This is a genomic window from Rhizobium sp. ERR 1071 (assembly GCF_007828675.1).
In the GTDB taxonomy this organism is placed as follows: domain Bacteria; phylum Pseudomonadota; class Alphaproteobacteria; order Rhizobiales; family Rhizobiaceae; genus Rhizobium; species Rhizobium dioscoreae.
Genome location: NZ_VITM01000004.1, coordinates 626829 through 742171 on the forward strand (window position 1 = coordinate 626829; position 115343 = coordinate 742171).

Here is a 115343-nt window from a genome sequence, read left to right on the forward strand (position 1 = left end):
CTTCTCCTCGGGCGTCGGCGTTTTGATAATCTTGCAGCCGGGCAATGCCGCCGCCAAAATAAGGGCCACGAGCGCGCCTCTGGTCCTCAACATGCAATGCACCTCGATCTTGCAGGAAAGACATCGGGAGAGCGCGGTTCCGCGCCCTCCCACTTAGTGGTCCGCCATCAGTTCTTCAGTGCGAAGGTTTCGAGCTTGTCGGCGTTGTCGGCATTGATGAGGACGCAATCCATCAATTGCTTCTCATCCTTCGGCGCCGTCTTGTTCTTGATATAGGCGTCGGCCTGTTCGACCGCCTTCTGGGCCTGGGCGTAAGCCGGCTGCATGACCGTCGCCTTGATGCCGCCCGCCTTGATGGAGTCGCGCACATCGTTCGACCCGTCGAAACCAACGACGATCACGTCCTTGCGGCCGGCGGCCTGCAGAGCGGCAATCGCGCCCATCGCCATAGTGTCGTTGCCCGAGATCACGCCCTTGATATCGGGATTTGCCTGCAGGATGGTTTCCATCTTGGCATAGGCCTCGGTCTGGCTCCAGTTCGCCGACTGCTTGGCGACCAGCTTCAGGTCGGGATAGTCGTCGATGACGTCGTGATAACCCTGAGAGCGGATACCGGCATTGGTATCGGCTTCGCGGCCGACGAGCTCGGCATAATTGCCCTTCTCGCCCATCAGCTTGACGAACTCCTGCGCGCCGAGCTGTGCGCCCTGATAGTTGTTGGAAACGATCTGGGCGACGGCGATGCCGGTGACGTTGATTTCGCGATCGATGAGGAAGGAGGGGATGCCCGCATCCTTGGCCTTCTTCAAGGCGGCGACCGTCGCATCCGCACCAGCATTGTCGAGGATGATGGCCTTGGCGCCACGCCCGATCGCTGTGTCGATGACTTCCGATTGCTTATTGGCATCGTCGTCATGCGTCATGACGAGCGTGTCGTAGCCCAGCTCCTTCGCCTTGGCTTCGGCGCCGACGGCCTCTGCCTTGAAGAATGGATTGTCGAAGGCCGGCGTGATGATGGCGATTAGGTCGGCGGCGAAGGCCGGCATCGCCGTGCCCAGCGCCAGTGCGGCGGTAAAGGCTGCAAGTGTCAGTCTGCGTGTCAGTTTCATGGTCTCCTCCCAGTTATGAAACAGGCCCTGTTCCCGGCAGGGCAGCAAGGGGAGGGCATTGCCCTCCCGGGGGACGTCGATCAGGTGATGCGACGGATGCTTTCTGCGATCTCCTGCGGCTCGAAAACCTTCTTCCAGTCGTCGCGCATGAGGGCAGGAATGCCGAATTCGATCGCCTTGTTGCAGGCGTCGGAGAACACGCCGTCGACTTCCTTGAAGATGACCGCGCCGAGCACGTTCATGTGGCCGAGCAGGAAGTCGCGGGCGGCTTCCGCCGGAACGCCGCGGGCGACGCACTCATCCATAGCCTGACGCATGACGACGAGCAGCGAGGCGCAGACCGTTTCTGAAAGGCCCGGCTCCAGCATCGCCATCTGCTCGACGGTGACCCGGTGCGAACGCATGACCGGCGCCCAGATGACCTTGGCGATTTCCTCGCCGAGCGCATAGGCGCTTTCCGGACCTTGCATCAGTGCCGAAACGATATGCTGCTTGGCAAAGAGGCCGCCGAAATGGTCCTTCTTGGCCTGCATCTCAGTCTCGTCGTTGAAGATCGGCGGATGGCAGGGATGGGTGACGAAATAGGTGAGGTCCTCGCGCTGCGGCAGATGGCCTGCAAAGGGGGCGGCGGCGTCGAGCGCGACAACCATCGTGCCGGGCTTCAGCTTATCGACGATGCCGGTGGCAACCTTGCCGATCGCGGTATCCGGTACTGCAAGGATCACGACCTCTGCGCCGTCCAGCGCGGCATCGACGGGGACGCAATCAATAGAAAGGTCATTCTTCAGGCGGGCCTTGCCGGCATCGCTGACCTCGACATGGCGCACATCGAAGCGCGAGCCTTTCAGGTTCTTGGCGAGCCGGTAGCCCATTTTGCCGCCGGCGCCGAAAAGAGCAATTGCAGTCATCTTAGTACCTCGTTCACTTTCAATGTGTGGTATCGCAAGTGGTATGATGAGTCAATGAGTATGCCAATATCATACCGAAGAATGCCGCAGCTATGATCCCCTCCCGTCGCGGATCTGCGCGAAGTAATCGTCGGTGCCGACCTGCCCGCCTTTCAGCGCGATCTGCAGGCCATTGGTGGGCGCGTAGCTGCCATGGGCGGTGCAAAGCGGCGAGCCGGGGGTTTGCGGCAATGGAAGAAGCGTCGTCAGGGCCTCGACGCGCACTTCCTTGAGCGCGTGGCTCGACGTGTCGCCGCCGGCAATGACGACGCGACCGAGGTTTTCCTGCTCGATTAACTGCCGCAGGATCGTGCCGAGAGCCTGCCCCAGGCGATGGCGGGCGCCGGGAATGCGGTCGATATCGCCGCCGCGGTCGGCGGATGGGCCGAGTGCCGTATGAAGAATGACGCTGCGGCCGGCCTTGAGGCTGGCCACGCCCGCGGCGACGGCTGCGTCCAGAGCACGCTCGACGCTCTCGCCGACAAGCTCTATGGGATCGAGATCGATGCCGTCAAAACCGTCGGCTGTGGCACGCCGGATTTGCCGTTCGGTCGTCGGCGATACGCTGCCGGAGACGACCGCAAGGCGGTCGACCTTGCCGGGGCGGGCGAACTCCGGCTTTTCTCCGATCAAACCTTCGTTGCGCCAAGCATCGAGAAGGGCATATTCGACACCGGATGAGCCTGCGACAAAAGCATTGCCTTTGCCTGCAAGGCGCCACAGCTGATGTCCTGCGGCAGCCTGGGTTTCCGGGCTGTCGACATCAAGCAGCAGGACACCCTCCTTGCCTCTCGCCAGAGCATCGAGCCGCGCATCGGCATCGGCTGCCTGGATCGTGATGAGATCGGCGAGGCTGACGGGGAGGGACGTCTGCCTGCTCAGATGCAAGGTGAGATCGGCCTCATCCATTGGCGTAACGGGATGCCGGCTCATGACTGGATGCCGGTCGATGCGAAAGACTTCGCCTTGGTAGGCCGCGAAAAGGTGGCCGAAAGCGGTGTAGCGTTTCAGCTGCGGCGCTCCGACCACAACGGGCACGACGGGTTGTGCAAAGAGCGCTTTGCCGATCTCGATCGCCTTGCCGATGTTGCCGATGACGGGACTGGAATCGAAGGTCGAGCAGACCTTGTAATGGCATATCGCGGCATTGAGGCTCTTTAGCCATTCGATTGCAGGCGTCAGATGCTCATCCATCCATTGCGGCGTTTCGCTGCGGCTGGTGCCGGCAATGCCGATGGCGCGGCAATCCTTGAACCGCTCCAGCATGGCTTCACCTGGAATGCCGAGGAAGAGAGCCGTCGGCACGCCATTTGAGGCAAGCGCCTCCATGACGTCGGTGGAGCCGGTGAAATCGTCGCCGTAATAGCTGAGAAGAAGGTTGGACATTGCTGCTAGGCGTCCTTGCCATCACTGAATTTTGCGATCGAGGCGGCAAGCTCCGGATGATCCCTCGCATAGTCGGCAAGCGGTATGTCCGAAACCGCTGCCTGCCAGGCCTGCTGGATGGCGCGAACGCCGGCCGCCGGTCCGAAGGGATGGCTGACGATGCCGCCGCCGCAGAGATAGAGAAGGTTCGTTGTCCGGCCGGTGCGCTGGTAGGTTTCCGGCGCCTGGCCGCCCCATTGACCGGAGCCGGCGACAGGAAGCGGACAGTCTGTGGGATCGAAGAGCGGCGTACTGATGGCCTTGAAGGATTCGACGAAGCTATCGTCCGGTTCCCAATATTTGACCCTGATGCCGTTGATTTGGAACTGGTCGACACCGAGCAGGCGCCAGAACTGCTGGTACACCTTGAAATCCATGCCGGCGCCGGGATGGCGCGTCAGCACATCCCAACCATTGCGATGCGCATGCAGGACGAGGCTGGAGCGCTTGCGCAGGAAGCTCATGCCGCCGAACCCGATAGAGTTTATGTTGACAACAGCGCAATTGCCGCCGGCCTTCAGCACGAGATCGTGGTTGCGCATCATCTCGTCGGGATCGGCATGCGAAATGCCGAAGGCATACATGACCTTCTTGCCCGTCTTCTGCTCGTGATCGAGGATCAACGGCATGATGGCTTCGACGCGCTCTTTCAGCGGCGAATAGGCCGGGCTCATCAGCTTCTCGTCATCCTTGATGAAATCGACGCCCGAGCCGATCAGCTCGCCGACAAGCGCGGCCGTTTCCTCTGGCCGAAGACCGAGCGCAGGCTTGACGATCGTGCCGATGATCGGGCGACCGCTGACTCCGGTCAGACGCAAGCTGCCGGCAACCCCGAATTGCGGGCCGGGATGCGCATCACGGAAGGCCTCCGGCAGCTTCATATCGACGATGCGGATGCCGGTCATGCCCTTGATCGAGAAGACGCCACCGATCGCGATCGTCATCAACGCCGCAAGATCGGTGCCGATGGCATCCAGCGGGAAGGCGATGTCGACATCGGCGCGATGGATCGGGCCATGGCCCTCGGCCACCTCCGGCCAGGTTGGACGCTCGGCGTCGGCAAGGGGGCGGATCGCGAGGACACGCGCGGCCACACGCGCCTTGAGCTCTTCCGTCTCGCCCGGCACGGCGACGAAGGTGCCGGTCGATTGATCGCTGGCGATCTTACGAGCCATCGCCTCGATGCTGCCGGGCGTTTCGATACGGTAGGTGATGGTGATGATCATGAGTGGATGAATGCTCCTCTCGCCGACGATTTTTCGCGTGGCGCAAACTGGTGATCTGGTATAATGAGTATTCCAACTTCTGCAACGATTTTTTTGTCCGGTTGCAGATAAGGCGACTCGTATGGGCTTCCGCCATGGCGGCCAAAAATGCATAAGGGAGGAAAAGCTTTGGGAAAGCGGGATTCCATGAGCCAGCCAGTCGAACAAATTGTACGTCGAAAGCTATCCGATGAAGTATTCGACCGATTGGAGCGGTTGATCACGTCGGGAGAGCTCAAGCCTGGCGATGAGATGCCGTCCGAGCGTGTTCTTATGGAGCGCTTCGGTGTCGGGCGTCCGGCGATCCGCGAAGCCATGCAGGCGCTTGCCAATATGGGGCTGGTCAACATTTCCCATGGTGAGCGTGCCAAGGTGCTTCAGTTGACGGCGAAGTCGATCTTCCGGCAGGTCGATCTCACCGCAAAGATCATGTTGTCGCAATCGTCCGATTCGCTCGAACAGCTGAAAAGCGCCCGCATCTTCTTCGAGCGCGGCATGGCCCGCGAGGCGGCCCAGCGCGCGAGCAAGAAAGATGTCGCCGATCTCAATGAGATCATCGAGCGGCAGCGCGCGTCCCTCGGACACGCCGAGGACTTCATTTCTGCCGATATGCAGTTCCACACGCGCATCGCTCAGATTTCCGGCAATCCGATCTTCGCGGCTGTCAGCGAAGCGATGCTCGCATGGCTGAAAGCCTATCACACCGACATGCTGATCTGGACCGGCAAGGAAAAGTTCACCCTAGTCGAACATGAGGAAATCCTTGCGCGCCTGGCTGAAAACGATGCAGATGGCGCCGAGCAGGCAATGCTCAAGCATTTGGAAAGATCGCGCGCGCTCTACACAAAATGAACATCCGTTCTCGCCCCCGCGCCGGCACGGCGCCTGGATGCCCCTGTCGTAATTCCTCCCAAATCCCAATGGAATCTATTGGTACTCAAATGAGGTGTGCGTGATGATTGATTTCTTTCAGCGAAACATGGCGCTTTTCCTGGCCGCCCTGATGACAGCAGTGGCCGTAACACTTTACAATCTGAGCTGCCTTCTGCTCAGGCATCATCATGCGCTGCTGCACAATCTGCATCATGCGGCAGGCGCCCTAGTCCTCCTTGCAGGCTTCTACACCATGATCCGCTACATGCAGGCGCTGCCGGATGATGAAGGCTAGAAATACGCCAAACTCCGAAATTCGAGCCGGCAATTTCAGATAGAGTTCAGCCTGCGCGGCTATATCCTCGCCCTGTCCCGATGCGAAATCGGCGACGCCCTAACCAGGTGTTGCCAATTTCAAACCGGGAACCAGTTTCACAGCTAGTTCGTCGCACCACTCCGGTGCAAAGCCCCATGAACAACTGAGGATATCAAAACGTGGCTGATGTTTGTACGCAAGGCGTGGATACGGGCTTTGTTGCCTTGGGCTATGCCAAGATTGCAATTCTGGGCATCGTGCAGGGATTGACCGAGCTGCTGCCGGTTTCGTCCACTGCCCATATGCGCCTGGTGCCGGCCCTGCTTGGCTGGCAGGACCCCGGTTCTGCCTTCTCGGCTACGATGCAGCTAGCAGCACTCGCCGCGATCGTCTCCTATTTCTGGAGCGACGTTCGTTACGTCACATTTGGGTCGCTCGATGCCATCAGGCAAAGGGACTGGAGCTCTCCTTCCATACGGCTTGCGATCGCCATCGTGATCGCGACCGTACCGATCGTGATCGCCGGTCTGCTGCTGTCATCCTCCCTGAATGCCTGTGGCACCTCGCTCCGCAGCCTTTGGGTGATCGGTATCGCCTGCCTGGTCATGGGCTTGTTGCTGGCGATCGCCGAACTCTACAGCCGCCATCGGAAAGACATTGAGCAGATGACGCTGATCGATGCTCTGTTCGTCGGCATCACGCAGGTCGGTGCGCTTGTCCCCGGCGTTTCTCGCTCTGGTTCGACGCTGACCGGCGCGCTCTTCCTCGGATTGAAGCGTGAGGAAGCCGCCCGATTCTCCTTCCTGCTCGGCTTGCCTGCCATTGCGCTCGCCGGCTTGAAGGAACTGTATGAGCTCCATAAGGCGCATATTCCGATGGAAGCCTGGTCGGTTCTGCTCGTCGGCCTGATCGTCGGCAGCATATCGTCGTTCATCACCATCTGGGGGCTGATGCGCTTCCTGGAGCGCTTTTCGACCTGGCCTTTCGTCATCTACCGAATCGTGCTCGGCGCCGTCATTCTTTTTGGCGTGCTGACCATGGGCTGGGCCTGAGCAAACTGATTTTTAGCGTGCTGCGGACTTAAAAGGTGGCGCTGCTCTGGAGAGCAGCGCCTTTTCGTTGCGGAGCGACTATCCGAAGACCAGGCCGCCATCGACGATCAGGTTCTGTCCGGTAACGGCCCGTGCCCAGGGGCTTGCAAAGAAAAGAACCGCATCGGCAACCTCGTGGGGCGTGGTGACGCGTCGCAGCGGCGTATTCGCGGCTATGATGTCGAATACAGCTTCCGGAGTAGCGCCACTTGCATCCGTCGTGCGCAGAAGGCCGCCGGAGACCATGTTGACGATGATTCCCAGTGGCCCGAGTTCGGCGGCAGCCGTGCGGGTGAGCGACAGCAATGCCGCCTTGGCGGCTGTATAATCGTGATAGGGCACGACGGGGTTTTGGAAGAGATTGGTACCGATCGTAACAATCCGTCCAAAGCCTGCCTGCGCCATCGCCGGCCGCGCCGCTTGTATGAGGTTCAAGGCGCCCTCCAGCGCGGTTTCCAGCTGCCTGGTCATCTCGGCCCAGCTCAAGGCATCCAGCTTCGAACGTGCGTCACCGTTGAAGCTGAAATCAGCCAATGCATTGTGGACGATGGTCGTCGGTACGCCGAAATGCCCGGTCACCTCGAAGACGAGCCGCTTGGTGTCGTCGAGGTCGCGGATATCGGCTTGAAAGGCCTTGGCATGATCGCCGAGCTTTGCTGCGAGCGCCTCCGCGCTCTCGCGGCTGGCGCGATAGTTGACCGCCACTTTCGCACCTTCCCGGGCGAAGGCCGTCGCTATGGCAGCACCAAGGCCGCGTCCCGCACCGGAAACGATGACAATCTGATCTTTGAGTGAGAGGCTCATTTCTCTGCTCCTTGTCTGTTTGGCCAGAGCGCATGGAAATGCTGCACAGGCCCGTGGCCACTTCCGACGGAAAGCTGGTCTGCGGCAGCAACCGCGGCGGCGAGATAAGTCTTGCCAACAGCGACAGCTTCGGGAAGCGACAGGCCCTTGGCGATCTCTGCCGCGATAGCGCTGGAGAGCGTGCAGCCTGTTCCATGCGTATTCTTGGTCGGCAGCCGCTCCGCCTCGAACCAAGTCACATGATCACCGCTTGCGAGCACATCCGGGCTTTCATCCCCTTCGAGATGACCACCCTTGACGAGGACTGCCGAAGGCCCGAGCATGGCCAAAGCAAGCGCCTGACGCGCCATGTCTTCGCGGCTTTTCGCCTCCACGTCATGCAACAGCGCAGCAGCTTCGGGCAGGTTCGGTGTAACGACGGTAGCCAGCGGCAGCAGCCGCGTGGTCAGCACGTCAACGGCATCGGCAGCCAGTAGGGCGGCGCCACCCTTGGCGATCATGACCGGGTCGAGGACGACGGGTACATCGCGATGTCGCGCCAGAATGTCCGCGACGGCACTGGCGATGGCGGCATTAGCGATCATGCCGATCTTGACGGCATCCACATGGACGTCGGCAAAGATCGCATTGATCTGGTCTGCCACGAAATGTGGAGGCACCGGATGGACGCCGGTGACGCCTTGCGTGTTTTGCGCGGTCAAGGCAGTCAGCGCTGCCATTCCATAAACGCCGCGGGCGGAGAAAGCCTTCAGGTCGGCTTGAATGCCAGCGCCGCCGGAGGGATCGGAGCCAGCGATGGATAAGACATTGCGGATCATTGGCGAGCCTCCTTGATGGCGTTCGCGATGACAGTTGTCGCGGCTTGCGGGTCCGGTTGGTCGCATATGGCCGAGACGACCGCGAGACCATCGGCTCCGGCCGAGTAAACGCTTGCGGCATGCTCTGCCTTGAGGCCGCCGATCGCGACTGATGGAACGGGGCATAGCCTGACGATGCGGGCAAGCCCGTCGAAGCCGATCGGCTGCTTGTGATCGGGCTTGGTGGGCGTGGCAAAGACCGGGCCGATCCCGGCATAGTCGACGATGCCGGGATCTATGGAGGAAGCGAGAGCTTCCGTTTCCACCGAGAGGCCGAGGATCATGTCCGGCCCGATCAGGCGGCGTGCTTCGGCGGCATTCATATCCTCCTGTCCGATGTGGAGGCCATCGGCGCCAATGGCGATGGCAGCCTCGACATTGTCGTTGACGATCAGCCGGACATTTGTTCCCTGCAGGATTTGCTTGAGGGCGCGGCCCGTCTCGATCATGGTGGCTGTCGGTGCATGCTTGTCGCGCAGCTGTACGATGGTTGCGCCGCCGGCAATGGCTGCACGGGTGGTTTCAATCATGCCGAGGTTGGCACATAGCACCGGATCGAGGACGAGATAGAGCGAGAGATCGAAGTCTTTCATGCCGCCGATATCCTTGCATTGCGATCCAGCACTTCCGGGCTAAGGCCGGCGAGGGCGTCGAGGAAGCGCCAGGAAAAGGAGCCCGGCCCGTCTGCAGCCGCTCCGGCCTGTTCGCCGGCGACGGCAAAGACCGCGAGCGCCGCAACGGTTGCATCGAATGGATCATCCGGCATTGCCGCAGCAAAGGCACCGACGAGGCAGGTCAGCGAGCAGCCGAGGGCCGTCACCTGCGGCATGAATGACGAACCGCCGGCGATGCGCTTTGCCCTCCGCCCGTCGGTCACGAAATCCGTAACGCCGGTAACTGCAACGACGCAGCCATGCTTTCCCGCCAATTGCCGGGCGGAATCTTCCGCGTGTTCGACGGCGTCGCGGCTATCGACGCCCTGGCCGCGGCTCGTGCCGCCGGCAAGCGCGATGATCTCGGACGCGTTGCCGCGAATGATCGCCGGCTTTAGCTCGATCAATTGCGCGACCGCCTTGCGGCGGAACGTGGTCGCATAATGGGCGACAGGATCGAGGACCCAGGGCTTGCCCGCCTCGTTTGCCGACCGGGCAGCCTTCAGCATGCCCGCAAGCCAGCCGGACGAGAGCGTGCCGATATTGATCGTCAGCGCGCCGGAGATAGCGGCAAACTCGCCGGCCTCCTCTTCGGCATGTACCATTGCCGGCGATGCCCCGGCGGCAAGCATCACATTGGCCGCGATATTCATGGCGACGAAATTGGTGATGCATTGCACCAGCGGAGGGTTAGCCCGCATGGTGCGAAGCAAATTGCCTGCAGTTGTCTGGTCTTGCATATCGCCCCTTTCAGGCGGGCGAGACGCACAGGGACGACGTGCTGGTGCTTTACGAGGTCCCGAGCGACTCCCTCCGCCAGCATGATCTGGTTCAGGTTCGAAGGGTGCTTCTCAGCCCGCCGGATGGCGGACGCCCCTGTCTCTCATCTCTCTTCTTTTCGCAGACAAAGACGGCGCTGTCACCAGCAAATCACAAAAGCCATGCTGGCGAGTGAGATTGCCTGCTTTCTCGGCGACCCATGCAATGGATGCATAGGTGGAGTGATCCCTTAGCTCTGCAAAAACCTGTGGGCTTCGACTATATGTTTCTCATCGAAGCGACGGGAGCGCCAAGCACGGCCGCTCAGCTTCGAAAGCCCAAGGAAAGGGGATCATCATGAACGTAGCACGCTCTTTCAATAACTGGCGCAAGTATCGTCAGACGGTCGCCGAACTGGGCCGTATGTCCACGCGCGAACTGCATGATCTGGGTATCGATCGCGGCGAAATCCGCAACGTTGCCCGCGCAGCGATCGCTCGCTAACGGCCGCACCGGCTCCTAATAAAGCTGAATTATGTCAGCGCCTGTTCCCCTTGAGCAGGCGCTTTTGCTTTATGAATATCACCGTTCCTTTTCGCCGCGCTTGCTGAAGATTGCATCAATTTAGCTCTCTGCTTTTCGCATGGCGCATAACTGCCTTGCAAAGAAATGCCTATGAACTGAGCAAAAGACTGGTATGTTCCTCTTATCGAAGGGATGCATCTCCTCCCGCATCCCTTCGCTTCGCAGACGTCCTTATCCTCCTCCCAGGGACGGCTGCAGGAATAGCGGAACTCCTCCTCCCATCCGCTGTTCGGTTCTTGTAAAAAGCCTGCCGCTCCTCCTCCCGCGGCAGGCTTTTTCGTTTCATGGACCTCCAGAAGATTGGCAATGACCTAACTCGGTCGAGAAGCTGGCGCTCCAACCCAAGCGGCAAGAGCGCTTCCGCATTAAAGTGTGCGCATTCTCCTCTCGCAAAAATGAAGAGTCGCCCCTATGTGCGACCTATGTAGCGCGCTACATCGAAGACCAACCCCAACGTGATTCCCCGAAACAGGAGGATGCCCATGACCGGTTCTGCCGAATATACGCCGCCGAAAATCTGGACCTGGAACAAGGCCAATGGCGGCCAGTTCGCCAATATCAATCGCCCGATTGCCGGCCCGACTCACGAGAAAGAACTGCCGGTGGGACGTCATCCCCTTCAGCTCTATTCGCTTGGAACGCCGAATGGCGTGAAGGTCACCATTATGCTCGAAGAGCTGCTGGCACTTGGTCACAGCGGCGCGGAATATGATGCCTGGCTGATCAAGATCGGCGAGGGCGATCAGTTCGGCAGCGGTTTCGTCGATGTCAATCCGAACTCGAAAATCCCGGCTTTGCTCGACCGCAGCGGTCCGAAGCCGGTCCGCGTTTTCGAATCGGCCTCGATTTTGATGTATCTCGCCGAGAAATTCGGCGCCTTCCTGCCTACCGAGCAGCCGGCTCGGGCCGAATGCATCTCCTGGCTGTTCTGGCAGATGGGCAGCGCGCCCTATCTCGGCGGCGGCTTCGGTCATTTCTACGCCTATGCTCCGACAAAGATCGAATATGCGATCGATCGCTTCGCCATGGAAGTGAAGCGTCAGCTCGACGTGCTCGACCGTCGGCTGGCCGAAAGCGAATATATCGCCGGCAGCGACTATACGATCGCCGATATTGCCATCTGGCCGTGGTACGGCGGCTTGGTCAAAGGCTGGCAATATGGCGCGGCCGAGTTCCTGCAGGTGCAGGATTACAAGAATGTTCAGCGCTGGGCAGAGCAAATCTACGCGCGTCCTACCGTCAAGCGCGGCCGCATGGTGAACCGCATGTCGGGCGATCCATCCGAGCAGCTGCGTGAGCGCCACGATGCCAGCGACTTCGAGACGAAGACGCAGGATAAGCTGGAAGCCGCTGGCTGATACGACAATTCCCTTTTGCTGAAATGAGCTCGCGTTCCTCCGGATCGCGAGCTTTTTATTGCTCTTGCCACCGGCGTTGCCGGTCTCGACAAGTCAGCCTCGCTCCACCTTGCGAAGCATAAAGTTCGGCTGCCGAGGGTCCGCCGCTCGGCATAGAGCGCGGCGCGATCCTGCGAAGCGTTTTCGAGTTCGGCGAAAGAGGAATGCTTCTCCATGCAGCAAATTGCTGACGACTGTACCCTGGATGAGAACGTGACCGCGGGTGCGTCGTCGCAGCAGCGAGGCGAGGCGAGGGGTGCGCTTCTGAAACATCTGGTGTCGGGCGGCGACGAACGGCTGGATTGCGATCCGGTCAGCGGGCTCAACATGTATGGCTATGGCCCCTCGCCCCGACCCGAAGATCTCGCTTTCGGTTCGTCGACGGCATCGACCATCTCCGCCGCCGCCTTTGTCGCGGTCGAATCCTATTACGCGGATTTGACGCAGGAGATGGAAACAAGCTCGCCGAAGGCTATCTACGACCGCGAAATCGGGCGCGTGCGTGACGATCTGCTGCGCTTGCTTGGCCTCAGCCAATCGTCGCAGCCGCGGATCGATGCCATCCTGGCCACATCGGGCACGGACATCCATCTTTTTTCGGCCTCGCTGTTGGCAGGCGAGGACGAACGTGCCCTGATGACCATCACGCTGATGGGGAACGAGACAGGCAGCGGCGTCATGACGGCGTCGGCCGGGCGGCATTTCATGAGCCGCGTCAGCAGCGAGCGAGCTGTCGTCAAGGGTGAGGAATTGCGGGCGGGCAACGCAACGCGCAACGCCACCATTGCTGTGCGCAACAAGGATGGTTCCCTCCGCGCCGAGAGCGAGGTGGAGGAGGAGTTGCGCGGCCTCATCGAACTTGCCCGCGCAGCCGGCCTCAGATGCCTGCTTGTGGTCACGGACGTTTCGAAAACCAGCCTGCTGGCCCCGGGCCTCGGGACCGTTCTGCGTCTGAAGCAGCGCTTCGGTACGTTGCTGGATATCATGATCGACGCCTGCCAGTTTCGCCTGTCGGCGGCGACGATCCACGCCTATCTCGCCCATGGCTTCATGGTTGCGCTCACGGGTTCGAAATTCCTTGCCGGACCGATTTTCAGCGGGGCGCTTCTCTGCCCGCCACAAATGTCGGAACGCTTCAAATCGTGCGCACTGCCGGCGGCCTTGGCGGATTATTGCGGAAAGGCAGAGTGGCCAGAGGGCTGGGCCGCCCGCGATATATTGCCGGAGCGTGCCAATCTCGGCCTGCTGCTGCGCTGGAAAGCCGCGCTGTTCGAGCTCGAACGCCTCGTCGGTATAGCTGAAGATCGTGTGGTCGCGGTCTTGTCCGCTTTTGCCGCGGCAGTCTCTGATCGTCTTGCGAACGATCCGGCTTTTGAGCCTTTGCAGAGCCGGCCATTGGACAGGCGTGAACTGTGGGGCGCATCATCGGCTCTTCGCTGGGACGAGATTCCCTCCATTTTCTCGTTCTACCTGCGCAATTGCACGGATGGCGCGATGCTGACTGCGACGGAAATGGCGGCGGTTTACAAGGCGCTGGCCATCGACGGTGACGGGGTTGCATCCGTGCGTCTCGGGCAGCCCGTTCGCTGCGCCGATTTTGGCGATGTACCGGCAAGTGCCCTTAGAATTTGTTTGAGCGCGCCGCTGGTCGTGGCTGCTTCCAAGAGCGATGAAGCGCTTGCGACGGTGATCGCGCAAGCGATGCTGGTTCTGGATCGCACCGCCGAGGCAGCGGCTCGACTAAGCGCCGGTTCCAACATCAAGGAGATGCGCCGCAGTGCCTGAAGCGCGTGGTGGAAACCCGCTTCAGCTGGCATAGTCCGCTCTTGGCGATGGATCACGAACCTCGGCGCTCGTCCCCGTCAAAACCAGCGAAATCGCCTCTGACGATGCCGTGCCGCTGGAGCTTGTCGTAGAAAGTCTTCCTGGGAATGCCGAGCGCTTCGATAGTACGGCGCACATCGCCATTGTTCTGCGACAGGGTTTCGCGGATGAGTTCGGCTTCGTAACGTTCTACTCGAACCGGCAAGGGCAAACCTTCGTCGGCCGCCGGCACCTCGTCGGATTTTGCCGTTGTTGCCGATTCGAGGCCGAGCACGAAGCGCTCGGCAAAATGCGAGAGCTCGCGAACATTGCCCGGCCAGTCGTGCTGTTGCAGATGGCGGCGCACCGCTGTGGATAGGGCCGGCACCTCGCGCTTGAAGCGTCCGGCGGCGCGATCGGCAAAATGGCCAAAGAGCAGGGGGATGTCATCGCGCCGTTCACGCAGTGGCGGAATAGAAAGTGTGACGACGTTGAGGCGATAATAGAGATCCTCGCGAAAATCGCCGCGTTGGCGAGGATCGGCGAGATCGACCTTCGCCGCCGCCACGACGCGAAGATCGACAGGACGGACTTCGTTGGTGCCGAGCGGCGTCACCTCGCGCATCTCAAGCACACGCAGCATCTGCACCTGGATCGCAGGTGGCATGCTTTCGATCTCGTCGAGAAACAGGGTGCCGGAGCTGGAATGCTCGATGCGCCCAACGCGCTTCTTCTGCGCGCCGGTAAAAGCGCCTGGCTCATGGCCGAACAGCTCGCTTTCAATCACGGTTTCGGGCAGGGCGCCGCAGTTCAGCGCAACGAAATTGCCCTTCGCGCGCCGGCTCCAGCGATGCAGCAGGCTCGCCACCACTTCCTTGCCGCTGCCGGTCTCGCCCGTGACAAGCACATCGACATCCGTATCGGCGATCTGCCGCAGCGTATAGCGCAGCCGCTCGATGGCGGGCGTCTGGCCAATCAGGGGCAGATCGCCCTGCGCCTGCTCCGCCGCTTGCCGCAATGCCCGATTCTCCAGGATGAGCCTTCGTTTCTCAGCCGCGCGTCGCACGCTTTGCACCAGCCGGTCCGTGGCGAAGGGCTTCGCGATGAAATCATAGGCGCCGTCCTGGATCGCCTGCACCGCCATCGGAATATCGCCATGACCCGTCATGAGAATGACCGGCAGATCGGCGTCGAGCGTCTTGATGCGGGCAAAGAGCTGCAGTCCATCCATCTGCGGCATGCGGATATCGGAGACGACAACACCCGCAAAATCGGCGTCGAGAACAAGAAGCGCTTCGGCTGCGGCAGAGAAGGCGGATACTGCGAAACCAGCCAATTCCAGCGTCTGTTTCGTCGCCCTCAACAGATCCTTGTCGTCGTCGATGAGGAAAACGGGGAAACTCTCATTCATGGTGTGGCCTTGCGCAAATGGACGGTGAAGCGTGTGCCGCTGCCATTGCTCTCGACATCGATCCGGCCGCCATAGTCGACGACGATATCTTTTGAAATGACGAGACCAAGGCCGAGACCCTTTTCCTTGGATGTATTGAAAGGGGTAAACAGCGAATCGAGGATCGTCGCTGGAATACCGGGGCCGTTGTCCGAAACTACGACCTCGACCTCATTCGAAGTTTCGCGCACCGACACCTCCACCTTGGCCTGATCGCAGCCTTCCAGAGCTTCAAGAGCATTCTGAAAGAGGTTGATCAGCACTTGTTCCAGTCGGATGCGCGTGCCGACAACACCAAGGCCCGTTGGCGGCAACTCGATCTTGAGCGCATCCAGGCGACCCGCAAAGCGGCTCCTCAGCAGAACCACGGCTCCTTCGATCACGCTTCTGAGGTCGACTGGCTCCGGTGCGGTCCTTCCCTTGCGGGCGAAGGCTTTCAGTTCTTCGGTGATCGTGCCGATACGCTCGGTCAGCGCCGCGATCGCAGAAAGGTTTTCCTTCACCGGCTCTGTCTGCTGCCGATCAAGGAAGACATTGGCATTCTCCGCATAGGCGCGGATTGTCGCGACCGGCTGATTGATTTCATGCGCGACGCCGGCGGCGACCTGACCCAGGATGGCAAGGCGATTGGCTTGCACGAGATCCTGCTGCACGCCTTGCAACTTGGCTTCCGTCGCACGGTGGTCGGCAATTTCCGCCTCCAGCCGGTCGCGGGCCTGGCTGAGATCCTCCGTGCGCTCAAGAACCCGGCGCTCCAGCTCCTCACGCGCGATCCTGTTGACAGCGATCTGCATGGCGGAAACATCGCGGCGACGCAGCAGGAAAGCGGCGAATGCGAGGATCGGCAGAAGGACGGTCAAGGCAAGGAAGCGCGTCTCGCGCACGGACGAGGCGATCGCCTGATCGGTCGGGATCAGGTAGCCAAGCTGCCAGGGTGTTGATGGAACGGCGACCGTCAGCCGCAAATATTCCGCAGCGCTGCTTCCAGGCAAAATGGCGCGCACGATGGTTGCATCCGGGCCGACTTTTTCGGGGTGGCTGACCGGAAGGGGCGAAAGCGGTGCCGCGCCGAACTGCAGGCTTTTTCGAATGGCGTCGGCTTCCTCGCGCGCAAGGGGGGTGGTCGTCATGAAGCGCCATGAGGGCAGGCTGGTGATGAGCACGACACCGCGTTCGTCGGTCACATAAGCGGGGCGGCCGGTCTCGCTCCAGTCGGCCTCCAGCTGATCGAATTCCATCTTCACCACAACGACACCAAGCGCAGAGCCGACATCGCCAACGCGTCGGGAAATGTAGAGGCCGGGACGATTGCTGACCGTGCCGAGCGCGTAATGCTCGGCGGTTCCCGTTTCCATGGCTTTGCGAAAGTAATCGCGGAAAGAATAATCATTGCCGACGAAGCTCAGCGGCTCGCGCCAGTTGCTGGAGGCCATAGCAACGCCGTCCTTGCCGGTGACGTAAAGGACGGATGCGCTGGTGCCGGTGACGAGACTTTCGAGCTTGCGATCCAAGGCGACGACATCGTCGATGTGCTTGTCGGCCAGCGCGTCTCGCACCTGCTGATCATCGGCCAGCAGTAACGGCAAAGCGCGCGGACGTTCGAGGACCGCGCGCAGTAGGGCAACCTTGAGGTTCGCATCCGTGTGCCCCTGCCGCTGCAGCCCTTCTATTGCCGAGAGCCGTCCATAGAAATTCGCGCCATAAAGGCCAGCCGCAATGATGGCCGCACTTAGAAACGCGAACACGAACCAGACCCGGCGGGAGCGCCGGCCCAGTTGCTCGGGCGTTAGAAATCGTTCGTTGGCCGGGCGCTGCAGCATTGCCGTATTGTGCATGATTTCGCGCGCACCGCAATTCGATCTGTGCGGATAGTCGCACAGATCGATGATCTTGGATCAGTGTCGGAAATTAAAATTTCAACAAAAGCAATATGTTAAAATCAAGGCATGCATCTGGCACAGTCATTGCAGAGAACGACGGAACAGTCGGAGGCTGTTGAATTCTAGTCGTCGCCCGGAGGGCCGAGAGATCGGTTGGGCTTAACGGAGGACATCATGATTGCTCCCATCGCTGCCGCGGAAGCGCGCGCCAAGGTTCCTTTTTACCGGCACCTCTATGTGCAGGTTCTGACCGCCATCGCCGCCGGCATTCTGCTCGGTCACTATTATCCGCAGCTCGGCACATCGTTGCAGCCGCTCGGTGATGCCTTCATCAAGCTGGTGCGCATGGTCATCGCGCCCGTCATCTTTCTAACGGTCACGACCGGCATCGCCGGCATGTCGGACCTGAAGAAATTCGGTCGCGTCGTCGGCAAGTCGTTCATTTACTTCCTGACCTTCTCGACCCTGGCGCTGATCGTCGGTCTTATCGTTGCTAACGTCGTGCAGCCGGGCGCAGGCATGCACATCAATCCGGCGACGCTGGATACCAAGGCCGTCAACAACTATGCGGCGCAGGCCCATGACGCGTCGGTCGTCGGCTTCCTGATGAACATCATTCCGGATACGATCGTTGGCGCTTTCGCCAAGGGCGATATTCTCCAGGTGCTGTTCTTCTCGGTCGTTTTCGGTATTGCGCTTGGCGCTGCCGGCGAACGCGGACGCCCGGTGACGGATTTCCTCCAGGCACTGACCACGCCGATCTTCCGCATGGTTGCCCTGCTGATGAAGTTCGCTCCCATCGGTGCCTTCGGCGCCATGGCCTTCACTATCGGCAAGTATGGTATCGGCACGATCGCCAATCTGGCCTTCCTGATCGGCACCTTTTACGCCACCTCGCTGCTGTTCGTTCTCGTCGTGCTCGGGGCCGTCGCCCGCTATAACGGCTTCTCGATCCTGGCGCTGATCCGCTACATCAAGGAAGAGCTGCTGCTGGTGCTCGGCACCTCGTCGTCTGAAGCCGCATTGCCGGGCCTGATGAACAAGATGGAGCGTGCAGGCTGCAAGCGCTCCGTCGTCGGCCTCGTCATCCCGACGGGCTATTCCTTCAATCTCGACGGCACCAATATTTATATGACGCTGGCAGCATTGTTCATCGCCCAGGCAACTGATACGCCGTTGTCGCTGGGGGATCAGGTCCTGCTGCTGCTGGTGGCAATGCTGAGCTCCAAGGGTGCCGCCGGCATCACCGGTGCGGGCTTCATCACGCTTGCCGCCACCCTTGCCGTCGTGCCTTCGGTTCCGATCGCCGGCATGGCGCTGATCCTCGGCATCGACCGATTCATGTCGGAGTGCCGCGCCTTGACCAATTTCGTCGGCAATGCGGTAGCCACGGTCGTTGTTGCCCGCTGGGAAAACGAACTCGACCAAACCAAGTTTGCCGCCGCCATGGCGGGGCAATTGAGCGAAGAAATCGAGGTGCCTGCCCTGCAGGCAGCCGAATAAACTTCGCATGTCCTCCCAAGGATGAAACGGCCCCTTCGGGGGCCGTTTTTTCGTTCGGTGCCGTTCGATCACAGTTTCGTGTAGCACTCTCAGATGGCTGATCCTTCCGCATCATCAACAGCCGCCTTCATAAAACTGTCACTGCAGCGGCTCACAGCATCATACGGACAGTTGTGAATTTCGACGAAACCCAAGCGAGCAGGAGAGCAGCGTGTCACAGACGATTTTTGTGAGCGCGAGCCGGCCAGTTTCGAGGGGCGTGTGCGTCGATCGACCGTGTCGCGAGTAGCGCGCATGGCTTTCTCACTTTCAGCGCAGCAAAAAGCCTTGCGACGGTCGGAGAGCTTTCTGTCCGAGCTTGCCGGTCATGCCGACGAGTTGCTGCACGGCCAGGTCCATGAGCAATATGCCGCCATTTGCTACAGGAAGGTGCCCGAAGGCGACGATGCCGAGATGCTCGTCGTCACAAGCCGGGAGAGCGGCCGATGGGTCGTTCCCAAGGGTTGGCCGATCAAGGGCAAGAAGCCGCATGAGGTTGCCGCCATTGAAGCTTATGAAGAAGCCGGCGTGCGCGGGAAGGTGAAGAAAAAGCCCTTTGGCTATTTTACCTATCTGAAGCAGCTTGCCGACGGCAGCCGCGTTCCCTGCATTGTCCAACTGCATCTGCTGGAGGTTGACCAAACGCTCCAGGACTTTCCGGAGCGAGGCCAACGCCGCGTCGAGTGGGTTTCCTTCATCGAGGCAGCCAATCGTGTGCGTGAACCGGAACTCAAGGGGCTCCTGCTTGCGGCCGGGCGGAAGGTGCGCAAGACAAAAGGCAAGAAATGATCTTCGTTGTTACAGGGTGACGTTCACAGCCGGGCGGGCGGCGGCTGACGTCGCAGGACGGCGTGCAGTGCCGTTCATTCCTCTGTAACCGTGACGTGTTGTCGCTATCACAGAATATTAAATCGCGACATTAGCCGAGAGCCAGGCGATTGGCAGCTATGCGCTTCCGTGCTTGCCCTCGCCGCATTGATGCCTATATTGACGCAGCGTTCGGCCGTGTCTGTTTAGGTCGATATGCCTCATGGCTGCAATAGCTGCCTTCACCCGGCAACGAATTGGCCGGCGGACTTTGGAAGGAGAAATTTCATGTCCATTACTCCGAATAATATCGATAGTTCAAAGGTTTCTACGGTTCCTGATGGTGAGATTGCTGCTGCTGTGCGGCAGGCGCGTGAAGCCATCGGTTACACGATTGACGACCTCTCGGAGACCTGTGGTCTGACCAGTGGGGAGATCACGGAAATCGAGGCTGGTGCCGAGGCCGATCCGGCGAAACTTCGCCGCATTGCGACCGCATTGCAGGTTCCGCCATCGACTTTCTTCATCGTCTGAACAAGCGGCGCACTTCGGTGCGCCTCTTCAATTCAGCGGCTCGCGTTTCGCATTGGCTTTCCATGCCGATCATCGCAATCGAAGAGCGCATCATCTCGCTTTCGCAGGCACATGCGTCTGCAACTGTATGAGCAACGTCTTGTGACGGGCTTGCAATGCTTCCGGCACCGAAAGCTGCCGGAATGGCAATCGCAGGTGGATTAGGCGACATTTGAAGTTGCCTATGCAGCTATAGATGTAGGTGCGGCTGCTGCATCGAAGAGATGCAGCTTCGATCACAGGACCGTTCGTTGGCCTTTTAAGCGAAAATTTCCATATTTATACATTGAAAATAAGCCAATATCGCCTGGTTTTATGAGTATTTTCGCTTTCTGTTGTCGCGATACTGGTCAAATTCGTTTCAAAGTTTTAATCTATACGGGTCAATTGCGTTTTATTAGTAGTACTTTTGCCGATACAACATATCGCTGCTATGCAGTGGGATGGGTTTGACGGCGTTTATTGGGACAGATCGGCATGGGGCGGAATGATAAGAGTTTTGGCGCCGACCTCGATAACGGCGCACAGCTTGTTAATTCGGTCCCTGATGATGTTTTCACTCCTCGAACGAATGTAGATAGCCGCCTGGCCTCGCCGCCGGAGCCGCAGGCGGGAGAGGGGGGGCAGGACCGAACGCCGGCCGAAGAAGACAAGCTCGCAGCCCTGGATAGGATTGCTCGGGATATGACCTTGCTGGCCACACTGGTGACGAGGCGCCGGCATGCAAAATCCGAAAACGCCGCCGATCAAGATCAATCAACCTCATTCGACGCCTCGGATGAACCCGCAGGGCTGGCATTCGCGCCGCTCGGAATTGCAGCGCAGGATGGGGATGAGATTCACTCCATCAATTCGATCGCACAGGCCATCGAATATCTGATGACGAAATGGCCGATACGCTACGGCGATGCGTTTGAAGAAGCACTGCAGGCTTGCGTCGACGGCGTCAAAGGCAGGGTTTCACCCGAACAGGTTCGCTCTGCCTTCCTCAAGGCGGCTGGCGCCGCCCGCATGCGTGTAATTCCCTGAGGCGATTAAAGCCTGTCGGTTTGTTTGAATTGGCAGCCATGCGAACAAGCAGGCGTCTTGGCGCATGCCGGGATAAAAGCAACTGCCTGGCGAGTTGCGCTTATGGCAAGCGAGGAGGCCCGACCGCTGCTTGAAGCAAGGCAACCAGGCCTCCCGACCATCGCAAATTGGCGGTTGCGATAGTTCCAAAGATGTGGCTTGTCGCCGCTACATCGTCCATACGGAAAGCGGCGCGGGAGGTCTGATTGCGCCCGGCGTCGGAAAGTCGATTTCACAGTAAGCCAATGCCTAATGCCATCAGGCCGCATGTTTCGGAATGCTCCAGCGGCAACATGATCGCTCTGCCTGTCTTCCTGGGCGCCGTTGCGGAGATTGACACACCAAATCTATGCAGGCCGTGATTTGCCAGCATGCTCTTCATCATATGTCCGTTCATAGGGAGAGGAGTTGGGCGCAGTTGGGAGGCCTGACGTTCCTTCTAGGGGTCCGCCCCGTCAGGCCTCCCAGCGCAGCAGATGAATATCTGCGGTAGCGATAAAAACTCGCAGAACGGCGTCCTGCCTGTCTATATCGAAAGCGACACATCACACCCGATTGCGTCACTTGGAAGCCGCCGCGGCCGGCGGCCTTTACGAACGAAGCGAAATTTCCGCGCTTCGTTTCATACATTCCGCGTCCCCGGCAGACGCGAAGCCATCCATCTCATTCTGGTTGTAATGTTTTTGCCGCCGCGATTCCGGCATTTTGCGGTGCGTCAAAGTATAGAATCAATATGCTCTCAATACATATTGCGACAAAACTATACAAATAAAGATTGTATCTCGAAAATATTTATTATTGACTACGTATTTACAGCTATAATCACGTCTATATTATGGCCCCAACGTGAACTTTCGCAAGTTACATGTTGAATCTCGTGAATTCCTTCGAGGAGAATTTTCGAATGCGCAAGTTTTTGGGGACTACGGTTTTCTTGTTGGCGACGGTTGCGGGAAGTACCGTCTATGCAGCAGATCTCGCCACTTCCACACCGCCTCAAGCTCCCGTCGAGGCGGCGCCGGTATTTTCGTGGACCGGTTTCTATGTCGGTGTGAATGCCGGCGGCGGTTTCGGTGGTAACGACGATGTCGGATTCCATTCCTTCGGAAGTTACCTTGGCAGATTTGGCAAGCTTGAAGGATCCGGTTTCCTCGGAGGTGGCCAGATCGGCTACAACTACCAGTTCGACCCCAACTGGGTAGTCGGCCTTGAAGCCGATTTTCAGGGTGCTGACATCAGCGATTCCTTCCGAAACGGCACCGCAAGTGCATCTTCCAAGATCGACTGGTACGGCACTGTTCGCCCCCGCATCGGTTACGCCTATGACAATACCTTGTTCTACGGCACCGGCGGTCTCGCCTATGGGCATGTCGACTACAAGGGTGCCTTGGCTGGCGTAAGCTTTGACGACGACAAGACCAAGGCCGGCTGGACCATCGGTGCCGGTGTCGAACACGCTTTCACCGACCATGTGACGGCAAAACTCGAATATCAGTATGTCGATTTTGGCAGCAGCAACGTGGGCGGGGATGCGCTCAACTCCAAAGCGAGCCTCGATTTCCATGCCGTCCGGGTGGGTCTGAACTACAAGTTCTGACGATAACTTTGCCTTGAAAACAACGTGTTAATCTAATGGAGAGGATAATAACATGGCTTTGATTGGCATCAACCTAATCAACAATGGCACTACTACGATCGACAGCAGCAATGCTGGCTCAGCAGGAGATACGATCCAGCTCAATCTGGTGTCCAATGGTACCGTGATTGTCGATGGCGTGGACGTCAATATCAGCAATCTTGTCGGTACTGGTGCGCTTTCGAGCACAACTATAGAAGCGATCAACGGCGCCAATGTTACGATCAATGCCAGCCTTGCAAATATCGGGGCTGGTTCAACCTATACATATGCGATCGGTGCCAATTCGAGTATCACGGTGGATGCGGGTCTTCTTACCGTCGGGCTTTTGAATGGTGTTACCGTGGATTTTGCCAATGCAAATGGTAGCGGGCTGTTCGCGTACAATCCGGGCGGCATCAACTTGAACCTCTCTACGCCGCCGAACGTCGTAAACGTTCAAGCCGGAGATAAGATCGAGGTTGTCGGTTCGAACGTTGTCTCCCAGTCTGGGAATACCATTACGTTCTTCGGCGGTCTGTTGAACGCCGTACCACTCGGTTCCTATACGATACCGGCCGGTGTCACCTACAGCTACGATGCCAACACCGACACGCTGACCTTCACGAGCTGCTTCTTGCGCGGTACGCTCATCCGGACGCCGGAAGGAGATATTCCGGTGGAGGATTTGCGGGTCGGCGATCTCGTGGTCACCCACAAGGGCGTCGCGGAAATCAAATGGGTCGGTCGCCGCCGGCTCGATCCGAAGGCTATCGACAAGCCGCGCGATACCCTTCCGATCCGTATCCGGATTGGGGCATTTGCCGAAAACATCCCGTCACGGGATCTCTATGTTTCTCCAGATCATTGCATGTTCCTGGAGGAGTCCCTGATCCCCGCCAAGTTCCTCGTCAACGGCACCACCGTTACCCAAGAGGCGACGCTGGCACCTTTCGAGTATTTCCATATCGAACTGGAGCAACACTCGATTATTCTTGCCGAAGGCGCTCCGACGGAAACCTATCTCGATCTCGGTGGCCGTCTGTCCTTCCTTGAGCCAGGTGTCCTGCGGTTCGGCGCGATGTCGGGAGCGGCGACGCGTAGCTGGAATGACTGGTGCTATCCTCCGGTCTATGCCGGTAAGGTGCTGGAGCAAGTCCGCGCAATCCTCGAACGGCGAGCCGAGGAACTGGGGTACATCATTCAGGACGCGCAGGCATCCTGATACACGAATGCGAAACGAATTGCGGGCGGTTAAGGTCGCCCGCAGGCAATTGGTGCGGAATGTTCGAGGTGTCGGTCCGATCCCACCTTTCATGTCACCGCAGAATTTTTGCCCCCAAATATCGTTCGTTCTTGTTTTCAGCGCCTGGGAGTACTGAATGCGCCATGACGATGCTGCCTCGCCTTATTCACTCGATGCAGGTCGCATCGATGAGCGATCACTGATCGAAAAGTTCGCCGGCAAGACAGTTTTCTTCGACGGGGTGTTCAAAGGCGATTACAGCCTGGCGATCGTCAATCGTCAGCTTGCGCAGGCCCTTATTGATTTGGGCATCAATCTCACTTGTCATACCGCCGAAGATGATTGGCAGAGCGATATCAATCTGGCGGCAGCACCGGATATCATCCGCCGGATGCGCGATGATTATCCGTTCAAAGAGACATTCGACATCCATCTTCGCAATACCTGGCCGCCGGTGACCCATAACATGGTCGGCCGGCAGAATGCCTATGTGGCTTTTGCTTGGGAAGAGCTCGAATTTCCGCAATATCTGGTCGACCGTTTCAACCGCGATCTCGACCTTGTGACTGTCATTTCAAACTTCGTCCATGAAAGTTTCGAGCGTTCCGGCGTCACGATACCGGTGGAAGTTACAGGAAATGGCTGTGATCATCTTTCGGCCATTGCGGACGATGTGCCACCTCCGCTGCCCGACGGCGGTCGCCGGCGCATTCTGCATGTATCTTCCTGCTTTCCGCGCAAGGGCGTCGATGTTCTGGTCGACGCATTCCTGAACAGTTTCCGCGCGGATGACCCGGTGGAGCTGGTCATCAAGACTTTTCCGAATCCGAACAATATCTTGGCATCTGTTCTGGCCGACCGGCGTGACAGGCTCGCCGAGGCCCCCCTCATCACCATCATCGAGCAACACTATAGTCCAAGCCAGCTTCACGCGCTGTATCGTTCGGCCGCAATGTTGGTGGCACCAAGCAGAGGTGAGGGCTTCGGCTTGCCGTTGGCGGAGGCCATGCTACTCGATGTTCCGGTCGTTACCACGAATTACAGCGGTCAGCTCGATTTCTGCCGTCCCGATACGGCGTGGCTCATCGACTGCCATATGTCGGCGTCGCAGGCTCATGTGGCAGGCTCTCATAGTCTGTGGGCGGAACCCTCCGTAGAACATCTGGGAATGCAGATGCGCGCCGTGCTCGATCGGCCCGATGAGGCTTGCAGCAGGACGGAGAGGGCGAAATCATTGCTGAAAGCGCATTTCAGCTGGAGATCGGTCGCTATCCGCACCTTGAGCGCTCTTACGAAATCCGCTCGGGCAGCGGCTCAGCCACGGCGCGAATGGACCATCGATCTTATCTCCTCCTGGCAACAGCAATGCGGCATCGCCACTTATTCGCAGCATCTCTATAATACGCCCGCATTCGAAGACAGGATCGATCATATTTTCGCCCGGCGTATCATGGACGATGCATTGCCCGAAGTGCCCGTTGACAGTACCGAGGCTGCGCCGCGCAGTTTGTCGCGGTTGTGGGGCTATGATCTTGCTTCGCTCAAACGTCTGGCAGGAAGGCTGGAGCAGGCACGCGGCGATGTCTTGTGGATGCAGCATCATCCGGGGCATTTCTCAACACCGGATATGGAATTGCTGGCTCAGCCGATCGCGGCCACAAGTCATCGACTACGCGTGCTGACCATGCACAGCGTGAAAGAGGCGCTACGCGGCGGAACACTCGGTTGGACCCGCGCGTTCGACATCGTCTTCCTGCATTCGGCAGAGGATGCCGCAGCTGTTTCTGCGGCTGGCCACCCGAACCCGATCGTCATGCCGCACGGCGTTCTCTTGGTGCCAGAAGATGCACCAGCACCCGACCCGTCACATTTCACTATTGGTTCCTTCGGGTTCCTGATGCCTCATAAGAATATTGATCGTCTGGTCTTGGCTTTTGCGGAGGCATTGAACTATGAGCCGAGACTTCGCCTCAAGCTGTTCAACTGTACCGTACCCAACGACGAATCGCGCGCGGCACGGGCCATGATCGAAAATCTGATCGCCTATCTTGGACTATCCGACAAGGTTTCCGCGCGCTTCGACTTCATTCCTGAAGGAGAACTGCGCCGTGAACTGATGACCTGCGATCTGCTTTCGTTCCTTTACGGCCATTCGACTGAAACGGCGACCGGGGCAGCGCGTATCGCAATGAGCGTTGACCGGCCGCTGCTTTGCTCTCGCTCGCCGGTTCTGCGCGATTTATGGCCATTCAGCCATGTCGTGAAGAGCACCGAGATAGAATGCATCGCCGAGGCTCTGCTCAGCCTTGCTCAAAATCCTGCGCTGCTCTCGATGCTGGATCGAGACCGCAGGCAGTCAGCCCATTGGTATTCCTATCCGCGCATCGCTGCGCGGCATGTCACAGCCATCGAGAAGATGTTGGGGGGCAATATTGACCATCGCCGAGTTGCATAGACAGCCTTTGAGCGTTCTGCCGAAAGACGTGTTCTCCCTACCCGCGGAATCCTTTGTCGATGCCTGGGCAAAAGCATTGGACCTGACAGAGATCGATCTACCAGCAGATGATCGCCTTTCGCTTGCGAACGCCATCCGCGGCGGCACCAATCGGCTGCGTATAGTTGACGCGCTGAAGGCTCGCCGTCCTATCCCGCAATCATTGAACAGCTTGTCCGGCCTGCATGCATTGCGTCGGGAACCAGACCAGTTCGCCATGCTGGAGAATTTCGTTCGCTTCGCAAGAGACGATGATGCCGCTTTCCTGCGCTATGCCTTTTCGCGGATTTGCGGCCGCGATCCGACATCAGCTGAGCGGTTGGGGATGGAGTTCGATCTCAGGCGCGGTGTCCTTACGCGAAACGCCGTCGTTAAGCGGATTGTCGCCATCGCGCGCCGGGATGGTCAAACCGCCTATTGGGATACGCTGTTGCCGGAGGACGATGATGGTGCGCGGGATGTACTCGATTCATCCAACGCGAACATCTCCCCGTCTGGATTGTTGGTCAATCCGGATGGTCAGGCAATGCTCGTCCTCGTGCGTGAGGTCGAAAACGTCGGCTGGATGATTGCTCCGGATCTCCTGTGCCAGCCGCTGCAGATCAATGACGGCACGTGGGCCGTGCATTCCGGCTGGCTGTTGACAGGTCCCAAGCGCAGCATGGCAGAAGGCGAATGGTTGCTGGATCTCGACATTATCCAGCCGCAAACGGCCAAACTCGATATCGAGATCGTCGCCAATTCGGGTCTCGATTTTATACAGGTCATGACGCTGGTTGGTTCGTTCACCGGAGCCGTGTGTGTGGCCATCAAGCGGGAGCATCGCTTCATCGAATTGCGCGTTCGCATTCACGAGCGCTCTCCAGAAGACCGCTGGCTGCGTCCCCGCAACATTTCCATGCGGCGGGTATCATGAGACGAGAGCTGAGATTTGCATCCACGCTCCTGCGGGTCGGCCAAGCAGAAAAAGCGGCAACCAGAGTCGATACACCGGTCAATGCTCTCGCCGAGGCGGATGCCGCGCGCGACCGGCGCGATTGGGCGGCGGCCGCCTTCTATTATCAACAGGCGCTGGAGCAAAATCCCGCGCGAATATCACTGTATGTGCAGCTGGGTCATGCTCACAAGGAGAATGGCGATTTCGATGCGGCGCTCGACGCATATCAGCGCTTCCTCACGGGAGAGCCAGACGACGTCGACATTCACCTGCAGCTCGGCCACCTCTACAATCGGATGGATGACTGGGAATCCGCGCTTCCATGGTACGAGCAAGCCCATGTGCTCGCCCCCGATAATGCTGATGTCGCCGCTCATCTGGAGTCGGCACGTCTCAGGCTTTCGCGCATAGACATAGAACGCAAACGCCAGAATGCGATGGAACTGCTTCAGTCGCGGTGTTGGCGTCAGGCGCGGGCGCAATTGCGCGATCTGGTCGAGACGGATGGCGAAATCGACCTGATTGCCGTCTACGCCAATGCGACGAAGGAAGCCGGCGATTTCGATGAGGCGCTGAAGCTCTACGATGTCTATCGCGAATATGCGCAAAATCTCGATGCAGCGTCAGTGATCGACGTCGAAATCCAGACTGCACACCTGTACAAGGCCATGCGGGATATCGAAGCGGCATTGCGGTATTACATCCGCGCACGCGATGCGGAGTTTGGCCTCTATGGCCATGTCACGCCGGATTCGGTCGCGAGCCGAGAAATCCGCGCCTGCATGGCGGAGATTTATACCTGCTTCTGGCATGCCGATTGATATCGGCATCAGCCGCTTTCGTGATCCCTGATGGCGGTGACCATGAGCCAGCCCAGCAGATAGCAAAGACTCAGGGACAGAAAAACGACCGTAACGTTCTTCAGCGCATAAGGCATCTCTGCCTCGTCAGGCATCTGCGGTGGAACAACGACCTCAAGATAGAGCTGTTGGCGGCGGGCATCGGCTCGGGCTGCTTCGAGCGCATCGAGCGCGGCAACGAGCGCCTTGTTGGAAAACTCCCTCATCAGGACGAGACTTTCGTAATCTGCAATTCTGGGCGCGACGGATTTGTCGGATCCGACCATTTTTGCTCGCTCATTCTCGATCTGCTGCTCCAGTGCCGCGACCTGGCTCGTCAGAAAGGGAATGGAGTTACTATCCGGCGCAGTCTTGCGCGTCTCTGCAAGGCGTGCCCGCGTATTGGCGAGAGCGGACGTCAGATTGCTGATGAGATCGATCATCGACATGGAGCTGGCATTCGGATCGACCATCAGCTCCTTGTTTCTGAAGTTTGTTATGTTTCTTTGGGCATCAATGACCCGCTGCTGCGCCTGCTGCACCTCGCCATCGGCAAAGCGAACCGCATCGCCACGGGCGCGATTGTTGAGCCTGTCAAGAAGATCGCCGCCAAGTGCCAGCAATGAGGCGTTCATATCCGCGGCATCCTGCGCGTGAAAGGCTGTCGTCCGTAGGACGGTGATGCCTGTGGTGTCGTTGTGAATGACAGACACCCGGCTCGAATAGTAATTAAAGAGCTGTTCCTCGCTGTTGTTTTCCCAGAAGCGGGGAAAACGCGTCAGCCAGTCCGCCTGCGGACTGCCAAAAATAGCACGTACGGGAAGCTTTTCGGCAAGTTCCTTCAGCGCCTGGCGGGAGCGGATATATTCCTGCACGGAAAAAGTATCGTCCTGCGAGCGCGTTATCCCGCTGTTCTGCAGCAGAGAACCGAAGACATTGGAGGATGGCGGCGCGGCCATGCGGACGACGAAAGAGGATTCGGACACATAGATTGGAGCGGCGATGAATGCGTAATAGGCGCTGACCGCCAGGGTAGGGGCAACAACCGCTAGCAGATAAACGCTTAGACGGCCGTAACGCTTGCGACGCTTTCGGGCTCTTGCAGGTCCGGCAATCGAAGTTGCAATCACGCGGTGGAAAGGCTGCCGGCGCTGATCTGCATCGACTTTCTTGTTTTGGGTCTCGGGGTTAATCAGAGCCATGACCATGCCCTTTCTGATGATCGGCTGTCGTTGCAGATCCGCGAGCGGACGTCACGGACGCTAATTGTCCGAGCCCGGCGCAATGAAGATTGAGCGGTTGCCCTTCGCCGGTATCGTTGACCGACCGTCCGATGGAGACGGGGTAGCGACCAGGAGGGCTTCGGATGCATCAGGTATCGGCAAACGCGCGCGGAGGGTCGCAGTTCATTGACGGGTTGAAGATTCAGGGGCGCGTCCTTGGTGCGCTGATCATGCGCGAAATGCTCATACGCTACGGGCGGGAAAACATCGGCTTCCTGTGGCTTGCGCTGGAACCGATGATCCTGACCACGGGTGTCATGATCATGTGGACGCTGCTCAATCATGAGGCGCACGGATTGACCGTCGCGGCTTTCGTTTTGAGCGGCTACATGCCGCTGACGCTCTGGCGCCACATAACCGGTCACGCAGTTTCTTGTCTGCGTCAAAATCTGCCCTTGATGTACCATCGCCAAATCCGCCTGGCTGACGCCATAATCGCCCGGACGCTTCTTGAGACTGCCGGCACGACTGCTGCGCTCATCGTCGTCTACACGGTTGCGCGTTTGGCAAACATCATTCCGCCGTTCCAGGATCTTGCTCTGCTTTTGACAGGCTGGCTGTTCATGGCCTGGTTTTCCTTCGGCATCGGCCTTGTCTTTGCGGCTGCTTCGGAGCGTTTCGAATTCGTCGAGAAATTCATTCCGCCGTTCCAATATTTGACGCTGCCGATCTCCGGCATGTTCTTCATGGTGGCCTGGCTTCCCAGCGGCGCCCAGAAGCTGGCGCTCTATGTCCCTCTCGTTCATTGCTTCGAGCTTTTTCGAGCTGGTGTCTTCGGCGATACAGTACAGGCGTTTTATGATGTCGGATTTCTTCTGAAATGCTGCCTGTTCACTACCGCCTTCGGCCTGTTTCTGATCAACGTGGCGCGTAGACACATCAAGTACGAATGATGCAGCGATTGCGCCGCAATTCATGATGCTACTGCTGGGGAGCATAATAGGGCACCTGGGTCTGGAATTCCAAGGAACGCAGCAACGTTTCACGCAACTCCCTGCGGTTGTGCAAAGCATAGTGATTAAAAAAAGTTTCCGCTGATTCCGGTTCCCGCCCAAGAATCCAGCGAAACGCGGCAACGACATCGTGGGAATCGATCGGATCGCCGAAATGACTGTGGGCCGGACTGCTAATTTTTGCGAAAAGATAGGGTAATGCTCCATGCAGAATATCGAGGCTGAACCTATGAAGGTTTGGGTTCGACACGGTTGTCCGCGTGAAAGCGTCCATAAGGCCAGAATAATTGGTGAGGATCGAAATAAGGTCCCTGGACCGCGGCAGGCCTTCAAAGCCGCCGGCGTCGTGAAAGCGCTCTGCCATCTCTTTCCATACCTCGACCGAATAGTGCATCGGTGCAGGTCCATAAAGAGCGGTGTCATCGGAATAGAGATTAATAGGAGGCGTCAGTACACGGCTGTTTTCAATTTGATCCAGGCAGAAGTCGACAAGCATGCGCGACATCGGATAGCGCATCTGCCAGCGACAGAAGTCGATCATATAAGTGTTGCTATCAAGAAGTGTGCCACGATAATCGGCAGTGGGCGGAACATCCAGTAAAATCAGCTTCGTATTGGGAAGTTCCTGGTTCAGGAAAATGCAGAATTCTTGCATTCCTTCGATTACGGAAACCCAAAATTCGCGGCAGCCAAAAGGGATAATCTTGAAGATACTGAAGGCTTCCCGCTGCAGGTCTGGTCCCGCCTCCAGAAGTTCGTAAGGTACCGTCAGCAGGGTGTCCCTATAGCGCATGAGCGGAGCGCGCGTGATGCGGCAGAAATCGACTACAAGGATTTTCGGACAGGCTCGCTTCAGCCGCTCCCGGAAGCCTTTGCATGCTTCGAAATTCAGCTTCTTCTTGATCGGCTCGGGCCATGCTTCTATGGCTCTGATGCTGGCTTTCCGCTCGTTCATGAAGCTGGCAATGTTGATACCGTAGCAGAAAAACGAAATCTTGCGGCCCGCAAACGCGTAACGGACGAACTCTTCGCTCGGGCAAGAGCCGTAGTAGGCGATCTCCGCTATGTCATTTATGCGCTTGCTCAATCACGAACTCCGTATATCATGCCCACCGGCGACGGAGCCGCACAGCGAGGCGCTGGTGTGAACTAGAGAGCCGGCTCCCGTTGACGCCGTTTCTTTTCCTTCATTAAGCCCAGCGTCAGTCCAAGCCTCTGAAGGTTTTCGCTGACGTTGTCGGCGCGCTCTTCATGAACGGCAAGAATATTGCCCACCGTCCCGACCTGATAATTCACGTCTAGTTCCTCGGCTGACGTCATGTGGGTCAGTTTGTTTTGGGCGCTATTCCAAATGCGATAACCACATTGCGTGAGTTGTTGATGGATTTCTCCGGGCGTAGTTTTCGACAGAACGGCGAGCATGTCCCGGTTTATTTCCATCAAGAGCGACGGCTTGTGCGATGCGAGCGTTTTCAGCGCTCCCGTGAGAAACAGCCCTTCAGCACCCTCGATATCGATTTTCATGACATCGGGACGCAAACTACCGATGATATGATCGAGAGTCTCGACTTTAGTCACACGGCCGACCATGGCGCCGGCCGAATTCGTCACCAGCCGCGTCGCTCCGGCGTTGACAGTATCCTCGGCATCATTGAGCTGTAGTTCCCCTGCCACATCAGCTAGCGCAAGCTGGCGAACGCTAACGCGATCTTCAAAGCCGTTTTCCAGGATTGAACGGTTGAATAGATCCCACAGTTTCGGAAGCGGTTCGAAGGCAAGGACCGTTCCCTTGAAGGACGGTTGCGCTGCGACGGAGAGCGAGTAGTATCCAACATTGCCGCCGACATCGACAAACTGACCGGTCTCTGGCAAAATGGCCTTGACCAGATCAATATCGAATTTTTCGTATTCGCCGCTCATTATGCCGAAGGATATATGATATTGGCGTAGGTCAAGATACAGTTTGAAGTTGTACTTGGTCTCGAACAGAACGATAAGCGATTTCGGCACGAAATTGTTGAAAAGCAGTTCGCTATGGCGATGATGGAATTCGTGAGAGCTGAGAAAACGCCGACGATGCTCTTCAAGAGAAATGTCGGTCAGCTGCAATAGATTCTGTCCGATAACGTTACGTTCGTCCTCGTTCATTCCGCGACCGAGGATGAATTTGTAGCAGTTCTCAATGTCGTAAAAGCTTGTCACTTCGCTGCTCCCAGATATTGGATCAACCGTCTTTATCTCTTTGCTGTCTTTCGCCAGCACCGCCGCCTCTCACTGCAAAATCGCCGAGGTAGGGAATCTCTCGATACGCCGCGAAGCGCGTTGAGCAGCATGGCGTCGTGGCGAAAAATCGGCCTCAATCAACGCCTCCAGATCATCGAAATGCGTATCCCACCCGCTTGATGACCCGGGCTTCATTCGGCGTTGCGGAGAGGCTGCAATCATATCCAGCGCGGCTCTCCAGCTCAGCCCGTCTAGGGGGTCCAGAAAGATGGCGGGCTGTCCGGCGGCAGCTTCGCGATGGGCGCTGATGTTGGAGGCGATGACCGGTGTGCCGAGCGCGATAGCCTCGGCGACAGGCATGCCATATCCCTCCGTGAAGGAAGGCGCGAGAAGGGCGGCCGCGCCCGCCACCAGCCGCGCCAAGGCGGCATCCTCCAGCCCCGGCACTTCGATGACGAGGCCGGGCAGGGCAGGGCATCGCTCCAGCATTGCCAGGATGTGGCTGTTTTCCCATCCCCTCTTGCCGACGATGACCAGCCGTGGCGCCTTCGGCCCGTCACGCTCAGCCAGATATTGCCACAGATGCAGCAACAACATGTGATTCTTGCGCGGTTCGATCGTTCCGAGCGTCACGAAATATGGCTGCTGTGGGCGCGGCATGTCCGATGACGGCGACAGGAAGCATTGTTCGACACCGGGAGGCAGGACGGCGATAGAGGGTAACTTTCGATTGCTTTCCTGGGCAAAGGTGCGCAAAGCGCGTGCCGTTACCTGGGAGTTGCAAAGCACCAGCGACGCATGTTTCAGCACCGTCTCCATCCTGCGGCGATGCCGCTCCGGCTCCTCGGGTCTAACGAATTCCGGATGCGATAGCGGAATGAGATCATGGACGTAGAAGACGCCGTTTCTGCCGGCTTCTCGAAGCCAGGAGAAAGCCGATGTCCGCTCCAGCCGGCTGTGTGATACGTGGACAAAAGAAGCCCTGTCCGGCAACGCCAGGCCATGAGCGAAATGATTGGCGACGGCATGCGCAATCTTGCGCAGCTTTTGCGTATGAGCCTCGCCTGCTTTTACTTCCGACGCCGACTGCCACCTGATCTTGCCATCGATGGCGGCGAAAATCCGTTCGAGAAGGGCGGACTGTGCGGGCGATATCTCCGTTGCTGCCCAGCGGCTATTGAGCATGGAGACCAACTTGTCTGCCCGCTCGGACGGAACGGTGACGGCGCTGTTATGACCGGTTTCGACAAACCACGACGGTGGCGGAAACGCACCGAGATCGGTCAAGGCAGTCCGTTTGCGGCGCTCGTTCAGCCAATTCGCATAATGAAGCTCATAGCGATCGATGCCGGTGGGCGTCGGGCAATGCGACCGTTCCATCAATCGCGAGATGTCCATAACGACCGGCTTCATCATTTTTTTCTCGCCTCGAGCATGTGGATGACCTGTGCCAGCCAGCGCCGCCGCGACGGATTGGGAGCGATGCCCTGGCGGGAACGATAGAGTTCGGCGACCACGTCTTCCGCCTCGCACGGGAGATTGGTGATGTTCGACCAATATCGCGGATAGAGGATGAGTGTGCCGGCGACGAGGGCGTCGAGCGTTAAAGCGCGCTTTCGCCGCAACGAAACGACCGAATCCCGTGTGAGGCCCCAGCCGGCATAGAAGGGGAGACCGTGACACCATACCGGCTTTTCTCGCAGCAGGGCTTCGAACCCGATCTGCGATGTTGCGACATGAATCTCGTCGACAACGCCGAGGAGATTGTCCAGATCGACATTGCCGATGACGAGATCGGCAGCTTCCGCCTCCGCCGGTGGCCATGGAGACGGATGTCGGCCAGCTGCCTTCGCCAGAAGATCGGGGTGTTGCTTGTAGATGATGAATGCCGCAGGTCTTGCGCGCCGGACGGCTTTGAGCAGTTCGATATCGGATGGATGACTTGCCATGCCGAACCGCAGCGAAGCATCGTTCGGCACCTGCCCGGCCACCAGAACGATATCGCGGCCTTCGGCCAGAGCACGATAATCCGGCGCCGGCTGCGGCGGCAGATTGTATTTGGTGATGCCCATCGAGACGATGGCCTGCCGCAAGCGCTTTGCGCGCGCAAGAAGCGCATCGTCGAAATTCGCCCCGTTCAGGATCGTCTCCAGCCGGCTTGGAGCTGAGGCATCGAAATAGATGCCTTGGTCGTCGAAGCAGAGCGAAGATGGGGGCACCAGCGAGCTGCCGAGGCCGGAGGAGCGAATGAAGCCATCTTCAACCCGAATGATCGGCAATCTCTTGCCCTGCTTCCACAAAATGGATTCATCGGGAGGAGTGGCGTTCCCCCAAAGGACGATGGTGTCCGCACTCTGAATCTCCGAGGCGCTCGGATTGGTGGCGAATTGCACCTGCGACCGGGGGCTGCTTAGATAGCTGCGCATGACCGCGCGTTTGTGAAGCGAAAAATTGACGCAAAGGTAACGGCCGGAGAGCGATCGGGCGCGCGTGCGCCATTCCAGCAGCCGTTCGACTGCTTGCTCTGCCGTGATCGGGCTGCGCGAGACGGGATCGACATAACGGGAATATTGAAAGAAAGCAGCAGCAGCAAACTCGTCTATGCTGACATGGCGTGCACGACGCGAGCGCGCCGTCGTTGCGACCGTGCCTACGGCGCGGTCCGCAGTCAGTCCCCAGCCGGCATAGGCGGGCATGCCGAAGGTAACGACAGGTATTTCCCGCAGAAGCGCTTCCAGCCCGAGTTGGCTTGATACGGTCCAGACCTCATCCACCATATCCAGCAGGGAATGCGTCGAGACAGGGCGGTCCACAAGCTGCACGCCTGCCGTTCGGGCGAGGGGTTGAAGAAAACCCCGAGCCTGGCCTGCGATGACGTCGGGATGGCATTTGACGATGATATCGGCATTTTCCACGGCAAGAGCCGCCGTCCACATTCTTGCGAAAGTCGCGGCATCGGCACCGGCGCTTTCCACAGCGTGATTTCCCATCACCTCGTCTACAAGCAGGATCCGTCTGCGACGGCTCCGGCGAAGCGAAATGCTCTCGTCCCGCAGCTGATTGTCTTGGGATAACCGTTCGCGAATGATCCATCGCCGCAGGTCGCGGGCGCGCTGAATATCCGTGTCGGATGGCGCATTTTGAAGCAGCGCCTCCAATCGGGAGGGCTGGCGGGCAGAAGAATGAATACCGAGATCGTCGGCGACGATGGAGACCGGCGATGTGGCGTCCTGACCGGTCGATTGCAGGAAGCCGCCTGCCACCGTCCAGAAGGGCAGACCTTGCACCTGCGCATAGAGGCGCGCCAGGCGGGCAAGCGGTCCGTCTCCCCAACTGACGACACCATCGGCGGCACCCATCGTCAATTCGATCGGCTTGAGCGAGGCGGAGAAGGCGGGGCCGATGAGAGGAAACCGTTGACGTGTCGGAAGGAAAGCGAGCAGTCGAGCGTTCATGGGGGGCAACCAGGACGGCTGCTCGTCTGCCTTTGTCGAGGACCGCGCCTCCTGGGGAAAGATCGTCGAATCTATGTGCATATAAGTCCCCCCAAAAGATGTTCGCTAAAAGCGACGGCTCGCGCCTGAACGAAACAGCCTGCGATGTCTGCTCACGGCTGGTTGCATGAGCGGAACCGCTTTGGGGGACATGAAACGCAACGGTAACTGGAGGACATCTTCCGGTATCGAAAATGGGAGGTTGCGCCGCCTACCCAGGAGAAATTTCAAGAGGCTTCGGCAAAACCGGCCGATGAACAGGTCTGGACGGCCATCCCAGGCAAGGTTACTGCCGATATGCTGCAAGATGCCTCCGAACTTTCCCATTCCGAATTCCTTGAACCAGCAATGAGGGTAAAACGGCTGATCGAATGGCAGTTATTGCCGCCACAATTCGGCCTCGCCATACGGATCGCGTCGCCAAAGTATTAATTGCGACAGAAGCCAAATTATTCTTGTTTCCGTATGTAAAAATTTCGAAAACGCGGAAATATATTTGACTTTCAAAGGATATATGGGAATCTCTTGCTAAATAAATTGCCATCGACATCGTCGTGCCCGTTGGTTGGGATGATGAGCCAAAACGATGGAAACCGGCTGACTGCGGTTGCTCAATCGGAGCTCCGGAAGGGCAGCGGCGGAGTGGTCCTCACCATTCCAAGAGAGATTTGATGGTCCCAAATGAGCCGTATCGAGAATAACAAGGAATTCACTGATTTCGTTAGGCTGGTGAATGCACGCTCATCCGGCGCCGTCATAGGTCAACCGGTTTCCTGGCCGCGTTCTGTCGCGCAATGGGCTCGATCACAATTGCTGTTATTGCTGATCGTCGTCGTTCCCGGCTTGCTCGGGGCGATTTATTACGGTTTCATCTGCTCCGATCAGTATGTTTCCGAAACTCAGTTCGTCGTGCGCAGCCCGAACAGGAACGCCGCTGGCCTGCTTAGCGGGTTCCTGCAGAGCACCGGATTCGTTCGCGCGCAGGATGACAGCTACATCGTCACCGAGTTCATCAAGTCGCGCGCCGCTGTCGACGCCTTGGTAAAGAGGGACGGTCTAATGGAAATCCTCTCTCGCCCCGAGGGAGATCTCCTCAGCCGCTACCCGCTGCCTTGGGCGGAAGCCAATAATGAGGAGTTGTATCGGCATTATCTTCGTTTCATCAATGTACACACCGACAGCGGCAGCGGCGTGACGACACTGGATGCACGCGCATTTCGTGCCGAAGACGCCTATCGCCTGGCCAATGCCCTGGTTCAGCACGCGGAAGAACTCATCAACCGTCTTAATGATCGGGCGCGCGAAGATGCCATCCGTTACGCGCAGATCGAGGTGAACGACAGCCAGACAAGACTGTCCAACATGCAAAAAAGCCTGACGGAATTCCGCAATCGCGAAGCGCTTGTCGACCCAAGCAAGCAATCGTCTGCCGCCTTGGACATGATTGCCCGTCTTTCGGATGATCTGGCCGACAGCAAGGCGCGTCTTTCTGCGCTGCAAGAACAGGCGCCGCAAAGTCCGCAAGGGGAGGCGCTGAGCGCGCGCGTGGCGGCGATGGAACGGCAGATCAGCGATGAACGGGCACGTATCGTCGGGAGTGACGGCTCGATGGCACCTCGCATCGCGCAATATGAGCAGCTGCTGCTGGAGAGGGAAATGGCAGCGAAGATGCTAACATCGGCGACCGTTTCCCTGGAAAATGCCAGGATCGATGCGCAGCGGCAACAATTGTATCTGGAGCGAATCGCCGATCCGAATTTGCCCGATCATGCGCTCTACCCGAAGCGCCTCGGTTCGTTTCTGATGCTGCTTGCGGTTTGTTTTGCGACCTTCTGGATCGTGCGATTCTTCATGATCCAGGTACACGAGCACGCGGCTCAGCAATGACCGGTCTCCCTTCCAGTCTCACGCAGATCACGTCCCCGGGGACGCCGGCGCCGAAGAGCGAAATGCCCTGGCACGAAGATGGCATTGTCGGCGTGTTCGACCTCGTCAAGGAATATGAGGTGCATGGCCGGATGCGCCGCGTGGTCGATGGCGTGACATTCAAGATTGGCCGCGGTGAAAAGATTGCCGTCCTCGGACACAATGGGGCCGGCAAGTCAACGCTCGTACGCATGATCGCTGGGATAGAGGAGCCGACGTCGGGCAAGGTCGTGCGCAACATGTCGATGTCGTGGCCCATTGCCTTGAGCGGTGGCTTCGGCGGTTCGATGACTGGCTACGACTGCATGCGCTTCCTGTCGCGCATCTATGACAAGCCGTTCGATGAAATTCGCGATGTGGTAGAGGATTTCAGTGAGCTTGGCCGCTATCTGCGCATGCCTCTCAGGACCTATTCCTCAGGCATGCGAGCGCGGCTCGCCTTCGGCATGTCGCTTGCCATCGATTTCGATTGCTATCTCATCGACGAGGTATTGGCGGTTGGCGATAAACGCTTCCAACTCCGCTGTTTTGAGGAGCTTTTCGTTAAACGCAAGGATCGCTCGATGATCATTGTGGGACATAATCTCAATGTGATCGGCGAGCTGTGCAAGTCGGCGCTCGTGTTGAAGAATGGCCGCGGCCGCGTTTTCGACGACATCGAAGCGGCATTTCGCATTTACTCCACTTTGTAAGCCGGCCGATGGTTGGTTGTGTGGATCGGCAACAGTAGTGCACGCCATGTTTGCAAATTGACACAATATCGAGCGGCGGAATGCACCGCGTTTAAGCGCTTGCCGGGGCCTGGTCGTATATAGATAGCGGCATTCCGGGCGCTGACGCAGGCTCCCAGCTAAACCTCATCATGTATTAGAATAATTGAAATGAATGTAGCGGGCAGATTGTTTTAGCTGCAAGCCAGCGTGTCCGCTTGGCTACTCCATTTTACCGGCCGACCTTGTGCACGCAACAAACCTCCGACAATTCGATCGAGGTAAATTAGTAACTACTTCTGCAACCTGTGCCCGTAGACATGTCGAATATATTTGCCGAGAGCGATTATTTTGTCCGATATCGTCGCTCGGGATTTTCAACCTGTGGCCGCGCTACGAAGAGGTAGGAATCTGTATAACATCGTCACTATCTGTACTGTCGCGCTAAAATTCATCGTGCTAATTTAATTATAATTAATGCAACTTGCGATGAATGGTCTTGCTTCTCGAAGTGGGCGCGAGAGCAAAGGAATGGAGTCGTCAAAACGAACGCTAGAAAAAAGTAGCCTAGATAGAAATCACGTGTTAGCGATGGCTAATATGCAACCTGAGATTTTGAGTAGGATTAGCGGATGGCGATGTTGGAAAGAGTTGTCGAGCAATGCGTTGGCACTTTCGAGGTGTATTCCCGGGATGCAATCATTCGCAACCTTGACATGCTTGAACCAAACTGGAAATGGGCGGTTCCTTCGGAAACCTCAGGCGATTATTCCTTCAAATTCAGCAAGCAACCGCTTCAGTCGGCCTCGATCATAAGCGCCGAGCATTCGGCCGGCCTCGAGGGAACCGCGAAGCAGGACTTGCCGCGCGTCAGCATCGTATTTGTTCTCGCGGGGGAAATAGAGATCAATCACCGGCGGATGCGCAAGTCCTTGCGCATTCCTGCCAATTATGTCGCCAGCATCAGCGATCGGGCGGGCAAGCGGCTGGAGATTAAGCCGCGCAGCTCCTGGCTGCTGTTTCAGATCCCGGAATCCGTAATCCGCCAGCATTTCGAGGAGCTGACCGGCAAGCCCTATGTGCAGGAATTTGCGCTGGCACCGGTGAGCTTCCGTCAAGGCGGCGCGCAAGGGCTCTATCAAACGCTGCGCCAGGCCGAGAAGGATTTGACGACCGCTCGCCAGACCGAACGGATGATGCTCGCCAAGGCTTACAGCGAACTCCTGCTGGTCAAGCTGTTTGCCAAGCTGCCGCACAATCTGTCCGATGCCTTCAATCGCGGCACGCTTGAAAACGCGCCACGGCAGCTCCTGAGGGCGGAGGCGTTCATGCGCGACAATCTGCACAACGCCATCATGCTGGAGGATCTCGCGAACGCCGCGAGCTGCAGCCCGCGAGCGCTGCAACGCATGTTCAAGACCTACCGTGGCGATACGCCCATGGGAATCCTCTGCAACTACCGGCTGGCTGCGGCGCATGGCGCCATCAAGGGTGGTCAGGCCGAAAGCATCACCGATCTCGCCATGAGCCTGCAATTCTCCAATCCCGGGCGATTCTCCGTGCTCTACAAGCACGCTTATGGCTCCAGTCCTTCGTCGATCCTTCGTTTTACCCGGGAGCGCAGCGACGATGCCGGAACGGCCTAGCCTGCCTCGCGCGAGAATACCTCGCCAAAACTGCCTCCATGCCATTCAGGATCGTCGATGCCGTTGAAGTTCGGATTATTGTGCGTTCTCGCCTGCGTTCTTACGGGCTGTGGACTACCGGAGGCCGGCCCCAAGGCCTCCCGCATATTGGAGGAAGCGGCCGCGCGCGCTATGCCACCATTCGCGGTTGTTGATGTGACGTCGACGGCGATGGTCAAGAGCGTCGCTCGACCGGTAGCCAGCTTCGCGGCATATTTCGGTGAGGGCGCACGCGATCCCGGCCTCAGGATCGCGGTTGGTGATGTCGTTTCCGTCAGCCTTTGGGAAGCGCCTCCGGGGAGCTTGTTCGGGATGGCTTCGAGCGCTTCGGGGCAGCAACAGGCGACGGGTAGTTCAGTGACGATCCCGCCGCAAACCATCAACAGCGATGGCACAATCAGTATTCCCTATGTGGGCCGGATCACGGCTGCTGGCCGCACTCCGGCTTCGGTCGAAAAGGCGGTGGTTTCCGGCCTGATGGGCAAGGCGGTGCAGCCACAGGCGTTGGTGACCGTCCAGCAAAGCTCGTCGAACACAGTCACGGTTACAGGCGAGGTGGCCGGCGGTGCGCGCGTCGCGCTTTCGCCCGCCGGCAGCCGAGTACTCGATGCTATTGCCGCCGCGGGAGGACTGCGCGCCGGCGTCAACGACAGCGTCGTCTACCTGACGCGTGGCGGGCGAACAATGCATCTGCCTTTTACCGCGATTGTTCAAAATCCGCGCGAAAACGTGAGATTGCGGCCCGAAGACGTCGTCACTGTCGTGCGCGAGCCGACTACTTACACGATTCTTGGCGCATCAGGTCAGAATGGCGAAGTCCCCTTCAGCGTTCAGCATTTGACCATGGCGAATGCCGTTGCGCGTGCGGGAGGCTTGCAGGATACCCGCGCCGACGCGTCAGGCGTCTTCCTCTTCCGCTACGAGGCGCTTGAGGTTGCCCGCCGCATCGTTGCACCGAGCAATCCGTTGCTGCGCCGTGGTGGACCTGTCCCGATCGTATATCGGTTCAACCTAAAAAACGGCTCGACGCTGCTTGCGATGCAGAACTTCGAGGTTCAGCCGCGAGATATAATTTATATCTCCAATGCCTCGTCGATCGATATCCAGAAGTTCATGGGCCTCTTCCAGGGGGTTACCGGAACGGCTCTATCGGCAGCATCGGTCGGGATATCCGCGTCGGCAGCAAACTGAAGACGACTGAGCAGGGCGGGGACAGGCCGGAGGCGGTTAAGCTCGCTGGATTCGAGGGAGTTTCCTGATGTTGCCCGGCCTGCGGAATGCGTTACGGGCATGCAGGAACGAGAGAGGTACAATGAGTTCTTCGGCACTGCTACATCTTCATGAATTGATGGCGTTCGATCGCCATCAGGCCGAAACGGCCATCTTGCAGCGCGTGAACAGCGCCTACCTCGGAAACCACACGGCTTTGGTGCGCGTGCTTGGCCGCTACAAGCTTTATGTAGACACCCGAGACAGAGGTTTCGGATCCCATGTTCTTCTGGACGGTTTTTGGGAGATCTGGCTGACATTGTTCTGCGCGCGCAACGTCAAGCGCGGTATGACAGCGATCGATGTCGGTGCGAATTTTGGCTACTACTCCCTTCTGCTTGCCGAGCTCGTCGGCACAAGGGGCGAATTGATCGCCGTCGAGCCCAATCCCCATGCCGCCGATTTCCTGCGTCGCAGCGTCGAGCTCAACGGGCTGCTCGGACGGACGCGGATCGAAACATCAGCGCTTGGTGCAACGATATCGGATGAAGCCTCCTTATATGTACCCCATAACGAGCCGAAGAATGCGCTGATCGTTTCGGAGTTGTTTCAACCTCGCGCACAGGACGGTGTCGTCATCAAGGTCCCCTTGACGACCCTCGACGAGATGAGCGCCTCCTGCTCGCGTGTCGACTTCATCAAGATCGACGCGGAGGGGGCGGAGGAGGTCATACTCGAAGGAATGGCCGAGACCATTGCCCGCCATAAGCCGATGCTCGTGGTCGAATTCAATCCTGCCCGCTATGCCGACGCATCCGGTTTTCTCGAACGGCTAGCCGGCATCTACGGAGCAATGCGGCGCCTCGATTTCAGCGGCGAGGCGGTTCCCATCACCAGCGAAGACCTGCTTTCGAAATACGGGGCCGACGATTCGCTGCTCGTCCTGTCGCGTGACAAGCCGGCTTGAGAGTGACGAGGGATTTCCAGATGCTGAAGGAGAGATGGGAGTGAGCCAGACGATCCTTTACGACGGCCTCAATCTTTCTCTGCAAAAGGGCACAGGTGTTGCGACCTATACCCGCAGCCTGCTCTCGGCTTCGCGTTCGCTTGGTTATCAGACCGGGGTTGTCTACGGAATTCCGGGGAGGGTTCCGAAAGACCCGGTATTGCGGGAGGTTGTTCTCTTTGATGCATCCGGCGCCCGCCCGCGCGGAGCATTATCCGAAGCTCGGCATTGGCTGCGCCGTCGCATTGCCGCGCCCTTCGGTGTGAGACCGGTTCCGATCCCACTCGGCGGGACGGTTATTCTTAAATCTCTTCAGGCGCAACTCGGCGATGCGGCCCTGGCCTATGCTTCCAGCGACTTGTTCCATCTCGCGCGCCATCATTTCAAGCGCTACGGCAATAATCTCACAATGAAGTTCGAGGCTCGGCCGGATCTTCTCCATTGCACCTATCCGATGCCGATCGCGGTTAGGAAGGCGCTGAATATCTATACGATCCATGACCTGGTTCCCTTGCGGCTGCCCTATCTGACCGAGGACGACAAGCGCTATCACTACAAGATGCTGCGCTCCCTGGTCCGGCGGGCGGATCATATCGTGACGGTATCCGAAACGTCGCGGGCCGATATTATCAAGGTTCTTGGTGCCGATGAGGCACGCGTCAGCAATACCTATCAGGCCGTTCACGTGCCGGAGCGACTTCGCGAGAAACCGGTCGATGTGGTTGCGGATGAAGTCGCCGGCATCTTCCATCTCGATTGGAAGGGCTATTTCCTTTTCTTCGGCGCTTTCGAGCCGAAGAAGAACATTTCACGGCTGATCGAGGCCTATCTCGCCGCAAAGACATCCAAGCCGCTTATCATCGTCGGTGCTCCGGGATGGAAAGGCGAGGAAACGCGGCAGCTCATCGATGATGACCGGTTTCGCTTCTATCTTCGCGCGGAAGACCGCATCTTGCCGCAACGGCAGATCCAGCGCTTCGATTTCGTATCCTATCCCTTGCTGATCAGCCTGATCAGGGGAGCGCGGGCGGTGCTGTTTCCGTCGCTTTACGAAGGCTTCGGCCTGCCGGTGCTGGAATCCATGCAGCTTGGAACGCCGGTTCTGAGCTCTACGGAGGGATCGATCCCCGAAATAGCCGGAGATGCCGCGCTGCTGGTCGATCCTTATGACACGGAGGAGATGCGCAAGGCGATCGTCAGTCTGGATCAGGATGACGGGCTGTGTGCCTCTTTTGCCAAGTCCGGCCCCAGGCAGGCCGCCCGTTTTTCCACGGATCGATATCAACAGAAGGTGAGCGCGCTTTATGACAGCCTCTTCAACGGATAACCGCAGAAAGAGCGGATCATGACCATCCTCTTTGCATTCGGGATGCCGGGCGTCATGTCCTCGTGGGGTGTTGCCGCGGTGCATGCCCTGGCCCGCGAAGCCTTCGGCGATTACGCGATCATCGCAACCGACACGGTGGAGGACCTCAAGCAGCATGTCGTAGCGCGATCCGGCATGCATGCGGTTCTCGTCTCGCAATTTCCGGAAGCCAGGCTTTCGGAGTTGATCCTCAGGGTCAATGTGCCGTTTCTGTTGTTTCTTGAGGATCCGCTCGACGCGGTCTCATATCTGGCTCGAGCGACCGAGCAGCGGGATATCGGCTTGGTCAGGGCCGTCTCGGCCAGCCTTGCCTGCCTCGAGCCCCTGGCGGGGGCTTCCGGAGGGCTGGTCTTGCGTCGCAACGACATCGGTCAAAAGGGCAGCATAGATCTGCTTTTGAAGACGATAGACCGGCATTTCAGTACTGATCTCAAATTTGAGCAAATCGCGAATGCGCTGCTGCATGTCGGAATGGCGCCTGCCGGACAGCCGTCGCATGCCGAGCCGCCGAAACTGGAGGAGGCTGCGGCGGCGGTGATCGCGGGATATCTGATGCCGCAGGAGGCTGTCCCGGAGGTTAGCGAGGCACTGCGCGAGACGGCAAGGAAGGTTCTCCGCCCTCTGGAATTCGACCGCCGGGAAAGCTCGCGCGCCACGATTTTCTGGCCGCAAGAGACATTTCTGTCAGGCGACAGCCTGGGGCAGGCACTGGACGATCTTGTCGACCTCACCGGAGGAGCCCGGTGCCTCATCTATGGCCCCTATCTTCACTTGCCGCCAGGCCGCTGGAATGCGAAATTTGCCTTCGATGTCGACGAAGATTGTCAGGGGCAGATCCTCACCCTGGAGGTACATGCTGCCGAATTGCTAGGGAGGCTGCGTGTCTGCCCGGAAGGCACTGGCTCTTTCGAGGCGGCGGTGCCGGTCAATATTGTTGACCCACGTACGCCGATCGAAATTCGGCTGATGATGGACAGCGGTGCCATTGAAGGGCGGCTTTCCGCCTGGAGCGTCGAATGGCTGCGGGCGGCTTGACAGCCGTGTGGCGGACTGGCTTTGACGACCGCGGGTGAGCAACGGCTTTCGACGCGTTGACGCGTCATCGGCAGCGGATTCCGTTTTCCGCGCATTATTTTGTTACCCAATATTTCCAGTACCGGGAATTTTGTAAACGAACGTTTCTCGTTCAGATTTTTCCGTATTGGCGCCGCAAAACCCTTCTTTTCAGGCAATCCATAGTTTGTATAAGAATTGAGAAAACGGAATGAATCCTATGAACGTGAATGCCGCACCCGATGTTCTGATAGTCGATGACGACCACGAAATACGCTCCCTCCTAAGCAGATACCTCGAGGAGCAGGGTTTCCGCGTATCGACGGCAAGCGATCTGCGCGGATGCAACGATGCGCTCAACCGACGTCATCCCGATCTCCTCGTCCTGGATGTCATGCTTCCCGATGGGTCTGGCCTCGATCTTTGCCGCGATCTGCGAAATCGCCGTCCTCGGGTACCGGTCATTCTCCTGACCGCCCTGAAAGAAGATATAGATCGCATTCTCGGTCTCGAGATCGGCGCCGACGACTACCTCGGCAAGCCGTTCAATCCGCGCGAACTGGCCGCGCGCATCCGTGCGGTCCTGCGCCGCACGAACGAGGATTCCTCATTGGAGCCCGAGCAGAGGCGCTATCAGTTCGCGAACATGATGCTTGATCCGCAGCTTCGTCGGGTCAGCAGAGAGAGCGGCGAGGTGATTTCGTTGACGGGCGCCGAATTCGACCTTCTGAAGGCATTCCTGGAACGTGCTGGCCGGCTCCTGTCGCGTGATCAGCTGCTCGACCTGACGCAGGGACGTGATCGCGATCCGGCCGATCGCTCCATCGACGTCCTGATGAGCCGGTTGCGCCGCAAGCTTGGAGAAACGGTAGAAGAGCCCATCTTCAGGACGATCCGCAATGGAGGCTATCAGCTCGTCGTTCCGGTAACGGCCATCAAAGGCGATTCATGAGGTCGCTCGGCGCGCGCTTAGCGCTACTTTTGATGACCGCCATCGTTCTGGTCGTCATTTCCTCGTCTTTCGTAGCAAGCCTTGTCATGCGCGGACCGCGGCCGGACATGACGATCGAACGGATGGCCCACCAGCTTTCCATTCTTGCCACGTTCGCAGAGAAAGACAGAACCACCGCAGCATCGGCGGGATTGGTCGTTACCTCCGGACCCGCTGAAGGCCAACGCGACGAGGAGCTGTCGCGCTTCCTAATGGAAGCCCTGCTTCGAATATCCGGCATGCGCGAGGCCGTCATAGTACGCCAGTCGACGGGCGAGATGATCGCGTCGCTGAAGCTTTCCGACGGGAACTGGCTGATCATGCCGATGCCGGACCATGGCCCGCCGCCGGGCGGGTGGAAAATCCTTGTGGGATGGCTCGGTCTTATCATCATCGGCAGCGTGCTCGTCTCCATCTTTGCCGCCTCGAAGATCATGAAGCCGCTGCGTCTGCTGGAGGAGGCGGCGGCGGCGATCAATCCCGACGGTACCCTGCCGCATATAGCGGAAAGCGGACCGGGAGAAATCCGCGCGACCGCGCAGGCCCTCAATGGCCTGTCAGCACGGGTGAAGGCCGCCACGGAAAGCCGTATGCGGCTCGTTGCCGCCGCCGGACACGATCTGCGGACGCCGATGACCCGGATGCGCCTGCGGGCCGAGTTCATCCAGGATGATGAAGAGCGGCGTAAGTGGTTTGCTGATCTCGAGGAGCTCGACAGGATCGCCGACAGCGCGATAGGGCTGGTTCGGGAAGAAATTTCCAAGGACAGTCTGGAGCAGGTCAGGCTCGACAAGATCGTTGGCGATATCGTCACCGAGTTGAAAGCGATCGATATGAACGTCACGAGCGGCGAACTGGAGCAGGCAACGATCAGCGCAGGCCCTCTCGCCGTCACCCGAGCCTTGCGGAATCTGCTCATCAATGCGGCAACGCACGGCCAGTCGGCGACGGTGACGGTGACGCATCTTGGCAATAGAGCCGTTGTGCGAATTGTCGATACCGGGCCTGGTATTCCAGAGGATCGGCTCAATCAGGTGTTCGAACCCTTCTTCCGGATCGACATTGCAAGGCAAAGGTCTTTTCCGGGAGCAGGCCTTGGCATGGCCATTGCGCGTGAAATCGTTACCCGATTCGGGGGGGAAATCACGGTCCGTAACCGTCAGCCGCGTGGATTGGAGCAGGTCGTGTCGTTCAAGAGCGCCGGGGCCAAAGTCGCAAGCTAGAGCAATTCCAGGAAAAGTGCGAAGCGGTTTTCCGTCCGGAATTGCGTGAACCAAAGAGATAGAGCGGTTCAGAGATTCCGTGAAGAGCTGAACCGCTCTAGCACGAGCGACGCGATTCAAGTCATCGTGGCATCGCGGCTTGGCCATCCCTTGCGGGGATGGGATCATCTGACGGAATATCCGTGCGATCAAACAGGCTTTACTTGCGTAGAACTCTCGAAAATTCTACATAAACCAATATTGAAAGTAAGATTATAGAACTTACCAAATAGTTCGTGCCGGCGGAAAAGCCGAGACATTAAATTTCGCCAAAATGCCTTGTTTCAGCAACATTCAGAAATGTCAGTGGCGGCAACTGATGTAAAATCGTGGTCGATCAGCAGCTTGGCTCGAGCAGGCTTTGGTCGCCCCGCATACCCGGCTTCGCCATGACGCCCCCAACACGAATGGCGAAGCCGGATTGCTTTCCGGCTCCGCCGTTGATTTTTTCCCCGAAATATCAGTCTCTTGATAATGCCGCGACAGGGTCCAGCAATGATGCGTTGCGGGCTGGCAGGTAGCCGAAGGTCAGGCCGATCGCGCAGGAGCATGCGAAGGCCAGAATGATCGAACTTGCGGAATAGACGAGCGTGAAGTTCGAGCCGAAATAGTTGAAAGCAAAACCAAAGCCAAGCGCCGTCGCGATGCCGAAAGCACCGCCCAGCAGACATACGAGGATGGCTTCGATCAGGAACTGCTGGAGAATGTCGTGACGTCTCGCGCCGACTGCCATACGCACGCCGATCTCGGCGATACGTTCCGACACCGAGACGAGCATGATGTTCATGACACCGATACCTCCGACCAGCAGCGATATGACGGCGATCGCCGAGACGAGCAGGGTCATCGTCCGGGTCGTGCTGGTAATGGTCTGACGAATATCGTCGGTATTGAGGATAAAGAAATCCTTGGTGCCATGGCGGAGCTCCAGAAACTGGGAGACGGCCGCCTCCGCGGCAACACTTTCGGTATTGTCGGCGACTCGTACCGTGACGCTGCGCAGCGACATATCGCCCAACAGGCGGGCTTGGACACCGGTATAGGGTAGATAGACGGAAAGATTATCACTTGAGCCGAAGCCGCCTTGCTGGGAGGCGATGATGCCGATGATGCGCGCGGGAACCTTGCCGACGAGAATGGTTTGCCCAAGCGGATCGAGCCCCTGATCGGCGAACAAGGTCGCCGCCGTGTTCTGATCGATTACCGCATCCTGCGACAAGCGTTTCACGCTGTCCGCGTCGAAGAATCTGCCCATGATAAGTTTCGATCCCTTCACGGAAAAATACGCGTCTCCCACACCATTGATGAGGGCGTTCGCCTCCATCGAGCCGAATCGCACGGTGCTGCTGGTCGAGACGGTCGGTGTAACAGCCGCGACATAGGTCAATTTCGCCAAAGCATCGGCGTCGGCGACCACCAGGGTCTTGATGCGGCCGGAGCGCGTATCGCCGAAGCTCTTGCCGGGAAAGATTTCCAGCGTGTTGGTGCCGAGGCTATTGATATTTTCCAGAACCTTTCGCTGCGATCCCTCGCCGAGCGCGACGACGCTGACGACCGAGGCTATGCCGATGATAATGCCGAGCATGGTCAGGAACGTGCGCAGCCGATGGGCCTTGAGTGCAAGGACCGCCATTCGGAAGGCTTCCGTCAGCCGGCCGGCCATCTCCCGCCAGCTGGATTTGCCGAAGCCGGCCGCGGTAGCGGAGGCTCGCAATGCTGGAGCTTTGCAGTCTGCACGTCGATCGGCAACAATCCGTCCGTCGGAGATCTCGATGATGCGATCGGCACGCGCGGCGACATTCATGTCGTGGGTGACGATGACGACCGTGTGGCCCTCGCCATGGAGCTCGTCAAGAATACGCAGAACTTCCTCGCCGCTCTGCCGGTCAAGGGCGCCCGTGGGCTCGTCGGCAAGAATGACGTTGCCGTTATTCATCAGGGCGCGCGCGATCGAAACTCGCTGCTGCTGGCCGCCCGAAAGCTGGCCCGGGCGATGGCTGTTTCGTTCACTCATGCCGAGCCGCTCAAGAAGCGCTGCCGCGCGCGCTCGTCTTGTTTCACCTGACTGCCCGGCATAGATGGCCGGTACCTCGACATTGCCGATCGCCGTCAGCTCGGAAAGCAGATGATAGCGTTGAAAGATGAAGCCGAAATGCTCTCTGCGCAGTTTGGATAGCGCATCGCTGTCTAGGCGATGCGTCTCTTCGCCGGCGATCGCATACGTGCCGGAGGTCGGGCGGTCCAATAGACCGATGATGTTCATCAGCGTGGATTTCCCCGAACCGGAAGGCCCGACGATCGCGACCATTTCGCCTTCGGCGATAACAAGATCAACATCCTGCAAGACTGCGATCGTGCGGTCCCCGGATTGATATTCGCGACGCACGCGCTTCAGTTCGATAATCGGAGAAGGCATGGGTCAGAACCCCATTGGAGGGGGAGGGCCGCCACTGTTGTTCTTCGTGATCGCCGTGCTTGCCTCGCCGACCACGACATTCTCTCCTTCGGAGAGACCAGAGAGGATTTCGGCGGAGACGTTGTCGTTGAGACCGACCATGACGTTGCGGCGGATCCTCTTGCCGTTGTCGCTCAAGACCTGAACAGCGCGGGATCCCTCGGCGGATTTGGCGCCCAATGCGGAGGAAGGGATGGTGAGCACATTCTTGGCCTCTCCGAGAACAATGTGAACCTCCGCCGACATGTAGGTGCGAAAGTAATTATCGGGGTTCGGCACTGCAAACACACCGTTGTAGTAGATCGCCGAGGTGGAGGATGACGATGTCGTGCTGCTGCTTGATGACGCTGTGGTCGAGGACGAGGTAATGCTGCTGTCGCTGGTGATCGATTCAGGTGCCGGCTCGATCGACTGCAATGTGGCCTCATACCGGGTATTCGGATCGCCAAGGATGGTGAAATAGATCGGTTGCCCCACCTTGACCTTGACGACATCGGCTTCGGAGATCTCGGTGCGAACGATCATCGTATCGACTTGTCCGAGGATGACGATCGTCGGCGCCGATTGCGCCGCGTTCACCGTCTGGCCCTGCTGGTTGACGATGGCGAGCACCGTGCCGTCCATCGGCGCCGTGATGTGCGTGTAGGAAAGATTCGCGCGCGCGGTTTCCACCGCGACTTCAGCGGATGTGATTTGCGCGTCGAGAGCTGCAATTTGGGCGGTAATCTTCTTGACGTTCGCTTCCGCACTGTCGAGGTCCGCCTTGGAGCCTGCCTGGTTGCGGAATATCGTCTGCTGGCGAACGAGCGTCGTCTGTGCGTTTTCAAGATCGGCCTCGCTTTCCTGACGCTGTGCCCTAACGTTCGCGAGGGAGGCTTGAGCGGTCTTCAGGTCGTTGCTCTGTGTGGTCGAGTCGATTTCGGCAACAAGGCTGTCCTTCTTGACGGTATCGCCAAGCTTGACATGAAGTGCCGTGATCCGACCGGAGACCTGCGCACCGACCGCAACCAGCTTGATCGGCCTGAAGGTGCCGGATGCGAGCACGGCTTCCTCGACATTGCCCCGCATCACCGGCGCCGTGATGGCCGATGTCGTCTGCCTGCCGAAATAGCCGTATCGGAAAGAAAGGAGGCCGATTACGGCAAGGGCAAGGAGACCCGCATAGAGCATGTGCCGCGGTCTGATGCTCCGCTTTGGCAGCGCTCTGGCGGGAAGAGGGCTTGCGTCCTTGGCCCGTTTCGGGTTGACGGTCGGCGGTGTCTTATGTTCCAGGGTGTTCAGCATGAGATTATTTGACCTTGGCCAGATGGGGACCCGTATCGGCGTCAACGACGACAGGCGTGGAGACATCGACCTGTCCGTCCCAACCTCCACCCAGCGCCTTGTTGAGTGCAATATAGTCGGTAGCGATCGATGCTCTGCTCTGGATCACGTTTTCTTCAGCGCTATAGAGCGAGCGTTCGGCATCCAGCACGTCGAGAAAGTCGATAACGCCGGCCTTGTTCATCGTATGCGAGAGGTCCGAGGCCCGGCGGTAGGAGCTGCTGGAGGAGACGAGCTTGCCGTACTTCAGCCGTTCCTGGGTCAGCGATACGATAGCATTCTCGACATCCTCCATGGCCGAAAGAACAGCCGATTGGTAGGCGATAAAATACTGATCCCGTTCGGCCTTGGCGACGTCCACGGCGGCCTTGAGCTGTCCGCCCTGGAAGATCGGTACCGTCAGAGTCGGGCCGAATGTCCATCCGATGGAGGACTTCTTTGCAAGATCGCCGATACTGGCTGCCGACGATGAAATGTCACCGGTCAGGGAGATCGAGGGATAACGATTGGCTTCGGCCTGACCGATCTTCGCGGTATATTGTGCAAGCTGCCGTTCTGCCAGACGAACATCCGGCCGCGAAATCAGAATATTGGCGGGAATGCCGACGGAGACATTCATCTTCGGGCTCGGAATCGGACCGCCGCCCTTGAGCCTGTCCTCAAGCGTGGCCGGAGGCTTGCCCAGCAGCACACCCAGGCGATGGACAGCTTCCGAATAGGAGATTTCGTAGGTTGGGATATCAGCCTCCGTGCTGTTAGCGAGCGCGTCAGCCTTGGCGGTATCGACGCCGGTGGCGCTGCCTGCCTGATATTCTGCATGGGTAAGAGCAGCACTTTCGCGCTGCGATGCGGCGGTGCGCTTGGCCAGATCGCGTAGCGCTTGATATTCACGCGCCTGGACATAATAGGATGCGACATCGCCGATCAGGGTCAGCATGGTGTCGCGCAGCTGCTCATCCGCAGCATCGACGCCGTATTTCGCCGCTTCCGCGGCGCGCTTGTTGCCGCCGAAGAGATCGAGCTCCCAGCTGGCGTCGAACCCCCCGTCATACAATGTGGAAAAGGTTGCATCTGTCGTGCCGCCTTCTGCAGCCGACGTGCGTGTGCGTGCCGCGGAAGCCGTTGCCGATGCCGTTGGCAGCAATGCGCCCCTCTGCTCCCGATAGGTGGCGCGCGCTTCACGGATCTTTGCCTTGGCTGTCGCAACGTCAAGATTGCTGGCGATCGCCTCCGCGATGAGCGCATCAAGGGTCGGATCCTTGAGCTGTTTCCACCATTGCGACAATTGCGGGGTTTGCGAGGGCTTGCTTGTGGCCTTGCTGTCCCAATGCGTCGGCACGGCAAGGGCGGGTGTCTTATAATCCGGCCCTACGACACAGCTTGTCAATGTTCCGACGAATATGGCGGCAATGGCAATATTCGACGGTCCCGTGTTTGAGCGCAAACATATCGGCAAGATTTCCATCCCTGGCTTGTTGATGCAATGCACTGGCCTCGATTGGGGCCAGGAAGACGTGGAGCGTGAGGGAGACCATCGCTTTTCCTCTGCGAAGAAGGAATGGCGGTGCTCACACGCCATTGGTCCGGGAGCGCCGGGCGGGGCGTTCCCGGACCATTCGGCCCGGCGAAGGGCCGCTCCTTCCAACCAACAGGGGCGTCCGGGGGGATCTCGATTGGCTGGAAGCGGAGAGGAAATGGTCTGTCGTGGTGAGGTGGAGGGTTTCGCCCAGAAAGACCCTCCATTGATGATCAGTGGAACGGATGCGGGCCGGGAACGAGCGAGCGCTCCGCGTCCGCCAGTTTGGTGAGCTGATCGGCGTTCAACATGTTGCGCAGAGCCACAGCCTTGTCCTTGAGAGCCTTGGCCTTCGCGGCACGATCCAGTACGCGATCGGCTAGGCGCTCTCCGAAAAGTTGAGCTTGCCCGTCGCTCTGATGAGCAGCCTGGGACGCGGCATCGTCGTCGGGCGCCGGCAGGTCCGGCAGCTCGTTCTTTGCGGGAGTCAGGAGATCGATCAGGGCGCTGGTATAATCCCGCCAGGCGTCGAGCTGGTTACTGCGGACGCCGATCAAGGTTTCGAGCGCTGACAATTTTTCCGCGATCATCAGGGCCGGGTTCGGTCTATGCGGAGGCCCCGGGGGCATGGGCATACCCCCGCCAGCGGCCATCATAGGCCCTTCGGGATGACGGTCCTGGAAATACCAGCCGTCCGATGGCGGGCCGACCGGACCCGGTTGCGCGGTCTCTGCGCCTGCAGGCTTTTGCTGCTGGGATTCGATTTCTGCACCGGCTGCATAAGCTGAAACGGTTGCACCGCCAATTGCCGTTACCAATAAAGCCGCGACGATAAGTCGTTTGTTCATAATCAATGCCTTCGCTACGAGTAACTGCAGCAAAAGCTAATGCGACCTTATGAATGCAATACGTCGATATGTTTCCTAACTTTTCCCGCAAGGGGAATATTGCGAACGAAGTTTGCTGATGGCCTGGCAGCAATGCTTCATTACAATTTCCTCTATTGTCGCCTTAAAGTTCGACTTCCATTGTAACAGCAAGCGACATTCGGGATCGATCGCAGGTCGCAGATAGAGAGAGCTGTCGCTTGGCGACGGCTCTCTCCACAGTGTTCGCTATTCCTTGCTTCCGGAAGCAGCAGATGTCGATTGCTCCGCCTCCTTCAACGCGGCCGCACATTCCTCGCAGCACACTTCCACCGATTTGCCGCCGAGATTGACCTTGATGGTCTCGGTGCCGAGTTCGCAATCGCAAGCGGCACATGTGGTTCTCTTCATCTCATGATCCTTTCCTGATCGATCCCCTTGCCAGGGCGGGATCATAAGAGCCCTGATCATCATGTCGGCGCTGTCAGAATCTTTAGCGAACCGCATAACGCTTGGGCTTCAATTGTGCCGAACGCTGAAATTCCGCCGGTGTCTGCCCGTAGGTCTGTTTGAATGCTGCACTGAAATGGCTGTGGCTGGAAAAGCCGAGATCGAGCCCGAGCATGGTCAGGTCGTCATAGACGCCGAGGAGATCTAGCGCTCGGGCCAGCCGCAACCGCAGCTGATAGCGATAAAGCGGAATGGCTTCTACCTGCTGGAAGACCTGTGTCAGGTAGACGGGCGAGACGCCGACATCCCTGGCGATCTCTGCAAGCGTCCAGCGCCGTGCAAGATCGGACGACAGAACGAGCTTTGCCCGGTCGACGAGCTTCTGCCGGCCGGAACTTGCGCCGGCCGCATGCGATGTCCGCTCGCCCAGAGAACGGCGCACCAAAGTCAACGCCAGTGTTTCGCCTTCAAGGCTCTCGGCTATATTGCGGCTGAGCCCATGGCGAAGCATAGCCACAAGCGCCTGTGCGCGCGGATCGATGCGTCGGCGCTGGCGGCGAAAGATAACGCTTTCACCGGATTGAACCTGTTCCTTCGGTGCAAGCTCCTGAAGAACGCTCTCGTCTATACTAAGATCGAGACAGGAATCACCGCCGTCAACAGGATGACTGATTCGATATTCCTGTCCGTTGTTAAAGAACAACACCTGGTTTGCTTCCGCAACAGTATCAATCTGGCCGACGTGGCGCTTGAAGACGCCACGATAGGGATAGACGAGGCTCGTCTTGTGGGCGCATTCCTCTCCGCTCTTATGCCGGCATTCGCCGTTACAGACGATATCGCGGATGACCACGGTTTTCGTCTTCAGCAGCAAGGCGGTCGAAATTTCTGACATGCCGAACTTCCCCATCCCGGCGTTAACGCCCGTCGCACCAGCGGAGCTTAGCACATCCTGCGCCATTTTTAGTAGCGACTATAAATATGAACATCGCTCCCCTTCTGGCCTCGGGAAAGGCCAATGTCCTTCAACTGATCGTCCGACAGTTCCAGAAGCGCATTGCGGTTCCTGCGCTCGACCATCTTGCGTGCGAGCGTGCGTGCAAGGTCCTGCAACGCCGAAAAAGGCGAGCGTCGAGCCTTGCGGAAAGCGCCGGCCGGTTCGGAAGAGGTGATGATGTTTGTGGCTTGCATGGCGATACTCCATCGGTTGCTTCGATGAGAGCAGTGAACCACTGGAGCCGTGTTCGCGCTGTCAGATAATTTAGCAATCGAACGCGGCTGCAGCCTTTCGGGAAAGTGATTATATTTGTATTTTCCTTGTCGACATAAGTCTTGCAGCAACGATAGTGTCGGCTCTGCTCCGCATGTTGCGACAATCACACTATGCAGGGCGACGATCATTAAGGAGAGTAGGAATGTCGTGGCAACATCCAGTACCCCGGATCACCGCGGAGGAAAGACAACAGCGCCTTTCGAGTCTTCGAAAGCTGCTCGATGCAAAGGGATTGGCCGGCATGTTGCTCGGGCCGACCGAAAGCCTCCGCTACTTTACCGGTCTGGTCTGGCACGCGAGCGAGCGGTTTCTCGGCGCATTGGTGACGCCGACAGAACTCTACTACATCGTACCGGGCTTTGAGCGTAGCAGGGTGGAAACCCTGCCGCATCTGCCGGCGGAAATTGTTGAATGGCAGGAGGAAGAGAGCAGCGCGGCATTGATCGCCCGCTTGCTCGGGAATGCCGGCATCTTGGCGCTCGACGACAGCATGCCGCTTTATTTCTACAACGCCCTGGCGACCGAGCTTGGAGCTGAAAGGCTTGTGAATGGCGGGCCGATCATCAACGGTCTGCGCCGCATCAAGTCTCCGGCCGAAATTGCGCTTATTCAATATGCCATGAACCTGACGCTGGACGTACACAGACAGGCTCATGCCTTGCTCAAGCCGGGAATTCGCGCGTCGGAAGTCGTCGAATTCATCGACCGGCGGCATCGCGAGGCAGGTGCCGATGGTGGCTCGACCTTCTGCATCGTATCCTTCGGCGAAGCCACGTCCCTGCCGCACGGCGCCGACGGCGATCAGACGCTTGGCGAAGATGACGTGATTCTGGCGGATACCGGTACCCGCATCGACGGCTATCATTCCGACCTGACGCGGACCTACAAGCTGAAGAGCGGCGATAGCGCCTTCGAGGATGCATGGGCGATCGAACGGGAGGCGCAGCAGGCCGTTTTCGACGCGGCAAAGCTGGGCGCTGCCTGCTCCAGCCTGGATGATGCGGCGCGCGCTGTACTCGCCAGACACTCGCTTGGCCCCGACTACAAGCTGCCGGGACTGCCGCATCGCGCCGGTCACGGCCTTGGCCTCGAAATTCACGAAGAGCCTTATATCGTGCGCGGCAACACGACCGTGCTGCAGGCGGGCATGTGCTTCTCAAACGAGCCGATGATCGTCTTTCCGAAGAAATTCGGCATCCGGCTCGAGGATCATATCTATATGACGGCGGACGGCCCGCGTTGGTTTACGCAACCATCCAGCGGACCGACGAAGCCGTTTGCAAGCTGAGAATTTCCAGACAGGGCGGCCGTCAAGCCGCCCTTTTTCCATCCTCATCGAAGACATGCAGATGCTGCGCCGGGAAGGAGACGTTCACTTGCGTTCCCGTGCTCAGGGCGGTGCGATCCAGGGTGAATACCTTGAACGGGAGGCCGTGCAGCGAAAGATGCAGGATGATGCCGAAGCCGGTGGGTTCGATGAGTTCAACATTGGCCGTCATGTCGGACGGGTTGGACGATAACACGACATGCTCAGGCCGAATGCCGAGCGTGATCTTCGCAGCGGTTACTAATTTAAGCGGCGCCGGAAGCGAAACGAGCGTGCCATCCCTGAGCTTGACGGCATTGCCCTCGTAAGTCGCATCGAGAAAGTTCATGCCGGGCGAACCAATGAAGCCGGCCACGAAGAGATTGGCGGGGCGGTCGTAGAGTTCGAGCGGGCTGCCGACCTGCTGAACCACCCCGCCATGCATGGCAACGATGCGGTCCGCCAGCGTCATCGCCTCGATCTGATCGTGAGTCACATAGATCGAGGTCGCTTTAAGATCGCCATGCAACTTCTTGATTTCCGCTCGCATCTGCTCACGCAAGCGGGCGTCGAGATTCGACAGCGGCTCGTCGAAGAGGAAGGCTTTCGGCTGGCGCACGATCGCGCGGCCCATGGCGACGCGCTGGCGTTGGCCACCGGAAAGCGCCTTCGGACGGCGCTCCAGCAGCGGATCGAGGCCGAGCTTGGATGCCGCACTGGCGACAGCCTTGGCAATGCCATCCTTGGCCACCTTCCGCAGCCGCAGGCTGTAGCTCATATTGCCGGCGACATTCATATGCGGGTAGAGCGCATAGGACTGAAAGACCATGGCTATGTCGCGGTCCTTCGGATGCAGCTCGTTGACACGATTGTCGGCAATGCGGATTTCGCCGCCGCTGATGTCCTCAAGGCCGGCGATCATGCGAAGCAGGGTGGACTTGCCGCATCCCGAGGGGCCGACAAGAACGACAAACTCCCCATCCTTGATCCTGAGATCGATGTCATGCAGCACCTGCACGTGGCCGTAGGCTTTCTTGACGTTCTGAATATCGATCGATGCCATATGACTAACCCTTGACCGCGCCGGCCGTCAGGCCTTGCACGAGATAGCGTTGGATAAGCAGGAAGAAGAGCGCGGCCGGAATGAGCGCCATGACGCCCGCCGCCATCATCTGCCCGAAATCCACCGAGAATTTCGAGACGAAGGTGAGAAGCCCGACCGGGAATGTCGCGGCTTGAATGCCGTTGATGAGCATCAGCGCGAAAAGCAGCTCGCTCCATGCGGCGGTGAAGACAAAGCCGAGCGTTGCGGCAATGCCGGGTAAGGTCAGCGGCAGGATGATCTGCCGGAAGGCGGTGAACTGCGTCGCGCCGTCGATCATGGCAGCCTCCTCCAGATCCTTCGGAATGCCATCGAAGAAGGATTGCATCAGGAAGGTGGCGAAAGGCACGTTGAAGGCCGTGTAGACGATGACAAGGCCGGTCAGGCTGTTGGTCAGGTGCAGCGGCGTTAGGATCTTGAAGATCGGCGCCACCAGCATGACCAGTGGAAACATCTGCGTCAGCAGCATCAGCGCCACGATCCAGTATTTGGCGCGGAAATTGAAGCGCGAGAGCGCATAACCGGAGAGCGACGCACAGATGGTCACCATGATCGCCGTCGAGGCAGAGACGATCAGGCTGTTCTTGAAGAAGGTCGGAAAGTCACTGTGCTGCAGCACGAAGGCATAGTGTTCCCAGGTCGTGCGCGACGGCCACATGCGTACACCCTCGGTATAGAGCAGATCATTCGGCGTCACCGAGACCTTCAACAGCCAGAAAAGCGGGAAGAGCGCGAAGACCACGTAGCAAAGAATGGCCAGACGATGGGCGATGGTGGGAAGGACGGATCGTCTCATGGCTCAATCCTTGTTCAGCAGGGTCTGACGCAGCAGGATGATCAGCATGGAATAGGCAAGCAGGAGGACCAGCAGCACCAGGGCAATGGCCGAGGCATAGCCGAAATCCAGCCGCTTGAAGGCTTGCGTGAAGATATAGCTCGCGACGATCTGCGTGCGGTCCGCCGGCCCGCCTCCGGTCATAACGACGATCAGATCGGCGAAATTGGAGATCCAGACCGTTCGTAGGAGGATCGTGATGGCGATGGTCGGCGCCAGGAAAGGAAGCGTGATCGAACGAAAGCGCTCGAACCAGCCGGCGCCGTCGATCGAAGCCGCCTCATAAAGATCGCGCGGGATCGCCTGAAGGGCTGCCAGGAGCGTGATCGCGAAAAAAGGAATACCCCACCAGACATTGGCGACAATCGGCCCCCACATCGCGTAGTTCGGATCGGAGAGAATATTGCCCGGCTCGCTCATCAGGCCCATAGCATAGAGCCAATGCGGGATCGGTCCGATGACCGGGTTGAACAGCCAGGACCAGTTGAGGCCGGCGAGGAAAGAAGGAACGGCCCAGGGCAGGAATACCAGCGCCTGAACGATCGATCTGCCGAAAAACGGTTTGTCCAACAGAAGTGCCAGGATCAGCCCGAAGATGAACTGCAGCACCACGGAGGCACCGGTCCACCAAAGTGTATTCTTCAGTGCCCAGTAGAAGGCCTTATCCTTGGAGAGCTCGCGAAAGTGTTCCAGGCCGATGAAGCCGCCGGAAAACGGATTGAGCAGTTGAATATCGCGAAAGGCGTAGGATATGCCGATTGCCAGCGGCACCAGCATCACGGCGATGATGAGGATGAGGGCAGGGGCGCTGTAGAGATAGGGCTCCGAGGCGTCGGCGAGGCGCTTTAGCCACGGCCTGCGGTCGTGGCGCCTCTCGAGCGTGTCGGTGATCGAAGTCATCTGCAAGAGTTCCCATTCGCGGCGTTCGAACGCCGTCTGTTTCAATTGGGCAGAGATGGCGGCGGATCGCTCCGCCGCCGCATGTACGTTCTATTTCTTGGCCAGGAATTTCTGCTGGGCCTTGGTCAGATAATCGGCCCATTGGTCGGCCAGATCCTTCGCCGAGATATCGCCGAGCAATGCCTGCTGCGAGGTCTTGATGGCGAGGGAATCCTTGAAGAAGGCGAATTCCTCAAGATAGGTCGGCATGACGGTGGGAACGGTGTCCTTGTCGGCCAGTTCCTGGAACCAGCCCTTGAACTGATCGCCGGCATAGAAAGGGTCCTTTTCCGCGGCCGTATAGGCCGGCAAGGCGCCGATCTTCTTGTTCCATTCCAGGTTGCCTTCCTTACCTTCAAGGGTCGCGATCAGCTTCCAGGACAGATCCTTGTTCTGGCTTGTCGCGAACATCGACCAGCCGGCATAACCGATGGTCGGGAAGGACTTGCCATCCGGCCCCTTCGGCAGCGGTGCGACGCCGAAATCATCCTTTTTCATGCGTTCGGCGACGGCAATCAAAGCGTCCGGGTCCTGGTCGAGGAAGGCGCAGGTGCCGGAGTAAAAGCCGGCGACGACTTCGTTGAAGCCCCAGTTGACGCTATCCTTCGGCGCATAGCCCTTCTTGTAGAGATCGACCATCCACTCGATGCCCTTGGCCCAGCCGGGGCTGTTCATCGTCGATGTGCCGTCATCCTTGAAGTACTTGTTGTCGCCGGCCATGGAAGCGGCAAAGATCATCCAGCCGTTGAGACCGCCCGGACCGCCGCGCATGCAATAGCCGTACTTACCGGGCAGCTTGGAGATCGCCTCGGATGCCTTGACGAATTCGTCCATCGTCTTTGGCGGCTCGGCGACGCCGGCGTCCTTCAGGATCTTCTTGTTGTAGAACATGGCGCGCAGATAGAAGCCGTAGGGCAGCATATAGGCGGTGTTCTTGACATCCCGGCCGAGCTGAAGCGCTCGAGGCGTCAGTTCGCTCGTATGCTCCCACTTGGCGAGGTATGGCTCGAGGCTTTCGAGCATGCCATTATTGCCATAGAGCGAGAGCCAGGTGTCCGGCATTTCCATCACGTCGGGCGTATCGCCGGCAGAGACCATGGTGGCAAATTTCTGGAAGGCCTCGTTCCAGGGCAGGGAGATGATGTCGACCTTGGTGCCTGGGTTCGCGGCTTCGAACTTTGCGACGATCGACTTGAGCGTCTCGGTGCGCTCCGGGCTGGTGATGACTTCCACGAGCTTCAGAGTCGTATCGGCAAAAGCGGTGCCGCCCATCAAAGCGGTAAAGAGTGCTGCCGTTATCAGTCTTTTCATGTTGGTTCCCCTTTTTGGATTTTCCTCTCAGATTGACGATGTCACGAGGCGGCGGCGATTGCCTCCTCGAGTTCCTTCCACAGGGCCTCGGTTCCTTCGAGGCCGACATGGAGACGTACGGAGCGCGGATTGATGCCAAAAGTATGCGCCGAATTCGGCTGCGCCTTCTGCTGCAGCACGACTTCGCCCGGCACGATCAGACTCTCATGTCCGCCCCAGCTCACACCCAGCTTGAAGAGCTTGAGGCGATCCACGAACGCACGCACGTCGACGCCTTCGCGGAAGATGAATGAAAACAGGCCTGAGGTGCCGTTCAAGCCGGCCGGCAACCGATTGGCGAGACCCGGATGGCAGACCTGTTCGACGACATCGAGCTCCTGCAGCCGCTTGGCGATCGTCAAGGCCGCTGCCTCGTGTGCCTTCATGCGGATCGGCAGCGTGCGAAGCCCGCGGATCAGGAGCCATGCGTCAAAGGGTGAGAGCTTGCCGCCGAGGTAAGGATAGGCTTCTGCCTTCAGCCGCGCGATCATCTCCTTCGACCCGGCAACGACGCCGGCGACCACGTCGCTGTGCCCACCGAGATATTTCGAGGCGGAATGGATGACGAGATCGACGCCGAGCTTCAGCGGCTGCTGGAAGTAAGGCGTTGCCCAGCTATTGTCGATCATCGAGACGACGCCGTGCTGCTTGGCGAGTGCGGCAAGCGCACCGACATCATGCGCTTCCATGACCCAGCTCGTCGGGCTTTCCATGTAGAAGACCTTTGCGCCGGGAAGCGCCTTGGAGACGGCTTCCTCATCGCGGCCGTCGACATAGGTCACCTCGACCTTCATGCGTTTCAGAACCGTGCCGAAGAGACGGAAGGCATCGGGATAGACATGCTTGACCGCAACGATACGGTCGCCCGGTTCGACAAAGCTTAAAACAGCCGACGATATCGCGGCCATGCCGCTGGCAAAACCGAGCGCATCTTCTGCGCCTTCGAGTTTTGCCAGCATCTCCTCGAACAGGCGCACCGTCGGATTGAGGCCGCGCGTATAGGTAGGCCGCACCTTTTCGCCGCGATAGGAGGCGATCATCTCGTCATAGCTGGAGAAGGTAAAAAGCGAGGTCTGGAAGATCGGCGGCACCACGGCATCGGCGAAGTTGCCGTCATCATGAGCGGTGATGAGGGAGGCAAGTTCGAACGGCTCTAACCCGTCAGTCATTTGGACATTTCCTTGATGTCTTCCTCGACCACGTCGAGAATTTTCAATGTTTCGGCGCGCGCTGCCTCGGGATCTTGGTCGACGATCGCGTTGAACAGCGTGCGGTGATAGGGAAAGGAGCGGCGAGCAAAATCCTGCCGATCGAAAGGATGCTCCCAGAAGCGCTCGAAGGTTTCTCTCATCTGTTCGAGAAGCTGCCGGAACAGCGGGTTATGCGTGGCGTCATAGACGGCAAGATGGAAGGCAAGATCCTCAGGCCCGGATGTGCCCTTGGCCATATGGACGCGCTCCATCTCGTTGAGTTTCTCTTCGATGATGACGAGGTCTTCGTCGGTGCGCTTTCTCGCAGCCACCATGCCGGCCTCGCATTCAATGCCGCGGCGGACCTCCAGCGTCTGCAGCAGCGCATCGCGCAGATGTGACGGGTTGAAGGAAAGCGGCATATGGATCGTCGCCTTCGAAACCGGCTTCAGCAAATAGGTGCCGCTGCCTTTGCGCGTCTCCATGACGCCGAGCGCCTGGAAATAGGTGATCACCTCGCGAATGGTGGAGCGCCCCACGGAAAGCGCGGTCATCAACTCGCGCTCGGTCGGAAGCCGGTCGCCTGCCTGCAGCTTGGACGATTCGATGAAGGTCGACAGCGCCTCGATGACTTGCTGCGTCCGGTCGATGGAAGGAAGAGGGGTAAGCATGGGTTTTGTCATGGGACAGTAAATTGGTCTGACATCTGCCATCAGGTCAATATCTTTTTCTTGGCACGGTCATTTTTCCAGCCCTCAAATTTTTAAGGACGGAAAGCGAGCGGTAACGAAGGTTGTTTGCGGCCTTCAAGAGCACCGGCAGCACTGATAGAAGGAACGTGTTGTGAGTCCCGGGCTGGAAGAGAATGGCCGCAAGAGATCGATATTCACGGAAGCTGGAATGCGCGAAATGCGACCATACCGGCTTCGCCGAAGTGTCCGAAACTGACGATCGGCGGGCGACGAGCCGCGATTTCAAGATAGACGAGATGCCGCGCGGCTTTTCCACGGAACGGCCATCGACCGATCCGCGCAAGCATATGGTGCGCTGCCGGTGCGGCTCGGTATTTCCTTTCGAGCAGGACACGATTTATGCACCGGGCGGCGAGCCGCGGCGCAGCAAAGCATAGGCCGAAAAGAAAAAAGCCCCGCACAGGCGAGGCTAAGCTTGTGCCGCTCCGGGGAAATCGGAAGCGACGCGGCATTGTCTAACGGTCGTCTTCTCTCCCGGCTAGGTCAGTTTTGCCGATAGCGGTACGCTCAAGTAAAAAAGCTCTTCATTCGTGAAATGAGATTGGTTTCCAGGCTCTCTCCTAGTGGCTGCAAAGATGCGAGGAAACTATCGTGCCGTGCAATATATTCAGCCAGCGTTCATTTTCCCACGGGCAAAAAGGCAATCACCGCAACGCCTTGCGGTCGTCGAGGCCCGGCTTCTATTGGTTTTCGAGCCTGGCTGCCGGGCCTCGCAGATACTGAAAAACTCGGATACCCACATGCGATTGCTTCGCGCCTTCATCGATTGGATACGCCGCAGACGGCGGCCGGAACAGGAAACGATCCAACATTCCGCCGACGACCCATGGGTTCTGCAGCAGATCGAGAAATTCGAGAGAGAGCTAAAGCGCTAGAGCGGTTCGGGTTTTCACGGAATACCTGAACCGCTCTAACTCTTTGTTTTCACGCAATTCCGGACGGAAAATCGCTGCACACTTTTCCTGGAGTTGCTCTAGCAGGCTCACCGATTCGTAGTCCTGGTGCCTGATCAGCGCCGCAGGACGGTCCCATCTTTGGCGACGAGTTTGCCCGCCTTGTAGACCGCGCGTCCTTTCGGCACCGCGACGACCGCCTCGGGAATATGCTCCGCCTTCAAGGTAACGAAGTCGGCTTTGGCGCCGATCTTCAAGCCATAACCCTCCAGGAGCAGGGCCTTGGCGCCGCTTTCCGTCACGACATCGAAGGCAACCTTCAATTCTTCGTCGGTATAGAAGCCGGACCGATAGCCGATCATCATGGCGCGACCCAGCATGTCGCCGTCGCCATACGGCCACCAGGAGTCGCGAATATTGTCACTGCCACTGAAAACAGTGACGCCGGCAGCCCGAAGCAGGGCGACGGGCGGGAAGGTATGGGCGCCGGGTGCGTTGGTCATGATGGAGACACCGCTCTCGGCGATCAGGGCCGCAGCGCGCTTGGCCGCTTCGATCGAGAGATCGCCAAGTCCGTAGGCGTGGCTGATCGCGACGTGCCCGCCCATGTAAAGCTTACGCGTGCGGGCGCAGATTTGCTCGATGGTGAAGAGGCCGAGCGTGCCGCCGTCATGAAGATGGATGTCCACATCGACGCCATGCTTCTCGGCGACGCCGAAAACCACATCGAGATGTTTTTCGACATCGCGGTCAAAGCTTGCCGGATCGAGCCCGCCCACAAGGTCAGCTCCCAAGGCGATCGCCTCGTCCAAGAGCTTCGGCGTGCCGGGGCTCTTCAGAATGCCGCTTTGCGGAAAGGCAACGAGCTGGATGTCGATCAGGTCGCGGTATTCTTCGCGCACGGCAAGCACGGTCTCCAGCGATTTCAGTCCAACGGAACCGTCCACCATGACATGACTGCGCATATGCGTGCTGCCGTTGGCAATGCAGAGTTCGAGCTGGTTTCTGGCCCTTTCGTCCATCGGCGCGGCCTGCGCCATGTTTTGCGCCTGGAAGGCAACACGTTCGTGGACGTCGAAGCCGTTGGCGCACGGCTTGTGCGGTATCCAGGCATCACCGTAAAAACTGGTGTCGAGATGAATATGCCCTTCGACGAAGCTCGGCACGACGAGGGCACCTTCAAGGTCGATGAGCTGGAAGGCAGAAATCGGTGCTCCAGTCTCGGTCATCGACACGATCCGCCCGCCCGTGACGCCGATGTCCTTGATGGAACCGTCGGCAAGTTTGGCCCGGGTAAAGAGAGTTTCGATCGTGCTCAATTTTTTCTCCATGAATCGATGGCCACCAGTCGCGCGCGAAATGCCTGGGCAGCGGATGTCCTACCGCTCGAAAGCCTCTTTCAGGCCGAAGCTTTTGCGCTCACGTAGGTCAAGATCGGCTTCGATATGCGCGATATGATGCAGCATGAGATGACAGGCCGTGTCGACATCCTTGCGCTCCAGCGCGGTGATGATGTCCCCATGCTCGGAATGGCCGCAACTGGAGGCGCTTGACTGTCCATAAAGTGCAATCACCAGCGAGGAGCGAGCAACAAGCTCCTCCATGAAGCGCTGCATGATGAGATTGCCGGAAATGGCCGCCAGCATCAGATGGAAGTCGCCCGAGGCCTTGATCTCGGCCCGGCGCGCGGATTGACCCCGCTCTCCCATAAGGCGGCCTTCTTCCACGAGGAGCTGCCGGAGCTGTGCGAGCTGGGCCGCGGTGATGTGTTCGGCCGCCGATCGCACTATCCCCGGTTCGACCAGGCGGCGCGCGGCGAATATCTGTCGGGCTTCCTCTGGCGATGGATAGGCGACGAAAGCGCCTCGGTTTTTCTCGACGCTGACGAGCCCTTCATAGGAAAGAGCCTGCAGGGCAGCACGTGCCAGTGTCCGGCTGACGTTGAAGAGAGCGCCAACATCGCTCTCGGACAGTTTCGTGCCCGGTGCGAGCCGCCGCTCCACGATCGCGTCGCGAATGGCCTCGCGGATTTGTTGCGCGCCGCTATCGGTGGCGTCGCTGGGCGTCAAAAGCGCATCTGTTGAAGAGTTCATGATCGGTAGCCTGAGTAACTGGCTGCAATGATAGACAGGTTTCGCGCGGAAGTTAAACGAAATCTGATGCAAATAAGCCGATAAAATGTATACAATATTTTGCATAAATCGCGCACAATAGCCTATTTCCTGTGCAGATTCCTAATTGCCTATCAGAAGGCAAAATTTCTTTGCGGAGAAAAAATTCAGAAATTCCAGCCGGTTAGTCAACCTCCGACAAAACTGGCACGATTGATGCAGTGTCTTTCCCAAACCAAAGGGGAAGATGATGTCGAAAGCGGCAGAGATCGATATAGTGTCCGTTTCGAAGGTCTACGGCACGACCACGGCTGTCCATGCGATCAGCCTGAAGATACCGGCGGGTTCCTATTGCTGTTTCCTCGGCCCCTCCGGCTGCGGCAAGACATCGACCTTGCGCATGATTGCTGGTCACGAGGGGATTTCCTCCGGCGATATCAGGCTCGGCAATACCGTAGTTACCGATTTCCCGCCCGCCAAACGCGGCACGGCGATGATGTTCCAGTCCTATGCGCTGTTTCCTCATCTGGATCTTATCGACAATGTCGCCTTCAGCCTGAAGATGAAGGGCGTTGCCAAGGAAGAGCGCCGCGCAAAGGCGCTCGAAATGCTGAAGCTGATGCAGATGGAAGCCTACGCCACACGCCGTCCGGCCCAACTTTCAGGCGGCCAGCAACAGCGTGTCGCGCTTGCCCGCGCCCTGATCACCGATCCGGAAGCGTTGCTGCTCGACGAGCCACTTTCGGCGCTCGATCCCTTCCTGAAGATCCGCATGCGCGCAGAACTGAAGAAGCTGCAGAAGTCGCTCGGCATCACTTTCGTCCATGTCACGCATAGCCAGGAAGAGGCGATGGCGCTTGCCGATATCATGGTCATCATGAATGACGGCCGGATCGAGCAGGCAGGATCGCCGCGGGAGGTGTTCGAACACCCCGCAACGGCCTTCGTTGCCCGCTTCATGGGTGATCATAATGTCTTGTCCGGCCGCGTAACGTCGAGCGAAGAAGGCTTGATCACCATGACCGTGCCTGAAGGGCAGGGCTTCTCGGTAAACGGGTCAGGTCGGGCCGTCGGCGAAGCCGTCGATATCGCGGTCCGCACCGACCGCGTCCGGCTTTCGCCGCCATCGGACAAAGGGCTGGGCTTCAACGGCGTCGTCTCCAATATCGAATATCGCGGCGCAACGCTGAAGATCACCGTTATCGGTGCTGGCAGCGACGATTTCACCGTCATCGCAAGCAATGACGACGATGCGACTAAATCGCTCACCGTTGGCGATGCTGTCTCACTGAGTTGGGCTCAGAAGGATGCAATCCTTCTCGGCCGTATATCCGCATGAAAATCCGAAGCATTAAAAAAGGGGAACTGACATGACGACTGAAACCAGGACTGAGAAGACCACGAAGGGCATTTCCCGCCGCTCGCTGCTGAAGACCGGCGCTGCCGCTCTCGGCGCTATGGCCGGCTCCGGCGTAATCACCGGTTTTCCGACCATCTGGGCACAATCGAACATCACGCTGCGCCAGTTCGGTACCGGCGTTTCGAACATCAATGCCATTGCGGAGAAGTGCAAGGCCGATCTCGGCATCACGCTCGAGATGACCGCGACCGATTCCGATGCCGCCGCGCAGCGTGCGGTGACGCAGCCGAACAGCTATGACATCGCCGACATCGAATACTGGATCGCCAAAAAGGTCTTCCCGACCGGCGTCTTGCAGCCAATGGACGTCAAGAAGCTGAAATATTACGACAAGATCGTGCCGCTCTTCATCACCGGCAAGCTGAAGCCGGATAGCGTCATTGCGCAGGGCACGGCGCCGCACACCGTCGGCTTCGTCGAAGGACAGGGCTCCAAGAAGTTCGCCAAGGAGCCGACGCAGTGGATGACGATGGTTCCAACCATCTACAACGCCGATACGCTCGGCATCCGCCCGGACCTCACCGGCCGTCCGATCAACAGCTGGGCCGATATTCTCGATCCTGCCTTCAAGGGCAAGACCGCGATCCTCAACATCCCGTCGATCGGCATCATGGATGCCGCGATGATCATGGAAGCCGCCGGCAAGATCAAATATGCCGACAAGGGCAACATGACGAAGGCGGAAATCGACAAGACGATCGACTTCCTGATCAAGACCAAGGGCGATGGCCAGTTCCGTGCCTTCTGGAAGTCCTTCGACGAAAGCGTCAACCTGATGGCATCAGGCGAAGTGGTCATCCAGTCCATGTGGTCGCCCGCGGTTGCTGCCGTCCGCTCCAAGGGCATTGCCTGCACCTTCCAGCCGCTCAAGGAGGGCTATCGCGCCTGGGGTGGCGGTCTCGGCCTTGCCTCGCATCTCAAGGGTGCGCAGCTCGACGCGGCTTATGAATATATCAACTGGTACACCTCCGGCTGGGTCGGCGGCTATCTCAACCGCCAGGGCTACTATTCCGCCTGCATGGAAACGGCCAAGAACTTCATGTCGGCCGATGAATGGGGCTACTGGATCGAGGGCAAGCCGGCGCAGGGCGATATCCTCTCTCCGGAAGGCAAGGTCATGGAGAAGGCCGGCGCCGTTCGCGACGGCGGTTCCTTCGAAACCCGCATGGGTGCGGTTGCCTGCTGGAACTCGGTCATGGACGAGGACCGCTACATGGTTCGTCGCTGGAACGAATTCATCGCTGCCTAAGCTGCGATCGATCATTTCCTCTCCCCGTCCGATACGGGGGGAGGATCCTATCAATGGAGAAGCCGGACTATGGCGACAATCGCTTCCTCGGATGCGGAGCAGGAAACTCAAAAGGCCCGACGCGGCTTCGCCGTGCCCGGCTGGACCGTTGCTTATCTGCAGGCAACGCCGCTGTTTCTCATTCTCGGCTTCTTCTTCCTGTTACCGATCGCCATGATCGGCGTCGTCAGTTTCTGGGATTATGATTTCGCTGGCCTTTATCCGGCATTCCTGACCACGAATTATACCGATACGCTCGGTTCGTGGGTTACGTGGAAAACCTACCTCAACACATTGAAATTCACAGCAATTGTCTGGGCGCTGACGCTCTTCATCGGCTTCTGGGTCGCCTATTTTCTTGCCTTCCATATTCGCCGCACCTCGACGCAGATGATCCTTTTCCTCGTCTGCACCGTGCCCTTCATGACATCCAACATCATCCGCATGATCTCGTGGATACCCGTTCTCGGGCGCAACGGGCTGGTCAATTCGACGCTGATCGAGATGGGCCTCATCCCGCAGCCGATCGAATGGCTGCTCTATTCCGATTTCGCCGTCGTGCTCGCCATGGTCCATCTCTATACGCTCTTCATGGTCACTCCGATCTTCAACACGCTGATGCGTATCGACCGTTCGCTGTTTGAAGCCGCGCGCGATGCCGGCGCCAGCGGATGGCAGGTGTTGTGGAATGTGGTGATCCCGCTTGCCAAGCCCGGAATGGCGATCGGCAGCATCTTCGTCGTCACGCTCGTCATGGCGGATTTTTCCACCGTGCAGGTGATGTCGGGCGGCCAAAGCGCATCCATCGCGCTGATGATGAAGAACCAGATGTCGCTGCTGCAATATCCGGCCGCAGCCGCCAATGCGGTCGTGCTGCTGATCGTCGTGCTGCTGATGGTTGCCGCCATCCTGCGTATCGTCGATATCCGCAAGGAGCTCTAGGATGAACCGTGAAAAGCGCAGCCTGGAATTTTATGTTCTCGCGATCTTCTTCACGATCTTCGTGTTGTTTCTCTATGGCCCACTGTCGGCGGTCATCATCCTGTCTTTCCAGGGGCCGGATGGCGGCTTGACCTTCCCGTTGAATGGCGTCTCACTGCATTGGTTCGCCAATCTTTTTGAGAAGCAGGCGGTCGGCGATTTCGGCGCCTCGTTCCAGCGCTCGCTGATCCTTGGCGTCATGGTCATGATCGTCACCGTCGTTGTGTCGCTGCTGGCAGGGCTAGCCTTTCGCCGCCGGTTCCGCGGATCGACATTCCTGTTCTATGCGACGGTTGCGAGCCTCGTCGTCCCATCCATCATCATCTCGCTCGGGATCGGCGTCGTCTTCCAGCAGGGCGGCATTGCGCCGGCCTGGTATTCCTCTGCCTTCGGCGCGCATTTGACCTGGACCTTGCCTTTCGGCGTGCTGATCATGTTTGCAGTCTTCAACCGGTTTTCGCCGGCCTATGAGGAGGCCGCTCGCGATCTTGGCGCCAGCTCCTGGCAAACCTTCCGTCATGTCGTGCTGCCGATGATCGCACCGAGCCTGATCGGCGTCGGCCTCTTCGGCTTCACGCTGTCTTACGACGAGTTCGCTCGCACCCTGATGACATCGGGCACCTACAACACTCTGCCGCTCGAGATCTACGGCATGACGACGAACGTCACGACGCCGGTGCTCTATGCGCTCGGGACGGTGACGACGCTCTTTTCCTTCACCATCATTCTGCTGGCGCTTGCGGTCATGACCATGCTCGGCCGCCGTCAAGCCAAGAAAAGTTGAGATCATGCGCCTGCTGCTCATCAATCCGAACACCACCGTTTCCATGACGGAGAAGGCGGCCATCGCTGCGCGTGCCGTAGCAGGCCCCGGCACCGAGATCATCGCCGCCACCTCGCAGATGGGGCCGGCTTCGATCGAGGGCTATTACGATGGAGCTATTGCCGTGCCCGGCATGCTGCGCGAGCTGAAGGAGAGGCAGGCTGAAGGTTATGACGCCGCGATCATCTGCTGCTTCGACGACACCGGCCTGGAGCCCGCACGCATGTTTTGCAACGTTCCGGTCGTCGGTCTCTGCGAGGCGGCCGTCGCGACGGCCGGCTTCCTGGCACAGCGCTTTAGCGTGGTGACGACGCTCGAGCGGTCACGCATCCTCATCGACAATCTTGTCCATCGTTATGGCATGGGCGCGCGGGCAAAGGTTCGCGCCTCCGACATCCCTGTGCTCGAGCTTGAAGATTCGTCTTCGGGTGCAATCGGAAAGCTGAGGGCGGAAATCGAGCGCGCGCTTGCCGAAGACGGAGCAGAAGCCATCGTCCTCGGCTGCGCCGGGATGACCGATCTGGCAAGAGAACTACAGTCGATTTACGGCGTCCCGGTCGTGGATGGTGTCGCCGCAGCGGTCAAGCAGGCCGAAGCTTTGGTGTCTCTGGGACTATCCACCAGCAAGCGCAGTTCCTACGCCTCGCCATTGCCAAAGCCCTTTTCGGGGGCAATGCAGGATTTTGCACCGGCACCGGTATTGGCCTAATCTCATCACAATCCAACAGTACCACCTCCAATGATCGCTAAGCGTTGCGATTGGCATATCTTCGCTGCCGGGACTACAATGTCTCGGTAAAGAACGAGAGTCGTGGATTTGGCACAGAGAGCCGGCAAAGCTGATCTTCCCCTGCATGGCGGACGCGTACCGCGCTGGCTTGGCGATCGCATGACGCGCCTGGGCGCTGTCATTACCGAAGCGATCGTGCAGCATTATGGGCGTGACGAGCTGTTTCGCCGTCTCGCCAATCCCTTCTGGTTCCAGTCCTTCGGCGCCGTCATGGGCATGGACTGGCATTCCTCGGGGATCACGACAAGCGTTCTCGGTGCCTTGAAGCGCGGTCTGACGCCGCTTTCCGGCGAACTCGGAATCCACGTTTGCGGCGGCCGCGGTGCGCAGTCGCGCAAGACGCCGGACGAGCTCATCCATATCGGCGATCGCGTCGGCCTCGACGGCGCGTCCCTTGCCATGAAAAGCCGGCTGATCGCGAAGGTGGATAGCGCGGCCGTGCAGGATGGCTTCGATCTCTATCTGCATGGTTTCATCGTCGCCGATGACGGCAAGTGGGTCGTCATCCAGCAGGGCATGAACGATGAACGGCGGCAGGCGCGGCGGTATCATTGGCTATCGGAGGGTTTGACGAACTTCCTGGATTCGCCACACTCTGCCATCGAGGGGCGCGAGCAGGGCGAGATCATTAATCTCGCCGATCGACGCGCCGGCCACTCCCGCGACGGTCAGCTGGATTTGCTCGCTTCCCTGGGGCCGGATAAAATCGTCCGCGAATTCAACGCTCTGGAAGGGAAAGTTCCAGCAATCGGCAAACAAGAAGCGCAACCGATGCTGCCATATCTTATCATGCCGGCACATCACGACGTGCGTCAGGAAGATGTGAACATGCGGCGCCTGCACGGAAATCTTGCTGCGGCTGCCGATCGTGGTCCGGTGGATTTCGAGGATCTGCTTCTGACGCCCGGCGTCGGCGCACGCACTGTAAAAGCTTTGGCGATGGTCGCTGAAGTCGTTCACGGCGCACCTTGCCGCTTCTCCGATCCCGCGCGCTTCTCGCTCGCCCATGGCGGCAAGGACCGGCATCCCTTTCCGGTGCCGCTGAAGGTCTATGACGAGACCATCAATGTGATGAAATCGGCGGTCAGGAAAGGGCGTCTCGGTCGCGACGAAGAATTGTCTGCGCTGAAGCGCCTGGATGACCAATCGAGAATACTGGAGCGCTATGTCACCGGCCCCGATCTCAAGGAGATCGTAGCGGGCGAATTCGACCGCTCCTTCTCCTATGGCGGCCGCAGCGTTTTCGGCTGGGAGCCTCCCGTGGATGCCGAGGACGATGGTGCCGAGGGCGGCCTCCGCTCTTCGAAGAGCTAAGCCGGGTACGGCAGAAGGGAGCGGCTTAGCGCCGCTCCATCATCGACTCATGGCAGCGTATAGCCGATCACATAGTCGCCTGGTTTTGTTCCCACAGAACCGTGACCACCGGCCACCATGACGACATATTGCTTGTCGTCGCTGGCGGTATAGGTCATCGGCGTTGCCTGGCCACCCGCCGGTAGACGCGCCTGCCAGAGTTGTCTCCCGGTCGTCACGTCATATGCCCTGAGATAATCATCCACGGCTGCCCCCAGGAATGCTACTCCGCCCTTGGTGACGATCGGCCCGCCAATGCCGGGAACGCCGACCTTGAAGGGAAGGGGCAGCGGCGTCATATCGTGAACGGTGCCGTTCTTATGCTTGTAGGCGATCTTGCCGGTCTTCAGATCGACACCGGCGACATAGCCCCAAGGCGGTGCTTGACAGGGGATGCCGAGCGGGCTGACGAACGGCCCCATATAGACGCCATAGGGTGAACCTTCGTTTCGGTTCAGCCCCTGTTCGCTACCCTTGTCGCCGGCTCCCTTCGGCGGGATCTCGGCGCGCGGCACGAGTCTCGAGGTGAAGGCGAGATAAGTCGGCATGCCGAACATGATCTGCCGTTCGGGATCGACGGCGACGCTGCCCCAGTTGAAGGTGCCGAAATTGCCGGGGAAGATGATGGAGCCGCGCAGCGACGGGGGCGTGTAGCGGCCTTCATATTGATGCTCATGGAAGGCGATACGGCAGGCGAGCTGATCGAACAGCGAAACGCCCCACATGTCCTTTTCCTGTAAGGGCGGCGGCGAGAAGGTCAGATCGGAGATCGGCTGTGTCGGTGAGGCGTGATCTTCCGGAATGGTGCCGGCGGGAGCCGGAATTTCCTTGAAGGGAATGATCGGCGCGCCGGTACGGCGGTCGAGCACGTAGATATCGCCCTGCTTGGTCGAGGCAACCAGCGCAGGAACCGTGCTGCCGTCGGCCTTGGTCAGATCGACGAGCACGGGCTGGGCCGGCACGTCCATGTCCCAGAGATCGTGATGGACGAATTGCTGCACCCATTTGAGCTGGCCGGTATTGATATCGAGCGCCACAACCGATGAGGAGAAGCGTTCGACATTGGCGCTGCGGCCCATGCCAAGCTGGTCGGGCGTCTGGTTGCCAAGCGGAACATAAACCATGCCGAGCTTTTCGTCGGCGCTTGAAACCGACCAGCTATTCGGTGAGTTGGTCGTATACGTCTGCCCGGCAGGCAGCGGCGCCGTCTGATCGGGATTGCCCGAATCCCAGTTCCAGAGCAGTGCGCCCGTCCGGGCATCGAAGGCGCGGATGACGCCGGATTGCTCCTGGGTGGAATAGTTATCGTTTACCGCGCCGCCAATAATGATCTTGTCGGCGACGATCACGGGCGGCGAGGTCGAATAATAATAGCCCGCCGGATTGTATTTCATGCCGGTTTCAAGATGCAGGGTGCCCTGATTGGCAAAACTCGGACAAACCTTGCCGTTGGCGGCATCGAGCGCGATCAGCCTGGCATCCGAGGTCGGCAGATAGACGCGATCGGCACACGGCGCTCCCGCGGCAACTGCCGTGTCATGGTAATAGGAGACGCCGCGGCAGGTCTGATGCTGTCGGTTGGGGTTCATGCCGGCATTGGCATCGTAGCGCCATTTTTCCTTGCCGTCCGTCGCACCGATGGCGATCGCCAGGCTATGGGGTGTGCAGATGTAAAGCGTGTCGCCGATCTTCAGCGGCGTGACCTGATAGGTCGTCTCGCCAATGTCGTCGGGACGCTTCACATCGCCGGTCTGATAGCGCCAGACTTCTTTGAGGTTCGCGACATTCTGCGCATTGATCTGATCGAGGGGCGAGTAACGCTGGCCGAAGGAGGTTCTGCCATACTGATGCCATTCACCATCCGGCACATCGCCGCCCATCGGGGCATTCGCAGCCATTGTCGTTGGCAGATTACCGGAGAGATCATGTGGATCTGTCGTCATCGAATAGACGGCTACTAGGATGGCGATGATCAAGGGGATCGCGAGCGGCCAGGGATTGGCCCCGTAGTGAACGCCGTCCAGGCTGCGAAAGCCCAGCGGGCGCCGGACCCATGGTATCAATAGCCACAGACCGATCAGAATGATCAACCCGCCGCGCGGGCCGAGTTGCCACCAGTCGAAACCGACCTCCCATATCGCCCATCCAAGCGCTGCCAGCACGAAGATCGCGTAGAACCAGAGCGCGGCGGCTTTCCGCGTATAAAGCAGGATGGCGGTTACCAGGAAGGCAAGACCGGCCAAAAGATAAAAAAGGCTTCCACCGAGCAGTGCAAGCCACAGCCCACCGCCGCCGAGCGCCAGACCGATAAGTGCGAGGATGATCGATGTGATTACGAGGGCCATGATCTGCTCCAATCTAACCGTCGATGAGACAGTGATTACTCGAAGGCTTGCAAACTCGCGCGAAGTCCCTCCGGACCTCGACGGCTGGCTATAACGAAATCGGTGTCTGTAGTTTCGCCGGCAACGAGAGGAGCCACGCCCAGGGCGATTTGGATCGGTTCATCAATCCCCCTAATCAAATCAGAGACTGAACGTCACGATTGCGAGAATGTTCCAATCCACTCACCCGTTCAAGCTTTAGGATCTGTGGACTGATTTGATTAACGAACGTAGTTAATTTTTTAACAATTGTTGAGATACTAATGGAACAGATATTGGAATCAAGGGTTTCCGTGCAGAGCCGGAGGACTATAAATGAATATGAAGATCGTGACTGCCCAATCGGAAGTAGCAACCGAGGACACCGGCACTTATCCGGATGGCATGATGGAACGTATTCTTGTCGAGTTTTCCGCAAGCTCCGAACGGCAGCATCGCAAATCTCACGAGCGTGATTACGGCACGCACAAGGTGCTACGGCCGATCCCGGTCGGGCTTGCTTGAGCGACCGGAAACGCGCTTTCGCTAGATGTAGAGCGGCGCCATTCGCCGCCATGCGCCTGCCTGATGGGCGCGCCCATCCCATACATGCAGCCGATGATCGATCCGCTTGTCGGCTAGCAAGTGGCTCAGATACCGATTGTTGTCGAGGAAGGGATCGGCATCTCCGATCGCCATCACGATGTCGATCTGGCGCAGGCTCTCCAACCGCCGTTCGCAGGCAAGTCTCGGCAGAAAATGCGTCGGGGTGTGAAAATAGATATCGTCGTCGTAATAACCGTCGAATAGATCCGTGAAGGATTCGACATTCGTCGTCAGGTCGTAACGGCCGGAAAAGACGACCAGCTTGCGGAAGAGGTGAGGGTGGCGAAAAACCAGACTCGCGGCTTGGAAAGCGCCGAGGCTGCAGCCGTGAACAATGGTGCACTCGTGCCCGTTCTTCTGCGCCATCAGCGGCAGGACTTCGTTGAGAATATATTCCTCGAAAGCGTTATGTCTGCGAATGCGCTCGGCCGGATGGCGATGGAAACCGTAGAAGGTTTCGGTTGCCAGTCCCTCGATGCAGTAGAGCTGAAGCTGTCCGGCATTCAGCTTGTCCGCGAGGCTGGCGACGATGCCGACCTGCTCATATTCCCAGAAGCGACCGTCGCGGGTGGGAAATACCAATACCTTGGCGCCGGCATGGCCGAACACCAGCAACTCCATGTCGCGATGCAGCCGAGGACTGTACCAGCATAGGTATTCGCGGTTCATAGCACCTTGAAGAATTGCCCGACCTTGTCTCGCAGAATTGCGTTCTGCTGCTCGCCGCCAGTATAATCGAAGTGACCGGCATCCAGAATGAAGATTTCGTTAAATTTCTGCAGCGCATTTGCGACAGAGAACTGGCAGGGTGGCGCGACGGCGGGATCGAAAAGCGCGGGTGCGACAAGCATCGGCACAGTGATACGCTGAGCGGCGATCGCAGCATCGAAGAACCGCAGTGTCTCAAGAACGGTGCCGTGCTTTTGCTGATAGGCCTGAACCGATTGGGCGCTGCCGACTGTTGGCAGTGTCAGCCATAGCTGCCGGTGGCCAAAAGTCGGGACGATGAGATGGCCGCGCCTGATCCGCGCATCGAAAGGAATTGCCAGGGCACCGATGCCGCCACCGAAACTGATGCCGCTATAGCCGATATGGCCGGCAAGCCAGGGATAGAGGGTCTCCAATGTCGAGACGGCGAGCCAAATGTCTTCCACGCAGCCGCCGATGACATAGGTATCGCGGCTTTCGATGCCGCAAAGGACATGGCCCGACGCATCCGAGGGGATTTTCGGGCTGGCGCTGAGGGAGAGCCCGCGGCAGCAGGGAAAAAGGATCGCCGTTTCTTCTACCGGCCAATCGAATTCCGGTTGGTCTCTTCCGCCATATCCGTGTCCGACAACGAGGCCGCGCCGCACCTGTCCGCTGCGGGGAATGAGCAGCCAGCCATTGATCTGAAATAACCCTGTCGACGCGTAGCTGATATCAAAGACGTGCCAATTGTCGTGGCGCAGCTTGCTGTGGCGAAGCTTGGGTTGCGGATCGACGGCGAGAGCCGCCCTGTAGCGCTGCTGCCAGAAATCGTCGAAGCCCGCCGGGGCTTCCGGCGTCTCTATCGCCTGCAACTGTGCAAGCTGCATGCCATAGGTCGGATCAAAATCGAAGGGGTGGGATGTCGGTATGCTCATGGCAAATATTTCGCGTGAGAGGACGGGGAACGCAAGAATAGGGATGGCCGATCCGCAGGCTTTCGGAGCGGCTTACTCCTGTTCATTCATGGATTTTCTGCTTGGGACGGTCGATGCGATAGAGCACGTGCGGTCGCAGAATATGGCCTGGCGGCACGGTGATGTCATCGAAATCACCGCCCTCGACATAGATCATGCCAATTTTCTCCATCACGCGGCGGGAAGGAATGTTGATCGCCGAGGTATAGCCGATCACACAATCAGCCTGCAGTTCCTGCCAGGCGAAATCCAGGCAACGCCGGCTGATTTCCGCCGCGTAACCCTGCCGCCAGTATGCACGCCCCAGAATCCAACCAATCTCCAATGGAAAATCGCCCGGAACTTCCGGACCAGGGCGTGAAAGACCCGCGCCGCCAATCAGTGCGCCATCGGCTTTCCGCTCGACGGCCATGAAGCCGAAACCTTCGTTGGCCAACTGCGCGTTGGCTTCATCGATCAGTTCATCTGTCTCGGCAGCCGTGAGCAGGCTCGGATAGTAATATTGCCGAACCTGCGCATCCGCGTTTACGGCTGCAAAAGGAGCGCGGTCGCTATCCTGCCAAGGCCTGAGAACGAGCCGGGAGGTTTCCAGAGTAAGCATCGTTCTCCCAGGGACGAACGGATTGATCTCGATGGCGCGATCGCGCCCAATCTTTGACAGGGCGGCAGGCTGCGCCGCATCTCCATCGATGAATTCATCATGAAAGTCTATATCTGCCTACCGATATTAGCCTCTGTGCTTTCTGCCGCACAGCTGGAAAGATGACGCAAATAGACTTGGTTTGTTGCGAACTGCTGTCGCTTCCTTGCCTTCGTTGAGGTATAGTGTAAGCATGATCAGGGTCCTAACGATACTTGCGGGAATTTCGATTGCAGGTTCCGCAATGGCGGGTCAAATCACTCAAAGCACCTACAATGTTCAGGATTGCTCGAGTGCGGTGGATCAGGTTCTGTCGACGACCAAGGGACGCCTCCTATCCGTCAAGCCACGTGAGAATCGTTGTATCGTGACTGTGATCGTTCAGCATGGCGAGCAACGACCGGAAAAGGTCGTGGTTCGTGTCGACTACGGCAATAATGACAACAGCCAGGAAAATGGCCAATAACCGAAAGCGGTGAAAGGGACCGCGTGAGAAATGGGCGAAGTCATCCAGTTTCGGCCCGCAGCGAGATACGGCAAGCACCTTGATGCGCAGGCTCGCATGGAAAGGGAGCTGCAGCTTCCCCTTGCAATGGCGAATCAAACCACCCGAAAGGCCGGCCGCGCGAATCCGCCGGATACGTCGACGGCTCCCAACTCAAAAATTGGGCTTCCCATTAGCGGCATCGTCATCGTAGTCGGCTCTATCCTGGTCTATGCGCTGGTGATATCCCATGTCGTCGGCCAGCCACATTATTCGGCTCGGGCCAACCTGATGCCTTCGATTTTTCTGCAAAACTAGACTTGCCCGGCAAGAACCGCTTGATGAAGCAGGTCCGCTATCAAGCAGTTGCGATACGCGCCGCGAACGCATTTTCGGCACTATTCTTTCCTATCGCATGCGCGGAGCACGACGCCGGCAACCAGCCGCAATATAATTGCGGCTCAAGATCGACAAAACTGTCATCCCGCGCGCGGAAGACTGTCATATCAGGCCGACTGTTCGGATATGCGGACTTAAAGAACATGAGAAAGATTTAAGCCTGTTCGTTAAGTGAAGATTCCATCAAATCTGATGTAATCCGCAATAGACGGTGATTTTGGAGAGCATTTATTGTCGCGGCTTAAAATTCAACAGCTACAATGGATCGGCGCAATAGCTGTTATCATGGTTTGCCTGATGATGGCCGGCTCGACGATTGCCTTCAGCCTGTCGGATTACCTCAACTACAAACGCGGCGTGATCGAATTCGGTCGTTTTCATACTGCACTGCATGCGGCCGCGACGATATCGAGAGAGCGCGGTCCTGCAAACAGTCTCATGGGCGCTTCGGAGCGTGAACAAGCGCAATTTGCCGCCGATCTGAAAGCAAGCCGCGAAGCAACCGATAGGGATATCGCCAAGCTTGAAGCGCTCTTTAAAACGGAAATAGACCAGTCCGCTGAAATGCGCAGCGCATTCATGGCGCTTAAGGCTCAGCTGGAGAGCGGCCGCCAGGCGGTCGATGCAGTGGCCGCCTTGCCACGCGGCGAGCGCAGCGGCGCAAAGATCGCAGACGCCATACAGGCGATGTTCCGTGCAGCGGATCGCGCCCAGGATTACCGGGATGTCGCCGGCCGATCGGTCATCGCACTGGCGCCTGAGACAGGCGCCGAAGTCATGCTGACCTCGATGGCCGGAACGCTCAGAGAGCGTGCCGGAAGGCTGGGCTCCTATGTCGTCATAATGCTGGCCTCGCAGGGGCAAGCCCGTTCCCACTATAGAGCTGCGTTCGACAACGAGTTAAACCGGCTTTTTGAAGTGAATGCGCTGCTGAAAACCTATGCGCCCGTTACATTGCAATCGCAGGCTTTGGCAAGGCTGTTGGATCAGGTGACGGTCAGTTACTTTGCCGGAGCGCTGCCTTACGCTCAGCGCGTCGCCTTTGATCCGAATGCGAGCGATGCGCTCACACCCGGAGAGTTCACAGCGAAATACGTGCCTGGAATGAAATCGACCGAGAACCTGCGTGAACTCATCGAAACCGCGGCATTGAATTCTCTTGGAGAAGTACGGCAGAAATCCCTGAGAGCCATGCTGATCTCCGCGCTGCTTGCCGTCATGGCGGTATCGGTTGTGATTGGGTTGGCCTACGTGCTCAGGCGTTCGCTCTTTCGGCCGATGCTGGCCGTCATGCGACAGATCGACGAGATTGCCGTCGGCAACCTTACGACGCCACCACCGATACCTCACGCCGGACGTGAAATGCGGGAGCTGTTCCTGCGTCTTGACCTTTTGCGTGAGCAGCAACGCTTCAAGCGGCACCTGGAAATGGAGCGCAAATCGATGACGGAGGAGTTGAGGCGTCTCTCCCAGACGGATGCACTCACTGGCCTTCTCAATCGGCGCGCATTGGAGGATGCGGTGGAGGAATTGCTCGCGACCCCGACAGCGGGCTCCCGAGGCTTTGCAATCATCATGTTCGATATCGACCATTTCAAATCGATCAATGATCGGTACGGTCACGCCGTCGGCGACATGGTGCTGCAAAGAACGGCGCAGATTCTAGGCCCGTGCCTGCGCACCGCCGATCTATTCGCCCGCTACGGCGGTGAGGAATTCATCGTCGTAATGGGTGACGTCACCGAGGCCTCGGCGCGTTCAACGGCCGAGCGATTGCGGGAAACATTAGCGCAAGCCGTCGTCAGCGATGAGCATGGCTTGAAGGTGACTGCGAGCTTCGGCGTCGATTGGCAGGCGCAATGCATGTTCGAAAATTGGGAAAAGCTGGTCGTCGTTGCGGACAACCGGCTCTATCAAGCCAAGCGCAACGGGCGCAATTTGGTCTGCTCATCCGAGAAGACGACTGGACAGACGGCAATCTCCGCCTCGAGACGCGGCCAGAGCGGCGCAAGCGCGGCCTGACACGCTTCGCTATGACCGAGATCATCCGAACCTGCTCGTTGGAAGCTCGTGGTCAGTAGGTAAGCGTCACCACGACCGTATCGGTGTAAGTGCCTGAGGATGGCGTGGTCTGCGGTGGCACTCGGCCGTAGACCGTCAGCAGTTGAGCACTGCCGGTTCCCGTTCCGGCGACGGTGCTGCCCGGCGTATTGGCATCGCCCCAGGGCTGCGACCGGTTGGTATCCTTGTAGAGGCCGTAGGTCACCGTCTCCGATCCTTTCGCCATTTTTCTCGCCGTCGGCGGAGCATTCGCGCCACCACCGCCCAAGGAGATCGTATAGGTTGTGCCCGGCGTACAGGTTGCCGTGACGGAACCCGTGGCATCGACATTCGTGCTCAATACGCCCTGTGTCCCGAAATCGATGTTCTGGACAGTGACGAGGCAATTGGCGGCGACGGTTGCATTGACGCTGAACGACGCGGTTCCAATCGTTCCAGAGGGAGCTGAACAGGTAGTCGCACTACTGTAGCTGTAATAGAAGGAGGTGTAGGTCGATGTGAAGCTGGACGTAAACGACCCCGGTACTGCCGTCGACGGAGAGCCGAGCGCAGCTCCATAGACCGTCATGCTGCCGGTTGCGCCGATCAACGAGCCATTCAGCAGGGCCATTGTCAGCGCATAGACTGGTGCGCGTGATGGATAGGACCAGCTACTCGATCCCCACACCACGCTTCGGCCGTTGTCGGAATAGAGCTGATAGTTCAAAGAACTGCTGCCGTTCAACATCTGGCGCGCCGCGGCCGACGATGCTCCTCCACTGCCGGCGCCGATGTCGGGGCAAATCAGAAGCCGCTTGCCCAGGTCCAGGAGCCCGCCGGAACAAGATACACTTATCGTAGATGTCGAATTGACCGGGGTGCCCGATAAGGTATCGACCGCGCCAAAGTTCATATTGGTAGCCGAGAAGTTGCAGCTTTGTGCAGCGCATAGCGAAGGAAACAGCAGTGTGAGCAAAAAAGTGAGCGAACGCAGCATCTTTTCAACTCCCTTTTAAAGGCACCTGACGTCATCGATGACGACCTGTTCGCCTCGCTGCGGCTTGTAGGCGAATTCGGCATGGCACTTCGTTCCGTCTTCAAGTGATATGTCGATCGCGTTCCTTGCGTGCAGTCCGCGAATGTAGGCCTGTCCGTCATAGCCGATGACGAAATCCTCGCTTGATCCTTGTAAGGTGCCGCCGAGCCCGGCACGCAGCGGCACCCCGTTCTTGTCCTTGATCGTAATCAGAGCGGCTTGCGGTGCTTCGGATACACCGAACTTGACGACAACGCCGCTGCGATCCGCCGGCACGACGATTTTCTTCGTTGCCGGCACGTCGGCGTCGACGGGTAGGTTCTTGGGATCGATGGATAGGGTATTCGGTTCATAGGAATTGAGATTGGGCACCAGGATGCGGCCGCTCGAATTGGTCTTGCCGGCAGGCCGGTTCTGCTGCTGAACTTCAACATCGGGAGCGCCGACGTCGACGACGGCAAAGGCATCGTCAATCCTATTGGTGGCAAAGACGCCACCGCCTGCAACAGCGATGGCACCATCGACGCGAGCCGTGGCGTTGGTCCGATGATCCTGCTGTTGAAGACCTGCCTCGACCTGCGCGAAGGGAGCCCGATAGCCGATTGCCGCCTCGCGATACGTGTCTTCGCCTTCGGAGGTGCGTAGGCGCCAGCCGAAGCTGTTGTCCTCCTGCTGCATCGACTTGGAAACGTCGGCCACGACGCCGAGGCCGTTAGGCCCGCCTTGTACGCCCGTATTGGCCGTGACGTTGCCGCCGAAGGGGATGGAGAGGCCGGCAAAGAATCCGAAATTGCTTCGGTCGTCGAGATCGGTGAAGGCGCTCGCATAGACTGTCGCACGCTTGAAGGTCTGACTGTAGGAAAGACCGGCGATCTTGCTCCTGCTGCCATCGGCGCTTTCGAGGTTGGTGTAGGAGAGGTTGAGGCTGGAAAGATCGAGTGGCGTTGGCACGCTCAGCGTGACCTGATCGATGGCTCGCGGTACACCAGCGCTGAGAATGCTAACATCTCCGGCAGTGCTGGTTGTCGGCCGCGCGGAGACCGAGGCTATGTCGTCATAATCGCCAAAGGTCCGCTGCACGCGGGCATAAAGAGCCCATCTGTCGTAACTGAGCTCGAATGCGGCATTCATCAGCGCGCCGGAACGCGACCCGCTTTTGCTTGCCGCGCCCGCTATTGACGCTACACCGAACGAGCTCACCGGAAAGGCGGCTCCCGCACCGCCATTCAGAAGATCGGCACCGCCCTCGAAGTGGCCTTCCAGTGTCAACCAATCGGTCAGGCCGTACCTTGCGGTGGCGGCGCCCATGATACGGCCGTCATAATCATTGGAATCCGTTCCGAAATTTAGACGCGGAGTGCCGAGCTCGGCGGAAAAATCCAACAGGCCTCGGCGCAGAAGCCAGTTGGAGGAATAGAAGGGCAAGGTCTGCGTCGTTTCCCGCCCGAGGCTGTCACGCAAAACGACGGTCGCTTGCCCGCCTCCGGAAAAGACCGGCAGGTTGGTCACCTCGAATGGTCCGGCAGGGACATCGCTCGAATAGGTGCGAACGTTCTGCGTATAGATATCGAGTGTCGAAGGGACGGCGGCCGTCCCGGTAAAGGAAGGCAGCGGTTCGGTCACCAGGTCGGAGCGCAGCGCAAAATTGCGCTGAAACTGAATGCCGCCAAAATAAACTGGCCGTGTCCATGACAGGCCACCGGTCGTCAGGTCGCCAGCACGATAGGTAACGAGATTCTTTGGATCGGAGTAGCTCCAGGTCGTGTTGAGGCGAGTTATACCGTCGAGGCTGCCTTCTGAATATCCGGCGAGGAAGGACTGGCTTAGCGTGCCGTACGGGCTGAAGAGCCGGACATCGAAGGATCCGGATATTCCCTGGAACAGATTTGAACTGCCTTGGAAGAGACCGTTGGAACTTGCGTAGAGGGAATAGTTCAAGACGGCGCCGTAGCCGGCCTGGGGTGCCGGGATCGCGTTTTCCTGCTGCTGTCTGACATTGATGACGCGGGGTGCGCGCCCCTTATCCGTCGTCTGGACATAAAGGCGCTGCGTTTCATCGTCGACCTGATAGGACAAGCCGGGCAAGGTGTTGAGCTCGACCAGCTTGTCGTCGGCCGCGCCGGCTGGCGGCTTAATGCCGACTTCGCGCAGCTCTTCCGCGGTTGCCGCGAGGGAACCGTTCGGACGCTGTTTGAAATTGCCAATCATCTTCATCGATGCATTGTTGATGAATACTTCGAGGTAGACGTCCAGTGTGGCCGCCGGTTGGCCCGCCATGGCTGCGTTTGCCGGCAGATCCGGCACTTCCTGAGCACGCAGCGCCGAAACTGAGAAAAGCATGCATATGAGAACGGTGCCGGCACTACCGTTGATTAACGGCGACTTCAGCATCGAACGGCCCAAGATCGCTCTGGCCATGGAGTGTTACGACGCTGCCGGTGAGGGATTTTGCTGTTCCCATCGGCCATTGCATCGTCGCGCCAGCAAGTACGTATCCAACCAGCCCGTTGCGGCTGCCGATCTTCGTTGTGCCCTGCGCCAGGGTTACGTTCGACAGACGGAAGCGGCTACCGCCATTGTTCCTGCCGGTCAGAGAAAGGTTGTTGCCCTGTCGTTTGAGGCTCCAGACGATATCGGCGGGTTTTACGTCCGGCCGTTTGAAGAAGGCTGGAATGGACTGGCGCATGATGAGGGTGACCGTGCCGGCGCGCGCGCGGGCAGGGTCTGGCAGCTCATCGACGATAACACGATAAGTCTCTTCGGCCCTGACAGGCGCCTTGCTCGTACGAACCACTCTGACTACATACTGAACATTGGGATTCAGTCTCGCCGCGGGCGGGCTGGCAACGACATCCCGGGTCGGCTCCAGGGTTTCTATGCCGCCCGCCTGGCTCCACTTGAAGACACGTATCTGGACGTTGATCGGATGATCTCCGTCATTGGCGAGGTTCAAGACCGTGGCAGCGGCCGGCGCCGTGAGCTCAAGACTTGTGGGAGCCACTCGCAGAGATGCCGCGTTCAAGCCGTAAGCACCGAGCAGCAAAAGCATAGTCGCGGCAATGCATGGCAACATGCGTTGCATGACGGCCTCCTGAATCTGTGAGTTTTCAGTAGGTGACGGTAACCGCCACGGTATCGGTGTAGACGCCCGCGGCTGGGGTGGTCTGCGGGGGTACCCGGCCATAGACATTTATATTCTGGACTGCGCCATTGCCTGTGCCTGAGACGGTATCGGTGCCTATTGTGGTGCCCCAAGTCTGCGTTCGGTTGGCATCGCTGTAGATCGCATAATTGATCGTCGCACTTGCCGGGCCTGTCATGACACGGACAGCTGTTGTCGCTCCCGCACCAGCGCCGGCACTCAGGCCGACATTGTAGGTCTGCCCGGATGTGCATTGCACACCGATGGTGGTTGCCTGATCGATATTGCTGGTGATGACACCGATGGTGCCAAAGTTGAGATTATTGGCGCTCTGTACGAGGCACTGCGCCTGGATGGTGATGGTGACCGTCATATTGGCGGTTGCAGTGGCAGCCATCGCCGGCGATGCTGCCATGGTCATTGCGATACCAGTCAGGACGGCACCGCAGAGCATTCTCAGCATTCACATTCCCCCTCGCATATGCTTCAGAAAATATCAGAATATAATAAAATAAGCACATATATGCTTCGCTGGCAATCAGGCGGGAATGCGCTTGGACGGACGCGACAGCATCGAAAGAATACCCCTAAAGTATAGTTTGATTTTACTCAGCGAATACCCATAGATAATTAATAGTTTTAAAAAACATGGTTAATAATATTCGATGCAATCCACCTGCAGCCAGGATAAGTGCGGCGAGAATATGAGATTCAATTTAACCGAATCAGCGACTTTGAGGAGCCATCCGCCCTGAATGATTCGCCATTTCGATCACATAGCTGCAGCAGAAACATCAATTCTTGCCGTATGTTCGCAGCCGTTTGACTTATACTCGCCATCCGCGAACTCCGACCGACCATCGAGCCCGGGCCTATTTTTCATCACAGGTCTTCCGATGGTCTTATGAAGCGGAATGTTAGCCTGATCTCCAGCGTGTCGAAGAAATCATGCCGGCATTGATGCATACGAGCCGCAGCAAAAGTCACCGGATTTACGGCAGGCTGAATGGCGGCCCTTGAATGCGGCTCATCCATACCGTCCGGATACGCAAAGTGCGTTCGTCAACATTTCTTTGCAAAAGGTCTGCAATTGGCCATGTTTCGGTAAAAGCCGCGCCACAGTTCACATGAAGATGGCTATCCGGGATTTTGTCAAAAGGAGCGGTCGATGGATACGCAGCCTATGAGATGGTGGAATGGTCAAAGCGAGACAACCCGAAGGCTGGGTTCCGGGCTTGCTGTTTGCGGCACCGTTGTCGGTGCTCTTTATGTCATTGTTCAAACCGGCCCCGTCGACCGCACCATACAGTTCATCGACGACAGCGGCCGCATCGTTATCAATCGCCCAGCACCCGCACCGCAGCTTGCCGTGAACCATTTACAGTTAGCGATTGATGCGAGCCCGGCAAAGCCGCAGATGGCAGTGCCAATTCCGCAACCTTCGCCGCTTGCTGCCATGACCAAGACCAATTTGCCGGTAAAGCGCATTGCGTCGCATTCCGATGCTGCAAAGACCAGGATCGCGTCATCCGGTGACGTGGAACATTTCGACCGCTGCCTGCCGCAATGCGAAACACAGGATCCGCTGATAACAGGTCACCCGGAATATGCTGAGGCAACTCCACCGCTTGCAAACGACGATCCGCCTCCCGTGCTGGAGGAAAGGGTCGGATTTCATCCGCTTGCCGGCGCGCGCAACCTTTTGAACAGAGCGGTGGATGCCCCTGGCATGATGTTGCGCCGCAGCCGGCAGATGATCGACAATGTGGCCCGCGTAGATTGGTAATTGGGACGCATGTCCGCGCCCATTGCCGATATCAAGACAACGGGCGCAGACTTTTATTCTCGAGCGAAGGGGTGTTGAGACACCCGACGAAAAGCCGCCTATAGGCCGCCGGCGCTCGCCGTACTGCGCAGCAGCCGGCAAAGGCTGACAAGACCAGCATCGAAATTGCCGGATGCCGTCACCTGACGACAGGCAATCAGCATACGTTTCTGCTCAGCGCTCGACATGGTACGGAAAGCGGCAAGTGTGCGCGTGCTCGATCCCCTGCCGGAATTGCCCGAGCCCAGCCCGAAGCCGCTCGTGCCGCCTGTGCCTCCGGTTGCCATACCCATTCCACTGGATCCGGTACCCCCAGTCGAGCCAGTCCCGCTGCCGGTTCCACCGCCGCTGCCGCCTGAATCGCTCCCACCGATACCAACACCCACGCCGACGCCCACTCCGGATCCGCCGACGGAGACACCAGCGCCAGCATTGACACCACTTGAGCCTCCAACCGAAGCGCCGAGACCAGCGTTGACGCCGTTGCTATTGGCCGATGCGCCCACGCCGGCATTCACTCCGTTGGAACCGCCAACGGACGCGCCGACGCCCGCGTTGACACCGCTCGTTCCGGATACGGAAGCACCCGCACCGGCGTTGACGCCGTTCGTGCCGCCGACCGATGCACCGACGCCGGCATTAAGCCCATTGGAGCCAAGCCCTGCGCCCAAACCAGCGTTGATGCCGCCGACCGATACGCCAACACCCAATCCAGTGCTTCCGGATCGGCTGCCGCCGTGATCCGTCCCGCCGCCGGGCTCTGCATAACTTGTCGAGGTCAATAGAAGAAGAGCGGATGCAGCGATTGCCATCCGTGAAGATTGTATTCTCATGACTAAACTCCGTTTCAGTTTAGGCTTTTGTCAGCCTGTTTCTGATTGCCGGAGCGCGCGCACCGTAGAGTTGGAATGAAGGGGCCTGTTTATTCTCCTTTCCTCCCAAGACTACACTACAGAATAATCTAATTTAGTAATGCTTCAATATAAAAATTCACGGATGGCTTGCATAATGACAAGGAGATTGGTTCCGAACAGGCCAAAGTGACCTATTTCGCGACAGGGTTACTAGGCTTTTATAGGATGAACGAGGTTTTTTCTCGAAAGCTTTCAGGAGCGCTCCGCCCATACCTTGGCCAACTCTACGAGCGTCTTCACGGCTCTTTCCATATCCTGCCGGCTTACCCATTCCAGCGGCGAATGAAAGGCATGCCCGCCGGCAAAGATATTGGCGCAGGGCAGCCCCATGAAGGAGAGCCTGGAACCGTCGGTACCGCCGCGAATGCTGCCGCGCACTGGCGTCATGCCGGCACGGCGGATGGCCTCGACAGCATTTTCGACGATTTCCGGATGACGATCGAGAATCGTCTTCATGTTGCGATACTGATGCCGAACGGTGAAGGTGTGCGAGGAGCCGGGATAGGCTTTCATGACATCCTTGACGATCGCCTCCAGCATAGTCTCCTTGTCGACAAGGCCTTGCTCGTCGAAATCGCGGATGATGAAGCCGAGTGAAGCCTTCTCCATCGAGCCGCTGATGCCGGTAGGGTGGATAAAGCCGTCGCGGCCGTCCGTCGTCTCTGGAGCTATGTTCTTCGGCAGCCTGTCGATGATCGCGCCGGCAATCCTGATGGCATTTTCCATTTTTCCTTTGGCGAAGCCTGGATGGATGGCGACGCCATGGATGATAACCTCGACACTGTCGGCCGAGAAAGTCTCGTCTTCTATATGCCCCGCCGTTTCACCATCAACCGTATAGGCGAATTGCGCTCCCAGCTTCTTCAAATCCACCTTGTCGACACCACGCCCGATCTCTTCGTCCGTCGTGAACAGAAGCTTGATGGTGCCGTGACGGATATCAGGATTGTCGACGAGATATTTGGCGGCTGCGACGATTTCGGCAAGACCGGCCTTGTCATCCGCGCCAAGCAGCGTCGTACCGTCCGAGGTGATGATGTCGTTGCCGATCTGATCGCGCAGGGCAGGGTGTTCTTCAAGGCGAATGACCTGCTGCGGGTCGCCCGTGAGGCGGATATCACCGCCGGAATAGTCGCGCACGATCTGCGGCTTGACATTCGTGCCGGTAAAATCGGGCGCTGTGTCCATGTGGGAACAAAAGCAGATGACGGGAACCGGCTTGTCGATATTCGATGGAATGGTCGCATAGACATAGCCGTGCTCGTCTAGATGTGCATCGGCAAGCCCGATCGCCAGCAAATCCTCAACCAGGATGCGCCCGAGATTCTTCTGCTTCGCAGTGGAAGGCTGCGTGACCGAAGACGGGTCCGATTGCGTGTCGACGACGACATAACGAAGAAAACGATCGGTGACGGTATCGGTCATGAATTTGGCTCCGAAGAATCTCTAGGGTTTACATAGCTATAGCGCCGCGAGGGTACATGGATAGACCGATTTTGCGCGGAAGGCGCCGGTCTGCGAAGCTCGCTGTCACCGCCCCGACAGAAAAGGCCGCTCCAGCGCCAGGCAGGAGCGGCCATATTCAATGGTCAAGACTTTAAGCAAAACACTCAATCGACCGACGTCAGCGTGACCGAGGTACCGGTAGCCGCAACGTTCAAGCCGAGCTGACCCGTAACGCTCACGGTCTGAAGGTGGATGGAGCCGGCGGTGCCACCGACAAGGATGTTCGTGCCCACGCCGGCACCGACAGTGGCTTCAACGGTAGCGCCCTGGTAAAGGCCGCTCAGAGAACCACGATGGTAGCCGGCTGTCGGCGCGAAGACGAGCCAAACGAGCCGGCTGCGGGTCGTAAAGCCGAGATCGACGCCCATCTTGCGGATCGCGCCGGTATAGTGATCGACACGACGCGAATGCCCGACTGTCGAATGGAAGGTGCAATCCATTTCCTTGGCAGAGCCGAGGACGTAGCCGACGCCGCCGCCGATATCGCATTCGAGATAGCCGATTTTCACGCCATTGCGGTCATCCGGCTCCTCGCTATAGGTCGCCGGCATGTCGGCTGCGCGCGCCGCAGCGGTGCCCGCAACGATCAACGCCGCCGCTGAAAACGCCAGGGTCAGGATTTTTCTCATCTGTTTTCTCCTTGTCAGAGTATTATGGGTGGCAAACACCCTCGTGGTAGAGCCGATAGAATCAACCCTCATTTAACGTTCGTACGCGCAGAACGATCCCCAAATTAAGGCGGCTATCGTCATGATCCACTTCACAATATAGGGAAGTCCTTCCGCCACGGCACCCTTTGGGCATTTCACGTTTTGCAACCGACTGAATCGCGCCGTACAAAATCGAGGATTTGCAGGGCAAAGCTCGCCCTGCCTACCCGTCAACCGTGTTGAAGCAAGACTTCCTTGGCGGCAAAGGCGAACACATCGACCGGTTCTCCAAGCCCCTTGAGAGGGAAGGAGCCGAGGCTTTCCATATCCCGCCTGCAGCCGGCCATGTCGACGAAGGCCTTGGACAGAAGTACCGGCCGCTTGACCTCCTTCGTCAAGGACTCCAACCGTGAAGCGATATTGACGGCCGGACCGATGACCGTGAAATCAAGGCGAGTGCGTGAGCCGATATTGCCATACATTACGTCACCGACATGCACGCCGACACCGTAGCGCAGAATTTCACGGCCATGCTTTCGGTTTTCCTCATTGAGTGCGGCAACGCTTGCCTGTGCCTCGCTGATGGCAAGAAGCAGATTGTGACAGGCATTCGGATCGCTCAACGGGAAAATGGCCAACAGGCCGTCGCCCATGAATTTGAGGATCTCGCCGCCATGCTTTTCGATCGGGTCGACCATCGCGTCGAAATAACCATTCAGCAATTCGATGACATCGTCACGCGGCCACATGTCAGAGATGGTGGTGAAGTCGCGCAGATCGCAGATGAGGATCGCGGCTCCGACCGTGGTGCCGCTGCCGCGCGTCGTGGCGCCAGCCAGGATCTTCTCGCTGGCATGCGGTCCGACATAGGTCCGCAGCAGCGTGCGGGCCATGATGTTCTTCAACCGGATCTCGGTCACCATTGTCAGGGCCGGCAACAGGTCCTTCAAGAAGGTGATGTGCTGTTCGGTAAAGCCGCCCGGAGCATCCGAGGCAAAGGTCACGATATGGCGCTTGCCGAGCGTGTGGTAGATCGGCCAGGCGATATAGTCGGTCAGTCCTTCCGCCTGCATTTCTTTATATAGTGGATATTTCAGCTCCGACTTTTCACAGACCTCGAGATTTTTCCGGACTTCCGTCGCGCCATTGAAAATCTCATTGATAGGGCTTGCCAGAAATTGCGGCGTGTTCTCGACCCCATAGCTGAATGTCGCGATATCGGCCTCCTTCATGCCGGTGCGCCAAAGAATTCTCGCCCCTAGCCATTGCGGATGCAGCGTTCGGAAGTGCATCGTCGCTCTCGCGACTGGAACTCCGATTGCCCGCATTTTCTCGCAGAGTTCCACGAGGATATTGTCGATGAAACGCTGGTCGCGGACATCATTCATAAGCCAATCGAGGATCTTGCTTTGTTTCGTCGGCCAATTGCCCTGGTCGTCCTGTGTCGAGGCGGCAACGGCCTCAAGAGAAGATTGCATTTTCTATACCCCACAAATTCCGTCACCTATCCTGGACAGAGAGCACCATTCGGTCCGAAGGGAACTATACGCGTCTCGTCGTTGACCGGGAACGGCAATCGCCGTTATTTCGCGATTTCGTAAATTATGCGCCCAGCTATGGCGGTTGCGCTTTGAATCAGCCATAGGCTTCATATGGTTCCGCAACTGCTGCGGTGCAAGATTTCATTAAAGAGGTGAGGCATTGAGAGCATATCTGGCAGGCCCGGAAGTCTTCCTCCCGAACGCTAGGGAAATCCTCGATCGCAAGATCGCGCTGGCGCGCAGCTATGGTTTTACGCCGGTTTCTCCCGGTGACCTTGCCGTGCCTGAGACGGAGACGCGCCGGCAGCGCGGCCTTGCCATCAGTTCCATCAACGAGAAACTGATGATGAGCGCCGATCTCATCATCGCCAACCTGACGCCGTTTCGTGGTGTCGCCGCCGATATCGGCACGGCCTTCGAACTCGGCTTCATGTGCGCCCGCGGTTGCCCGGCGTTTGCCTTTTCCAACTGCCTCGATAACCACTTCGAGCGTGTGAGCAGGCTTTATGGCGGCGAAGTGCAGCTCGGTGAGGACGGACGTCATCGTGGCCCCGACGGCATGGCGCTGGAAAATTTCGATATGACCGACAATCTGATGCTCGATGGCGGCATAGCGGCACGTGACGGCATCATCGTCACGCGCCAGGTCGCGGCTGACCAGCTCTTTCTGGATCTGACGGCCTTCGAGGAATGTCTGGGTCTCGCAGCAAAGAAATTATTGATACACGTCGCCAGCGCATAATGTGCCGGCTATTGATTGGCGCGTCCGAACTTCACCATATTCCGAGAGCAGCATCGATGGCGCGCGCTCTTGCGGGAAGCTGGTCATAAGCGGCAGCATCCGGCTCGGCAAAGGCCAGCAGTCCGAGCGATGCGAGGATATCGCTCCCTTGCCGATCTTGGTGGGCCTTGAGAAGAACGGTGCGTAGCGCGTCGACGATATCCGGCGATTGCTGCCTTGCAGCCACCAGCAAAGGGAAGGGAGCCGGCTTCGTGGTGCCGACGATGTGCAATGGCGCAATCATGTCCGGCTCGTGCATTGCCATCAGCTGAAAGGCATAGGCGTCAATGGCGCCGACATCTATGGTATCTGAACGAATGGCGTCGACTACGCCGCGTGGATTGAGAAGTGGGCCGACGATCTGCGCCGCTGCAGGCCTATTCGCAAGCGTGGCAAAGAATTCCCTCGGCGCATTATAGCCGGACTGAGAGTCCCGCACGGTCCAGCCCCAGCGTGCGGTTGCGAGATCGGCTTCAGTCAGCGCTCTATCACGAGCGGCGACGATATGGCTCGCATAGACTGGCTGCCCGTTTGCCCAGTCCGCCAGGGAAACCGGCGCGGCCAATGGCTCCGGACGCTCCGCCGGCGATAGCCGGGAGAACGGAAAGCCGCACATGAAAACGGCACCCATGTCCGGACGTCTCCATAGGTCGGACAGAGGTGCCGGAGCCGCATGCGCAATGATTTCGAGCTCGACGCCTGACCGGTCGGCAAGCCAATGAAAGAGCTCATCCCAGAGACCGGATATTTTCGGGCTCAGATTGTACATTCGTGAGCAGGCAATGGCCACGGCAGGGGATATCGTCATGACGCGTCACGCAAACCGAAGGCGCTGGCCGATATTCATGCGCTTTGCTTTTTCGACCATGGCTGCGCCGAGCGCGACGTCAGTGGTGCTCAGGCCCCGATGCCAGAAGAGGATGGTCTCGTCATCGCTTTCGCGGCCCGGCTTCGTGCCGCAAACGATCTGGCCGATTTCGGCATGCAGCGTCTCCGCCGTCACCTTACCCTCATCGACATGGCGACGAAGGGCACCGAAGGGACGCCCGGGTCCGCATTGTCCCCAGTCATCCACGACGACCTTGTCCATGATGTCGGTCAGGTCGAATTCGAGTGCGCTCATCGTGCCGTAAGGCACGACGAAGGCGCCTTTCTTGACCCAGGCGGTCTTGAACAGAGGCGTCGGCTCCGGCAGGCGGCTCGCCTCGATCATGATATCGGCGCCTTTCAGGCAATCCTCCCAATTGTCCGTCACGATGATCTTCTTGCCGAGATCCTTTTCCAGCCGGGCGGCAAAGGCGTCGCGGCTTTCCGGACGGCGCGAATGCACGCGGATCTCATCGAAGTCGAAGAGGTGATCGAGCAGCCGCACGTTCCAGTAGGAAGTGCCGCGTGCGCCGATATGGCCGAGGATCCTGCTGTTCTTGCGGGCGAGATGGCGCGCGCCGATAGCCGTGACCGCGCCAGTGCGCATATCGGTGATGGCAGTCGCATCGATGATCGCCTTCGGTACGCCGGTGCGCGGATCGAAGAGATTGAGAACCGCCAGCTCCGAGGGCAGGCCCTGCTTGTAGTTGTCGACGAAATCGCCGACGACCTTGACGCCGGCATAATCGAGCGGCTTCACATAGCCGCGCAGCACATTGAAATGACCCTTATCGGAACTCTCGGGCACGAGATGAACGCGAGGCTCGATGACCGTCTCGCCGCGCCCCTGAGCATCGAGCGCCTTGGTCACGGCGTCGAGTATTTCGTCGTTGGAAAGGGCCAGCGCCTTGGCGTCGATGGCGTTGAGATAGTCGATCCAAATTTCCTGCATTACCGTTCTCCAGGCATGTCACCGGCCGTGCCGGTCTATCGGATGATGCAGGCCGCCAGACGGCCTGCGAGAAAGCGAGGCAACGGGCGTGGACCGCCTTGCCGCCATATCGATCAGGAAGCCATCTCCATCATGTCGGCGTTCTCAATGAACTCCGACAGCCTCTGAAAATCTGGTCCCTGCGCACGATCTTCCTCTAGCGGCGGGACAATTTCGCGCACCTTGCGATAGGCGCGCTGCGTTCCGCCGCCGAGCTCGCCCGCCACACCGCGCAGATCAACGGCCTGGGCGGACGCGACAAGCTCGATCGCAACCAGATAACGCATCCGCTCGATCATCGCCTCGATCTTCGTCAGGACACTCGGCGCCATCGACGCCTGATCCTCGACGCCGTCCGCGACCGGGATCGGCGTGAACGAAACCGGATTGGCCAGATGGCGTATCTCGGCTTCAAGCGCCGAGACCGTTTTCTGCACGGTGGCAAATCCTGTCCTGCTCTGACCGAGCGGGGTCAGGAAGCGCGGCAACTCCGACACGCCCGGAGACATGATTTTCATCGTTCTATAGACGGTCGCCGCCGCACAATGGGCGATGGCCTGGCCAAGGCGCTCCCATGCGAGAACGAAGGCGGTCATGTCGAAATTGCCATGTGACAGGATAAGCCCTTCCTCGGCCAGTACGACAGGATTGTCGCCGGAACTCGCAAGCTCGATCTCGGTGGCGGCGCACGCTTCGCCGATCGCGTGGAGCAGGGCACCCCAGACCTGCGGGGCACAGCGATAGCTTAAAGGATCCTGCAAGCGCCGTGCCGCACCGTCGATAAAAAGAGAGCTCCCGGAAAGCAGCTCGCGAAGTCTCGCCGCGGTTTCGCGTTGGCCGAAGGCTGGTCTTGCCGCCAGCGCGCGGTCATCGAAAGCCGAGACATTGGCGCGGAATGCCTCGAAATTCAGTGCGACGGCTGCAAGCGACCAATCGAACAGGCGCACGATATCCTCGATGCAGAGGCAGGCCTTGCCAACCGACAGGCTGTTGGCGACCACGAGGACGTGGCCATCCTTCGGGGCGATCGGCAAAGGTTTCAGACCGACTTTCGAGAGGGCATCCCGCGCCGGCATGATTGCGCCATCAAGCTCCGCCTCGCCGTCGCCCAACAAGGCCCGCGCCATATGCGCCAGAGGCGCAAGATCGGCTGCACCGATCGAGCCAAGCGAGGGAACCACCGGATGAAAGCCTGCATTCAGCGCGGCGACGAGACCGGCGAAAACCGGGAGCGATACGCCGGAGCCGCCAGCCGCCATGCCAGCAATACGAGCGGCCATCATCGCCCTGACGGTTTCGCGTGGCAGCGCCGGCCCAACCCCGACGGCGCGGGCTTGCGGTACACGTAACTGAAAGGCGATCAGGTCCTCCGTGGCGAGCCGTGTGTCGACACCTGCGCCCAATGCCGTCGTCAAACCATAAACAGGCTGGTCGGCCGCCAAATAGCGTTCGACGACGGCGCGCGCAGCGGCGATTTTGTTTTCAACGCCAGTCGAAACCTCGATCCATGCACTACGGCGCGCTATCGAAGCAATGTCGCTTATCTTCGGTGCGCTACCGGTGAAACGCACGGTGGGTACGGCTTCGGTCATGCCTGCTTGCCTCCAGGAAAAGCACTTATAGCCCGGTGGCTCTTCCTCGATCCAGCCTCCAGATTGCATTTGTTGCCGGGATGGCTGAGGAGTCGCACATCCCGTTTGAAGATTACGAACATTTCCTGATTAGCTCCCCGATTAAGGATCGAATGCATTCGGTACCGCGAGAGTAGGGAGATCAACGGGTGCGGTCACGCGGATCGTCGGGCGATGCTCAGCGTGAACAAGCTGTTGCCATTTGAATATTCGGATTGTTCGGCAGACTTATCACGCGACTGCCTTAACCGCCTTCATTTCATGTTCCAAGGGTTGATGACGCTTAAACCGCCAGCCTCAAAAGGGCTAGTATCGCGCGTCGCTACCATAAAGCCATGTGAGGCAGCCGTGGCGGCAATATAGCCGTCTGCCGTGCCAATGGACTTGCCTGCCCTCCTCGCTAACGCCATCAAATCGGCATAGGCTTGCGAGGCATCCAGGTCAAAAGGCAGAACCCGGTTGGCAAAAGCCGGTAAAACCTCCCTTTCCAATCGGTCTTGATAGATCGTACGCCGCTTGCCCTCAGGCATCGCAGCCAAGTCGAAGCGCAGTTCGGCAACGGTGATGATCGAGAGGTAGAGTGTTTCGATCATCTGCGCATCGATCCACGACAACACATTCGGATCGGGCGTGATCTTCCACAGCTCGGAAATGACGTTGGTGTCGAGAACAATCATTCGAAGCTAATCGGCCCGACCGGGGTCTTCTCGCGAAGCTGGTTGAAACCCTCAGCTTCGGCTTCGGTTAGCCCTCCCGCTTCACGAGCAATGGATGTCAACAGCGAACCCAGCTTCAGCCGGCCTTCTGGTTTTGCTGCCTTTTCCAGAATATCGCGGATCTCGGCTTCAGTGCTGCGACCGTGCATAGCAGCTCGCACTCGGATCGCACGATGCACCTCGTCTGGCACATTGCGAATGGTGATCGATGCCATTGCTTCACGCTCCCATATTTGATTGCATTGATAGCAATATATGAGAACGCAATCAAAGCAAAGCAAGCGGAAATGCGCTTGCCGGCTTTCTACGCGCTCCAGCATCAACTGCCGGCCTCTTGGTTCTTGCTACGGCTCTGGTGAATCCAAAATGAGCGCCTTTGATTGCTGACAACGAAACGGCAACGGCGACGAAACACCGTTGCCGCTCTCGGCTCAAATCATGTGCCGGCGATCCTGCTAACCGCCGACCATGAGCCGCACGACTTCCTCATGATTGGTGTCGGCGATGTTGCGTTCACCGGCAACGATCCCGCGGCGCAGGACGACGATGCGGTCGGAGACCGCGAAAATATCCTGCAGATTGTGCGATATGAAGATGACGCCGCGCCCCTGCGCCTTCAGCGACTTGATGAGAGCCACGACCTTGCGCTGTTCCGGCACGCCGAGTGCTGCGGTCGGCTCGTCCATAACGAGGATGCGGGCATTCCAATAGACGGCACGCCCAATCGCGACGGCCTGCCGCTGACCGCCGGAAAAGTTGCTGACGGGCGCATCGAGCCTCTTCACGTGGAAATCCAGCTCCGCCATCGTCTTGCGCGCCGCTTCGGCCATGGCTTTCCGATCGAGCACCGGCAGGAAGCCGAAGAGCTTCTTCATCGGCTCACGGCCGAGGAAAATATTGGCGCCGATCGGCAGATTATCGGCAAGCGCCAGATCCTGATAGATCGTCTCGATGCCTTTCTCGCGCGCATCCTGCGGCGATGAGAAGGTGACAGGCTTGCCTTCGATCAGGATTTCGCCGGCGGTCGGCGGATAGACGCCGGAAATCGCCTTGATCATCGTCGTCTTGCCGGCGCCGTTGTCACCCGCAAGTGCCACGACTTCACCGGGCCGCACGACCATGGAGCAATTGTCGAGGGCACGCACCGCACCGAAATAACGCGAGAGATTGCGGACCTCGAGGAGGGGAGTTGCACTATTCATCCTGTTTTGCTCCGCTGAACCGACGCTGCGCCTGGTCGATGAGCACCGAAATGATGATGACGACGCCGACGGCGATGAACTGCCAGAACGGCTCCACATTCATGAAGACGAGACCATACTGGATGACGGCGATGACGAGAGCGCCGGCAATGGTGCCGATGATCGTGCCGGAACCGCCGAAGAGGCTGGCGCCGCCGATAACGACAGCGGCCACGCTATCGAGCAGCAGGGGCTCGCCCGCCTGGGCGGCGCCTGCAGTGAAACGGGCCGCATAGAGCGCGCCGCCCAGGCCCGCACAGACGGCCGAGAGAATATAGAGCCGCAGCAGATGGGACTTGATGTCGATGCCGGCGCGGCGCGCCGCCTGGGCATTGGCGCCGATGGCATAATTATGCTGGCCGAAGCGGGTCTGGCTCAGCAAATAATGCATGATCACCACGAAGACGAGCGTGACAATGACGAGATAGGGCACGCCATAGAATCGTCCGTTGCCAAGCTCGGCGAAATAGGAATTCTTGACCGGCACCGTCGTACCGCCGGCGAGCAGGAAGGCCGTGCCACGCGCCACGCCGAACATGCCGAGCGTACCGATGAACGGCGGAACCTTGAGACGGGAGATCAGGAGACCATTGATGAGGCCGGGGACTGCGGCTGCCAGCATGGCGACGAGGATGCCGAAGACCATTGCGACGGGCAGAGGCATGGAAAGACCGGCGATATTGGCAATATGCGCGGCGACGACGGCCGCAAGGCCCATGATGAAGCCGGTCGACAGATCGATACCGCCTGAGATGATGACGAAAGTCTGCCCGATTGCCAGCAGCAACGGTGCTACCGCGAAGATCGCAACGGACTGCCAGTTGAAGCTCGAGCCGATGAACGTGCCACCGAAGTCGATCCGCGCCCAGATCTCGAAAGTCACGATAAGCGCAGCAAGAAAGAGCCACGCACGCAATTGCGCGATGCGATTAAGAAGTGTTTTTGCCTGGTCGCCGTGGTCTGCCTGTGGCGCCACGTGCTGATCCGCCTTGCGGACCTCTGCATTGTCGATTGTCATGGATCGGTCCAAACTGGAGCGTTGGAAGCGCGAAGATTAGGGCGCCGTCGCTCTATCATCGTTGGATAATGTGCCTCGCCGATGGGCGAGGCACAGACTATCTCCGCATCAATCGGAGTAGATGAACTTCGCGATCTTCTTGTCGGCTACGTTCGACTTGTCGATGACCGTGAAGCCGGTCCCGATCGCTGTCGGAATCGAATTGCCGGTGAGATGCGCATAAGCGGCCATCACTCCGAAATAGCCGATCTCGGCCGGATGCTGCGCAATCGCCAGATCGACGAGACCGGAGTTGATGTTATCAACGATAGACGTCGGCGCATCGAAGGCCACCACGCGGATCTTACCCGTCTGGCCGGCCTGCTGCACGCCGTTGGCGGCACCGAGAGCGGAGAACAGATTGGCCCCGAAAACGCCATCGAGATCGGAGTTGCGTGCGAAGACGGCCTGCAGCTGCGATGCTGCCTTGTTGGCGTCGTCATCGTTATATTGCGTCTCCAGAACGGTGATGTTCGGATACTTCTTCATCTCCTCCTTGAAACCCTGCTCACGCTGGTCTGTGGTCGAGACGCCGGGCTTGACGTTGGAAACATAGACCTTGCCCTTTTCGCCAACGGCCTTTGCCAGTGCGCGGGCGGCAATCGCCCCGCCGAGCAGGTTGTCGGAAGCGATATAGGCCAGCGGGAAATCGGCATCACCGCTGCCGGTCTGGTAGACGCCGTTACCGATGAAGGTATCGACGGTGATGATCGGAATGCCGGCATCAGCAGCCTTCTTCAGAGGCTGGATGAGCTGATCCTTGTCGGTCGGCGCAATCAGAATGAAATCGGGCTTCTTGGCGATCACTGCGTCAAGAACCGGAACCTGGGTCACCGGGTTGAAATCGGGGCCGCCCTGAAAAACGAGCTCGGCACCGACAGCCTTGGCTGCCGCTTCGGCACCCTTGCGCATGGTAATATAGAAGGCGTCGGTCGTCAGACCCGGAATGAGGGCAATCGTAAACTTCTTGTCTGCGGCTTTGGTGCTGCCGGCAACTGCCGCAACACCGGTAGCGAGCGATGCCACGGCCGTAGCCTTGAGAAATGAGCGGCGCTCCATAATTTTCCTCCTCTTGAAGCCGAACCTCCCCTGTCCGGCAAAGCGATAATCAGTGGGTTACTGCGGCACGTCAAGCAATTTTTTTCTGCAAAGAATTTCCATCATCTTGTTGATATAGCTACACAATTCTGCCATGCACACAATGCCGGCATCTGCCGGGGACATAGCGTCGCACGACAGTTCAGGATTATTTCGCATTTATGCCGTCTGCCCGGACGGCGGCGCTTATCATTCGCTCTCGAAGACCTTTGAAAGCCAGGCCATAATAGCCGCCATATCCGGTTCCTCCGTCTGGTCGACCGTCATTACGGCACCACATCCCATAGGCTCGGCCCGATCGGCAAGCGCTACCAATTCCGGCACATATTCGGCACCTGGATGTCCAGGTAATCGGTCCTTCAACCGACTGGCGTAACGCTCGCCCGCAACCGATCCAGGCACCTTGCACCAGAGTTCGGCGACATGGCCTATCTGCGCAGCATTGAGATAACTCTCTAGCTGAGCCTTCGGCTGAAAGCCGAACCATGCATCGACAATGAAGGTCGAGCCCGTCGGCGCCTCCGCCATAAAGGACCAGATCGCCTGGTAGCTTGCCTTTCCCAGCGTCCGATTGAAGTCGCGGTCGACGGGGCCGATATGCTGCAGGAACGGGTTCTTGATGCCGTCGAGAGACAGGACCGGCCAGCCGGTCCGCAGCGACAAAGCTTTGGCCAGGCGGCTTTTGCCGGAAGCCGGCACGCCGTTGACCATGACAACCCGCTTTCCTTGCGGCGCGGCATCAGCGCCGAAAATCGAAAGTCCGGCGCCGATCACGCCGGCATCGTCTGAAAGCTTCGCTGGCAATATGGCGGGGCAGAACCAGGGAGCGCTTGCTGGCAAATCGGCAAGAGCCCGTGCGGCATCACAGCCAAGCCCGCCGCCGAGCAGGATAATCTCCGGATCCATGGTCGCTGCGATATTGTCGAGTGCGGCACGCAAGGGTGTTGCCCATTGGCGCAGCACACGGACTGCCGTGTCGTTTCCTTCCGCCGCCATCTCGAAGATTTCACGAATTGTCGTGACGGATAATCCGGATTCGGCGATATGCCGGCGCAAAGCGGTTCCGGAACTGAAGGTCTCGACGCAGCCGCGTCTGCCGCAAGGGCAGGGCGGGCCATCCTGCGATACACAAATATGGCCGAGTTGTCCGGCCGCCTTGTGCCCGTGGTAGATGCGCCCGGCATGGGCGACAGCGCCGCCAATGCCCGTCCCGATCGTCAGCATCGCGACGTTTTGATAGCCTTTGGCGCCACCGATCCGCATTTCTGCGATCAGCGCCATGCTGCAATCATTCTCGATGACAACAGGTTTTTGCAGCGCTGTCTCGAGCCGCTTTACGAAATCGAGGCCAGAGAGGTTGAGGATGCCGCCAGACAGAATCTCGCGTCTGTCGACGTCGACCCGCCCTGGTATGCCGACGCCGATCCCCAAAACTTCAGGAGTGTCGAGCGAGCGCGCCATCGCAATGACGCGCTCCAATGCCAACAGGGGATCTGTCGGGGTTCTTTCCGACAGCTTGGAAAGAATCTCGCCTTGAACGGAGACGAGGGCGGCACGAATATTCGTGCCGCCAATATCGACGCCGATGGCGATGTCAGCCATGGGCGCGCTGCCTTTGATCAGCGCCGTTAGAGCCTGCGCCCTTGAAGTGCGTCGCAATGACGGCCTGAATTTCCCGAAGCCTCGGCACCGCGACCGTCTCCAGACGATCCTTCGTTACCGAACGATCGAGCGAGATGCAGTCTTTCCACAGCGAGCGACCGGCGATGACGCCCGAAGCGCCGTTGCGCATGGCATCCTCGACCTGGCTGAGGAAGGTGGCGTGGTCGACACCGGCCGACAGCACCGCCCACGGCACATCGCCGGAAAGGCGCGTGACTTCGGCGCAGGCTTCCGACGAGCCGGGATAAGGGATTTTCAAGACTTTCGCACCGAGATCGAGGCAGATCTTGCTGCCGCCGACGATCAGAGAGGGCAGCTTCGCCTTGTAATCTGTCTCATCCTCGTCTTCGAACTTGTAGGTCAGGAATTCAACGACCAGCAGAAGATCCTCATGCGCGAAATCTTCGATGCACTGCTTCAGGATCTGAATATTGTGGGCGTTCGCCGCATCCCGATCCGAGCGCAGATAGACCATGATCTTGCCACCCGTTGCCCCCAGCTGGCGCACGCGGCGTGCGGAGATGCCGGCAACCAGCTTCGACAGACGATAGCCGTCCGCCGATGTATCCCAGCCGGAAGCATCGAGGCCGATCAGCAGTGCGGTATCGCGCTGGAGGACACGATCATCGACCAGCGCCGGCACGGCGCAGATGGGATCGACGAGAACACAGGACGCCTTGCTCGCGAGGAAGCGGGCGATATCGGCCTTCGTGTCCCCCAGCACCTTATCGGAGATCGCCGCCTGTTCGGCCGGGTCCTTGGCTAGAAGGCTGCGCATGCCGCCGCGCTGATCGCAGGCAATCACCATCATGGCACCGTCGCTGCCGCAAATCTGCTGGTAGCCGCGCATCTCCGCTGTCGTCAATTTCGTCATGTGATCCTTCCTCCAGCCGTTGCGAAACGGCACCCATACGAGCAAGCCTTCCCCACTCCTCGAAGAGGGCAATACTCTTGAAATTGAGGACTCTCATGCGCGGTATAAACGTTGCGAAACCGGGCTTTTTAAGCGATAACTCCTCAAGTGTCATACGTGTAACACATTGCAGAAAGGAATTTCAATCTGAATTCGTCTCAATCGCAGGAGGCTGCGGCAAATCGCGCGTTGCTGCACACGGTCGCCAAACTGCACTACCAATCCGATATGGCGCAGGTGGATATTGCCAGGAAGCTTGGTCTGTCGACGGCGACGGTTTCGCGGTTGCTGCAGCGAGCGCGGGCAGTCGGGATCGTCCGGATCGAGGTGATCGATCTCTCATCTGCTGAAGAGCTGAATGCTGCACTGATCGACGGCCTGAAGCTGCGCACCGCTGCCGTAATCGATACGCCGTCATCAAACGTGCTGAGCGCGCTTGCCGCGCCTGTCGGCTCGCTTCTGCAGCAGGCGAGCCTGCGTTCGGGTTCGACGCTCGGCATCGGTTGGGGGCGGGCGGTGCGCGAGGTGACATTGGCTGGTCTGCCGCAATTGCCCGGTATCGTCACGGTCGCGCTGAACGGTGGCATGCAGCACGCAGCGCCTCACTTTCAGATCAACGAATTCGTGCGCCAGGCGGCGGTCCAGATGGGTGGCGTGCCGCATTTCCTGCATGCGCCTTATATCTCTTCGACCGAACTCCGGGATGCGTTTCTCGGAGATCCCACGGTCCAACAGGTGACGTCTCTCTGGGACAGGCTGGACGCGGCAATCGTCGGTGTCGGGCTGACACATGCGGCCAACCCTTCGGAAACAGCGTTGCCGGGCGAAAAGGCGCTGAGCCATGCAGCCGGCGATGTGCTGCGCCACTACGTCACCGAGGAGGGCGAGATCCTGCACTGGGATGGAGAGGAGGGGATGATTGCAGCCTCTCCCGCACAATTGCGGAAGGTGCCGCTCTGCATCGCCGTTGCTGCTACTCCCGGCAAAGCTAGCGGCATTATCGGCGCGGCACGATCGGGAATGATCAATGCTTTGGTCACCGATGCCAATACCGCACAGGCTATCCTCGATCGTCTGTCATCCAACCCAAAAGTCGAGGATCGATCCTGATGCCCTTTGACGACCGCTCCTTCGGCGCCTTCCTGTTCGATATGGATGGAACCGTCCTGAATTCGATAGCGGTCGCCGAACGGGTCTGGACCTCGTGGGCGGAAAAACGCGGTGTCGATGCCATCGCCTTGCTGGCGACCATTCATGGTCGCAAGGCGATCGAGACGATCACCCGCCTCGGCCTTTCGGGGATCGATCCCGCCGAAGAGGTCAGGATACTCACACAGGCCGAAATCGATGATGTTGCCGGCGTTGAACCGATCACGGGCGCTATCGGCTTTCTGAAAAGCCTGCCGTTGGATCGCTGGGCGATCGTCACCTCCGCTCCCCGTGAACTCGCCAAGGTCCGCATTGCGGCAGCCGGTATTCCCTGGCCGGAGATTCTGATCGCCGGCGAGGATGTGCAGCATGGCAAGCCGGCGCCGGATTGCTTCATGTTAGCTGCAAGGATGTTGGCACAACCTATTGAAGAATGTCTTATTTTTGAGGATGCACCAGCGGGAATAGAGGCGGCGGAGGCCTCAGGTGCTTCCGTGCTTGTGATCAGCGCGACCCATCGGACGCCGTTATTCACACGGCATCCGACTATTGAGGACTATGATCGCGTGAGTGCGGGCATCGATGCAAATGGTAATCTGCGTCTCTCTACCAGACCCGATTGACTAGCCCTCACCGAAACGGATCGTAGCCCGGCTTTTTATAGATCGTGTCTGACTTGTCCTGGATATCGGGGACATAGACCTTCCCAGCCCAATCGGACATCGCGACATCCTCGATCGCGACCGATACCGAGCTCTCGTCAACGCCGAGTGTTTCGATGACCGCCTTGGTCAGATTTTCAGCCACGGCATGTTTCATTGCTTCGGTTCTTCCTGCTGCCATTTTCAAAATTATATGGGGCATCGGGTCATTCCTGTGCTCGTCGGAGGATGTCAGACCAGTAAAAGTCTCCGTCGGGGCTTTGCCACCGTGCGGCGGCCCGCCGGACCAAGCTCCAAGCTCTTTGCTTATTCGCACAGGAAAAGCACTGCGAGGATGAAGCTTGCTGCGGAAGGGTGCGTTCCATGGCTATCCTTCATTTGGTCTGGCGTTGCCTGCGGACGTTGCTCATGGGGCTTTCGGCTCCGGCCCGACGTCTTTGCGGAGCAAGGCAGATATCCACATCGGATCTCATAGCGATACGAACGAATTACCGCCGCTGCTAAGTCCTAGGGAACTGCAGAAAGAATGTAGGACGATCCGGATGCCGGATTAGCACCTGAATGCTGCAAACACTTATGGCATCTGCTCATGAATGCACTGCTGCAGCCTGCCGATGATACCGGCAGGCTGTCGCGTGAGGCCAACGTATCTTGATAGCCTGTCAGGCCGCTCGAGGCAGCATGGATTTCAGGTTCGCGTTGCCAGCCAGCGCTTCGGTCGATGGCGTGACGCGTCCGGCAATCAGCATCTCGCTGAGTTTGATATCCTTGGCGACCCTGTTGCCAGGGCCGACGCCGCTTGCGGCCACTAGCCGCTGCTGGTCGTCGAGATGAAACAGGATGAAGGCGCCATCCCCGAGGTCTCTGTGAACGACCGAGCGGCCTTCATCGACGAGTCCGGCGATCTGCAGCGTATGATCGAACTGGTCGGACCAGAAATAGGGAACGGCCTGATAATTGCGCGCCGCGCCCATCAAATTTGCGGCCGCGAGAATGCCCTGATCCTGCGCGTTGCGCCATGCTTCGAGACGCAGACGGCGACCGTCATAAAGGAGATGCGGAAACGAGCAGCAGTCTCCGGCGGCATAAATATCGCGCTCCGATGTTTCCAGGCGCTCATTGACCGCAATGCCGTTGTCGATTGCGATACCGGCGCGTGCAGCAAGCTCGGTGCGCGGCAGCGCGCCGATCCCGACGACAAGCACATCGGCCGAAATCGCATCGCCATCGGAAAGAGAAATATCGACACGCTGCTCATCCGCTTCGAGCCCGAGAACCGCTACACCGCATTTCACGACGACGCCATTGCCTTGGTGCAGGGCAGTAATCGTTTCGGCGATCGGTTCGGGGACACCGCGCTTGAGGATACGCTCCTGGGACTCGATGACCGTAACCCTCGCTCCGCGGCCGCGTGCCGAAGCGGCGACCTCCAGGCCGATGAAACCGCCCCCAAGCACTGCCACATGCATATCGGCTCGGACGAAGCAACGGAGTGCAAGCGCATCATCGATCGTCCGCAGATAGACTATGCGGCTGCTGACGGGCGCGTTCGGCAATCGCCTTGGTGCCGCGCCGGTCGCCAGTAGCAGTTTGTCATAGGGCAGCGCCCGGCCATCGGAGAGGAGCAATTGCTTTCCGGACGTGTCGATGGTATCGCCCGAAGTGCTGCCGATATGACGGATTGCCTGCTCCGCCAGCACGAAATCATTGAGAACGGTTGGCATCCGAGGCTCCATCTCGCCAAGCAGAACTTGTTTGGAAAGAGGCGGCCGCTCGTAAGGAAGGTGAACCTCATCGCCGATGAGGGTGATCGCCTGCCGGTAACCGCTCTCCCTCAGGCTCAAAGCGGCGCGCGCGCCGCATTCACCGGCGCCAACGATGATGATGCCCGCATCGCTGCTCATGCGCCGATTCCGATCAGGATGCGATCGCCTTCCACTCTGACCGGATAGGTTTTCAGATTGATGCAGACCGGAGCGCCTCGCGCTTCACCCGTCTTATAGCTGAAGCGGCCATTGTGCTTCGGACACTCGATGGTGTCATCCATGACGAGCCCATCGGCCAAATGGATTTTCTCATGAGTGCAAAGCCCATCCGTAGCGAAATATTCGTCATCGGGACTACGATAGATCGCAAAGGTTCGCCCGGCGTGATCGAAGCGGACAACATCCTCCTGATCGATTTCATCGGCAGCGCAGGCATCAACCCAGTTCATCATTTCATCCTCCTCATTGCAGTCACCGCAAGGCGCGAAAGGTATCATCCAATCGTGGGAGCAGGTCGACGTTGCGCTTTGATAGCGCATCGTTTTTTCCTCCCGGCTGGTTCCAAGCATGCGCGAAATGCGCCTTCACATTCCACGCCGATTATGATCATTTTTCATCAGGGAGGAGCGGCATGAAGAAGGCACGTCTCGTGGACATCGCCGCCGCCGCTGGTGTCGGCCTTGCGACTGTGGAGCGCGTTCTCAACGAACGCGGCAGCGTCAGGCCGCAAACGGCGGAGAAGGTGGTGCTGGCAGCAAAGCGCTTAGGCTACAAAAGGATCATCCCAAGTCTTTATCGCGGCACGATCCGCATCGAAGTCATCCTAGTCAGGCCGGAGTCGCCGTTTTTTCAGCCGGCTCAACCATGCCTTCGAGCGAATCGCCGCCTCGCTGGACAGCTCGATCACCGTCCACCGGACCTTTGTCGAAGAGAGCGAGCCGGAGAAGTTCGCTGCGCATGTGGCCGATAGCAGCATTCGCCGGCATGGCCTGATCGTTGCCGCGGAAGTGATGACGCAGGCGTTGCGTCGCTGTTCGGATATTATCGGTATCTACAATGCCGGCGGTGCCAATCTTGGGGTCGGCTCGGTGCTTCAGCGCTTTCAGGAACGACAGGGAAGGGATTGCGTCTGGATAGGGCACGAACTCAACGACGAAACGCGCCGCTTCATCGCCTCGGGGCTGATGACGCTCGTTCTCGATCAGGCACCCGAAACCCAGGCAAGGCGCGCACTGGAGACGATATTATCGCGTATGGGGATTATTGATGTGCCCGTTAGCCAAGAGCCGGTTCCGTTCCTGACCTATACGACGGAGAATGTTGGCCCGGCATCCAGTCACCACTAGGTGACAAGGCCGGAGCCTGCAGAAGGAGGACCGCAGGCTCCGGCATTTCCCGCCATCAACGGCCGATTGAACCGGTGGCGGGGGGAGAGCTCAATACGCGCATATGGAGCACATAGCGCCTTTGGCAAGTCCTTGAGATCATTGTCCTGGCTGGAAGAACCCAGCCAGGCTCGGCTCTTTGCTAGCTTGGCGTGCCGGAGCGGCGGGCCTGCTTTTCTGCGTATTTCTTGGCGCGCTCCATGAAGCGCTTGTTCATGCGGTCCTCGGCCTCTTTCGAGCCGTCGTGAAAGGTGCCGAACCATTGGTCGAGCGGGATGACGCCATCGGCATAATTGCACTCGAAGAATTTGTGATGGAGATAGTGGTCGTAGGCATGGGTATCGATCCCGGCTTCCTCGCCGATCACGATCTTGTCGAAACCGGCATGGCCTGGCGCCGGTGCGAGAGCGGCATGTGTCAGATGGAACAACGCATGGACCGGGTTGGACGGTACGATCCAATGGATGAGGACACCCGAAAAATACAGCAGATGTTCGACCGGATGCATGGCGAGGCCGGACCAGGGACCGGGATTGACGTTGTTATGATGCAGCTTGTGAACCGTATGATAGAGCGGCGGCCAGTGGATCAGTCGATGGACGAGATAGAAATGCAGATCGCGAAATGCCGGGACCAGCAGTATGATGATGAAGCAATAGATGGGGTGCTCGGCAAAGTCGACGTAGGGAATGATGCCATTGGCGAAGGCCCAGAGCGTCAGAACTTCAAATGCCGTCCATAAAGGCACTGCGCTCGCAAAAGTCCAGATCACGTTGTCAACTGTCTGGTTGCTGAAAAGAAAGGCCGAGTTATCCTTCGACGGCCACTTGCTATTATATTTGAAAGTGGTGCCCTGCTTCTTCTGCATATAGAGCCGCAGATGAAAGGCGCCGAAGAACAGGAAGACTAACACGGCATTGCGCAGGAGAAGATAGGCGATCCAGCCCGGCGCCAGTGTCTTCATCGTTTCCATGGAAGGTGTCGCGTAGAGCCACAGCAAGGTTGCGATGATGGCATAGACGGCATTCCAGGGCATGAGATAGCCGGGATACCCGAAGAACCATTTCAGGAAGGCGATCGGTTTGGCCGGCCAAATGAAGACGGGCGGATATTGCAGAAGCTTGTTGGGTTTCCAGTCGCCGCGTTTGTCGCGGGTGCCGTAGAGCGTGTCGTCCATAATGTGCCTCCCGGTGGATGAACTATGCGGTCAGTGTCAGGGACCTCGGCGCGAAACGACAGCATTGATTTGATGAAATTTGCTCACGGCGACGGGAACTCTGCTGAGCCGCAATCGGGGGAGGAGAAGGTGGCTATTACCTTCTTCCAGGCGCCGCACAGAAACACCTGCCCACATAACTATTTGGAAAGAGTTACGGGTGGACCCGGTTGGCGCATTCAGAGCATCTTGATGAAAACCCCTCACGCGACCAGCGCTCGACGAGCGAATACATCCGCTTTGCAATGAAACGCGCCGATGATCAAAAGCCATCATCGCGCCGGCTGGCGGAGATCTCGGATTCATGATCTGAGCAGCGCACTGGTAGGGGAGAAACCATGCAGAACTTGCTCATATTCCAGTCACTCTGGTCCATGGAGCGACGCAGCGCACGATATCCGGAGCTTTCTCTGGAAGAAAACATCGAAAAGATCGCGTCTGCGGGCTTTGATGGCATCAGTACCCATTGGTACGACCGCAAGGTCGTTTCTCGCGTCGCGGGCTTGCTCAAACAGCATGGGCTGCAGGCGGAGGGCCAATGTTTCCCCAAGACTGTCGACGATCTAAAGCCGGTGCTGGAGATCGCGGCCGAATACAACGTTCATCACATCTGTCTGCAGCCGGACGTGCGCCCGCGACGGCTTGAGGATTGCATTCCGTTGCTGGAAGGCTGGCAACGTCTGGCGGAAGAGGCCGGTATCGATGTTTGGATTGAGACGCATCGCGACCGCATGACGACGGATCTCTTTTTCACGCTCGACCTGCTCGATCGCCTGCCGGACCTGCAGCTGCTCGGCGATATCTCCCATTTCCTTGTCGGGCGGGAGTTCGCCTGGCCGGTATCCGACGAAAATCATGCCCTTATTCATCGGATATTGGACAGTTCCTGGGCCTTCCATGGCCGCGTTGCCTCCCGCGAACAGGTTCAGATCGAAGTTTCCTTCCCACATCACAGACCCTGGGTCGATCTTTTCCTCGGCTGGTGGGAGTATGGCTTCAAAAGCTGGCGGAAGCGCGCCGACAAAGACGCCACACTTGCCTTCACCTGCGAACTGGGGCCGAAGCCCTATGCAATCACCGGCAGGGACGGTGAAGACACCACCGACCGCTGGGAAGAATCTCTGCTTATGAAGCAGGAAATACGTGATTTGTGGGCAAGAATCATCGGCTAATAAGTTAAGAAAAGTATCAGCAATAGACTATTGATTTTGGAGGATTTTCCATGGACGTAAGAGCAGCGGTCGCGGTTGCGGCTGGCAAGCCGCTTGAGGTGATGACGGTTCAGCTGGAGGGACCGAAGGCCGGCGAAGTGCTGATCGAGGTCAAGGCGACTGGCATCTGCCACACCGATGATTTCACCCTCTCGGGCGCCGATCCGGAAGGCCTGTTTCCGGCGATCCTCGGCCATGAGGGTGCCGGCATCGTCGTCGATGTCGGGCCGGGAGTGACCTCGGTGAAGAAAGGCGATCACGTCATTCCGCTCTATACGCCCGAATGCCGCGAATGCCCGTCGTGCCTCTCGCGCAAGACCAATCTCTGCACCGCGATCCGCGCGACCCAGGGCCAGGGCCTGATGCCGGACGGCACCTCGCGCTTCTCGATCGGCAAGGACAAGATCCATCACTATATGGGCTGCTCGACCTTTGCCAATTATACCGTGCTGCCGGAGATCGCCGTCGCCAAGGTCAATCCCGACGCCCCCTTCGACAAGATCTGCTACATCGGCTGCGGTGTGACGACCGGCATCGGCGCCGTCATCAACACCGCCAAGGTGGAGATGGGCGCAACGGCAATCGTCTTCGGTCTCGGCGGCATCGGCCTCAATGTCATTCAGGGCTTACGGCTAGCCGGTGCCGACATGATCATCGGCGTCGATCTCAACAATGACAAGAAGGCCTGGGGCGAGCGCTTCGGCATGACGCATTTCGTCAATCCGAAGGAGGTCGGCGACGACATCGTGCCCTACCTCGTCAACATGACGAAGCGCGGGGCCGACCAGATCGGCGGCGCCGACTATACCTTCGACTGCACCGGCAACACCAAGGTCATGCGCCAGGCGCTCGAAGCCAGCCATCGCGGCTGGGGCAAGTCCGTCGTCATCGGCGTGGCCGGCGCCGGTCAGGAGATCTCGACGCGTCCGTTCCAGCTGGTGACGGGCCGGTCGTGGATGGGCACGGCCTTCGGCGGCGCGCGTGGCCGCACCGATGTGCCGAAGATCGTCGACTGGTACATGGAAGGTAAAATCCAGATCGATCCGATGATCACCCACACCATGCCGCTCGACGACATCAACAAGGGTTTTGAGCTCATGCATTCGGGTGAAAGCATTCGTAGCGTCGTGCTGTATTGAGGCTGCAAGCGACCTCGCTGGAAGTTTTTTGGCAGTCCGAACGACGGATAAGCCGATGACCACCGTTCAAGAAGGACGCCGGCCTCGTGATGGGGTCGGCGGCTTGAACACGAATGGCCTTCAGGCAAAAGGATATGCCCATGACCAGCAAGCTGCTCAGTGCGACCGCCGCTGCTCTTTTCGCCCTATCTTCCGCAACCATCGTCTTCGCTCAAACGACGACACCCGCAACGCCAGCTCCCGCCACGACCTCTTCCACCTCGACGCCGTCTTCGGCCATGCCGTCGAAGGATGAGATCAAGACGGCGCGGCAAGCCTGCCGGCAGGATGCAACGGGGCAGGGCCTCAAGGGCGACGCACGCAAGGACGCAGTCAAAAGCTGCCTGCAGCAGAAGTATCCGGTCCTGGCGAAACGCAAGACCTGTCATGACGAAGGCACCGCCAAAGGTCTGGAAAAGAAAGCATTGCGCGATTACGTCAAGCAGTGCATCACCGCGAGCTGAGCATCGGCCCGCGATCATGGATCCGAACCGGACCCATCACACAACGACAGTCCGCTCCACGGGGCGGACTACGTGCCTTGCACAATCGCCGTACGTCTTGCGCGGCCCCTTTTCCTCAAGCGCAAGCCTCCTTATCTCCTTGGCAAGGATATAAATTTCAGGGTGCGGCGTGCTTTTCCATCCAGACAGGCTTTCATTCGGCATAGTCCTGCCGGCGCAAACCAGAACTGCCGCCGACATAGAGTTCGATGCTCAGCTCGGCATTGCGGGCCAAGCCGATAAATTGGGCTTCGATGCGCTGTGGGTGAGGGATGTTCCCCTTAACAGCGACAGCTATCCTGATCCGATCGGACATGCCGATCCCTGGGTCTTCCTCGGAGCTCTAGCCGCTTCCACATCCAGGATCACCCTGGCGACGGGCGCAATCGTGCTGCCTTTGCGGCATCCGCTCCATATCGCCAAGGCAGTGCTGTCCATCGCCTCTCTGTCGAAAGGCCGGTTCGTCCTCGGTCTCGGCTCGGGAGACCGGCCGAGCGAATATGATGTTTTCGGAGAGGATATTGGAAACCGTAAAGCGCTCTTTCAATCGCATTGGGAGCGCCTCGCCGTTGCGCTTGGCCCGGATCAGAAGGTCGTCGATGAAGGCGGTCGCGTGCGGAAAGAGTTCGCCATAAGACCTGTGCTGCAACAACCGTCCATTCCCATGGTGGCTGTGGGTTCATCGTCGCAATCGCTCGAATGGATCGCCCGCCGCGCGTCAGCCTGGATGACCTACTACCGACCGCTATCCATTCAGAAAGACCGGTTGGCGCTTTGGCACAATGCCCGGGCTAAGATCACCGCCGATTTTCGCGGCTTTGGTCAGTCCATGGTCCTGGATCTGCTCGATAACCCTCAGGCCTCTTATGAGGAAATCAATCTCGGCGGCAGAACCGGCAGGCGAGGGTTGATCGAAGCCTTGTCGGCGATGCGTGAAGCGGGCATTCATCATGTCGCCTTCAATCTGATCGCGCAGGGACGGCCGCTAGGGGAAACCATGGAAGAGATCGCCGCGGATATTCTGCCGGCCATGCGATAGCTTCAACAAATTGCCCTCGGTGACAGCACCGCGGAAATCATATTCCGCGGAACCCTGGCTTTTGCAGCCTTTGCTACCTATCTTTCCGCTGCAACCAAAAAGGGCTGATTTTGCTTCTCGAAATTTCTATCGTCATTGTCCTCACCCTCCTGAACGGCGTGCTTGCCATGTCGGAATTGGCAATCGTCTCATCCCGTCCTGCCCGCCTGAAAGTGCTTTCCGACCAAGGCAGCAGAGGCGCGACTATGGCGATGAGGCTCGCGGAAGAACCGGGCCGCTTCCTTTCAACAGTGCAGATCGGCATCACGCTCGTCGGCGTCCTGTCCGGCGCGTTCTCAGGCGCCACACTCGGCGCTCGGCTGTCGGGCTGGCTTGCCGAGCAGGGTCTTTCTGTTGCAGCCGCCGACGCCATCGGCGTCGGTTCCGTCGTGGTCGCCATTACCTATCTGTCACTGATCATCGGTGAACTCGTGCCGAAGCAGGTCGCTCTGCGGGCGCCGGAAGCGGTCGCCAGCAAGGTTGCGCCGGCCATGGTGTTTCTTTCCCGGGCCGCAGCGCCGCTCGTCTGGTTGCTCGACATCTCAGGAAGGCTGGTTCTGAGTGCGCTCGGCCAATCCGGTAAGGCCGCGGATGGTGTCAGCGATGAGGAAATCAAGACGGTTCTGGCGGAAGCCCAAAGCGCCGGCGTCATTGCGACGGAAGAGCAGGCGATGATCTCGGGCGTCATGCGATTGGCCGACCGCACCGCAAGAGCATTGATGACACCGCGTCGCGACGTGGAGGTCATCGATATCGAGGACGGTTTCGACGAGGTCCGCGAACAGCTTCGCCGCACCGAAAAGGCACGGCTGCCGCTGCGCAAGGACAGCTCCGATGAAATCGTCGGCGTGCTGACAACCAGGGACTTCTTCGATGCCCTGGTTTCCGGCGGGCAAGCCGACATTCTCAAGCTTGCCAAACAGGTCCCGATCGTTTCGGACCTTTCCAGCGCCCTTGACGTGGTCAAGGCGCTGCGTCGCTCTTCCTCGCATATGGTGCTCGTCTACGACGAATACGGCCACTTCGAAGGTGTCATCACATCGGGCGATATCCTCGAAGCCATCCTCGGAGCCGTTCAGGAGGAAACCGATGTCGGCGGCGAGCAGGCTCTCGTCCGCCGTCACGATGGCAGCTATCTCGTATCCGGCTGGATGCCCATCGACGAGTTTGCCGATTTCATGAACCTGCAGATCGAGGATGATCGTGACTACCAAACAGTTGCAGGTTTCGTGCTGCAGGAGCTGCGCCATCTTCCGGATGTGGGCGAAAGCTTCTCGAAGGGCGGCTGGCGCTTCGAGGTCGTGGATCTTGACGGCCGCAGGATCGACAAGCTGCTGGTAAGCGCGGACGCCGCCGCTCGCGAAGCCGATCACTGAAACTCATCTGAAAGACGGCCCATCGTTTCGTAGCGGATATGCCGGCATCGGATCGGTTTCAAAATTGCCCGCACTCAAGTGTTGAAGCAGCCTTGGTTAGCAGTAACCGAGTATGGCAAGGATCGACTTGGGAGACGCTACCGTGAAGTGTGCGGTATCGCGGCAGTGACGGCAGAGCGCATGTGAATCCGTGCCATAGACTTGCTTTGCGAGCTTTCCGCTCTGCCGCTCCATGGCGTCGGTAACTTGGACCGCCGCTTCGGCATATGTCAAAGGATCCTTCTCCAGACGCTGGTCCTGCCAAGCCGTTTCAACGAGGTTCATATCGACTGCTTGCCTCGCACGGATATGGTCGTCAGCGCATTTGGGCGGGACTGTATCACCTCTGCTAAAGCCCATCATTTCCGAAGCAATGCGACAGGCAAGGTCCTCGACAGCGACCAGCTTGGTCGTCAGGTCGCCGATCAGCGCAGGTCTGGTCCGCGCTAGCGTATCACCGCACGCGGTAAACACGTCGACGCGCACACGCTGGTTTGGCTCCACAAGCTGGATGGCCAGCTTGCCTGTTGGACGATCTGGGTGCGCATGGCTAATCATGAATGCTGAGGCGAGGGTCGACGGCAATGCCTCGAACGCCGACACGACAATATCGATATCGTTGAAAGCGCGCCGACGGCCGAGGCCAGAGCCAAGACTTGGCTCCAATGCTATTCCTCCGGTGATGGCGTAATCCAGACCGCAGGTGTTCAATTTCTGGAGCACAGCAATGACCCGTTGGGCATCAGCCGCCTCCAAGAACTGATCAAGTTGCATTGTCATTTCCGAATCACTTCGCGGCGCAACACGCCATTCGCTGAGGGCGGAATGCGAGGCTCCCATATCTCGAAGCAAACGCAATGGGCAAAAGCTACGCTTTATCCCGAAGAACCGCAGTTTGATGAAATACCTTTCGCCCCAGCAGACAGGTCACATGGCTTATGTTCCATAATATAGATTATCTGATACTTGCATGTAGCCGGGCAGATTCCATTTTCAAATGCAACGAAGACAATAATGGCCATGATTTGAGGAGGATGGAATGGCCCGCTCTTTTGTGCAGTTGAGTATTCGTCGAGCGCAAGGTTCAGATCAAGGAGTCCGCCAGTCCGCACGTCGCGGCGGCCGCTATACTGCCTCAATGTCCATCCCGAGCAACGTCGTCTTTGGGGACCGTATCCACCAAGTTCTTTCGATGGAAGATGAAGAGCCCGGCAACGACGATAATCGCAGAACCGATAACAATCTGCGTGTCGGGAATATCGCCGAAGAAAACGAAGCCCAGCACGATTGCCCAGACCAGCAGGCTGTATTGGAGCGGAGCAAGCAGCGAAGCTGGAGCAAGCTTCAGGGATCGGGTTATCAGCATATGGGCGCTGCCGGCGACGATGCCGAGGGCAAGCATGGCGCCGAAATCGAGCGCGGATGCGGGACGCCAGTCGCCAATGCTGAGCACCAATCCCGCAATGAGCGCACCGACCGTCTGCCATGCGACGAGGGTCGC

Annotated in this window: 106 protein-coding genes, 1 pseudogene and 1 riboswitch (2 of these 108 cut by a window edge); of the genes and pseudogenes, 48 read left to right on the forward strand and 59 right to left on the reverse strand. The window is 58.6% G+C overall.

Annotation, left to right across the window (positions count from 1 at the left end; translation table 11 throughout):
• The 5 genes from FBZ99_RS17575 to oiaX form a co-directional block, all read right to left on the reverse strand.
• On the reverse strand, window positions 1-93 hold the beginning of the coding sequence (locus tag FBZ99_RS17575; RefSeq protein ID WP_113351123.1) for a DUF2291 family protein. Its footprint begins 552 nt before the window's first position; the window shows 93 of its 645 coding nt (coding positions 1-93); its start codon is at window positions 91-93; the stop codon falls past the left edge of the window.
• Window positions 94-167: 74 nt separating this feature from the next.
• Window positions 168-1109, reverse strand: coding sequence for a D-ribose ABC transporter substrate-binding protein (locus FBZ99_RS17580; protein ID WP_113351124.1), 942 nt, complete (start codon window positions 1107-1109; stop codon window positions 168-170).
• Between the two features lie 80 nt (window positions 1110-1189).
• Entirely contained in the window at window positions 1190-2017 is an 828-nt protein-coding gene (locus FBZ99_RS17585) for a phosphogluconate dehydrogenase C-terminal domain-containing protein (RefSeq protein ID WP_113351125.1), read from the reverse strand.
• Window positions 2018-2107: 90 nt separating this feature from the next.
• Window positions 2108-3442, reverse strand: a complete 1335-nt coding sequence (locus tag FBZ99_RS17590; protein ID WP_113351126.1) for a four-carbon acid sugar kinase family protein — start codon at window positions 3440-3442, stop codon at window positions 2108-2110.
• 5 nt (window positions 3443-3447) lie between these two features.
• Entirely contained in the window at window positions 3448-4707 is a 1260-nt protein-coding gene (gene oiaX, locus FBZ99_RS17595; RefSeq protein ID WP_113390155.1) for a 3-oxo-isoapionate-4-phosphate decarboxylase OiaX, read from the reverse strand.
• A 186-nt stretch (window positions 4708-4893) separates the two neighbouring features.
• Between oiaX and FBZ99_RS17600 the strand changes: the two genes are divergently transcribed.
• From FBZ99_RS17600 to FBZ99_RS17610, 3 genes are all read left to right on the forward strand, one after another.
• Window positions 4894-5598 carry a transcriptional regulator NanR gene (locus FBZ99_RS17600; RefSeq protein ID WP_069615499.1) on the forward strand — a complete coding sequence of 235 codons (705 nt, stop codon included), beginning with the start codon at window positions 4894-4896 and terminating at the stop codon, window positions 5596-5598.
• A gap of 103 nt (window positions 5599-5701) precedes the next feature.
• Window positions 5702-5914, forward strand: coding sequence for a hypothetical protein (locus FBZ99_RS17605; protein WP_113332702.1), 213 nt, complete (start codon window positions 5702-5704; stop codon window positions 5912-5914).
• A 200-nt stretch (window positions 5915-6114) separates the two neighbouring features.
• A complete protein-coding gene (locus FBZ99_RS17610) occupies window positions 6115-6987 on the forward strand; it encodes an undecaprenyl-diphosphate phosphatase (protein ID WP_113351128.1) in 873 nt (290 codons plus the stop codon).
• 78 nt (window positions 6988-7065) lie between these two features.
• On the opposite strand, the gene FBZ99_RS17615 is transcribed toward FBZ99_RS17610, so the two are convergent.
• From FBZ99_RS17615 to thiM, 4 genes are read right to left on the reverse strand one after another with little or no spacing between them, the layout of a single operon-like run.
• Window positions 7066-7830 carry a 3-oxoacyl-ACP reductase gene (locus tag FBZ99_RS17615; protein WP_145634139.1) on the reverse strand — a complete coding sequence of 255 codons (765 nt, stop codon included), beginning with the start codon at window positions 7828-7830 and terminating at the stop codon, window positions 7066-7068.
• The gene (gene thiD / locus FBZ99_RS17620; RefSeq protein ID WP_113351130.1) at window positions 7827-8648 is read right to left on the reverse strand and encodes a bifunctional hydroxymethylpyrimidine kinase/phosphomethylpyrimidine kinase; all 822 of its coding nucleotides are present in this window, start codon (window positions 8646-8648) and stop codon (window positions 7827-7829) included. The genes FBZ99_RS17615 and thiD overlap by 4 nt, the downstream gene beginning before the upstream one ends.
• Window positions 8645-9280 (reverse strand): thiamine phosphate synthase, encoded by a 636-nt coding sequence (thiE, locus tag FBZ99_RS17625; protein WP_113351131.1) that lies wholly within the window; start codon window positions 9278-9280, stop codon window positions 8645-8647. Before thiE ends, thiD begins: the two co-directional genes overlap by 4 nt.
• The gene (gene thiM, locus FBZ99_RS17630; protein WP_113351132.1) at window positions 9277-10080 is read right to left on the reverse strand and encodes a hydroxyethylthiazole kinase; all 804 of its coding nucleotides are present in this window, start codon (window positions 10078-10080) and stop codon (window positions 9277-9279) included. The genes thiE and thiM overlap by 4 nt, the downstream gene beginning before the upstream one ends.
• Before the next feature lie 51 nt (window positions 10081-10131).
• Window positions 10132-10228, reverse strand: a riboswitch (TPP riboswitch).
• 228 nt (window positions 10229-10456) lie between these two features.
• Here thiM and FBZ99_RS17635 point away from each other — a divergent pair.
• The 3 genes from FBZ99_RS17635 (at window position 10457) to FBZ99_RS17645 (ending at window position 13866) form a co-directional block, all read left to right on the forward strand.
• On the forward strand, window positions 10457-10603 hold the full coding sequence (locus FBZ99_RS17635) for a DUF1127 domain-containing protein (RefSeq protein ID WP_015342994.1): 147 nt from the start codon (window positions 10457-10459) through the stop codon (window positions 10601-10603).
• Window positions 10604-11166: 563 nt separating this feature from the next.
• Complete coding sequence (gene yghU / locus FBZ99_RS17640; protein WP_113351133.1) at window positions 11167-12042, forward strand: glutathione-dependent disulfide-bond oxidoreductase; 876 nt, start codon at window positions 11167-11169, stop codon at window positions 12040-12042.
• 213 nt (window positions 12043-12255) lie between these two features.
• Complete coding sequence (locus FBZ99_RS17645) at window positions 12256-13866, forward strand: hypothetical protein (RefSeq protein WP_113395039.1); 1611 nt, start codon at window positions 12256-12258, stop codon at window positions 13864-13866.
• A 52-nt stretch (window positions 13867-13918) separates the two neighbouring features.
• On the opposite strand, the gene FBZ99_RS17650 is transcribed toward FBZ99_RS17645, so the two are convergent.
• The gene (locus FBZ99_RS17650) at window positions 13919-15295 is read right to left on the reverse strand and encodes a sigma-54-dependent transcriptional regulator (RefSeq protein ID WP_113351135.1); all 1377 of its coding nucleotides are present in this window, start codon (window positions 15293-15295) and stop codon (window positions 13919-13921) included.
• Window positions 15292-17169 carry a sensor histidine kinase gene (locus tag FBZ99_RS17655; RefSeq protein WP_113351136.1) on the reverse strand — a complete coding sequence of 626 codons (1878 nt, stop codon included), beginning with the start codon at window positions 17167-17169 and terminating at the stop codon, window positions 15292-15294. Before FBZ99_RS17655 ends, FBZ99_RS17650 begins: the two co-directional genes overlap by 4 nt.
• Window positions 17170-17388: 219 nt before the next feature.
• Here FBZ99_RS17655 and FBZ99_RS17660 point away from each other — a divergent pair, with 219 nt between their 5' ends.
• From FBZ99_RS17660 to FBZ99_RS17700, 9 genes are all read left to right on the forward strand, one after another.
• The gene (locus FBZ99_RS17660; RefSeq protein WP_113351137.1) at window positions 17389-18717 is read left to right on the forward strand and encodes a dicarboxylate/amino acid:cation symporter; all 1329 of its coding nucleotides are present in this window, start codon (window positions 17389-17391) and stop codon (window positions 18715-18717) included.
• Window positions 18718-19011: 294 nt separating this feature from the next.
• Window positions 19012-19545: an NUDIX hydrolase gene (locus FBZ99_RS17665; protein WP_113351138.1), complete on the forward strand. Its 534-nt coding sequence runs from the start codon at window positions 19012-19014 to the stop codon at window positions 19543-19545.
• Between the two features lie 306 nt (window positions 19546-19851).
• Window positions 19852-20097, forward strand: a complete 246-nt coding sequence (locus tag FBZ99_RS17670; RefSeq protein ID WP_113332692.1) for a helix-turn-helix domain-containing protein — start codon at window positions 19852-19854, stop codon at window positions 20095-20097.
• Between the two features lie 501 nt (window positions 20098-20598).
• A complete protein-coding gene (locus FBZ99_RS33465; protein ID WP_233788763.1) occupies window positions 20599-21165 on the forward strand; it encodes a DUF982 domain-containing protein in 567 nt (188 codons plus the stop codon).
• Between the two features lie 943 nt (window positions 21166-22108).
• Window positions 22109-22801 carry an outer membrane protein gene (locus FBZ99_RS17680; RefSeq protein WP_113351199.1) on the forward strand — a complete coding sequence of 231 codons (693 nt, stop codon included), beginning with the start codon at window positions 22109-22111 and terminating at the stop codon, window positions 22799-22801.
• Between the two features lie 52 nt (window positions 22802-22853).
• Window positions 22854-24044 carry a Hint domain-containing protein gene (locus FBZ99_RS17685; RefSeq protein WP_113351139.1) on the forward strand — a complete coding sequence of 397 codons (1191 nt, stop codon included), beginning with the start codon at window positions 22854-22856 and terminating at the stop codon, window positions 24042-24044.
• Between the two features lie 157 nt (window positions 24045-24201).
• Window positions 24202-26520: a glycosyltransferase family 4 protein gene (locus tag FBZ99_RS17690; RefSeq protein WP_113351140.1), complete on the forward strand. Its 2319-nt coding sequence runs from the start codon at window positions 24202-24204 to the stop codon at window positions 26518-26520.
• Window positions 26498-27475 (forward strand): hypothetical protein, encoded by a 978-nt coding sequence (locus FBZ99_RS17695; protein ID WP_113351141.1) that lies wholly within the window; start codon window positions 26498-26500, stop codon window positions 27473-27475. The genes FBZ99_RS17690 and FBZ99_RS17695 overlap by 23 nt, the downstream gene beginning before the upstream one ends.
• On the forward strand, window positions 27472-28317 hold the full coding sequence (locus FBZ99_RS17700) for a tetratricopeptide repeat protein (protein WP_113351142.1): 846 nt from the start codon (window positions 27472-27474) through the stop codon (window positions 28315-28317). The genes FBZ99_RS17695 and FBZ99_RS17700 overlap by 4 nt, the downstream gene beginning before the upstream one ends.
• Window positions 28318-28325: 8 nt before the next feature.
• Here the strand turns inward: FBZ99_RS17700 and FBZ99_RS17705 are convergent, their stop codons facing one another.
• Window positions 28326-29537: a capsule biosynthesis protein gene (locus FBZ99_RS17705; RefSeq protein ID WP_186450318.1), complete on the reverse strand. Its 1212-nt coding sequence runs from the start codon at window positions 29535-29537 to the stop codon at window positions 28326-28328.
• Window positions 29538-29701: 164 nt separating this feature from the next.
• Between FBZ99_RS17705 and FBZ99_RS17710 the strand changes: the two genes are divergently transcribed.
• Window positions 29702-30511: an ABC transporter permease gene (locus FBZ99_RS17710; protein ID WP_113351144.1), complete on the forward strand. Its 810-nt coding sequence runs from the start codon at window positions 29702-29704 to the stop codon at window positions 30509-30511.
• Between the two features lie 28 nt (window positions 30512-30539).
• Here the strand turns inward: FBZ99_RS17710 and FBZ99_RS17715 are convergent, their stop codons facing one another.
• From FBZ99_RS17715 to FBZ99_RS17730, 4 genes are all read right to left on the reverse strand, one after another.
• Window positions 30540-31658 carry a hypothetical protein gene (locus FBZ99_RS17715; protein WP_113351145.1) on the reverse strand — a complete coding sequence of 373 codons (1119 nt, stop codon included), beginning with the start codon at window positions 31656-31658 and terminating at the stop codon, window positions 30540-30542.
• 62 nt (window positions 31659-31720) lie between these two features.
• Window positions 31721-32833: an FkbM family methyltransferase gene (locus FBZ99_RS17720; RefSeq protein ID WP_233788764.1), complete on the reverse strand. Its 1113-nt coding sequence runs from the start codon at window positions 32831-32833 to the stop codon at window positions 31721-31723.
• 9 nt (window positions 32834-32842) lie between these two features.
• Window positions 32843-34210 carry a glycosyltransferase family 4 protein gene (locus FBZ99_RS17725; RefSeq protein ID WP_246661128.1) on the reverse strand — a complete coding sequence of 456 codons (1368 nt, stop codon included), beginning with the start codon at window positions 34208-34210 and terminating at the stop codon, window positions 32843-32845.
• Window positions 34207-36249, reverse strand: coding sequence for a capsular polysaccharide biosynthesis protein (locus FBZ99_RS17730; protein ID WP_246661129.1), 2043 nt, complete (start codon window positions 36247-36249; stop codon window positions 34207-34209). The genes FBZ99_RS17725 and FBZ99_RS17730 overlap by 4 nt, the downstream gene beginning before the upstream one ends.
• Before the next feature lie 858 nt (window positions 36250-37107).
• Here FBZ99_RS17730 and FBZ99_RS17740 point away from each other — a divergent pair.
• The 9 genes from FBZ99_RS17740 to FBZ99_RS17780 all read left to right on the forward strand — a co-directional run bounded on the left by FBZ99_RS17740 (window position 37108) and on the right by FBZ99_RS17780 (window position 47457).
• Window positions 37108-38175, forward strand: a complete 1068-nt coding sequence (locus FBZ99_RS17740) for a capsule biosynthesis protein (RefSeq protein WP_233788767.1) — start codon at window positions 37108-37110, stop codon at window positions 38173-38175.
• A gap of 62 nt (window positions 38176-38237) precedes the next feature.
• A complete protein-coding gene (locus tag FBZ99_RS17745; protein ID WP_246661130.1) occupies window positions 38238-38906 on the forward strand; it encodes an ABC transporter ATP-binding protein in 669 nt (222 codons plus the stop codon).
• Window positions 38907-39640: 734 nt separating this feature from the next.
• Window positions 39641-40570: a helix-turn-helix transcriptional regulator gene (locus FBZ99_RS17750; protein ID WP_229002144.1), complete on the forward strand. Its 930-nt coding sequence runs from the start codon at window positions 39641-39643 to the stop codon at window positions 40568-40570.
• Window positions 40571-40627: 57 nt separating this feature from the next.
• Window positions 40628-41800, forward strand: a complete 1173-nt coding sequence (locus tag FBZ99_RS17755; RefSeq protein ID WP_113351150.1) for a polysaccharide biosynthesis/export family protein — start codon at window positions 40628-40630, stop codon at window positions 41798-41800.
• A gap of 121 nt (window positions 41801-41921) precedes the next feature.
• On the forward strand, window positions 41922-42785 hold the full coding sequence (locus FBZ99_RS17760) for an FkbM family methyltransferase (RefSeq protein ID WP_246661131.1): 864 nt from the start codon (window positions 41922-41924) through the stop codon (window positions 42783-42785).
• Window positions 42786-42819: 34 nt separating this feature from the next.
• Window positions 42820-44151: a glycosyltransferase family 4 protein gene (locus FBZ99_RS17765; protein WP_113351152.1), complete on the forward strand. Its 1332-nt coding sequence runs from the start codon at window positions 42820-42822 to the stop codon at window positions 44149-44151.
• An 18-nt stretch (window positions 44152-44169) separates the two neighbouring features.
• On the forward strand, window positions 44170-45225 hold the full coding sequence (locus FBZ99_RS17770; RefSeq protein WP_113332672.1) for a hypothetical protein: 1056 nt from the start codon (window positions 44170-44172) through the stop codon (window positions 45223-45225).
• A gap of 238 nt (window positions 45226-45463) precedes the next feature.
• Window positions 45464-46195, forward strand: a complete 732-nt coding sequence (locus FBZ99_RS17775) for a response regulator (protein ID WP_113351201.1) — start codon at window positions 45464-45466, stop codon at window positions 46193-46195.
• Window positions 46192-47457, forward strand: a complete 1266-nt coding sequence (locus FBZ99_RS17780) for an ATP-binding protein (RefSeq protein WP_113351153.1) — start codon at window positions 46192-46194, stop codon at window positions 47455-47457. Before FBZ99_RS17775 ends, FBZ99_RS17780 begins: the two co-directional genes overlap by 4 nt.
• A 499-nt stretch (window positions 47458-47956) precedes the next feature.
• On the opposite strand, the gene FBZ99_RS17785 is transcribed toward FBZ99_RS17780, so the two are convergent.
• From FBZ99_RS17785 to FBZ99_RS17810, 7 genes are all read right to left on the reverse strand, one after another.
• Window positions 47957-49912 carry a MacB family efflux pump subunit gene (locus FBZ99_RS17785; protein WP_113332670.1) on the reverse strand — a complete coding sequence of 652 codons (1956 nt, stop codon included), beginning with the start codon at window positions 49910-49912 and terminating at the stop codon, window positions 47957-47959.
• Window positions 49913-49915: 3 nt separating this feature from the next.
• Entirely contained in the window at window positions 49916-51235 is a 1320-nt protein-coding gene (locus FBZ99_RS17790; protein WP_442966486.1) for an efflux RND transporter periplasmic adaptor subunit, read from the reverse strand.
• Window positions 51236-51239: 4 nt separating this feature from the next.
• Entirely contained in the window at window positions 51240-52739 is a 1500-nt protein-coding gene (locus FBZ99_RS17795) for an efflux transporter outer membrane subunit (protein ID WP_113351155.1), read from the reverse strand.
• Between the two features lie 284 nt (window positions 52740-53023).
• Window positions 53024-53638 (reverse strand): hypothetical protein, encoded by a 615-nt coding sequence (locus FBZ99_RS17800; RefSeq protein WP_113351156.1) that lies wholly within the window; start codon window positions 53636-53638, stop codon window positions 53024-53026.
• 267 nt (window positions 53639-53905) lie between these two features.
• On the reverse strand, window positions 53906-54067 hold the full coding sequence (locus FBZ99_RS33150) for a hypothetical protein (RefSeq protein WP_186450319.1): 162 nt from the start codon (window positions 54065-54067) through the stop codon (window positions 53906-53908).
• Window positions 54068-54149: 82 nt separating this feature from the next.
• Window positions 54150-55001, reverse strand: coding sequence for a helix-turn-helix transcriptional regulator (locus tag FBZ99_RS17805; protein WP_113351157.1), 852 nt, complete (start codon window positions 54999-55001; stop codon window positions 54150-54152).
• Window positions 55002-55069: 68 nt separating this feature from the next.
• Window positions 55070-55297, reverse strand: a complete 228-nt coding sequence (locus FBZ99_RS17810; protein WP_113351158.1) for a DUF1127 domain-containing protein — start codon at window positions 55295-55297, stop codon at window positions 55070-55072.
• 224 nt (window positions 55298-55521) lie between these two features.
• Between FBZ99_RS17810 and FBZ99_RS17815 the strand changes: the two genes are divergently transcribed.
• Window positions 55522-56667, forward strand: coding sequence for a M24 family metallopeptidase (locus FBZ99_RS17815; RefSeq protein WP_145634143.1), 1146 nt, complete (start codon window positions 55522-55524; stop codon window positions 56665-56667).
• A 22-nt stretch (window positions 56668-56689) separates the two neighbouring features.
• Here FBZ99_RS17815 and FBZ99_RS17820 read toward each other — a convergent pair whose 3' ends face one another.
• From FBZ99_RS17820 to FBZ99_RS17845, 6 genes are all read right to left on the reverse strand, one after another.
• The gene (locus tag FBZ99_RS17820; protein ID WP_113351160.1) at window positions 56690-57748 is read right to left on the reverse strand and encodes an ABC transporter ATP-binding protein; all 1059 of its coding nucleotides are present in this window, start codon (window positions 57746-57748) and stop codon (window positions 56690-56692) included.
• 4 nt (window positions 57749-57752) lie between these two features.
• Window positions 57753-58583: a carbohydrate ABC transporter permease gene (locus FBZ99_RS17825; RefSeq protein WP_145634146.1), complete on the reverse strand. Its 831-nt coding sequence runs from the start codon at window positions 58581-58583 to the stop codon at window positions 57753-57755.
• A 3-nt stretch (window positions 58584-58586) separates the two neighbouring features.
• Complete coding sequence (locus tag FBZ99_RS17830; RefSeq protein WP_113351202.1) at window positions 58587-59522, reverse strand: carbohydrate ABC transporter permease; 936 nt, start codon at window positions 59520-59522, stop codon at window positions 58587-58589.
• Between the two features lie 90 nt (window positions 59523-59612).
• Window positions 59613-60872 (reverse strand): ABC transporter substrate-binding protein, encoded by a 1260-nt coding sequence (locus FBZ99_RS17835; RefSeq protein ID WP_113332662.1) that lies wholly within the window; start codon window positions 60870-60872, stop codon window positions 59613-59615.
• A 41-nt stretch (window positions 60873-60913) separates the two neighbouring features.
• Complete coding sequence (locus tag FBZ99_RS17840) at window positions 60914-62080, reverse strand: PLP-dependent transferase (protein ID WP_113351162.1); 1167 nt, start codon at window positions 62078-62080, stop codon at window positions 60914-60916.
• On the reverse strand, window positions 62077-62772 hold the full coding sequence (locus FBZ99_RS17845) for a FadR/GntR family transcriptional regulator (RefSeq protein WP_113351163.1): 696 nt from the start codon (window positions 62770-62772) through the stop codon (window positions 62077-62079). Before FBZ99_RS17845 ends, FBZ99_RS17840 begins: the two co-directional genes overlap by 4 nt.
• A 194-nt stretch (window positions 62773-62966) precedes the next feature.
• Here FBZ99_RS17845 and FBZ99_RS33470 point away from each other — a divergent pair, with 194 nt between their 5' ends.
• Both FBZ99_RS33470 and FBZ99_RS33790 read left to right on the forward strand, forming a co-directional pair.
• Entirely contained in the window at window positions 62967-63230 is a 264-nt protein-coding gene (locus FBZ99_RS33470; RefSeq protein WP_113351164.1) for a hypothetical protein, read from the forward strand.
• 363 nt (window positions 63231-63593) lie between these two features.
• The gene (locus tag FBZ99_RS33790) at window positions 63594-63728 is read left to right on the forward strand and encodes a hypothetical protein (RefSeq protein WP_257714007.1); all 135 of its coding nucleotides are present in this window, start codon (window positions 63594-63596) and stop codon (window positions 63726-63728) included.
• Window positions 63729-63862: 134 nt separating this feature from the next.
• Here the strand turns inward: FBZ99_RS33790 and FBZ99_RS17855 are convergent, their stop codons facing one another.
• Both FBZ99_RS17855 and FBZ99_RS17860 read right to left on the reverse strand, forming a co-directional pair.
• The gene (locus tag FBZ99_RS17855) at window positions 63863-65065 is read right to left on the reverse strand and encodes an amidohydrolase family protein (protein ID WP_233788769.1); all 1203 of its coding nucleotides are present in this window, start codon (window positions 65063-65065) and stop codon (window positions 63863-63865) included.
• A 60-nt stretch (window positions 65066-65125) separates the two neighbouring features.
• Complete coding sequence (locus FBZ99_RS17860; RefSeq protein WP_113351203.1) at window positions 65126-65839, reverse strand: GntR family transcriptional regulator; 714 nt, start codon at window positions 65837-65839, stop codon at window positions 65126-65128.
• A 268-nt stretch (window positions 65840-66107) separates the two neighbouring features.
• Here FBZ99_RS17860 and FBZ99_RS17865 point away from each other — a divergent pair, with 268 nt between their 5' ends.
• The 6 genes from FBZ99_RS17865 (at window position 66108) to FBZ99_RS17890 (ending at window position 72473) form a co-directional block, all read left to right on the forward strand.
• Window positions 66108-67196, forward strand: a complete 1089-nt coding sequence (locus tag FBZ99_RS17865) for an ABC transporter ATP-binding protein (protein ID WP_113351167.1) — start codon at window positions 66108-66110, stop codon at window positions 67194-67196.
• 31 nt (window positions 67197-67227) lie between these two features.
• Window positions 67228-68526, forward strand: a complete 1299-nt coding sequence (locus tag FBZ99_RS17870) for an ABC transporter substrate-binding protein (RefSeq protein ID WP_113332657.1) — start codon at window positions 67228-67230, stop codon at window positions 68524-68526.
• Between the two features lie 69 nt (window positions 68527-68595).
• Entirely contained in the window at window positions 68596-69507 is a 912-nt protein-coding gene (locus tag FBZ99_RS17875; RefSeq protein ID WP_113332656.1) for an ABC transporter permease, read from the forward strand.
• Window position 69508: 1 nt separating this feature from the next.
• Window positions 69509-70330, forward strand: coding sequence for an ABC transporter permease (locus FBZ99_RS17880; RefSeq protein WP_069615545.1), 822 nt, complete (start codon window positions 69509-69511; stop codon window positions 70328-70330).
• Window positions 70331-70334: 4 nt separating this feature from the next.
• Complete coding sequence (locus tag FBZ99_RS17885; RefSeq protein WP_145317753.1) at window positions 70335-71078, forward strand: aspartate/glutamate racemase family protein; 744 nt, start codon at window positions 70335-70337, stop codon at window positions 71076-71078.
• A 108-nt stretch (window positions 71079-71186) separates the two neighbouring features.
• Entirely contained in the window at window positions 71187-72473 is a 1287-nt protein-coding gene (locus tag FBZ99_RS17890) for a DUF763 domain-containing protein (protein WP_113351204.1), read from the forward strand.
• A gap of 47 nt (window positions 72474-72520) precedes the next feature.
• On the opposite strand, the gene FBZ99_RS17895 is transcribed toward FBZ99_RS17890, so the two are convergent.
• The gene (locus tag FBZ99_RS17895; RefSeq protein WP_145634148.1) at window positions 72521-74857 is read right to left on the reverse strand and encodes a glucose/quinate/shikimate family membrane-bound PQQ-dependent dehydrogenase; all 2337 of its coding nucleotides are present in this window, start codon (window positions 74855-74857) and stop codon (window positions 72521-72523) included.
• A 354-nt stretch (window positions 74858-75211) separates the two neighbouring features.
• On the opposite strand from FBZ99_RS17895, the gene FBZ99_RS17900 reads away from it, so the two are divergent.
• Window positions 75212-75400 (forward strand): hypothetical protein, encoded by a 189-nt coding sequence (locus tag FBZ99_RS17900; protein ID WP_113332651.1) that lies wholly within the window; start codon window positions 75212-75214, stop codon window positions 75398-75400.
• Between the two features lie 21 nt (window positions 75401-75421).
• Here FBZ99_RS17900 and FBZ99_RS17905 read toward each other — a convergent pair whose 3' ends face one another.
• From FBZ99_RS17905 to FBZ99_RS17915, 3 genes are all read right to left on the reverse strand, one after another.
• Window positions 75422-76150, reverse strand: a complete 729-nt coding sequence (locus FBZ99_RS17905) for an esterase family protein (protein ID WP_145634150.1) — start codon at window positions 76148-76150, stop codon at window positions 75422-75424.
• Window positions 76147-77106, reverse strand: coding sequence for an acetylxylan esterase (locus tag FBZ99_RS17910; RefSeq protein WP_113351172.1), 960 nt, complete (start codon window positions 77104-77106; stop codon window positions 76147-76149). The genes FBZ99_RS17905 and FBZ99_RS17910 overlap by 4 nt, the downstream gene beginning before the upstream one ends.
• An 82-nt stretch (window positions 77107-77188) precedes the next feature.
• Entirely contained in the window at window positions 77189-77746 is a 558-nt protein-coding gene (locus tag FBZ99_RS17915; protein WP_113351173.1) for a GNAT family N-acetyltransferase, read from the reverse strand.
• A gap of 283 nt (window positions 77747-78029) precedes the next feature.
• On the opposite strand from FBZ99_RS17915, the gene FBZ99_RS17920 reads away from it, so the two are divergent.
• The 3 genes from FBZ99_RS17920 to FBZ99_RS17930 all read left to right on the forward strand — a co-directional run bounded on the left by FBZ99_RS17920 (window position 78030) and on the right by FBZ99_RS17930 (window position 80690).
• On the forward strand, window positions 78030-78251 hold the full coding sequence (locus tag FBZ99_RS17920; RefSeq protein ID WP_113332647.1) for a hypothetical protein: 222 nt from the start codon (window positions 78030-78032) through the stop codon (window positions 78249-78251).
• 30 nt (window positions 78252-78281) lie between these two features.
• On the forward strand, window positions 78282-78587 hold the full coding sequence (locus FBZ99_RS17925; protein ID WP_113351174.1) for a hypothetical protein: 306 nt from the start codon (window positions 78282-78284) through the stop codon (window positions 78585-78587).
• A gap of 312 nt (window positions 78588-78899) precedes the next feature.
• The gene (locus FBZ99_RS17930; protein WP_145634152.1) at window positions 78900-80690 is read left to right on the forward strand and encodes a GGDEF domain-containing protein; all 1791 of its coding nucleotides are present in this window, start codon (window positions 78900-78902) and stop codon (window positions 80688-80690) included.
• Window positions 80691-80742: 52 nt separating this feature from the next.
• Here FBZ99_RS17930 and FBZ99_RS17935 read toward each other — a convergent pair whose 3' ends face one another.
• From FBZ99_RS17935 to FBZ99_RS17950, 4 genes are read right to left on the reverse strand one after another with little or no spacing between them, the layout of a single operon-like run.
• A complete protein-coding gene (locus FBZ99_RS17935; protein ID WP_113351176.1) occupies window positions 80743-81705 on the reverse strand; it encodes a Csu type fimbrial protein in 963 nt (320 codons plus the stop codon).
• A gap of 15 nt (window positions 81706-81720) precedes the next feature.
• Window positions 81721-84084: a fimbria/pilus outer membrane usher protein gene (locus FBZ99_RS17940; protein ID WP_113351205.1), complete on the reverse strand. Its 2364-nt coding sequence runs from the start codon at window positions 84082-84084 to the stop codon at window positions 81721-81723.
• Window positions 84085-84106: 22 nt separating this feature from the next.
• The gene (locus FBZ99_RS17945; protein WP_113351177.1) at window positions 84107-84826 is read right to left on the reverse strand and encodes a fimbrial biogenesis chaperone; all 720 of its coding nucleotides are present in this window, start codon (window positions 84824-84826) and stop codon (window positions 84107-84109) included.
• A 25-nt stretch (window positions 84827-84851) separates the two neighbouring features.
• Entirely contained in the window at window positions 84852-85349 is a 498-nt protein-coding gene (locus tag FBZ99_RS17950) for a Csu type fimbrial protein (protein WP_113351178.1), read from the reverse strand.
• 705 nt (window positions 85350-86054) lie between these two features.
• Between FBZ99_RS17950 and FBZ99_RS17955 the strand changes: the two genes are divergently transcribed.
• Complete coding sequence (locus tag FBZ99_RS17955; RefSeq protein ID WP_113332641.1) at window positions 86055-86672, forward strand: hypothetical protein; 618 nt, start codon at window positions 86055-86057, stop codon at window positions 86670-86672.
• 98 nt (window positions 86673-86770) lie between these two features.
• Here the strand turns inward: FBZ99_RS17955 and FBZ99_RS17960 are convergent, their stop codons facing one another.
• The 4 genes from FBZ99_RS17960 to FBZ99_RS17975 all read right to left on the reverse strand — a co-directional run bounded on the left by FBZ99_RS17960 (window position 86771) and on the right by FBZ99_RS17975 (window position 91259).
• Entirely contained in the window at window positions 86771-87544 is a 774-nt protein-coding gene (locus tag FBZ99_RS17960) for a hypothetical protein (RefSeq protein ID WP_113351179.1), read from the reverse strand.
• 273 nt (window positions 87545-87817) lie between these two features.
• Window positions 87818-89050 carry a peptidase T gene (pepT, locus tag FBZ99_RS17965; RefSeq protein ID WP_113351180.1) on the reverse strand — a complete coding sequence of 411 codons (1233 nt, stop codon included), beginning with the start codon at window positions 89048-89050 and terminating at the stop codon, window positions 87818-87820.
• Between the two features lie 185 nt (window positions 89051-89235).
• Window positions 89236-89760 (reverse strand): DUF992 domain-containing protein, encoded by a 525-nt coding sequence (locus FBZ99_RS17970; RefSeq protein ID WP_113332638.1) that lies wholly within the window; start codon window positions 89758-89760, stop codon window positions 89236-89238.
• A gap of 251 nt (window positions 89761-90011) precedes the next feature.
• Window positions 90012-91259, reverse strand: coding sequence for an adenylate/guanylate cyclase domain-containing protein (locus tag FBZ99_RS17975; protein WP_113351181.1), 1248 nt, complete (start codon window positions 91257-91259; stop codon window positions 90012-90014).
• 223 nt (window positions 91260-91482) lie between these two features.
• Between FBZ99_RS17975 and FBZ99_RS17980 the strand changes: the two genes are divergently transcribed.
• Window positions 91483-92064 (forward strand): nucleoside 2-deoxyribosyltransferase, encoded by a 582-nt coding sequence (locus FBZ99_RS17980; protein WP_113332636.1) that lies wholly within the window; start codon window positions 91483-91485, stop codon window positions 92062-92064.
• A 31-nt stretch (window positions 92065-92095) separates the two neighbouring features.
• Here the strand turns inward: FBZ99_RS17980 and FBZ99_RS17985 are convergent, their stop codons facing one another.
• The 10 genes from FBZ99_RS17985 to FBZ99_RS18030 form a co-directional block, all read right to left on the reverse strand.
• Entirely contained in the window at window positions 92096-92911 is an 816-nt protein-coding gene (locus tag FBZ99_RS17985; protein WP_233788770.1) for a phosphate/phosphite/phosphonate ABC transporter substrate-binding protein, read from the reverse strand.
• A 6-nt stretch (window positions 92912-92917) separates the two neighbouring features.
• Entirely contained in the window at window positions 92918-93922 is a 1005-nt protein-coding gene (locus tag FBZ99_RS17990) for an ornithine cyclodeaminase family protein (protein ID WP_113351183.1), read from the reverse strand.
• Window positions 93923-94035: 113 nt separating this feature from the next.
• Window positions 94036-95553 (reverse strand): HAL/PAL/TAL family ammonia-lyase, encoded by a 1518-nt coding sequence (locus FBZ99_RS17995; RefSeq protein WP_113351184.1) that lies wholly within the window; start codon window positions 95551-95553, stop codon window positions 94036-94038.
• Window positions 95554-95846: 293 nt separating this feature from the next.
• Entirely contained in the window at window positions 95847-96269 is a 423-nt protein-coding gene (locus FBZ99_RS18000) for a type II toxin-antitoxin system VapC family toxin (RefSeq protein WP_113351185.1), read from the reverse strand.
• Window positions 96266-96523, reverse strand: coding sequence for a FitA-like ribbon-helix-helix domain-containing protein (locus FBZ99_RS18005; protein ID WP_113351186.1), 258 nt, complete (start codon window positions 96521-96523; stop codon window positions 96266-96268). The genes FBZ99_RS18000 and FBZ99_RS18005 overlap by 4 nt, the downstream gene beginning before the upstream one ends.
• A gap of 240 nt (window positions 96524-96763) precedes the next feature.
• Window positions 96764-97510, reverse strand: a complete 747-nt coding sequence (locus tag FBZ99_RS18010; protein ID WP_069615566.1) for an ATP-binding cassette domain-containing protein — start codon at window positions 97508-97510, stop codon at window positions 96764-96766.
• Window positions 97503-98567: an ABC transporter permease subunit gene (locus FBZ99_RS18015; protein WP_113351187.1), complete on the reverse strand. Its 1065-nt coding sequence runs from the start codon at window positions 98565-98567 to the stop codon at window positions 97503-97505. Before FBZ99_RS18015 ends, FBZ99_RS18010 begins: the two co-directional genes overlap by 8 nt.
• 108 nt (window positions 98568-98675) lie before the next feature.
• Entirely contained in the window at window positions 98676-99665 is a 990-nt protein-coding gene (locus tag FBZ99_RS18020) for a substrate-binding domain-containing protein (RefSeq protein WP_113332629.1), read from the reverse strand.
• Between the two features lie 228 nt (window positions 99666-99893).
• The gene (locus tag FBZ99_RS18025; protein ID WP_113351188.1) at window positions 99894-101306 is read right to left on the reverse strand and encodes an ROK family protein; all 1413 of its coding nucleotides are present in this window, start codon (window positions 101304-101306) and stop codon (window positions 99894-99896) included.
• Window positions 101299-102240 carry a tagatose-bisphosphate aldolase gene (locus FBZ99_RS18030; RefSeq protein ID WP_113351189.1) on the reverse strand — a complete coding sequence of 314 codons (942 nt, stop codon included), beginning with the start codon at window positions 102238-102240 and terminating at the stop codon, window positions 101299-101301. Before FBZ99_RS18030 ends, FBZ99_RS18025 begins: the two co-directional genes overlap by 8 nt.
• 228 nt (window positions 102241-102468) lie before the next feature.
• Between FBZ99_RS18030 and FBZ99_RS18035 the strand changes: the two genes are divergently transcribed.
• Together FBZ99_RS18035 and FBZ99_RS18040 are read left to right on the forward strand one after the other, a co-directional pair.
• Window positions 102469-103389 (forward strand): sugar-binding transcriptional regulator, encoded by a 921-nt coding sequence (locus FBZ99_RS18035; protein ID WP_173004662.1) that lies wholly within the window; start codon window positions 102469-102471, stop codon window positions 103387-103389.
• Window positions 103389-104051 carry an HAD-IA family hydrolase gene (locus FBZ99_RS18040; RefSeq protein ID WP_113351190.1) on the forward strand — a complete coding sequence of 221 codons (663 nt, stop codon included), beginning with the start codon at window positions 103389-103391 and terminating at the stop codon, window positions 104049-104051. The genes FBZ99_RS18035 and FBZ99_RS18040 overlap by 1 nt, the downstream gene beginning before the upstream one ends.
• Window positions 104052-104058: 7 nt before the next feature.
• On the opposite strand, the gene FBZ99_RS18045 is transcribed toward FBZ99_RS18040, so the two are convergent.
• The 3 genes from FBZ99_RS18045 to FBZ99_RS18055 form a co-directional block, all read right to left on the reverse strand.
• Entirely contained in the window at window positions 104059-104292 is a 234-nt protein-coding gene (locus tag FBZ99_RS18045) for a tautomerase family protein (RefSeq protein WP_113332625.1), read from the reverse strand.
• A gap of 460 nt (window positions 104293-104752) precedes the next feature.
• Entirely contained in the window at window positions 104753-105994 is a 1242-nt protein-coding gene (locus tag FBZ99_RS18050; protein WP_113351191.1) for an NAD(P)/FAD-dependent oxidoreductase, read from the reverse strand.
• Window positions 105991-106308, reverse strand: a complete 318-nt coding sequence (locus FBZ99_RS18055; RefSeq protein ID WP_113351207.1) for a MocE family 2Fe-2S type ferredoxin — start codon at window positions 106306-106308, stop codon at window positions 105991-105993. Before FBZ99_RS18055 ends, FBZ99_RS18050 begins: the two co-directional genes overlap by 4 nt.
• A 179-nt stretch (window positions 106309-106487) precedes the next feature.
• Here FBZ99_RS18055 and FBZ99_RS18060 point away from each other — a divergent pair.
• Window positions 106488-107202 (forward strand): annotated as a pseudogene (locus tag FBZ99_RS18060) (LacI family DNA-binding transcriptional regulator).
• Between the two features lie 181 nt (window positions 107203-107383).
• Here FBZ99_RS18060 and FBZ99_RS18065 read toward each other — a convergent pair.
• Complete coding sequence (locus tag FBZ99_RS18065; RefSeq protein WP_113351192.1) at window positions 107384-108418, reverse strand: sterol desaturase family protein; 1035 nt, start codon at window positions 108416-108418, stop codon at window positions 107384-107386.
• Between the two features lie 377 nt (window positions 108419-108795).
• Here FBZ99_RS18065 and FBZ99_RS18070 point away from each other — a divergent pair, with 377 nt between their 5' ends.
• From FBZ99_RS18070 to FBZ99_RS18090, 5 genes are all read left to right on the forward strand, one after another.
• On the forward strand, window positions 108796-109629 hold the full coding sequence (locus FBZ99_RS18070; RefSeq protein ID WP_113351193.1) for a sugar phosphate isomerase/epimerase family protein: 834 nt from the start codon (window positions 108796-108798) through the stop codon (window positions 109627-109629).
• Between the two features lie 50 nt (window positions 109630-109679).
• Entirely contained in the window at window positions 109680-110807 is a 1128-nt protein-coding gene (locus tag FBZ99_RS18075; RefSeq protein ID WP_145634154.1) for an S-(hydroxymethyl)glutathione dehydrogenase/class III alcohol dehydrogenase, read from the forward strand.
• Between the two features lie 140 nt (window positions 110808-110947).
• Window positions 110948-111310: a PsiF family protein gene (locus tag FBZ99_RS18080; RefSeq protein WP_113352487.1), complete on the forward strand. Its 363-nt coding sequence runs from the start codon at window positions 110948-110950 to the stop codon at window positions 111308-111310.
• Between the two features lie 169 nt (window positions 111311-111479).
• The gene (locus FBZ99_RS18085; protein ID WP_113352397.1) at window positions 111480-112388 is read left to right on the forward strand and encodes a TIGR03571 family LLM class oxidoreductase; all 909 of its coding nucleotides are present in this window, start codon (window positions 111480-111482) and stop codon (window positions 112386-112388) included.
• A 110-nt stretch (window positions 112389-112498) separates the two neighbouring features.
• Complete coding sequence (locus FBZ99_RS18090) at window positions 112499-113803, forward strand: hemolysin family protein (protein ID WP_113352398.1); 1305 nt, start codon at window positions 112499-112501, stop codon at window positions 113801-113803.
• Window positions 113804-113899: 96 nt separating this feature from the next.
• On the opposite strand, the gene FBZ99_RS18095 is transcribed toward FBZ99_RS18090, so the two are convergent.
• Both FBZ99_RS18095 and FBZ99_RS18100 read right to left on the reverse strand, forming a co-directional pair.
• Window positions 113900-114616, reverse strand: a complete 717-nt coding sequence (locus tag FBZ99_RS18095) for a hypothetical protein (RefSeq protein WP_113352399.1) — start codon at window positions 114614-114616, stop codon at window positions 113900-113902.
• A 361-nt stretch (window positions 114617-114977) separates the two neighbouring features.
• Window positions 114978-115343, reverse strand: partial view of a DMT family transporter gene (locus tag FBZ99_RS18100; protein WP_113352400.1) — the 3' portion only. 549 nt of this gene lie beyond the right edge of the window; the window shows 366 of its 915 coding nt (coding positions 550-915); its start codon lies off the right edge, out of view; the stop codon is at window positions 114978-114980.

Coding starts and splice junctions, on each gene's coding strand:
- FBZ99_RS17925 (WP_113351174.1), top strand. CDS start 78,282: ATGGGCGAAGTCATCCAGTTTCGGCCCGCAGCGAGATACGGCAAGCAC.
- FBZ99_RS17760 (WP_246661131.1), top strand. CDS start 41,922: ATGAGTTCTTCGGCACTGCTACATCTTCATGAATTGATGGCGTTCGAT.
- FBZ99_RS17910 (WP_113351172.1), bottom strand. CDS start 77,106: ATGAGCATACCGACATCCCACCCCTTCGATTTTGATCCGACCTATGGC.
- FBZ99_RS17950 (WP_113351178.1), bottom strand. CDS start 85,349: ATGCTGAGAATGCTCTGCGGTGCCGTCCTGACTGGTATCGCAATGACC.
- FBZ99_RS17895 (WP_145634148.1), bottom strand. CDS start 74,857: ATGGCCCTCGTAATCACATCGATCATCCTCGCACTTATCGGTCTGGCG.
- FBZ99_RS17870 (WP_113332657.1), top strand. CDS start 67,228: ATGACGACTGAAACCAGGACTGAGAAGACCACGAAGGGCATTTCCCGC.
- FBZ99_RS17615 (WP_145634139.1), bottom strand. CDS start 7,830: ATGAGCCTCTCACTCAAAGATCAGATTGTCATCGTTTCCGGTGCGGGA.
- FBZ99_RS17600 (WP_069615499.1), top strand. CDS start 4,894: ATGAGCCAGCCAGTCGAACAAATTGTACGTCGAAAGCTATCCGATGAA.
- FBZ99_RS17880 (WP_069615545.1), top strand. CDS start 69,509: ATGAACCGTGAAAAGCGCAGCCTGGAATTTTATGTTCTCGCGATCTTC.
- FBZ99_RS18005 (WP_113351186.1), bottom strand. CDS start 96,523: ATGGCATCGATCACCATTCGCAATGTGCCAGACGAGGTGCATCGTGCG.
- FBZ99_RS17770 (WP_113332672.1), top strand. CDS start 44,170: ATGACCATCCTCTTTGCATTCGGGATGCCGGGCGTCATGTCCTCGTGG.
- thiD (WP_113351130.1), bottom strand. CDS start 8,648: ATGATCCGCAATGTCTTATCCATCGCTGGCTCCGATCCCTCCGGCGGC.
- yghU (WP_113351133.1), top strand. CDS start 11,167: ATGACCGGTTCTGCCGAATATACGCCGCCGAAAATCTGGACCTGGAAC.
- FBZ99_RS18070 (WP_113351193.1), top strand. CDS start 108,796: ATGCAGAACTTGCTCATATTCCAGTCACTCTGGTCCATGGAGCGACGC.
- FBZ99_RS17580 (WP_113351124.1), bottom strand. CDS start 1,109: ATGAAACTGACACGCAGACTGACACTTGCAGCCTTTACCGCCGCACTG.
- FBZ99_RS33790 (WP_257714007.1), top strand. CDS start 63,594: ATGCGATTGCTTCGCGCCTTCATCGATTGGATACGCCGCAGACGGCGG.
- FBZ99_RS18040 (WP_113351190.1), top strand. CDS start 103,389: ATGCCCTTTGACGACCGCTCCTTCGGCGCCTTCCTGTTCGATATGGAT.
- FBZ99_RS17875 (WP_113332656.1), top strand. CDS start 68,596: ATGGCGACAATCGCTTCCTCGGATGCGGAGCAGGAAACTCAAAAGGCC.
- FBZ99_RS17685 (WP_113351139.1), top strand. CDS start 22,854: ATGGCTTTGATTGGCATCAACCTAATCAACAATGGCACTACTACGATC.
- FBZ99_RS17955 (WP_113332641.1), top strand. CDS start 86,055: ATGGATACGCAGCCTATGAGATGGTGGAATGGTCAAAGCGAGACAACC.
- FBZ99_RS18010 (WP_069615566.1), bottom strand. CDS start 97,510: ATGAATAGTGCAACTCCCCTCCTCGAGGTCCGCAATCTCTCGCGTTAT.
- FBZ99_RS17840 (WP_113351162.1), bottom strand. CDS start 62,080: ATGACTGACGGGTTAGAGCCGTTCGAACTTGCCTCCCTCATCACCGCT.
- FBZ99_RS17900 (WP_113332651.1), top strand. CDS start 75,212: ATGAATATGAAGATCGTGACTGCCCAATCGGAAGTAGCAACCGAGGAC.
- FBZ99_RS17785 (WP_113332670.1), bottom strand. CDS start 49,912: ATGCCTTCTCCGATTATCGAACTGAAGCGCGTGCGTCGCGAATATCAA.
- FBZ99_RS17670 (WP_113332692.1), top strand. CDS start 19,852: ATGTCCATTACTCCGAATAATATCGATAGTTCAAAGGTTTCTACGGTT.
- FBZ99_RS17665 (WP_113351138.1), top strand. CDS start 19,012: ATGGCTTTCTCACTTTCAGCGCAGCAAAAAGCCTTGCGACGGTCGGAG.
- FBZ99_RS18055 (WP_113351207.1), bottom strand. CDS start 106,308: ATGATGAACTGGGTTGATGCCTGCGCTGCCGATGAAATCGATCAGGAG.
- FBZ99_RS17790 (WP_442966486.1), bottom strand. CDS start 51,235: ATGCTGAACACCCTGGAACATAAGACACCGCCGACCGTCAACCCGAAA.
- FBZ99_RS18065 (WP_113351192.1), bottom strand. CDS start 108,418: ATGGACGACACGCTCTACGGCACCCGCGACAAACGCGGCGACTGGAAA.
- FBZ99_RS17700 (WP_113351142.1), top strand. CDS start 27,472: ATGAGACGAGAGCTGAGATTTGCATCCACGCTCCTGCGGGTCGGCCAA.
- FBZ99_RS17940 (WP_113351205.1), bottom strand. CDS start 84,084: ATGCTTTTCTCAGTTTCGGCGCTGCGTGCTCAGGAAGTGCCGGATCTG.
- FBZ99_RS17645 (WP_113395039.1), top strand. CDS start 12,256: ATGCAGCAAATTGCTGACGACTGTACCCTGGATGAGAACGTGACCGCG.
- FBZ99_RS17945 (WP_113351177.1), bottom strand. CDS start 84,826: ATGCAACGCATGTTGCCATGCATTGCCGCGACTATGCTTTTGCTGCTC.
- FBZ99_RS17920 (WP_113332647.1), top strand. CDS start 78,030: ATGGCGGGTCAAATCACTCAAAGCACCTACAATGTTCAGGATTGCTCG.
- thiE (WP_113351131.1), bottom strand. CDS start 9,280: ATGAAAGACTTCGATCTCTCGCTCTATCTCGTCCTCGATCCGGTGCTA.
- FBZ99_RS17650 (WP_113351135.1), bottom strand. CDS start 15,295: ATGAATGAGAGTTTCCCCGTTTTCCTCATCGACGACGACAAGGATCTG.
- FBZ99_RS17755 (WP_113351150.1), top strand. CDS start 40,628: ATGCCGTTGAAGTTCGGATTATTGTGCGTTCTCGCCTGCGTTCTTACG.
- FBZ99_RS17865 (WP_113351167.1), top strand. CDS start 66,108: ATGTCGAAAGCGGCAGAGATCGATATAGTGTCCGTTTCGAAGGTCTAC.
- FBZ99_RS17605 (WP_113332702.1), top strand. CDS start 5,702: ATGATTGATTTCTTTCAGCGAAACATGGCGCTTTTCCTGGCCGCCCTG.
- FBZ99_RS17690 (WP_113351140.1), top strand. CDS start 24,202: ATGCGCCATGACGATGCTGCCTCGCCTTATTCACTCGATGCAGGTCGC.
- FBZ99_RS17985 (WP_233788770.1), bottom strand. CDS start 92,911: ATGACGATATCCCCTGCCGTGGCCATTGCCTGCTCACGAATGTACAAT.
- FBZ99_RS17990 (WP_113351183.1), bottom strand. CDS start 93,922: ATGCAGGAAATTTGGATCGACTATCTCAACGCCATCGACGCCAAGGCG.
- FBZ99_RS17845 (WP_113351163.1), bottom strand. CDS start 62,772: ATGCTTACCCCTCTTCCTTCCATCGACCGGACGCAGCAAGTCATCGAG.
- FBZ99_RS17745 (WP_246661130.1), top strand. CDS start 38,238: ATGCCCTGGCACGAAGATGGCATTGTCGGCGTGTTCGACCTCGTCAAG.
- FBZ99_RS17885 (WP_145317753.1), top strand. CDS start 70,335: ATGCGCCTGCTGCTCATCAATCCGAACACCACCGTTTCCATGACGGAG.
- FBZ99_RS17915 (WP_113351173.1), bottom strand. CDS start 77,746: ATGCTTACTCTGGAAACCTCCCGGCTCGTTCTCAGGCCTTGGCAGGAT.
- FBZ99_RS17820 (WP_113351160.1), bottom strand. CDS start 57,748: ATGGCATCGATCGATATTCAGAACGTCAAGAAAGCCTACGGCCACGTG.
- FBZ99_RS17935 (WP_113351176.1), bottom strand. CDS start 81,705: ATGCTGCGTTCGCTCACTTTTTTGCTCACACTGCTGTTTCCTTCGCTA.
- FBZ99_RS17970 (WP_113332638.1), bottom strand. CDS start 89,760: ATGAGAAAAATCCTGACCCTGGCGTTTTCAGCGGCGGCGTTGATCGTT.
- FBZ99_RS33150 (WP_186450319.1), bottom strand. CDS start 54,067: ATGAAGAGAACCACATGTGCCGCTTGCGATTGCGAACTCGGCACCGAG.
- FBZ99_RS17800 (WP_113351156.1), bottom strand. CDS start 53,638: ATGAACAAACGACTTATCGTCGCGGCTTTATTGGTAACGGCAATTGGC.
- FBZ99_RS17730 (WP_246661129.1), bottom strand. CDS start 36,249: ATGAACGCTCGACTGCTCGCTTTCCTTCCGACACGTCAACGGTTTCCT.
- thiM (WP_113351132.1), bottom strand. CDS start 10,080: ATGCAAGACCAGACAACTGCAGGCAATTTGCTTCGCACCATGCGGGCT.
- oiaX (WP_113390155.1), bottom strand. CDS start 4,707: ATGATCATCACCATCACCTACCGTATCGAAACGCCCGGCAGCATCGAG.
- FBZ99_RS17795 (WP_113351155.1), bottom strand. CDS start 52,739: ATGGAAATCTTGCCGATATGTTTGCGCTCAAACACGGGACCGTCGAAT.
- FBZ99_RS17780 (WP_113351153.1), top strand. CDS start 46,192: ATGAGGTCGCTCGGCGCGCGCTTAGCGCTACTTTTGATGACCGCCATC.
- FBZ99_RS18015 (WP_113351187.1), bottom strand. CDS start 98,567: ATGACAATCGACAATGCAGAGGTCCGCAAGGCGGATCAGCACGTGGCG.
- FBZ99_RS18050 (WP_113351191.1), bottom strand. CDS start 105,994: ATGAGCAGCGATGCGGGCATCATCATCGTTGGCGCCGGTGAATGCGGC.
- FBZ99_RS17960 (WP_113351179.1), bottom strand. CDS start 87,544: ATGAGAATACAATCTTCACGGATGGCAATCGCTGCATCCGCTCTTCTT.
- FBZ99_RS17860 (WP_113351203.1), bottom strand. CDS start 65,839: ATGAACTCTTCAACAGATGCGCTTTTGACGCCCAGCGACGCCACCGAT.
- FBZ99_RS17590 (WP_113351126.1), bottom strand. CDS start 3,442: ATGTCCAACCTTCTTCTCAGCTATTACGGCGACGATTTCACCGGCTCC.
- pepT (WP_113351180.1), bottom strand. CDS start 89,050: ATGACCGATACCGTCACCGATCGTTTTCTTCGTTATGTCGTCGTCGAC.
- FBZ99_RS18075 (WP_145634154.1), top strand. CDS start 109,680: ATGGACGTAAGAGCAGCGGTCGCGGTTGCGGCTGGCAAGCCGCTTGAG.
- FBZ99_RS18025 (WP_113351188.1), bottom strand. CDS start 101,306: ATGGCTGACATCGCCATCGGCGTCGATATTGGCGGCACGAATATTCGT.
- FBZ99_RS17750 (WP_229002144.1), top strand. CDS start 39,641: ATGCTTGAACCAAACTGGAAATGGGCGGTTCCTTCGGAAACCTCAGGC.
- FBZ99_RS17975 (WP_113351181.1), bottom strand. CDS start 91,259: ATGCAATCTTCTCTTGAGGCCGTTGCCGCCTCGACACAGGACGACCAG.
- FBZ99_RS17660 (WP_113351137.1), top strand. CDS start 17,389: ATGATTGCTCCCATCGCTGCCGCGGAAGCGCGCGCCAAGGTTCCTTTT.
- FBZ99_RS18080 (WP_113352487.1), top strand. CDS start 110,948: ATGACCAGCAAGCTGCTCAGTGCGACCGCCGCTGCTCTTTTCGCCCTA.
- FBZ99_RS17810 (WP_113351158.1), bottom strand. CDS start 55,297: ATGCAAGCCACAAACATCATCACCTCTTCCGAACCGGCCGGCGCTTTC.
- FBZ99_RS18095 (WP_113352399.1), bottom strand. CDS start 114,616: ATGCAACTTGATCAGTTCTTGGAGGCGGCTGATGCCCAACGGGTCATT.
- FBZ99_RS17830 (WP_113351202.1), bottom strand. CDS start 59,522: ATGACTTCGATCACCGACACGCTCGAGAGGCGCCACGACCGCAGGCCG.
- FBZ99_RS17775 (WP_113351201.1), top strand. CDS start 45,464: ATGAACGTGAATGCCGCACCCGATGTTCTGATAGTCGATGACGACCAC.
- FBZ99_RS17725 (WP_246661128.1), bottom strand. CDS start 34,210: ATGATGAAGCCGGTCGTTATGGACATCTCGCGATTGATGGAACGGTCG.
- FBZ99_RS17765 (WP_113351152.1), top strand. CDS start 42,820: ATGGGAGTGAGCCAGACGATCCTTTACGACGGCCTCAATCTTTCTCTG.
- FBZ99_RS17710 (WP_113351144.1), top strand. CDS start 29,702: ATGCATCAGGTATCGGCAAACGCGCGCGGAGGGTCGCAGTTCATTGAC.
- FBZ99_RS17905 (WP_145634150.1), bottom strand. CDS start 76,150: ATGAACCGCGAATACCTATGCTGGTACAGTCCTCGGCTGCATCGCGAC.
- FBZ99_RS17680 (WP_113351199.1), top strand. CDS start 22,109: ATGCGCAAGTTTTTGGGGACTACGGTTTTCTTGTTGGCGACGGTTGCG.
- FBZ99_RS17585 (WP_113351125.1), bottom strand. CDS start 2,017: ATGACTGCAATTGCTCTTTTCGGCGCCGGCGGCAAAATGGGCTACCGG.
- FBZ99_RS17835 (WP_113332662.1), bottom strand. CDS start 60,872: ATGAAAAGACTGATAACGGCAGCACTCTTTACCGCTTTGATGGGCGGC.
- FBZ99_RS17995 (WP_113351184.1), bottom strand. CDS start 95,553: ATGACCGAAGCCGTACCCACCGTGCGTTTCACCGGTAGCGCACCGAAG.
- FBZ99_RS17635 (WP_015342994.1), top strand. CDS start 10,457: ATGAACGTAGCACGCTCTTTCAATAACTGGCGCAAGTATCGTCAGACG.
- FBZ99_RS17825 (WP_145634146.1), bottom strand. CDS start 58,583: ATGAGACGATCCGTCCTTCCCACCATCGCCCATCGTCTGGCCATTCTT.
- FBZ99_RS17655 (WP_113351136.1), bottom strand. CDS start 17,169: ATGCACAATACGGCAATGCTGCAGCGCCCGGCCAACGAACGATTTCTA.
- FBZ99_RS18045 (WP_113332625.1), bottom strand. CDS start 104,292: ATGCCCCATATAATTTTGAAAATGGCAGCAGGAAGAACCGAAGCAATG.
- FBZ99_RS18030 (WP_113351189.1), bottom strand. CDS start 102,240: ATGACGAAATTGACGACAGCGGAGATGCGCGGCTACCAGCAGATTTGC.
- FBZ99_RS18020 (WP_113332629.1), bottom strand. CDS start 99,665: ATGGAGCGCCGCTCATTTCTCAAGGCTACGGCCGTGGCATCGCTCGCT.
- FBZ99_RS17805 (WP_113351157.1), bottom strand. CDS start 55,001: ATGTCAGAAATTTCGACCGCCTTGCTGCTGAAGACGAAAACCGTGGTC.
- FBZ99_RS17705 (WP_186450318.1), bottom strand. CDS start 29,537: ATGGCTCTGATTAACCCCGAGACCCAAAACAAGAAAGTCGATGCAGAT.
- FBZ99_RS33470 (WP_113351164.1), top strand. CDS start 62,967: ATGGCCGCAAGAGATCGATATTCACGGAAGCTGGAATGCGCGAAATGC.
- FBZ99_RS18000 (WP_113351185.1), bottom strand. CDS start 96,269: ATGATTGTTCTCGACACCAACGTCATTTCCGAGCTGTGGAAGATCACG.
- FBZ99_RS17815 (WP_145634143.1), top strand. CDS start 55,522: ATGTCGTGGCAACATCCAGTACCCCGGATCACCGCGGAGGAAAGACAA.